We start from the raw sequence: 90485 nt of genomic DNA, 5'->3' as shown, positions 1-90485 counted from the left end.
TTTCTCTGTGGCTATGCCGAGAGGGTCACACCCGTTCCCATCCCGAACACGGAAGTTAAGCCTCTCAGGGCCGATGGTACTGCACTGGTAACGGTGTGGGAGAGTAGGTCGCCGCAGGGAATTTAATTGAAAAAGCCCCGTCTGGTTCGTCCAGACGGGGCTTTTTCGCGTTCAACTCACCACTTTACCGCATTCTCTTCCGCTCTGGCAGCGCCCTCGCCCCCACCCCCTCTCCCGGGGGGAGAGAGGGGAGCCTACTGACGGGAGCTATTTGCCGAACGCTACTTTGTGGACGTCCTTATATTCCTTGGCGAAGTGCACTTCCAAGCCTTCCTTCAGGTAGTCCGGCAACTCCAGGAAATCTTTCCGGTTGGCTTCCGGGAAAATGAGCACCTTCAGGCCCGCCCGTCGCGCGGCGATGGTCTTCTCCTTGACGCCGCCAATCGGTAGCACCCGGCCGGTGAGGGTCAGTTCTCCGGTCATCCCCAGCTTCTTCCGTACCGGTTTTCCTTGTATCATCGAGACCAATGCCGTCGCCATGGTTACGCCTGCGGACGGGCCGTCCTTAGGGGTGGCCCCGGCCGGGACGTGCAGGTGCACGAAGTGGGTGTCGAAGTAATCCTCCGGCGCACCGTACTTCTTCAAATGCGCCATCACGAAGGAATAGGCGATCTCCGAGCTCTCTATCATCACGTTGCCCAACTGGCCTGTCTGCCGGAACCCTTTCCCCTTGCTCGCCATGGCGGTGGCCTCGATGGGAAGCGTGGCGCCCCCCATGCTGGTCCAGGCGAGGCCGGTCACCACACCCGGAACTCCTTCGAAAATCTCCTCGGTTGTAAAAATTGGCTGCCCCAGGTACTCTGTCAGATCCTTCTTCGCGATGACGATCGGCTCGGCCCTTCCGCCAGCGAACTCCATGGCCGCTTTCCTCATCAGCTTCTTGATCCTGTTCTCCAGGGTGCGGACACCGGCCTCGCGCGCCCAACCGTCGATCAATGCCGCGAGTGCATCTTTTTTGATTGTGACTTGGCCGAGCTTCAGCCCGTGGTTCTTCAGCGCCTTCGGGATCAGGTAGCGCTTGGCGATCTCCATCTTCTCTTCCAGCACGTAGCCGGAGAGCCGGATGATCTCCATCCGGTCCAGCAGCGGTCCGGGGATGGTATCCAACTGATTGGCTGTGGCGATGAAGAGGACGTTGGAAAGGTCGAAGGGGACATCGAGGTAGTGATCGCGGAACGTCCCGTTCTGCTCCGGATCGAGCACCTCCAAGAGGGCAGAAGCCGGATCCCCCTGGAAGGAGGCGCCGATTTTGTCGATTTCGTCCAGCATCAGCACCGGGTTTGCGGTGCCCGCGCTCTTCATGGCCTGGACGAACTTGCCCGGCATGGCGCCGATGTAGGTGCGGCGGTGCCCCTTGATCTCCGCCTCGTCCCGCATGCCGCCCAAGGAGAAGCGGAAGAAGGAGCGTCCCAGGGCATCGGCGATGCTCTTGCCGATCGACGTCTTACCGACACCCGGAGGGCCGACCAGGCAGAGGATGGAACCGGAGATATCCCCCTTCATCTTGCCCACGGCGACGAACTCGGTGATCCTGTCTTTGACGTCGTTCAACCCGTGGTGATCCCGGTCCAGGATCTTCCGCGCCCGGTCAACGCTGAAGGAGTCCTTGCTGAACTTCCCCCAGGGGAGGATGGTGAGCCAGTCGAGGTAGTTGCGGGTCACGTGGTACTCGGCCGAGGCAGGCTCCAGGAGTTTGAATTTCTCCAGCTCCTCGGTGACCGCGCGCTGCGCTTCCTCGTTCAGCTTGAGATGCTTCAGGCGCTCCTCGAACTTCTCCGCCTCGGCTGCCTTCCCTTCCTTTTCCAGCCCCAGCTCCTTCTTGATCGCCTTCAGCTGTTCGCGCAGGAAGAACTCACGCTGCTGCTGGCTGATCTTCTCCTCGATCTGCTTGGTGATCTTCGTCTGCAGCCGCGATACCTCCAGCTCCTTCTTGAGCAGGGTGAGGACAAAATCGATCCTCTTGCGCACGTCGAAGAGTTCCAGCACCCGCTGCAGGTCCTGCCCGTCGGCCGAGGTGAGGCTGGCCGCAAAGTCCGCGAGCTTGCCGGGATCATCAATGCTCGACCGCCCGAGGAACATCTTGATTTCCTCGGAGTAAAGCGGGTTGATCTGGACCAGCTCCTTCAAGGTGCCGACCACGGCCATGGAATAGGCCTTCAGCTCGGGATTGACGGACAGCTCGGTGCCGTACTGGTAGTTGACGGTCGCGAAGAGCGCCCCGTCATTCTCGTGCAACTCGACCATGGTGAAACGCTCCAGCGTGTTGAGCAGGAACTGGGCGTTTTGGTCGTCGAGGTGCATCATCTTGACGATCTTGCCGGCGACACCGACCTGGTGCAGGTTGTCTGCCCCGTCCGGTTTTTCCGGATCCTTTACCAGCACCAGGCCAATCGCCTGGCCCGGTGTTTCCATAGCGCGCTTGATCGCCTGTACCTGGTGCGGGTCGTTCAGTACCATCGGGACCAGCATGTTGGGGAACGCGGGGCGCGGCCGCAGCGGGATGATGGGAAGACCAAGTGGCAGGACTTCCGAAGCCAGCACCAGACCGCCTTCCTGCTGCAGCTTTCCGTTCACTTCAGCTTCGACTATTTCAACATCCTGTTCGCTCATGATGAGACTCCTGGTGTGGTTTTAATAAACGTAAGCACGGTTGTCGGGACTGTCAACCTCCCGGGGCTAAACAGAGCTGCCGATTCCGCTCATCACCCTATAACAAAGGTTCTCCTCGTCTGGTTGATAATCCTCCTGGATGTTGTACACAGATACAGGTGCGAATTGCTGGATCGCTCCGCACATCACTCAAAAGGAGTCAGCCATGAAAATTCTGATGGTGGTAACCTCCCATGACAAACTGGGGGATACGGGAGAGAAGACAGGTTTCTGGTTGGAAGAGTTGGCCGCCCCGTATTATGTCTTCCGTGACGCAGGGGCGAAGGTCACTATAGCGTCACCCAAAGGAGGGATGCCGCCGGTCGATCCGAAAAGCAACCTACCCGACAACGAGACCGAAGCGACGCGACGCTTCAAATCGGACCAGACGGCCCAGGATGATCTGGCCCACTCGCTACGGTTGCAGGAGGTGTCGGTGAACGACTACGACGCCATCTTTTTACCGGGAGGCCATGGCCCTCTCTGGGATCTAGCCGTCGATCCTGATGCCATAGCGCTCATCGAGGCGTTCGTGAAGGCGGACAAGCCTGTTGGCGCGGTCTGCCACGCACCGGCGACGCTTGGAGACGTGAAGGGCACGGACGGCGACTTCCTGGTGAGGGGCAAGCGGGTCACCGGGTTCACCAATGCTGAGGAGGAGGCCGTGGGGCTGACCGACGTGGTCCCCTTCCTGCTCGAGGACCGGCTGAAGGAGCGCGGCGCGCAGTTCCGGCACGGTGCGATGTGGGGGGCCTACGTCGAGGTGAATGGCAAGCTGGTTACGGGGCAGAACCCGGCATCCTCGGCACCAGCCGCCGAGGCGCTGCTGAAAGTGCTCACGGCGCGATGACAACTGGCTCGGGAGCCCGTCCCGCTCTACAAGGGAAAGGGGAAAGGAGACATTATGGACGCTCTGCGCAAGATCAAGAAGGTCTGGAAAAGCAAGCCCACCATCGAGGGCGCCGGCGTGCACCTGAAGCGGGCTTTCGGAAACCATGAAGTGCCCCTGTTCGATCCCTTCCTGCTCATGGACGACTTTCACTCCAACTATCCGCCCCACTACTTGAAGGGGTTTCCCTGGCATCCCCACCGCGGCATCGAGACCATAACCTACGTGCTGCACGGCAGGGTCGAGCATGGCGACAGCATGGGGAACAAGGGGGTGATCGGCCCGGGAGATCTGCAGTGGATGACCGCCGGCAGCGGCATCATTCACCAGGAAATGCCACTGGGGGACGACGAGGGGCTCATGTGGGGGTTCCAGCTCTGGGCCAATCTCCCCGCCTCGCACAAGATGATGACGCCCCGCTACCGGGGTATCGTGGCCGAAGAAATCCCGGAGGTGACCATGAACGGGATCAAGGTCAAGGTGATCGCCGGCACGGCCGGCGGGGTCCAGGGGCCGGTGCGGGACGTGGTGGCGGATCCCGAGTACCTCGACGTCACCATGCCGGAGGGATCGACCTTCACCCATGCCATCAAGCGGGGGTACACCGTGCTCGCCTATGTCATCGACGGAGAAGGGTACTTCGACCATGAACGGAATGCCTACGAGCACGAGGTGGTGGGGACGAATTACTTCGACCTGGAGCGCCGCTGCGAATGCGGAGCGGAGAACCTGATCCTGTTCGAGGACGGCGACGTGGTCTCGGTGACCACCCAGGGAAAACCGCTACGCTTCCTGCTCATCTCGGGAAAGCCGATCGGGGAGCCGGTGGCGTGGTACGGGCCGATCGTCATGAATACCCAGGAGGAACTGCAGGTGGCCTTCGAGGAGTACCAGAAGGGGACGTTCGTGAAGTAACGGCGGCGGGAAGCGGTAGTGCGGAAATGAAAGCGGGGCGCCTTGTCAGGCGCCCCGCTTTTTTGCGTGCTATGTCCGGTGCATCAGTTGTTGCCGCTTCCCTGTGCCTTGAGCTTCTCGTTGGGGGAGAGTTCGATCTGCACGCGGCGGTTCAGAGCCCTGTTGGCATCGGAGTCGTTGGGGACGGCGGGGCGGGTGGAGCCGTAGCCGACTGCCGCAATCTTGGAACCCGGGACCCCCTGTGAGACCAGGAAGTCGCGCACCCTGCCGGCGCGCCGCTCGCTCAACGGCTGGTTGACGGCATCGGTGCCGGTGGAGTCGGTGTGCCCCTCGATGACGATGGTGGTCTGGGAGTCGCGCAGGGTGGGGACGGCCTTGCTGAGAGCGTCCTTGGCCTCAGGCTTCAGGGTGTCTTTGCCCACATCGAACAGGATGCCCGAGGGAAGCGCCACGTAGACCTTGTCGCCGTCACGCACGACCTCCGCCTGCGGCATCTCCTTCTTGAGGGCGGCCGCCTGGCGGTCCATGTAGTTGCCGACCGCGCCGCCTACCACCGCGCCGGTCAGGCCGCCGATGGCCGCGTTACGCCCGCGGTGGGATTTGCCACCGATCAGTGCGCCGGCGCCCGCGCCCAGGACCGCGCCGCCTAAAGCACCCAGGCCGGTCCTCTTGAACTCGTAGCTCCCGTCAGGATTGGTGGCGCAACCGGTTGCTAACAAGGCGACGGCTGTCATACCAACGATAATTCTTGCGATCAAGCGTGCTGTCATTGCTCCATCTCCTTAATGAATGAAATAGTCACAGAACAGACTAAAGATATCACCTCGTTCGGCCAATATCAATGATCTCTTCGGATTCAATCAGTAACTGCCGTGCACTGCGCGATGAAACTGTGCAGGATTTCGAAAGTTTCAGCAGGTTTTTCTTCCTGCGGATTGTGGCCGCATTCCTCAAGCACCTGGAGTCTCGACCCGACAATAGCGGCGTGCAGGCGAGTTCCCTGTGACAGCGGCACGATCTGGTCGTCACTGCCCCACAGCAGGAGCGCCGGCAGGCGCAGGTCCTGGTAGCGTGCGGCGATCTGTTCCTGGTCCACGGGAACCAGGCTGCGGCAGGTTGCCACCAAGGCCCGCTTCGCTTCCCTGTCGCGGTAACAGGGCGCGTACCTGGCGATGTGCTCGCGGTCGACCAGTTTCCGGTCGTGGTAGGCCATCTTGAGCCCGACCTTGATCCAGAGGTCCGGCGCGTAGAGGGCGATGAACAACGCCGCCGCCAGGCGGTTCTCGAAAATTTCCGCCATGAGTGGAAGCCGCTGTAGGTACCCCGGGCCGGCCATGATCACCATCGCGGCCAAAAGGCCGTCCGTCTTCCGGAGCATCGCTTCCACCGCGGTAAGCAAGACCACCGCCCCCCCCAGGGAATGTCCGACCAGGGTTACCTGCCGCAGTCCCTGGGAATCCAGAAAACGCAGCAGCCTGACGCTGTGTCCGCGGATGGAATAATCGGCTTGCCTCGGCTTGGACGAGGCCCCGGAGCCGAGTAGGTCGAGGAGGTAGAGTGTGTAGCGCTCGGCAGGGAACAGTGGCACCAAGTCGCACCACGTCTCGGATCTTGCGGCCAGACCGTGCACCAGGACGACCGCGGCGGGGCCGCTGCCGTAACGGCGGAATGCCAGGATCTCCGGTTCGGAAAGGCGGCAGTGCCGCAGAGGAAGGTCGGACAAGTCCATGTCAGGTAGTTTAACAGAAAGCGGCGGGAATCGTGACAGACGACAGCGAAAATTATGAAGTCTGTTACTATTAAAATCTACTATGAGTGGCGGTCGCGCTTCTGGACTTGAAGGAACCGCACAGACCGTAGAGCCGAACAAAACGTGGTGGAATGGTAAGCTTGCAGGCACAAGGCAGGCATAAAAAAAGCCCGATGATGTGAATCATCGAGCTTTTCCCGAAAAATAACTGACGTTCAAGTGGAACCTGCTCAATCCGTGAGGATGGTGTTTTGTTGCTTGGAGGTTTTCGTGGTTCCATCCGTATCAGGTTTTTTTATTCCATAACGGACGAGATTAAGAGCCTTCTCGGCTTGGCCTACCGGACGTCAGTTACCAACCCCAAATGTCGCTTCATGCATCTGGAGTTGTTTTAGATTTATTGTCAGAGATGTTGTTTATTGCTTCCCTCCATAAGAATCATTGTACTACCGGCACTTATGGCATTCAATACTTTTTTAAGCCTGCGAGGCGACCGCAGAGTACAGTTCCGGAGTGTTGACCTGGTGCCGACGCGAATTCTCATGATAAGCACGAATCGGGAAACGGCACCACAGCCGGCGGTCCCGATCGGGGCCGCCTGGGTGGCCGAAGCGCTGCGGCTGGCGGGGTTCCACGTACGGTTCCTGGACCTGTGTTTCCTGCCCGAACCTCTGGCGGCTGTCGAGGAAGCCCTCGCGGGATTCGAACCCGACGGCATCGCCCTTTCTGTCAGGAATCTGGACAACTGCAACCTCCTCGCCCCGAAGTCGTACCTGCCGGAGATACGGGACGTGGTCCGCCTGATCAAGGCCCGCTCCGGTGCCCGTATCCTGATCGGAGGAGCCGGGGTGAGCATCCTGCCGCACCAGGTCCTGGAGTACCTGCAACTCGATCACGCCGTGGTGGGGGAGGGGGAGCGGGCGGCGGTGCAGTTTTTCAGCGCGCCGGATGCCGACGCCGCCGGAAAGGTGCCGGGGGTAGTACGCAGGAAGAGGACGCATCGGCAGGATGAAGCTCCTGCCCCGACGGTTTCGGAAGCCTTCGTCATGCCGCGCCTGCACGGGTGGGTGGACGTCAGGAGGTACCTGGCCCGGGAGCCGGTGTTACCCGTGCAGGGCAAGCGTGGCTGCGCCCAGCGCTGCCTTTACTGCACCTACCGCATGATAGAAGGATCGAGCTGGCGGGTGCGGGATCCCGTCGAGGTGGTGGACGAAATCCTCGAGACCATGTGCCGCACCTCGGCGAGGGAATTCGAATTCGTGGACAGCATCTTCAACGAGCCGGAGGGGTACCTGGAACTGCTGCTGGAAGAGGTGCTGAGGCGCGGGGTGAAGGCCCGCTTCTGCGCCTCCTCGCTCTCCCCAAAAGGGGTGACGGAGGGGCAACTGCGGCTCATGGAGCGGGCGGGAATGACGTCGCTCGTGATCACCCCTGAGAGCGCGGCCGGGGCCACGCTGGCCGCCTTGCGCAAGGGCTTCGACGAGGACGAGGTGAACCGCGCCGCCGAGTTGCTCGGGCGTTCCCGACTGCGGGCGCTCTGGTGCTTTCTCATCGGCGCTCCCGAGGAGGACGAGGCGACGCTGGGGCGAACGGTGGATTTTCTCAACCGCCATGTCGGCGGCAAGGACGCAGCCTTCATCACCACGGGGATACGCATCTATCCGGGAACCGGGCTGCATCGGCTCGCCGTGCGGGAGGGGACGGTGCGGGCGGACGACGACCTGCTGATGCCGTCCTTCTATTTTTCTCCCAAGATCACCCCGCAGCGGGCCCGGGCCGTGCTGGACCGGAGCGTGCGTCACGGCCGCTGCATCCACCTCACCGACACCCAGGCCCCGGTCCTGGGCGCCCTGCGCCGCATCGGCGCCGCCGTCGGCCTGCCGACCCCGTTTTGGCGCTACGCGGGATACGCCAAAAGCTTGCTCAGTTGGCGGGAGGCGCCCCGGTAAGGCGGCAATAGTTACGTGTAATTTGTTCGAGGCCCTATGTCATTTATCCCCCGCAAAAGAACGACCCTCGAGTTTCTCGATCTTCCTCCCGAGGTATGCACCCTGGAGGAGTTGGAAGGAAGCCTCTCCGACCTGAGGACGGTGAACCGTTACCTGGGTGACACGCGGGCCCTGTTGAAGTACCTGTCCAGAAAGGTCCGGGGGCAGCGGCATATTTCCGTGCTGGATGTCGCGACCGGTTCGGCCGACCTGCCCGTGGCCATCGTGGAGTGGGCCAGAAAGAACGCCATCGGCATCAAGGTCACCGGCATCGACCTCAACAGCCGGACCATCGACATCGCGCGAGGGTACACCGTGGCATACCCGGAGATCAAGCTGCTGGTGGCGGACGCCCTGCAACTCCCCTTTCCGGACCACAGCTTCGACGTCGTGCTGTGCAGCAAGACCCTGCATCACCTGAAGGAGCCGGAAGCGGTAAGGGCGATGCAGGAGATGCTCCGGGTGGCGCGGCGAGGCTTCATCGTCATGGACCTGCGCAGGAGTTGGATCGCCTACGCCCTCATCTACCTGCTTACCAGGATCTTCACCCGCAACCGCATGACCCGCTACGACGGCCCCCTCTCGGTCCTCAAGGCCTTCACCGCGGGAGAACTCCGGGAATGGGCGGCAAAGGCCGGGGCGACCTCAGTCGAGGTCCACCGCGAGCCGTTCTGGCTGCTGGTGCTTTCCGGGGAGGGCGCATGAAACTGTCGGTCGCTACCAATTTCGAACCGGACCTCCTGCGGGCCCTGGAAGGGTACCCCGTCGCCGAACTGTTCGGCAAGCTCCCCTCGGACAGCGTGGGAGGAGGCCGGGCGTCCTTCATGCTGGCGCCTTTGAGCAAGGCCCGGTTCACGGCGCACGTGCGGGACGCCGCGCGCCGTGGCATCGGCTTCAACTACCTTTTGAACCCCGCCTGCATGGACAACCGAGAGTTCATCCGGAAAGGGCAGGCGGAGCTTGAAAGCCTGCTTGGCTTCGTCGAGGAGTCCGGCGCCACCTCGGTCACGGTCTCACTTCCCTTTCTGCTTCCCATCATCAAGAAGCGCCATCCGCGCCTGAGGGTGCGCGTCGGCGTCTACGCCCGGGTGGACTGCGTGGCGAAGGCGAGGTTCTGGGAGGATCTCGGGGCGGATTGCATCACCTTGGAATCGATCACGATCAACCGCGACTTCGCCATGCTGCGCTCGATCCGGGAGGCGGTCGGCCTGGAACTGCAACTGATCGCCAACTCCAACTGCCTCATCTTTTGCCCGCTGTCGGGGCAGCACATGGTGAACCTCTCCCACGCCTCGCAGCAGGGGCACGCGAGCCGCGGGTTCATGATCGATTACTGCGCGCTCAAATGTTCCGCGCTGAAGCTCGCCGATCCGTCGCACTACCTGCGTTCGGAATTCATCAGGCCCGAGGACCTCAAGGCGTACACCGACCTCGGCTTCAGCTCCTTCAAGATACTGGAGCGCGGCGCGCCGACCGACGTGCTGGCACGCCGGGTCCGGGCCTACGCCGAGGGGCGCTTCGATGGCAACCTGTTGGACCTGATCCAGCCCTACGGCTACAAGACCGACTCCCGTAAAGGTGGCGGCCCGTTGGATGTCAGGAGGTTCGTCCGGTTCTTCTTCAGGCCCATGGCCGTCAGGCAGGCTGGGCTCTTGCGCTTGAAGCGGCTGGCCGAGAAGCGCGGCCTGGTGGCCGGGCTTCAGTGGGACCCGGTTTACATCGACAACCGGCTTCTGGACGGTTTCCTCGATGGCCTGAGGGAAATAGATTGCCGGAGCAGTGATTGCTCCCGGTGCGGCTATTGTGAACGCTGGACCAGCCGGGCCGTGCGGGTGGATGAACGGTACCGGCAGGAGATGTCGCAGCTTTACCAGGAAGCTTTCCATGATATGTACTCCGGCGCGCTCTGGGGTATGGCGGGGAGGAGGGGAGAATGACCGACGCAGCCGTTACCGGGGGACAGCCTCCGGGAGGAAGAGCCTACGTAGCATCGATAGCGACCGCTGTACCGCGCTTCAGCGCGTGCCAGAGATTCGCGGCGGACCTGGTGCGGGAGCACTTCAAGGAAACGCTCACGCCGAGAAGCATGGGGCTCATTCGTGCCACCTTCGAGCACCCGAGTATCGAGAAGCGGCATTTCGCCGTGGAGCACCCCGCGGAGATTTTCAGCGAAACGCAGGACCAGCGGGTGGCCCGCTTCACGCGGGAGTCGGTGCTCCTGGCGGCCCAAGCCGTGAGCCAGGCGCTGGAAAAGGTGGGATTGTCCGTTCAGGAAGTGAACGGTTTGGTGGTAAACACCTGCACCGGGTATATCTGCCCCGGGATATCGACGTATCTCGCGCAGCATTTGGGGCTGTCCCCGCGCGCCAGGCTGTACGATCTCGTCGATAGTGGCTGCGGCGGTGCCATCCCCAACCTCCAGGTGGCCGAGTCGATGCTGAGGATGACGGGCGGGGTGGTGGTGAGCGTCGCGGTGGAAGTCTGCAGCGCGGCATTCCAGATGGGCAACGACCTGAGCCTGATCCTGTCCAACGCGCTCTTTGGAGACGGCGCCGCGGCCGCGGTGCTGTGGGAAAAGCCGGCCGGTTTCGAGGTGTGCAGTTCCGCCGGGCGTTACGTGCCGGAGCAGCGGGAGGCGATACGGTTCGTGCATAAGGAGGGGCAGCTGCACAACCAGCTCTCGACCGATCTCCCCAGGCTGGTGGGTAAGGCCGCCGCCCAGGTGGTGGACGATCTCCTAGAAAATTCGTCTGTCGAAAAGAGCGATATCGGAGGGTGGGCGCTGCACACCGGTGGCGAGAAGGTGATCAACGCGGTGCGGGACCAGGTGGGCATCCCGGAAGAGCGGCTCCTGGCAACGCGGCGGGTCCTGGCGCAATACGGCAACATGTCATCACCGACCGTGTGGTTCGTGCTGGAAGAGATGATGCGGGAGGGAATGCCGTCCGGCGGGTGGTGCGTCCTGCTCGCCTACGGTGCCGGCCTGTCGGCGCATGCCTGCTTGTTGAGGAAGGCGTAAAGGCAGGGGCTGGGGGCTGGCGGCTGCATATTTGCTGCTGGTGCCTCTGACGTGGAACGTAGAACGTAGAACGGCCGTTAAGACGTCAGAACCTGTGCCGTGACCGAAACTGGTCGCCGGTAAAAAAGCCCCGGACTAGGTCCAGGTTGTTCAAGAGCACCTTCAACCCGCCTTTCTCGCGTTTTCTCACGAAGTAGTTGCCGATGAACATGGAGGGGCTGAAGAAGGCCTTCAGATTCTCCCAGTTCATGATCCGGTTCAACTGCCCTACGCTGAGTCGCCTAGTCCTCACATTGCAGATGAACCCGGTGTACCGGCTCAGCCGGTCCGGGTTGGTCACCAGGCCCGCCGCCAAAAGCTCCTCCCTGATCCTGGTGCCGGGATACGGGGTCACGCACTGCACGTAGGGGAGGTCGATGCCCAGCCTCCGCGAAGCGCGGAACACCTCGCGAATCTCCTCCGGACCGTCGTCCGGGTTGCCGATGATGAATCCCCCCATCACGCCGATGCCGTGCTGCCGCAACAGGCGCACCGCCCGCTCCGTCTTCTCCCTGATGTCCCCCTTTTGAAAGAGAGCCAGGTTTTGAGGGAGCACCGACTCGATGCCCAGAAAGACCAAGGCGAAATTCGCCTTGGCCAGCGCGGGTATCAGTTCGGGATCGGCCACGATGCCGGCGACCGAGGCCTGTACCAGGTACTCCATGCTGTTCAGTCCGTGCTCCACGATGGCCCGCGCGAAGCTGGTGAAGCGGCGGCTGTCGAGGGTGATATTGTCATCCACCAGCAGCACGGTCCTGGTCCCCCTCTTTTGCAGGACCTTCAGGTCCTCTACGAACCGGTCGATGTTGTGGCAGCGGAAGCTGGTCCCGTACATCCCGGTGATCGAGCAGAAGGTGCAGGTCATGGTGCAGCCGCGCGAGGTCTCGACGCAGTCGAGCTTGCGGTCGAAATAGGTGAAACCGTCGAGGACGCGTGCGTTGCGGGCCGGCAGCGGGAGTTGGGCCAGATCAAGCAGTTCGGCGGGGGGATTGTGGATGAAGCTGCCATGACGGGGCCAGGATAAGCCGGGCACATCGAAGAAGGAGCGCTGGCCGTCCAGCGCCTCCAAAAGAGCGGGGACGGCGTGTTCACCCTCACCGCGCACCAGGAAATCGAAGGGGGGCGAACCTTCGGTGAGCTCCCGGTAGGCGAGCGTGGCGTGATAGCCCCCCAGCACCAGCTTGGCCTGGGGGAGGCAGCTCCGGCAGATCGACATCACCTTGAGGGCGCTTTCGTACTGGAAGCTCATGCTGCTGATGCCGACGACGTCCGGCCGGAACTCGCGCAGGAAGCGCTGCAGCCATGCCTGGATGTCGCGGTGCACCAGTACCAGGTCCACCACCTTGACCTCGTGCAGCTTGAGGTGGGCCGCGATCGAGCACAGCCCCAGGTTGGGGACCTTGATGATGCGGTGGAAGTTGTTGGCGGCGTCGGGCATCGCCAGAAGGAGTATCTTCATGCGCATCCTCGGGGGGCTTCGTTCATTGGAACCTAACGATTATAGAGGGCCCGATTCGATAAGCAAATTGGCGCAAGGGGTGGCGGGGAGGGGCAATGAAGATAAAATGTTCGTCATTAACCGGATGCTGCGGCGCGTGTGCCGCCGCAGCTGGAGGTGGACCATGGGCGAGAAGGAAGGCAGGCACGAAGAGGCACCCGTTGTGGTTATCGTGGAGCGGCGCAAGAAGAGGGAGACAGAGCTGAGTTCCGCTGAAGTTATGAAGATATTGAGAAAGAGGGCGGCCCGGGCGCGAAAAATTCCGCCTGTGGAATAAAGAAGCAGCATCGGTTACAGGAAAAGGCCCCCGCATCGGTGACATACAACGGAACCGTCGGGGGCCTTTCTCTGTCCGTGCCAGTCAAAACACGTCAGCGAGTTGCCTAAGCCACATAATAATGAAATAATATTACAATCCTACAGTTCCGGAGAGTAAGGTCATGCAGACCAAGCCTGTTGCACCTCAAAAAGTCGAGCAGGATGAGGATGTTTTCAACCTGGTGAATGAGCAAGAGCCCGCCCCTCAGAGCTTGCTCGAGATACCGCATATCTGCCCGGTGGTGAGTGTTGAGTCATCGAGTGCTCCCTCAGAGAATAATCCTCATTTCATAGACGGTGATGTGACGGTGATTGCGGCCCCGAGCGTCACCGGTGATGCGCAGCGTCCCAAAGCGGTGCAGCAGAAGGCCCTGAAGCAGGAGAAGGGGGGCAAGGCCGGCAAAGCCAAGAGCACCAAGGCGGCCAAGGAGGGGAAAGCTCCCAAGGCTGTCAAAACCGGCAAGGCACGTAAAGAGACTAAAGACACCAAAGCCGCCAAACCGGCCAAGGCGACGAAGACCGTCAAGCCTGCCAAGCCCAAAGTTGCCAAGCCCAAGGTCGCCAAGGCGGTCAAGGCGGTCAAGGCGGGTGCGAAGCAGCCGCCGAAACCCAAAGGCCCAGCCGGCGTCGAGCAGCCCGAATTCGACCTGGGTGAGAGCCGCTGGTACCTGAACCGCGAGCTGACCTGGCTCGAGTTCAACCGCCGGGTGCTGAACGAGGCGATGGACGAGCGCACCCCGCTGTTGGAGCGCCTCAAGTTCATCGCCATCGTCAGCTCCAACCTCGACGAATTCGCCATGAAGAGGATCGGCGGTCTGAAACAGCAGATCGGCGCCGGCCTGCACGACCTCACCCTGGACGGCCGGACGCCGCGCCAGCAGGTCGCGGAGTGCAACGCCTTTGTCCGGGAGATCGAGGCGACCAAGAGGGAAGCCTTCCGCGAAGTGAGGGAACTCCTGGAGGGGAAGGGCATCGTCATCGAGAGCTATGAAACGCTCTCGCTCAAAGAGAAGAAACAGCTGCGCGAACACTACTACCGCAACATCTATCCGCTGCTGACCCCACAGTCGATCGACCCGGCCCATCCCTTCCCGTTCATTTCCAACCTTTCGCTCAACCTCCTGGTGACGCTGCGCTACCCGAAATCGCGCGAGCACTCGCTGGCGCGGGTCAAGGTGCCCATTGGCCTTGGGACGCCGCGCTTCATCCGGGTCGGCAAGGGGGACCACTTCATCCCCATCGAGCAGGTCATGATGAACAACCTGGACATGCTGTTCCCGGGCATGCTGATCGTCTCCTGCGAGATCTTCCGGGTCACCAGGAACGCCAACACCGAGAAGGACGAGGAAGAGGCGGACGACCTGATGTCGATGATCGAGTCGGAGTTGAAGGAGCGCAAATTCGCGCCGATCGTCCGGCTCGAGGTGGGAGCGGGGATGGAGCCGCTGCACCGCGGCCGCCTGGCGGCCGAGCTGGAACTGGACGAGGAAAACGACGTCCTGGAGGTTTCCGGGATGCTGGCCCTGCGCGACCTGTTCGAGATCTCGAAGCTGGATTACCCGCGCCTGCACGACCCGCCGCACCACCCCATCGATCACCCGCAGCTTCCCGCCGAGAGGAATATCTTCCACACCATCCGGGACCTCGGTTCGCTGCTTTTGCAGCACCCCTACGTTTCCTTCTCCACGTCGGTGGAGCGCTTCCTGCGCGAGGCCGCCAACGACCCCAAGGTGCGCGCCATCAAGATGACCCTGTACCGCACCTCCATCCAGGGGCGCATCATCGACGCGCTGGTGCAGGCGGCGCAAAACGGCAAGCAGGTGGCGGTGGTCGTGGAGCTGAAGGCGCGCTTCGACGAGGCGACCAACATCCACCTGGCCGAGGTGATGGAGCAGGCGGGAATCCACGTCACCTACGGCGTGGTGGGGCTGAAGACGCACTGCAAGGTGATCCTGGTGGTGCGCCAGGACTTCCAGGGGCTCAGGCGCTACGTTCACATCGGCACGGGGAACTATCACACTGACACCGCCCGCATCTATAGCGACATCGGCATCATCACCTGCGACGACGCCATCGCCCAGGACGTTACCGAGCTCTTCAACTACCTGACCACCGGCTTCACGGCGAAACGCAACTACCGCGCGGTCATGCCGGCGCCCAAGCTGTTGAAGAAGGCGCTGCTCACGCGCATCGAGCGGGAGGTCGAACTGCACCGGCAAAACGGCGGCGGGTTGCTGAGGTTCAAGATGAACGCGCTGGAGGACGGCGACATCGTCAAGGCGCTGTACCGCGCCTCCATGGCGGGGGTGAAGATCGACCTGTACGTGCGCGACACCTGCCGGCTGCGCCCCGGCGTCCCGGGGCTGTCCGACACCATCCGCGTGGTCAGCATCGTGGGACGCTTCCTGGAACATGCCCGGATCTACTACTTCAGAAACGGCGGCGCCGAGGAGTACTTCATCTCTTCCGCCGATGCCATGAAGCGCAACCTCGAGGCGCGCGTGGAAGTCCTCTGCCCGGTCACGGCGCCGGAGTTGACCGCTGAACTGCGCGCCGTGCTCGATTGCCACGATGCCGACCACCGTTCCGCCTGGGACATGCAGGGCGACGGCAGCTACGTGCAGCGCCGGCCCGCGGAGGGTGAGAGCGGTGAAGGGATCCACCAGATGCTGATAGCTCAGGCGCAGCAGCGGCTGAAGGAAGCTCTGAAACAGAAGAAGAAGCCGATGCAGAAATAGCAGGTGAGCAATGGATACGTTGTCAGATGACAGGGAAATCTAAAAGGGATAGCATATTCGATGTGCCGGTTCAGGAGCGGCGCACTCCAGAGAAACAACAGGGGGAACCTGATGGAATCGAAAGATAAGTGTATCTGTGCAGGGGACCACGAACATCACATCTGCTTTTTGCACAGCAAAGGTCTGGTCGATGAAGTTGAGAAGCTCACCGACAACCCGACGGTGACCTGTGCGATCTGCCTGGTCAACGCCAATTCTCCCGACAACGTCTGCTCGCCGACCACGCTGGGAGGCGGCTTCAAGTATTCGGACATGCAGGGGAGCAAGAAGATCATCTGCGAAAGCGTGACCGTGATTTCAGATGAGGATAAGAAGGAAGAGTAAAGTACCCACCTCCTGGGGGAGGAGTCCGAGCGTGAGGGCAAAACTAAAGGCGGCCCCGGTAGTTACCGGGGCCGCCTTTGTTGTTCATGCTGCTGTTTGTTCGATTACCCGAGGATCTGCTTCAGGTCGCCTTCGGCGGTGCCGATCGGGCCGATGTTGAAGTTCTCGACCAGGAAGTTCAGCACGTTCGGGGTGATGAAGGCCGGCAGGCTCGGTCCGAGCTTGATGTTCTTCACGCCCAGGTGGAGCAGGGTGAGCAGGATCGCCACCGCCTTCTGCTCGTACCAGGAGAGGATGAAGGAGAGCGGCAGGTCGTTGACGCCGCAGTTGAAGGCGCCGGCCAAGGCCACGGCGATCTGGATCGCGGAGTAGGCGTCGTTGCACTGGCCGATGTCCAGCAGGCGCGGGATGCCGCCGATGTCGCCGAAGTCGAGCTTGTTGAAGCGGTACTTGCCGCAGGCCAGGGTCAGGATGACGCAGTCGCTCGGAACCTGCTCGGCGAACTCGGTGTAGTAGTTACGGCCGGTTTTGGCGCCGTCGCAGCCGCCGATCAGGAAGAAGTGACGGATCTGGCCGGCTTTGACCGCGTCGATGACCTTGTCGGCCACGCCGAGCACCGCGTTGTGCCCGAAGCCGGTGAGGATCTCCTTGCCCGGGGCTTCTTCGAAGCCGGGGAGGGAGAGCGCCTTCTCGATGACCGGGGAGAAGTCCCAGCCGTTGATGTTCTTGACGTCCGGCCACTGGACCAGGCCCCAGGTGAAGAGACGGTCTTTGTAGCTCTCGGCCGGGCGCTGGATGCAGTTGGTGTTGAAGATGATGGCGCCGGGGAAGTCGACGAATTCCTTGGCCTGGTCCTGCCATGCGCCGCCGAAGTTGCCGGCCAGGTGGGCGTACTTCTTGAGGCCCGGGTAGCCGTGGGCGGGGAGCATCTCACCGTGGGTGTAGATGTTGATCCCTTTGCCTTCGGTCTGCTTCAGGAGCTCTTCGAGCATGCGCAGGTCGTGGCCGGAAACGAGGATCGCCTTGCCCGCCTTGGTGCCGAGCTGTACCGGGGTCGGTACCGGATGGCCGAAGCTGTCGGTGTTGGCCTTGTCCAGGAGTTCCATGGTGACCAGGTTGATCCGGCCGCACTCCATGGAGAGGCCGACGTAGTCCATGAGGCCCAGTTTGAGGTCGAGGGTGGCGGCGAGAGCCTTGTGGGTGAAGGCGTAGATCTCGTCGTTTTCGAGGCCGATCACCAGGGCGTGGTGAGCGTAGGCCGCGTAGCCCTTCATGCCGTAGATGAGGATTTCCTTGACGGAGTGGACGTCGGCGTCGATCTCTTCGCTCTTCACACCGTGCTTGGCGCCCAGGGCGACCAGCTCGGAGGTGGTGCCGGCGTGGAAGGGCTGTGCCGCCTCGGGTACGGTGCCGGTGTAGGGGGCGCCGTTGGCCTTCTCGTAGAGCGCCTGTGCCTGGTTGCGCAGGGTGGCGGCTTCACGGACCAGCTTGGCGATTTCCTCGGCGTCGAAGTCGACGTTGGTCACGGTGGTGAAGAGGCCGTCCAGCATGAAGCGGTCGATGGCTGCATCCTTGGCGCCTTTCTCGCGGGCGAGGTCGGCCCAGAAGGCGATCCCTTTCAGGTTGTAGATGAGCAGGTCCTGCAGAGCCGCTACTTCCGGCTTCTTGCCGCAGACACCGACTTTGGAGCAACCACCGTTGGCGGCTTGTTCACACTGGTAGCAAAACATGTTGTCCATCACTTCCTCCTTAGCGTTGTTTTGAGTTGACGTTCCCATACCGAAAAGGTTCTTCAAAAAGGTCTTCATCCATTCTCCTGGCTTTGCTTTGATCTGTTGAAGCGGTCCCTGTGGCAGCCGTCGGCTCCTGTGCACCGCTTCGATGATGTGACTGTAACGGCTAATGTCGACCGCGACCTTGACCTAAGTCATAAAAACCGGGTTTGTGGGTTTGGGGATCTTTTTTGTCTTGTGGGCGGCGATGGGAGTTATGGGAATGATGGGAATGATGGGAATGATGGGAGCTCGACGATGGGGGGCGGGAGAGGGGGGGAAGGGGTGAAGCTGGCATCGCACGGCGGGACCGTGCGACGCCGGCTCAGTGAACGACGCTGCCTACCATCGCTTTGTAGATGTCGGGACGGAGCACGAACTGCAACCTCGATGAGGTGGCCGTGCCAAAGGCTATCGCCTGCTCGCCGCCGATGTAGTTGTTGAGATGGTAAATGGGACGCAGGTTGAAGCCCAGCCGCCCCAGGTCGGCCTCGAAGACGCGACCGTACTTGGAGGCCAACTCGGACACCCGATCCCAGGTGCCTAACATTTCCAGGGGGATGGCTACCCCGTCCGCTACTCGAATAAGTTCCTGCATGCCGTGTTCCTCCTGACTACTGAGGCTTTTATCGGCAGGCACGCCCGGAACTTGAGGGCTTAGCTGCGCAGGACGTCCAGGGTGGCAACGGCGCTGCGGGCGGGGCAATCCCCCTCGGCACAAGTGGTGAGAAACTTCAACAGTACCAGCCCGGCTCCCAAAAGCCCCAGTATCAGGAGCACCACGCCCTGCCAGCCGAAGGAGGTCCAGAACACACCGCCGACGGTGCCGGAAACGCTGGAACCGAGATAGTAGAAAAAGAGATAGAGGGAGGCGGCTTGCGCCCGGGCGGTCTTGGCGCGGCTCCCGACCCAGCTGGAGGCGATGGTGTGGGCGCCGAAGAAACCGCAGGTGAATATGGCGATGCCGGTGACGATGGTGCCGAGGTCACGGCTAACGGTGAAAACCGCCCCGGCGACCATGGTGGCAATGGTGAGAAAGAGCATCCGGCCCCGTCCGAAGCGCTCCACCTGCACCCCGATCATGGAGGAGCTGAAGGATCCCAGCATGTAGACCAGGAAGATCAGGCTCACCAGTGAGGCGGGGAGGTGGTACGGCGCCCCCAGAAGCCTGAAGGTGATGTAGTTGTAGAGGGTCACGAAGCTCCCCATGATCAGGAAGGAGATCCCGTACAGGCAGATGAGCCCCGGGTCCTGCAACTGCCGGTACAGGGAGCTGAACAGGTAGCGCGCGGCGAACGGACGCTTCTTGAAGTTCTCGGAAGGGGGAAGGCTCCTGGCGAAATAGAGGCTCAGCACGAAGCAGACCGCGCCGATGACGGCAAGGGCGGTGCGCCAGGAGGTCGCTTCCGCCATGGTGGCCGTGAAGATCCTGCCGGTCATGCCACCGATGGCGTTGCCGCTGATGTAGAGGCCGATGGCCGAGGTGAGCGAAGCGGGGGCGATCTCCTCGCTGAGATAGGCGAGGGCGACGGCGGGAAGGCCCGCCAGTGCGATCCCCTGCAGGAACCTCACCGCGACCAGTTGCTCCAGGCTCTGGGTCTGGGAGGTGAGGTAGGCCAGGACCGAGGTGGTCACCAGCGAAGCGACCATCACGGTTTTTCTCCCCAGGGTCTCGGAGATGGTGCCGGCGAACAGCATGGAGACGGCGAGGGCGCAGGAGGTGACCGAAAGCGGCAGGCTCGCGAACATGGCGTTGACACCGAACTCGCGGGTGAAGACCGGCAAAAGCGGCTGCACGTCGTAGAGCGTGATGAACGTGACGAAGCCCGCGCAGAAGAAGGCCCAGTTGATCTGCCGGTATCTTTTGGTGCCGCTCTTGATGGATCCCATTTTTCTCCCCGTGGTCAGCCGCCGTTTCCAAGCAACTATAGTCTTTGCTGTGTCATAAGAAAAATATATAATGCTTATCGCTTCGATAGTAATTATTTATTTACGGGGTCGACATGGACATCAGGCAGTTGCGGTACTTTCTCGAGGTGGCGCGGCTCAGCAACTTCACCAAGGCGGCGGAGTCGCTGCGCATCGCGCAGCCGGCCGTCAGCATGGCGGTGAAGAAGCTGGAGGAGGAGCTGGACCTGGTCCTGTTCAACCGCCAGGACAAGAAGGTATCGCTCACGGCGGAGGGGGAAATCTTCCTGTCCCACGCCCGGCGCATCCTGGATGACCTGCGCGGCGCCGAGCTGGAGATGGCCGAGCTGAAGGGGCTCACCAGGGGCGAGGTGAGAATCGGCATCACCCCGATGATCAGCGCCTACTTCTTCCCCGACATCTTCCGCGACTTCAAGAGGGCCTACCCGCAGTTGAGCATCTCCGTGCTCGGGGAGGGCTCGGGGCGGATCCAGAAGATGATAGGGGAGGGGGAGCTGGACATGGGGGTGGTGGCGGGGGGAGGAAGCGCACCCTTTCCCCCTTCGCTGGAGGTGCGCCGTTTCCTGCGCGAGGAGATCGTGGTCTGCGTGCCGCTGGACCACCCCTTCGCCGGCCGCCAGGCGGTGACGCTCGCGGAGTTCATCGGGGAGCCGCTGGTCTTCTACAAGGAGGGGTACTACATCAGGGAGTTCTTCCTGGAGGCGCTTAAGGGAATCGGCAGCGCGCCCAGGATCATCTTCGAGACCAACCTCTTCTCGCTGGTCAAGTCGCTGGTGCGCAACGGCACCGGGATATCGATCTTCCTGAAGATGGTCGTGGCCGACGACACGGATCTGGCCGCGGTTTCCTTCGATCCGCCGCTGCACCTCGACCTGCTCATCGCCTGGAAAAAAGACACCTACCTTTCCCTCGCCAACCGCGCCTTCGTCGATTTCCTGCTGGAGCACGCCCCGGGAGAGCGGCAGGGGCGGCAGCGGTAGCCCTTCTCACATCGGCTGCAGCAGTTCCATCAACTTCCCCGCGATCTTCTTGGGGGGGAGGACGAAGTCGACGGCGCCGGTCTGGGCGGCGGCCTTGGGCATGCCGTAGATGGTGGAGGACTGCTGGTCCTGGGCCATGGTGATGCCCCCGATCTGGTGGATGTGCTTGATCCCGTCGGCGCCGTCGCGTCCCATGCCGGTCAGCACGATGCCGATCAGCCTCCCTTTGAGCGGCTTGGTGAGGGAGAGCATGGTGACGTCCGCCGCCGGCTGCACGTAATTGACCCGGGGCCCCTCGCACAGGACGACTCGGTTGTTGCCGGTCAGCTGGAGATGGAGCCCACCCGGCGCCATGTAGACGTGGCCTGTTTTCAGGAACTCGCCGTCCTCGGCCAGCTTCACCGGCATCGAGGCGACCGCTGCCAGCCCCTGGGCGATGCGGTAGTCCATCTGCGGCGTGATGTGCAGGACGATGACGAAAGCTGCATCCAACGGCGGCAGTTCCTTGAACAACGCCTTGAGCGTCAGCGGTCCTCCGGTGGAAACCCCTATGACCACCAGGTTCCTGCTACTCATGGTCGGCCGGGGCGTTCAGCAGGGTGAGGTAGTACTCGACGGAATCAAGCAGCTCGTCCGGGCTGAAGGGCTTGGTCATGTAGTCGGAGACGTACTCCTGCAGCCCCTCCATCTTGGAGTCGGGCTCCCCCATGCCGGTCAGCATGACGATGACGTTCCCCGGATACAGCCCCCGGTCCACGATCTCCCTGATGGTGTCCCAGCCATCCATGTCGGGCATCATGATGTCCATGAGGATGACCCCCCGGAACCCCGCCTCCAGTTGTTCCAGGCACTCCGGCCCGCCGGACGCGCTGGCCAACTCTAGCTGCGCCGACTCGCAGATGATGTCCACCGATGCCCTGACGTACTCGTTGTCGTCTACGATCATTACCCTTCTGTTCATGACGGTGGTTCCTTTTGTTCCGGCGCCGCGGCGCCTTGCTGTGCTTCGATGAGCTGGGCCATGGCCCGGTGGTCCAGCGGTGGCGGCTCGTCCTGGGGCGGCTTGACCTGGTACAGCATCTCGTTGATCCTCGCCATGAACTGCTCCAGGGTGAACGGCTTGGCCAGAAAGATCGCCTCCTGGCGCGGCGTTTCGTCCTGCGGCACCATCGCGTTGGTGTACCCCGAGATGTAGAGCACCGGGAGGGCGGGGTAGCGTTCCAGCAGCTTCTCGTACAGCTCGGGGCCGGTCATCTCCGGCATGACCACGTCGGTCGCCAGCAGGTCGATCCCCTGTTCCTCCGCTTCCGCCAGTTCCAGCGCCCGGGACGGGGTCTCGGCGACCAGGACCCGATAGCCGAAGGAGGCGAGCAGGTCGGCGGCCACCTCGCGGATCATCTGGTTGTCCTCGACCAGCAGGATCGCCCTCTCCGTGGCGTTCTGCTCGGGCGGCGCCACCCCGGCGGGCGGGCGCATGATCGGCTCGGCCGAACTCGCGCTGGCGGGGAGGAAGATGGAGAACCTGGTGCCCTGCCCGGGGCGGCTCTTGACGTCGATGCAGCCGCCGTGGTGCTTGATCACGCCGTAGACCGTGGCGAGGCCCAGCCCGGTGCCCCGGCCGCTCTCCTTGGTGGTGAAGAACGGCTCGTACATGTGCCGGAGCGTCTCCTCCGCCATGCCGCAGCCGTCGTCGCTGAAGGCGAGCAGGATGTAGTGGCCGGGCTTGGCGACCGGGTGCTGCCGGTGGAACTCCTCGTCCAGGATCAGGTGGCCGGTTTCGATGCAGATGGAGCCGGTTCCCTCGATGGCGTCCTGCGCGTTCAGGATGAGGTTGAGCAGCACCTGTTCCAGCTGGCCGCGGTCCGCCTGCACCTTGGCGGCGCCCGGGGATAGCAGCAGGTCGATCTGGATGTTGTCCCTTACCGTGGCGCGCATGATCTCCCTAAAGGATGAGATCACCTCGTTCAAATCCAGCAGGTTCATGTGCAGGACCTGCTTGCGCCCGAAGGAGAGGAGCTTCTGGGTCAGGTCGCTCGCCTTGTGCGCAGCCGAACTCATGGACTGGATCATGCGTGTCTGCGGGCTCCCCTCGGGAGAGATCCTGAGCAGCATGTCGGCGTAGACGATGATCGGCGTGAGCAGGTTGTTGAAGTCGTGGGCAACGCCGGCGGCCAGCTGTCCCACCGCCTCGATCTTCTGGCTGTGGCGCAGCTGCTCTTCCAGGACGTGGCGCCCCTCGTCGGCCCGCACCCGGCTGATGGCGATGCCGGCCAGATGGGCCGCCGACTCCAAAAGGTGCAGATCCTCCTTGCCGGGCGCGCGCGGTTCCCGGTGGTACACCGCCAGGGTCCCCAACAGGGTGCCGTTACTGGCGAAGACCGGCTCGGACCAGCAGGACCTGAGACCTGCATCCCGCGCCGGTTGGAAGTTGTGCCAGTACGGATGCGGTTCGAGGTCCTCGACCACGACGCGCTGCCGCAGGAAGGCCGCGGTGCCGCACGATCCCTTCCCCTTGCCGATCCTCACCCCGTCCACCGCCTGGTTGTATTCGAGCGGCAGCGAGGGGGCGCAGCCGTGGCGCAGTCTCGCGCCGGACTCGTCGACGAGGAGTATGGAGCATAACGATCCGGGCAGGCAATCCTCCACGAACTGCACGACATCCACCAGCAGGTCATCCAGTTCCGCGTCGCTTGCGATCCGTTCCAGCGCCTTCAGGCGGCTGCGCTCCCGCTGTTCGGCGAGCGCCAGTTCCGTCCGCTGCCCCTGGACGATGCGCTGGGTTTCCTCCAGGCGACCCAGGTGGGAGAACAGGATGCGGGTCAGGATCACGATCACCACGCAGAGCACGAGGATCAGCAGCGATTGCCGCACCTGCTCGCCGGCCGCCGGTCCGCTGTCTCCCAAAGCGAAGATGCCGATGACCGCGCCGATGACGATGCCGACGGCGATGCCGATGCGGATTTTCAATTGCGCCATGGAGAGAAGTTTCATATCTGGTGGCTTTCCTCCTGGATTTGCACCGGCCCGCCCGCGGGCTCTTGCTGCCCGGCCTGCTTCAACGTGAAGAACATGGTGGTGCCGCTGCCGGCCCCGGGGCTCGTCGCCCAGAGCCTCCCCTCGTGGTTGGCAACGATCCTGCGGCAGATGGCGAGCCCCAGCCCCTGCGTGTTCAGGTCGTGCCGCGCGGCGTCGGCCTTGTAGAACTCGTCGAAGACCCGGGTGAGCTGCTCCTGGTCCAGGCCGATGCCGTCGTCCTGGACCGAGACCTCCACCTCGGCCCCCTTGCGCTCGGCGGAGATGATCACCTTGCCGTTTTGGGCGGCGTAGCGCGCGGCGTTGCTGAGCAGGTTCTTGAACAAGAGCGTCAGCTGCTCCGCCGATCCCCGCACCTGGAGTTCGGGGGGGATCGCGTTGCAGCAGATCACCCCGCGCTGCGCCAGGGCCGGGGCCATCTCGCCCAGGGCGCTCTCCGCCGCGGCGCAGAGGCTGACCGGAATCAACCGGGGGGGGCTCGATGAGATCCGCACCAGGTCGAGCGCCTTGCCGGCGAGCCCCTGGATCTGGTTGACGCACTGCTGGCAGATCTCCAGCATCCTCTCCACGCCCGGATCGCTCACCTTAGCCCGGATCAGGGGCATCAGGGCGAAGAGCGGGGTGAGCGGGGTGTTCAAGTCGTGGTTCAACTGGACCATCAGGGACTCGATCATGCGCGAGTGGTGCTTTTGCGCCTCGAGGCGGCGGCTCTCCTGCTCGACCGCCTTGCGCTCGGTGATGTCGAGGATCACCCCGACCAGCCCCCTGGCGACACCGTTGTCGTCCCTGACCGCGGCCTTATGGAAGATCACGTCGCGCACGCTGCCGTCGGCGTAACCCACCTGGGACTCGTAGACCTGGATCCCCGGTGCGTCGATGATTTTCTGGTCCATTTCGTGGTACTTGCGGGCCAGTTCCGGTTCCCACAGGTCGAAGACCGAGTGCCCCAGCAGCTGTTCGCTGCTGAGCCCCACGTAGCTTTGGAACGCCTTGTTGCACAAGTTGTAGCGTCCCTGTTCGTCCTTGGAGAAGATGGGGCTCGGTATGGTGTCCATGAGCTGTTGCTGGAAGTTCAGCTGCCTCTTGATCGCGTTCTCGGAGCGCTTGCGGTTCAGGCCGAGGATGACGACGCAGAGCACGAATATCGCCGCCAGTACCCCGTTGACGGCCCCGATCTTCACGTTGATCCGGTCGTAGCGCGCCAGGTATTCGCTCTGCTTCACCCCCACGAACAAGGCGCCGATCACCTTGCCGTTTAAGTCCCGGATCGGGTCGTAGGCGGTGAAGTAGGGGGCGCCGAGGATGTTCGCCTCGCCGCGGTACCGGATGCCATCCTTGAAGATGGCGTCGTAGGCAGGACCGGTCAGCCTGGTGCCGATGGCCCTGGTGCCGTCCTCCTTGAGTACGTTGGTGGCGATCCGGGTATCGCCCATGAAGATGGTGGCCCTGCTGCCGGTGATGCAGAAGATCTTGTCCGGCAGCTCGTTGGCGTCGTTCAGGACGTAGTAGTCGCCAAGGATCATCCTGCCGCCTTCGATGTGGAAGTTCCGCCCGCGACGGTTCATCTGCTCCCAGAAGGCCATCATGCTGTTTTCCTGCTGCCGGTTGGCCTGGCGCACCGCCTCCTCATGGATCTGGTCGAGCATGAGGTGGTTGCCGACGATCATCACCACCGCCACCATCAGCGCGCTGATGAGGAGGGGGATCGATATCTTGTCCCGTGCTGCGTTGAGGAACTTCACGTTCATCTCCCGGCTGTGCCCCTTTTCCCCCGCGTCACACCCTGAAACTGCGCTTGCCGTGGGAGGCCAGCCACCCCATCAGTCGTCCTGCCATGTCCGAGAGCGGGACCACCTCGTCGACTCCCCCCCGTGCGATCGCCTCGCGCGGCATGCCGAACACGACGCAGCTCTCCTCGTCCTGGGCGAAGGTCCGCGCGCCGGCGTTGTGCATCTCCAGCATCCCGGAGGCGCCGTCATCCCCCATCCCGGTCATGATGATGCCGAGGCTGTTGTCCGCGGCGCAGTTGGCGGTGGAGCGGAACAGCACGTCCACCGAGGGGCGGTGGCGGGAAACCGGCGGGCCGTCGTCGAGGGCGATGGTGTAGTTGGCGCCGCTTCGGGAGAGCATCATGTGCCGGTTGCCGGGCGCGATGTAGGCGTGCCCCGGCAGCACCCGCTCCCCGTGCTCGGCTTCCTTGACCGCGATGGCGCACAGGCCGTCCAGCCGGGCCGCGAAGGTCCGGGTGAAGGTCTCGGGCATGTGCTGGGTGACCAGTATGGCCGGGCAGTCGGCGGGGAGCGCGCTCAAAAAGACCTTGAGCGCCTCGGTGCCGCCGGTGGAGGAGCCGACCGCCACCACCTTTTCCGTGGTCGAGAAGTGCTGGTGCCGGTTGGGGAGCACCGCGTCCGCGGAGAGTTTCGCGTCTACGGCCCTGGGCGAGCCGTGCCCCGCTTTCTTCCTGAAGGAGAGCTGGGCGCAGCGGATCTTTTCGGTGAGCTCCTGGGCGTACTCCAAAAGCCCGTTGCGGATGTCGATCTTCGGCTTGGTGATGAAGTCGAAGGCGCCCAGCTCCAGCGCCTTCAGCGTCACCGCCGAGCTCTTCTCGGTGAGCGAGGAGACCATCACCACCGGCATGGGGCGCAGCCTCATCAGCTTTTCCAGGAAGGCGAGCCCGTCCATCTTGGGCATCTCCACGTCGAGGGTGAGCACGTCCGGGTTCAGTTCCTTGATGCGTTGCCGGGCCGCCAGCGGGTCCGGTGCCGTCCCCACCACCTGGAGGTCGGGGGAGGCGTTGATGATCTCGGTCAAAAGCGACCGTATCAGGGCGGAGTCGTCTATTACCAGCACCTTGATGGGCATTCAGTATCTTCCTGCGTGCAGGGCGCGCATCCTTTTCACCAGGGCGCGGCCGGTCTTGGGGAAGAACACCACCTTTCTGGGGCAGCACTCCCCCAGGTCCGAGGCGATGATCGGTATCCCCTGTTTCTTCAAGTAATCGACGGCGAAGGCCGCGTTGTTGCCGCCGATGTCGGTGCTGCTTTCCATCACCCGTCCTGCCCCGAACAGCTTCGCCGCCAGCCGCTTGCGGTTTGCCCCCAGCAGTTCGAGCTGCTCCAGCAGGCGCCGCATGGCGCAGCTCCCGTAGCGGGCGCAGCTTCGGGAGTTGTCGTCGCATGCGCCCGAGCAGGGGGTGGCGCTGTCGCCGCGCACCAGTTCCGGCAGCATGAAGTGGTTCATCCCGCCGATCCCGAGTTCGAGATCGTAGAGGCATACCGAGACGCAGGAGCCGAGCAGCGTGGTGATGGCGACCGCCTCGCCGGTGGCGTAGAACTCACCGGCCACGATCTTCACCGCAACCGTCCTGAACTCCGGGTCGAAGTAGCTGAGCCGCCCCTGGCCCGGGTGTCTCGATCTTTTCCCGCCTGTCTTCCTCTTGTGCGGCACCTTCAACTCCTCAAGGCGTAGGTCGTGTTGCCGCAGACCCGGAACAGCTCCTGGGCATGGTGCAGGCTCTCGGAGTGACCCACGAAGAGAAGTCCCTCCGGGTGCAGTACCCGGGAGATCCGCTCCAGCACCGCGAGCTGCGTGGGCCTGTCGAAATAGATCATCACGTTGCGGCAGAAGACGAAATCGAATTTCCCCCGCATGGGCCACTGCTCGTCCAGCAGGTTCAGTCTTTTGAAGGTAACCACCCGGCGCAGCTCCTCCTTCACCCTGATGAAGCCGTCGTTGTTCCCTTCACCCCTGAGAAAGAAGCGCTTGCGGTACGGTTCCGGGATCTTGGGCAACTGGTCCACCGGGTAGACCCCTTCGCTCCCCTTGCCGAGCACGTTGGTGTCGATGTCGGTGGCGAGGATGCTGACCCCGGCGCCGGCCGGCAGCGCATCGAGCGCCGTCATGGCGATGGAGTAGGGCTCCTCCCCGCTGGACGAGGCGCAGCTCCAGATGGTGACCGGCCTCCGGTCCCGGTGCTGGCGCAGGCGTTCGGAAAGGAGCCGGAAGTGGTGCGGTTCCCGGAAGAAGGAGGTCATGTTGGTGGTCAGGGCGTTGATGAACGCCTCCACCTCCTGCGGGTCGCCGCTTTCCACCAGGTCCAGGTAGCGCGCGAAGCTGTCCACCCCCCTGGCCCGCAGCCGGCGCGCCAGCCGGCTGTAGACCATGTCCATCTTGCCGGGCGCGAGGGAGATCCCCGCGTTTCGGTAGATGAAGCCGCGTACCCGGGCGAAGTCTTCAGCGGTGAAGCGGTATTGGAAGTTGCCCCATCCCTGCTCCGCGGCGCCGGGAGCCGTGGCGCCTCCCCCGGACGTCAGGGGGCGCCCCGGTTCTGTGGACGTCTGGGGTCTCAGAACTCCTTCCAGTCATCGTCGACTTCCGCGGCCTCGGCGGACCGGGATGGACGTTGTTCCTGCGCTTTTACCCCTGCCGCCACCGCCACGGGCTTTATCTTCCTCTCGGACGCCTTGGGCTTCGCCGCGGCGTGGGTCAGTTTGCGCTTCTCCGGAGCGGCGGGGCCGCCGCTTTTTTGCCCCTGCTCCAGGGTGAAGCGCGCCACCACGGCCACCAGCTGCTGGGCCTGTTCCTCGAGCGATTCCGCGGCGGCCGCCGCCTCCTCGACCAGGGCGGCGTTTTGCTGGGTGACGTCGTCCATCTGGGTGATGGCGGTGTTCACTTGCTCGATGCCGCTGGACTGCTCCAGCGAGGCCGCCGAGATCTCGGCCATGATGTCGGTCACCCTCTTGATGCTGGTGACGATGTCCTGGGTGGTGCGTCCCGCCTCCTCCACGAGGCGACTGCCGTCCTGCACCTTGGAGACCGAGTCCTCGATGAGGGCCTTGATCTCCTTGGCGGCCGCGGCGCTCCTCTGGGCGAGGCTTCTCACTTCGGCGGCGACCACGGCGAACCCTCTTCCCTGCTCGCCGGCGCGCGCCGCCTCGACCGCGGCGTTCAGGGCGAGGATGTTGGTCTGGAAGGCGATGCCGTCGATGACGCCGATGATGTCCGAGATCTTCTTGGAGCTGTCGGTGATGCTCTCCATGGTGCGCACCACCCGAGTGATCACCTCGCCACCCTTGACCGCCACGCCGCTGGCGTTGATGGCGAGCTGGTTGGCCGCCTGGGCGTTGTCCGCGTTCTGCTTCACCGTCGAGGTGAGCTCCTCCATGCTGGAAGCGGTCTCCTCCAGGGCGCTGGCCTGCTCCTCGGTGCGCTGGGACAGGTCGGCGTTGCCCGCCGCGATCTCCTCGGTCGCCGTGGCGATCGATTCGGCGCCGGTTCTCACGTCGCCCACGATATGCGCGAGCCCCTCGTTCATCTCCTTGAGCGAGGCGAGCAGTTCGCCGGTCTCGTCCTTGCTCTCCACCGCGATCTGCGCGGTGAGGTCCCCCGAGGCGATGCGCTTGGAGGCGGCGATGGCCTGGTCCAGCGGCTCCTTGATCCTGCGCGCCGTGAACCAGGCGAAGAGGAAGATGACCACGGCCAGCGCTGCGGTGCCGCCGATGATCTGCCACTTCATCTTGTTCATCTCGGCGGTTACGGTATCGACGTAGATGCCGCTCCCCACGATCCAGCCCCACTCCTTCATCAGCATGACGTAGGAGATCTTGGGGACCGGGACGGTGGAGCCGGGCTTGGCCCACATGTAGTCCACCACGCCTTCGCCCTTCTCCTTGCAGACGTTGACGAACTCGACGTAGAGCCTTTTGCCGTTGGGATCCTTGTTTTCGTACTGGGTCTTGCCCACCAGCTCCGGCTTGATCGGGTGCATGAGCACCTTGGTGTCCAGGTCGTTGACCCAGAAGTACTCGTTGCCGTGGTACCTCATCTCGGAGATCTGCTTGAGGGCGTCGGCCTGGGCCTGTTGCAGGGTTTTCTTCCCTTCCTTCACCGCGTTCTGGTTCGCGGTCAGGACGTCGAAGGCCACGTCGACCACCGCCTTGGTGGCCTGGATCTTCTCGTCCATCAGCTTGTTCTGCATGAAGGGGAGCACGTAGAACATCACGCCCAGCACCATCATGACGATGGTGGCCACCGAGATGCTCAGGATCTTGGTCAGGATCTTCCAGTCTTTGAATCGCGAAATTTTCATAGGTTCACCGCCTCTTTCTGAGTATTCTCCACGGTACTGTCAACGATTTGCAGCTCGTCACTGCCGATCAGTTTCTCGATGTCCACCAGGATCAGCATCTCGTCGTTCAAGGTGCCAAGCCCGGTGATGTAGCGGGTGTCCAGGGACGCCCCGAGCTCCGGAGCGGGCTTGATGCTCTGCGCCGGGAGCGCCACCACGTCGGAAACCCCGTCCACCACGATCCCCACCACCTTGTTCAGCACGTTGATGATGATCACCACGGTGAACTCGTGGTAGGTCACCTCGCCCACGTTGAACTTGATGCGCAGGTCGACGATGGGGACGATCACCCCGCGCAGGTTGATGACCCCCTTGATGAACGCCGGTGTGTTGGCGATGCGCGTGACGCAGTCGTACCCCCTGATCTCCTGCACCTTCAGGATGTCGATGCCGTAGCTTTCGCTCCCCAGGGTGAAGGTGAGGTACTCCGAAGCCGCCTCCGTCGCCAGTTGTTGCACCACAGTGCCCTGTGTCGTCTGCATGATGTTATTGCCTCCTTTGTGCCGCTACAGCTTCTTGTGCATCGCGAACAACTCGGGCAGGTCGAGGATCAGCGCCACCCGCCCGTCTCCCAGGATGGTGGCCCCGGCGCTCCCTTCGACCCGGCGGAAGTTCGTTTCGATGCTTTTCACCACCACCTGCTGCTCGTCCAAAAGGGCGTCCACCAGGATGGCCCCCCGCTCCCCGTCCGCCTCCACCATCACCAGGATCCCCTGCTGCGGTTCGGTCACCTCCGCCTCCAGGTTGAACATCCGGTGCAGCTTGAGGATGGGGAGGTATTCTCCGCGCACCTGGACCACCTCACGGCCGTTGACGCTCTTCAACTGTTCGGGCTGGGGCTGCAGCGACTCGATCACCACGTTGAGGGGAATGATGAATTTCTCCTCCCCGACGGCGACGGAAAGCCCCTCCAGGATGGCCAGGGTGAGCGGCAGGCTGATGGTGAAGCGCGCCCCGCGCCCCGCCTCGGAGGCGATCTGGACCCGGCCGCCGATGGACTGGACGTTCTTGATCACGACGTCCATGCCCACGCCGCGGCCGGAGATGTCGGTCACCTCGCTCGCCGTGGAGAAGCCGGGGGCGAAGATGAGCTGCCAGACCTCCTCGTCGCTCATGGCTTCGGAGCAGGGGATGCCGCACTCGAGCGCCTTGGCGATGATCTTGTCCCGGTTCAACCCGGCGCCGTCGTCGGTCACGTCGATGACAATCCTGCCGCCGACCTGGGAGGCGGAAAGCTGCAGCGTGCCGGTCGGGCTCTTGCCGCTGGCGACCCGCCTCTCCGGGGTTTCCAGCCCGTGGTCCAGCGCGTTGCGCACCAGGTGTCCCAGGGGGTCGGCGATCTTCTCGATCAGCCCCCGGTCCAGTTCCGTGCTGTCGCCGACGGTCTTGAACTCGACCTGCTTGCCGAGCTTCGCCGCGATCTCGCGTACCAGGCGCGGGAACCGGCTGAAGACGATGCTGATCGGCACCAGCCGGATCGACATCACGATCCCCTGCAGGTCGCGGGTGTTGCGCTCCAGTTGGGCGAGGCCGCGCTGCAGCGCCTCGTGCAGGATGGGATCGAGGCCCACGGCGAACTGGCTCAGCATCGCCTGGGTGATCAGGAGCTCGCCGATCTGGTTGACCAACTGGTCCACCTTGGTGACGTTCACCCGTATCGATGACTCGGTCTCGCCGCCGCGCCTGCCGAAGGCGCCGGGGGCGGTTTCGCCGTTGTCGTAGGCGCGCCTGCCGGGTGGTGGGAGGATGGGAGGATCGGCCGCCGGTTCTCCCGCCGGGGTGCGGCGATCCACGGATTCATCCTCGATCTGGAGCTGCTCCTCGTCGGCCACGAACATGAAGACGTCCAGGACCTGCTCCCGGCTCGCCCGCGTGAGCAGCGCGAAGTTCCAGCGGGTCATGCAACGCTCCGGGTCCAGCTCAGCCAGGTCGGGGAGCTCGATGAGCTGCGCGCGGCATTGAAACTCACCCGGCTCGGCGAGTTCCGCCAACTCCGAGATGATGCTCTCCATCCGGATCCCCCTCGCGAAGATCTCGGCATCGGGGGTGAAGGTGAGCCGGCAGCGGCGCGGCAACAGCTCCTCCTCGCGAGCGGTCGCGCCTTCATCCAGCTCCGGGGGGAGCTCCGGAGCGGGCGCGCCGGCGTCGATAGCGCGCTGCAGTTTGGCCCGCACGGCGTCGATCGCCTCCTGGTTCACCGCCTTTCCCTCGCGGTGCCAGGCAAGCTGCATGGCGATGGCGTCTCCGGCTTCCAGGAAGAGGTCGATCATGTCGGGGACGAAGGGAATCTCGCGGTTTCTGAGCCGGTCCAGCAGCGACTCCATGACATGGGTCACCACGGTCATGTCCTGGAAACCGAAGATGCCGGCGCCACCCTTGATGGAGTGCGCGGCGCGGAAGATCGCGTTCATCTGCTCGTGGTCCGGTTCCCGGTCGCCCAGCGAGATCAGGATCTGCTCCATCTCGGCAAGGTTCTCCGCGCACTCCTCGAAGAAGACTTCGTTGAAGCGGTTCAGGTCCACGCTGCTGGTTTCCCCTTTGGGAGTCGTCATGCCAGTTCCTTTGCTGTCCGAGGCCGGTCCCATCACGGTTCGGGCGGCGACGCCAGAAGGTCGCGGAACCCGAGGGCCTCGATCCGTTCGCTGAGAGCGGCAGGCGTCGCGACGATGACCGGGGTGCTGCCGCGGCGTTTCACGCTTTCCAGAAAGAGGGCGAGCAATTGGCAGCCGCAGGCGTCGATGTCGTCCACCCGGGAGAGGTCGATGCTCGCCTGCCCGGTCTGCTCCGGCAGCCCGTCGAGGCGCTCCAGGAGGAACAGGTGCAGCTCCCTGGCGCGCTCCACGGTGAATGGCCCTCCGGGCGTAATGTTTGCTTTATTAACAAAAACTTTTTTACCCACTTTTTGCCGCCATTTCAGGTGGTTTCTTTTGTGCTGAAACCACTCGATGGAAATTAACAACCGGTGTTATATCCGTGTAGACCATATCGGCAAGGGGGGCGCTTACTTTAATCGTTTTGTAAACAACGCGATATTTCCTGATGCAGGACTTCTTTGCTGGAATGGGGGGGCGTCGTGGCGGCTGGTGTGCTGCTGATGAAGGGAGCGGAGCGCGCGAGAAGGGCGCGAGGAGGGGCTGGGGCTGCTGGCTGGGGCTAATTGGTTTGCGGGCGGGATGGCTGGGATGGACGGGAGGAGGACGGGAGGGGACGGCTAGCGGTTGGCGCTCTTTTTCTCAAAGATCTTGGCGACGTTGTCCGCGTAGACGAGGTGCCATTCGCCCCGTTGCTGCAGAAACCTGGCGAAGTTGGAATCGGCCTCGAACATGATCCAGGTGATGCCGTAGCGCTCCAGCACCCGGTCCCATCCCGGCCGGAAATCGATCACCTCGTTGTACTCCTTGAGCCGTTTTGCCCCGTACATGTCCAGCCTGCCGTCGATGAAGACCCGGCACGCGGGATAGCCGCGGTAGATGAGATAGTCCCCGAACTCGTCGCTGTTGAACACCCGCCCCTTGATCCCGGTACGCAACACGAACTCGCAGGCGTCCACCGGCATCAAGTGGCGGTCGAAGGAATGGCGGAAGAGGCCGCCGGCCGCGGCCGCCGTTACCACCGCCAGGGCGGCGGTTCCCCACACGGGGGGGCGGACGCTGCGCTCCAGGGGGGCGAGGCGGGCGGAGATCTCGGTCAGCAAGCGTGCCCACTTGCCCCGCACGTCCCGCCCCAGTTCCCCGATCCGGGCTGCCAGGGCCGGGGCCGTCACCAGGCTGAACAGCGGGATGTACCGCACGGAGGTGAGGGCCATGTAGCCAAAGCCCACGATCAGCAGCAGCTCGGTCGGCTCGGCCTTTCTCCGCGACAGGGCGAAGAGGGCGAGCAGGAGCAGCAGCAGCCAGGTGAAGGGGCCCCATCCATGGATCGCGGGGGGGAGAAACTCCGCGACGTGTTCCATCAGGTAGCGGTCCGCGACCAGCTTGAACGGGAACAGCAGCAGGCGCCATCCGTACGGGTTCACCAAGGTGGCGGCCAGGCAGGCGGCGATCGCGGCCAGAAGCTCCGCGCTCTTTTGCCGCGCGGCGCGGCGTGCCGGGGCGGTGCCGGCGAAGGTCCCCGCCGCCGCCCCGGCGAGATAGGCCGCCAGCAGCAGGAATCCGACGGCGAAGCCGCCGTGCAGGTTGGCCCACAGCAGCATGAGCGGCGGGAGCGGCCACAACGAGCTGCCGCCCCCCCTGCGCCACCTCTCCAGCAGGTGGTGAAAGAGGACCAGGAACAGGAAGGTGAAGAGGTGCGGGCGCGCCAGCCAGTGCAGCTTGGAGCAGATCAGGGCGGAGAGGGTCACCGCCGTCGCCGTCAGTACGCCCGTGTCGTAGCTCAGCAGGGCCCGGAACAACAACCGGAAGGTCACCGCCAGCAGCAGCGCGTACAGTGCCACCACGCCGCTCATCCCGGCCCACTGGTGCAACAGGGCCATGATCACCTCCGCGAGCCATTCGTGCGCGGTCCAGGGCAGAGGCGGGGCGTGCTGGGAGAACATGTCGAAGTGGGGTACGGCGCGGCTCCTCAGAATCTCCTCGCCGGCGCGGATGTGGTAGCCGGTGTCGCCATCGAGCAGCAGCGGCGAGGGGGCGGTGAAGAACAGCGAACAGAGCAACGCCACCAGGAGCAGATCGGCGATGGAGGGGACCAGGTACGGTATCAGGCGGCGCTCACTCTTCATGCGGGTCCGGTAACGGCCGGCGGTTCTGGCCGAAGGGGCGCGGGAGCCATCGCGGCTACCGGCGCTGGGGAGCAATGGGGGATGGAGACCCTTGCCGGCGCACCGAACGCCGGCAAGGGGAAGCTTCGCTACTTCCTGGCTCGCGCATAGCTTAGTGCCAGTTGGACGGAGATTACCAGCAGGATGAACGTGTTGAAGTCGACTTTCATGGGATCACCTCCTCGGACAAGAATTTGCTTCCCGGTGCTGCCCGAACTGCACTCACTTGAATACCTTGGTGATCTGGACCACCGCCGGACCCAGGACCACCACCAGCAGGGCGGGGAAGATGGCGAACACCAGCGGGAAGATGAGCTTGATCGTGGTCTTGGCGGCGGCTTCCTCGGCGGCCTGCCTCCTTTTGGTCCTCAAGTCGTCGGAGAAGGTACGCAGTGCCTGGCTCAGGCTGGTGCCGAACCGCTCGGTCTGGGCGAGCATGGTGGTGAAAGATCTCATGTCGTCCACCATGGTTCGCTGCGCCATGTCCTTGAGGGCATCGACACGCGCCTTGCCGGCCCTGGTCTCCATGGTTACCTGCCGGATCTCCAGGGCCAGCGGGTTCTGGTCCAACTGGGGAACCTCCGAGGCGCGCAGCAGGGCGGCATCCATGCTGAGCCCCGCTTCCACGCAGAGGGTCACCAGGTCCAGCACGTCGGGGAGGGTATGGAAGATGACCAGTTGCCGTTTCTTGACCTTGACCGACAGCCAATAACTCGGCAGCAGGTAGCCGACGATGGCGCAGGCCAGTAAGACGGCGATGTTGACCAGGTCGAAGTAGGCATGACTGGGAGCGACCATGAGGAGCAGGTAGGGAAGCGGCAGCGCCACGGCGAACAGAAGCTTGCTGCCGAGAAAGACGTGGACGCTGTCGCGGTGGAAGCCCGCGGCCACCAAGGCTTTCCTGTACCGGGAATGTTCCTGCTTCGGGAGCTTCACCCGCTCGCCGATACGCTGCAGCTTGGAGGCCCAGGTGCCCGACTCGACCTCCGGCATGAGCCGCAAAGGCTTGTCGGCCGGAAAGAACGCCGCCATCCGCTGAGCCACCGGGCTCCTTCTCGACAGCAGGATGCGGGACAGGGCCAGCGACAGCAACAGCACCGAGCAGAACACCGTGAACGCGATCAGGTAGAGCATGGCGCACCTCAGATCTGGATTCTGATGATCCTCCTGATGATGAACAGGCCGGCGATCTGCAGGAGCGCCGCGAAGGCGAGGATGTACAGACCCAAAGGTTCCCTGAGCAGCTCGCTTTCGTACTCGGGGCTGAGCAAGGTGAAGCAGCCGAAGGCCACCAGCGGCAGCGCCCCCAGCACGTAGCCCGAAAGCCTCCCCTGTGCCGTGTAGACCCGTACCTGCCTGCGAATCTTCAGTCTCTCCTTGATGGTGACGGCGAGCTTGTCCAGAAGCTCGGAGAGATTTCCGCCGATGTCGGCGTTGATGGCGATGACCGTGGTGAAGAACCTGAGGTCCATGCTCTCGATCCTCTGGTTCATGTCCGCGAGGGCGTCCACCAGCCGCAGGCCGAGTTGCTGTTGCTCGTAGGCGATCTTGAACAGCGTCCCGGTCGGTTCAGGCACCTCTTCACTCACGAGGTGAATCGCCGTGGTCAGGGACTGTCCCGCCCTGAGTGACCGCGAGATGATGCTGAGCGCGTCCGGGAAGAGTTCGGTGAACCTGGCGATCCTGCGCGTGGTCTTTACCCTGATCAGGAACTCGGCCGCCACCACCGGCAGAACGGCGGCGGGCAGAGCCAGAGCTATGGAGCCCACCTCCAGCGCGGTCACCACGAAAAGGAAAAGCGCAGCCGAAAGGACCGCGGCCACCAACAGCGCGGGAGGGATGCCGATGCCGGCCTGCTCCAGCCTCTTTCCCAAATGGCGCGCATGCGGCATGCGGGTGAGGACCGCTCCCGCCTGGTGCGCCTTTCTGGCCAGTGCCTCGCGCAACTCGGGCTGGGTCTCCCCCGTACCGCCGCGCGCCATCTGCTGCAGACGTCTTCTAAGCTCCGTCCTTGCCGAGGCGCTGCGCCTGAGGATATAGAGGCAGATGGCGCAGCTGGCGCAGAGGGTGGTCAGAAAAACCAGTGCCACGATAGGAAAAAGCATGCTCGGCTCCTAGTTCCGGAACATCATCTCGGGGAGTTCGTGTCCGAAGAGTCTGAAGCGCTCGGCGAAGAGCGGCCTGACGCCGGTGGCGCGGAATTCCCCCACGACCCGTCCCTCCGGATCGATGCCCCGTTGATGGAACACCATGACGTCGTGCATCATGATGGTGCCTCCCTCCATCCCGGTGATCTCGGAGAGCTTCACCACCTTGCGCGTGCCGTCGGAGAACCTGACCAGCTGCAGCACGATGTTGAGCGCCGATGCCAGTTGCTCCTTCACGGCACGTTCCGGAAGGTCCACCCCCGCCATCAGCACCATCGTTTCCAGACGGGACAGGGCGTCGCGGGTGGTGTTGGCGTGGACCGTGGAGAGCGAGCCGTCGTGACCGGTGTTCATCGCCTGCAAAAGGTCCAGCGCCTCGGCGCCGCGCACCTCGCCGATGATGATGCGGTCTGGCCTCATCCTGAGGGCGTTGCGCAGAAGGTCGCGCGAGGTCACCTCGCCCCTCCCCTCGAGGTTGGGGGGCCTCGTTTCCAGGCGCACCACGTGCTCCTGCTTTAGGTGCAGTTCCGCCGAATCCTCGATGGTCACCAGGCGCTCATCGGCCGGGACGAAGGCGGACAGGACGTTCAAAAGGGTGGTCTTGCCGGTGCCGGTGCCGCCGGAGATCAGGATGTTCAGCCTGGTCTGCACCGCCCCCTCCAGCAGTTCGGCCATGCGCTCGTCGAGGGTCTGAAGCTGGACCAGGTCTTTCATGGTCAGGGGGTCGCGGCCGAAGCGCCGGATGGAGAGGACGGGGCCGTCCAGGGCCAGTGGCGGGATGATCGCGTTGACGCGCGAGCCGTCGGGAAGCCTGGCGTCGACGTAGGGGGAGGACTCGTCGATGCGGCGCCCCACCTTGGAGACGATCCGCTCGATGATCCGCATCAGGTGCGCATTGTCACGGAAGCGGACCTCGGTCTTCACCAGTCTTCCCTGGCGCTCCACGTACACATTGGAACTGTTGTTGACCAGGATGTCGGAGATCTGGTCGTCCGCCAGCAGCGGTTCGAGCGGCCCCAGACCGAAGGTCTCGTGCTGGATCTCCACCACCAGCCGGTCCCGCTCCTTCTGGTTCAGCGGAATCCCCTCTCCCACGATGAGACTTTCGATCACGCTCCTGATTTCCGAGACCACCTCGCTGCTTCTCATGAGGTCCATCTTGGCCAGGTCGATGGTGTCGATCAGGCGCCGGTGGATCCGCGTCTTCATGTCTCTGAGCTGGTCGTCGTCCGCCGTCGGCACGGCCGGTTTCAATCCGTCGTCAAGCAACATGGCTACCCCCTGACGGGCGCCCCCTCCGACTCTGCTGCGGCCTTTCGGGGCGGTTGGCTGCGGCTACCGTTTCACCCGCTCCGCAAGCCCCAGTATGGCCTTGCTTACCGGGGATCTCGGGAGCAGTTGCACCACCGGCATCCCCTTGTTGACCGACGAGACCACGTCGCCGTAGTCGTTGGGGATGGCCTGGAACACCGGCACCCCCAGGACCTTTTCCGCGTCCTTCAGCTGGATGTCGGACTTGGGAAGGTACCGGTTGATGACGAGCTTGACCCGGTCGCGGTCATGCCCCTTGTTGGCCAGAGCCAGAAGGTAGCGCCTGCTGTTCTTGAGGGCCGGCAGGCTCAGGGTGGTGTTGAACAGGATCAGGTCGGCCCGGTCCAGTATCACCAGGTTGCACCCAGAGAGCAGCCCCGAGCAGTCGACCACCACGTAGTTGAACATCTTCTTGAGCAGCTCGAGCATGCGCTGGATCTGATCCGGCGTGATGGAGATCGCCTCGTCCACCTCGAGCGGCTCGGTAAGGATGAAGGGGCCGGAGGCGTGGCGCGTCATCACGCTCATCAGGAAGTTGGCGTCAAGCCGATCGATGTTGCTGGTCACGCTGCTAAGGGTATAGGCGGGGTTCACGTTGAGGAAGGTGTTCACGTCCCCCGCCTCGAGGTTCAGGTCCACCAGCGCCACCTTGGCGCCGTCGGCCGCCAGCGCCGCGGCCAGGTTCACCGCCACCGTGGTGGTGCCCATGCCGCCGATCGGGTTGTACACCGCGAAGATCTTCCCCGACGGTGCCGGCGCCTCGGCCGTCGCGGCGAAGAGAAGGCGGCTCACCTTTTTGAGGGATAGGTCCAACTCCTCCTGACCGATCGGGCGCAGCAGGTACTCGACGGCGCCGGCGCGCATGAGGGCCAGGAAACCCTCCACGTTTTTTTCAGAGGAACAGGCGATCACCGATGCCCTGGGAAACTGGCTGGTTATGGCCCGGATGTCCTTTATCCCCTGCTCGACCTTGGCGACCCCGAGAAACACCACGTTGGGCGCCCCGTTCTGAAGGGAAGAGGGGCGGCTGACCTGTTCGATGGGCCCTGCCATGGTGATGGAGTCGGCGTACGTCTTCAGGGAGGAGAGCAGCGCGTCCCTGGAGAGCTTGTCCTCGTCTATGATGGCGATGGAAAACGGCGATGTCATCTTAGGAGCCCCTTTTACCGGAGGTTTGCCCGGCGTCACGCTGGACGGCAGCCGGCCCGTCCGCTCTCATCTGGGAAGCTTGGGAATCCAGTCGAACTGCCGCTCCTCGCGGGGATCCTTCCGGTCGGTCGGCAGCGAAGTGGCGGTCCCCGGAGGAGTCGGGGTGATGATCTTCGGGGTGATGAAGAAGACCAGGTCCCTTTCCCTGATCTCCTTGTCCGTGGCGCGGAACAGCGCCCCGAGGATCGGGATGTCGCCCAGAAGAGGGATCTTGGACATGTTCTTGATCTGCTCCTCCTGCAGCAGGCCGGCGAGCACCAGGCTCTCCCCTTCGCGCAGCTCGACGCTGGTGCTGACGTTGCGGCTGTCTATGATGGGGTAGCCGTTCACGGGAAGCGTTCCGGCGATGCTGCTCACCTCGGCGGGGTCGATCTTGAGGCTGATCATCCCGTTGGGGCGCACCTCCGGGTTGAACTTGAGCTTCACACCCACGGTCTTGTAGACGATGGAGGTGGTAGCGGCCGCGCCGAGGCTGGTGATCACGCTGTAGGGGATCTCGCTTCCCGCCAGGAAATTCCCTTCGGACCCGCTTTTCACCAGGAGGTTAGGTTCCGCGAGGATCTTGGCGAGCCCCTTGTTGCTCAGTGCCTGGAGCACCGCGCCGATGCCGGCGGGGAAGTACGAGACCCCAGCGGTGAAGCTGTCCAGGGGGTTGAAACTCCCCAGGCCCGGTATGTTGCCGGCGATTCCCGTGGCGTGGGTGGAACTGCTCCTGGAACCGTCGGAGGTCGTGACGGTCGAACTCCCGTTGGGAGCCCCGATCAAGTTGTAGAAGCCTTCGGCGCTGCTTCCCGTGACCAGAGCACTCACCCCGAGTTTCTTGAGCGAAGTGCGGTCCACCTGCGCCACCTTGACCTGCAGCAGCACCTGGAGCGGCTGGTCCACGGTGATGTGGTTCAGCACCTTGGTGGCATAGGCCTTGGCGATTTCCTCCGCCCGTTTCCCGGTGCTCTCGCTCGCGACCGTTCCCGAGAGGACCAGGGTTTCATCGGCGTAGTCGACGCTGATGTCGTCGTCGGGCGCGAAATCGCGCAGTTGCGACTCGACGCTCTCCCGGTCGCCCACCACGCGGACATCGAAGAAGATCGGCTTGTCGCTGTTCTCCTCCCAGACGATCACGTTGGTGGCTCCGATCTTGCGGCCGTTGATCACAAGCTGGTTGCGCCGCGGCGGGTCGGGGAGGTCGACGATGTTCTTGTCGGTGACCGTGACGTAGCGCGCCGGTTGTTTCAGGTTCAAGACCACGCCCTTGTTCACGATGACCGTGGTCGGCACGCCTGCCCAGGAGCGGTTGATCCCCCCGAGCATCACCAGTAGCGTAACCAGCATGAAGCATCTCTTTGAGAGGAGGAGATTCATTGGCCACCTCGTCCTTAAGGTTTATTTTTCGGCGATGGTCACTCCGGGTACTGTTTGGAAGACTTCTCGGTCCCGCGCACGATTTCCAGGGTGTGCGACGGAACCGCTTTCACCACGGTTACCGGCCTGCGCGCCGGCGGGGGCACAGGCGCCCGGCGCTCCACGGCTTTTACCCGCACCGGCTCCACGCCGCCCAGCACCTTGGCGATGGTCGCCCCACGGGACTCGACATGGGTGGTGTCGGAGATGTTTCTCAGTAAAAGCTGCAGGGACCCCTTGCTTGCCGACAGCACCAGTTTTTCCGCGTCCTCCGGGACCAGGTCGAGCGTCACCGTCGGTACCACGACCGGCTTCCCTTCCTTCTGGTCGGTGATCTGGCCCGTGGCCAGTACCGGCACGTTCTCGAGGACGATCTTGCTGATGCTCTCCTTCTCGTTGCTCGGCAAGGGCGTGGTCACGATGACGTCCACCCGGTCGCTTGGGGTGAGAAAACCCGCCACTCCCGCCACCTCGTTCACTCCCACCGTCACGGCCCGGTGCCCCTGCGGCACCACGTAGGTCATGAAGCCGTTTCCGGACGCTCCCGTTTTAGGTTTCAGCTTGGGCTCGGTGATGGCGTCTCCCCTGGTGATGGGGCGAATCGCCACCCGGTTCACCACGGTGTCGAGATTCTGCGCGCTGCCGGGGGGGATGCTGTCCTTGGGCCAGGAGGCGATTTTCACTTGTGATTGGTTAATGGCGGAGCCGATGGGGATATCCGCCGCGGCAACTACGATCCGTTGCGGCTGGACGGCCTTGACGCTGTCCATCTCCTTCTGCAGGTAACCGTAGGTGAGCCAGCCGGCAGCCACGGCGAATAGCAGCGAGAAGACCGAGACTACTGCGACTGCGTTGGGGCGGGTCATAGTCCGTTCCTCCTCTTGCTCTTGACCGGAACCGACGCAGGCTGTGCCGCAAGCCTTGGGTGCGCGGTCAAAAATGGACCAGCCAGAGCGTGAATATCGGAATCCCACGGCGGCCAGGCCGCCCAGGACTGCTTTTCGGTGAGGGCGTGGCGACTACTGCGGTAACTGGCGCTGGGGTAGCCAAGGAGGGACCCAGCGGATGCGCCTGATCCCCTGCTGGATGCGCCAAAGCCACCTGGGGGAGCGCTGCACCCTCCCCGCAGGTGGCAAGGTAGCCGTTACTTCGTCAGTTCGGTGTTGACGTTCTGGAAGATGGAACGCGTGGTCGTTCCGAGAGTTCTTACCGCGAGAATTACGACGATAGCTATAAGCACCAGTATCAACGCGTACTCGACCAACCCTTGCCCTCTGTTGCTTTTAAGGGCGTCCTTCATTTTCTTCCCGGTTCTCTTTAACTTTTCAAACATGATGACACCTCCTTTGTTGGGCTGAGTGGTACGACTTTCCTGATGTTGGTCCTGTCCAATTACGTCCTGATAAAATAAGTTATATTCAAAACACATTCTGAATGTTTTAAATATTTCAATTGGTGCAACAACTTTTGTTTAGTTGTTAGTACTGAATTTTAACTGTCAATTATGTAAAAAATTACACTTTATGACACGAAAGTTTAGGTTTTATTCAGTATTTTGTCAGAAAAGTTCATTGAAAGCGTTAAGATTAAAAACATTTAAAAATACTACGACGTCGAAAAAAAACTGCAAGCGTTTTTTTTGGAGGGGAGCGATGGGGGCGATCTGTCGTAACGGAAGGAGGACCCACCAATAAGCGTTGGAGCCGCAACGGCTGCCGTCGTGGCGCGGCTGTACCAACAGAAGGCGTTTGTGTCTTGAAATTGATTTTTTCTAATTTATACTGGGGTGCGTTTTGGCGCCTAGCCTGCGGCTCTCATGCGTTACGGGGGCGGCAACGGTTTTACCGGGGTGAGACATGGCAAAACACAACAGAAAGGGTCAGGCGTTGGTAGAGTTCGCCCTGCTCGTCGCGGTCGTGGCATTCTTGGGTTTCGCCATCTGCGACCTCGCCTGGATGTTCTTTGTGAACCTCACCATGCAGCATGCGGTCCGGGAGGGAACCCGCTACGCGATCACCGGTCAGACCCAGCCGGGTATGGGGCGGAAGGAGTCGTTGATCCAAAGGATCAGGGAGCAGTCGGTGGGGCTTTACGACAGGAACCTCCACAATCCAAAGGACCCGAGGATTAGCGTGGTGGACCCAGCTCAGGTCAACTTTGCCAACTACACCGGAACCCCCACCCAGGATGAGCCGGGTGAGAGGAACCAGATCATCGTCGTCAGCCTGACCTATACCTGTCCTCTTTTGACGCCGGTCCTGAAACCGATCATTACCGGCGGCGCCTACACCTTCACGGTGAGGTCGGCCATGGCAAATGAAAACTTCCCGGATAAGGGGAGACCATGAAGTTCCCACCCCGCTCAAATAGAGGCAGGGGGCAGGCCTTGGTTGAATTCGCCTTGCTCTTGCTCGTGTTCGCTCTGCTTCTGCTCGGAATCTACGATTTCGCGTGCGCCATCAGAGTCAGCAACACCATCGCCAACATGAGCCGGGAGGGCGCCAATCTCGCGTCCCGCCCCTCCCCGGGGCTGCATGAAAACCCGCAGGCGGTCATGGACGTGTTGGCGGCTACCGCTCAGCCGCTGGACATGAGAGGGAAGGGGATGATGTTCGTCACCGTGGTGAAGGGAGACCGGATCCTGTCACAGAACCCCTGGAAAAACAGCGGCCTGCAAAACGACATAAGCAGCAGGATCGGGACCCCCTCGCCGGCCGACCCCAATCCTGTAGCCAACGAGTTGGCTTCACTCAACCTGAACCCCAAACAGACCGCATACGTCGTCGAAGTCTTCTACAACTACCAGAGTCTCTTTTCCAACAGCGCCGTAACACTCGGTAAACAGTTCTACTCTAGAACCGTCTTCTAGCCACGCGACGGAGTCGGGGAGGGAAGGTATGAGATGCCGTTTACGCGGAGGCAGCGGACAGGTGCTCGTGGGCTTTGCCGCTGCCGCGGTGTTTTTGCTGGCAATGATCGGTCTCGCCATAGATCTCGGCATGGCTTATTTGGTCAAGACAAAGCTCAGTGCCGCAGTCGATGCCGCGGCGTTGGCGGCGGGAAGGGCGGTCGCCCAAGGGGAGAGCGCCGCCACAGCGGAGGCGGTCAAGTTTTTCGCCGTCAACTATCCCGACGGCCTGCTGGGGGCATCCGTCGCAGCCCCGTCGACGACGTTGAGGTACGACAATAGTGAGAAGTCTTGGGAGGTCACCGTCAGTACCACCGCCGTGGCCCCTGCCTACTTCGCCAAGGTGTTGGGTCGGAACAGCTTCACCGTGGGCGCAACGGGTACATCGACCATCGCGTCACTTGACCTGGTTCTGGTCCTGGACAGCACGCACTCACTGATGCCGCCAACTAGTCCGGCGGAGACCCCGGGCCTGCTCAAGTCGGCCGCCAAGACTTTCGTCAGCAAATTCGATGAGAGAAACGATAGGATCGGTTTGATTCATTTCGCAATGGGGGCGGAAGAGGATGCCAGCATCAATGCTCGTAGGGGGTTCAACAAAACCAACGTCGCAGATGCCATAGAGGCCATTACTTTCGGGGGCTACACAAACGTAGAGGAGGCATTGCGTCTGGCCAAGCACCAGTTGGACGCGGTACCCCCCGCGCAACAGTCTCGCTTGAGGATCATTGTTCTTTTTTCCGACGGCGCGCCCAATGGTGTTGCTGGTGACTTCAAATCGAGTGTAGGGACCGTACGCGGTTCTCTGTCGTCGCAGGGCTTGGGCGAACTGTACGCTATCAATCGCCGGAACAGTTTCCTTGGGTCATACGACATAGCCTACCTCCCGGATGGCGACTTTTCCGGTACGGTGAGCTTTCATAGTCCTCGCGGAAGGCGGGGCTTTGACCCGCCAGGAGCCCCGCAGATCCCCCACACCCTGTGCAACTTAAATCGGGCCGCACGCAACGCCGCGGAAAACATAGCCAACGCCGCCCGCAGCGAGTCGGGAGCGGTGGGGAGACCCATCGTCATTTACACCATCGGGCTAGGGGCACGGCTGGCCGAACTTGAGGTGGACTGTGGCTACGGCAACGATGAGTTAGGTTTGAACTTAATGAAGCGGGTGGCAAACGTGAAGGGAGTGGACACGTACCAGCCTGATCAGCCTGCCGGCATCTTCGCCTATGCGGCGAATGCTAATGAGCTCGATGCCGCTTTCGACACCATCTACCGCGACATCCTGCGCTTGACGAAGTAGCGCGGCTGCTAAAGCGAGGTCGAGCCATACAGTGGTCCGCTTCATCCTTCCGTGGGGAGAAGGTGGTGCCAGACCTGGGGAAGGGCGGAGTTATCAGAAAGAAAGGTGCGGAGGTGTACTTTGGTCAAGACCGGTAAAGAGGCAGATACTGCAGGTCACATCCGCGTGTTGCGAAACATACCGCTTTTCTCGCACCTCGACGACGGCGAGTTCAACGAGGTGCTGCGCAGGATCGTGGAGAAGAAATTTCAGAAAAACCAGATCGTGTTGCTCGAGGAGGAGACGGCGAGCTTCATGTACATCGTGTTCAGCGGCAAGGTTCGTGTGGTCCATCTCGGAGGCGAGGGCACCGAAAGGATCCTGGCGGTGCACAAGCGAGGCGACGTTTTCGGAGAGATGGCCCTTCTCGATGCCAAGACCGCACCGGCGACCGTAATAGCGATGGAAGACACAGAGATAGGCCTGCTCTCGAAGGAGACCTTCGACACCTTCTTTCTGCAAAACCACAAGGTTCTCACCCAGTTGGTCGCCATTTTGTGCCAGCGGCTACGGGAGGCCCAACTGGTCCTAAAAGCCATAACCCTGCCTGACGCCGAGCAACGTCTGCGTTCCATTCTCAACCATTTGAGCCTCCTGCACGGTGTAAAAGATTCTCGAGGAACGGTTATCGCACTCAGGCTGACCCATAAGGAACTGGCCGGCTACACCTCGGTCTCCCGCGAGACCGTTACCAGACTTTTGCACCGGCTGGTTCAAGGGGGTGACCTGGAGATGCTGCAAAACAGGACAATCCTGCTGAAGCCAAAATTCAAACAGAAGATGCAGTTTCTTTAGGTCCAAGGGCCGCTGCGAAGGGAGGGGGGAGCGCCTTGACATGGCCGCGCCCCTCACTATACTTTCCTGGTTGGAAAAAATTAATCTTTTGTTGCGCGGTGGGCTCACCAGCGGCCCGCTGAAATTCATCGAACGGAGTAGGTAAATGGGTGATGTACGTTGGAGCAATAGATCGTGGTGGCGCTGCATCCCCCAGAGGAAGAAGGGTATGGCGGAGGGGTTCGTCCACGGTTTCTATCAGGAGGCGAACTTTCAGCAAAAACTGGTACAGGAACGAAGGCGTGCTGAAAGGGCAGGCAAGCCACTGCTGGTTATGGTGCTTGATGCTGGCTGTGTGGCTGAGGTTGAACGACAAGACGTGCTCCTTTCCCTGGGGGAGGCGTTGCGTGGTTGCCTGAGGGATACCGATATCTGCGGGGTTCTCGGCGAAGATACAGTGGGGGTGATTTTGACCGAAATCCCCGCAGACAAGGTTCACGATGCCAAGCGGGTTGTCGCAATGAAAGTAAAAGAGATGCTGGAGGCGAAACAGGGGAAGGACCTTGCAGCGCGTATCGGCATCAGTTTTAGGTTCTACCCGGAAAGCGGCGGCGATGCTGACGCCTTTGACATGATCTTTTATCCAGACATCACCTCAAGCGGGGTCGGCGATTCGACGGGGGTGGTGGTCAAGCGGGTCATCGACCTCGTGGGCGCCGTGACAGCACTGCTGCTGCTGTCCCCGATATTCATGGTCGTCCCCCTGATCATAAAGCTGACTTCCGAGGGACCTGTTTTGTTTGTCCAGGAAAGATACGGACTGAATGGTGCCAAATTCAAACTGTTCAAGTTCAGAAGTATGCACGTCAACAACGATGATCAGATACACAGACAATTCGTGAAGCAGTTGATCGAGGGGGCCATCGGCGAAGGTGAAAACACCGTCTATAAGATCACCAGCGATCCCCGCGTTACCGCAATCGGGAAGCTGCTCAGGGCCTACAGCCTGGACGAGTTGCCGCAGTTGTTTAATGTGCTCAAAGGAGAGATGTCACTGGTCGGGCCGAGGCCGCCCATCCATTACGAGGTTGAAAACTACAGTGGTTGGCAAAGAAACCGGCTCATCGGCAAAAAGCCTGGCATCACGGGGGCTTGGCAGGTAAGTGGCAGAAGTTCGACGACCTTTGACGAGATGGTGAGGCTTGACCTGCACTACCTCCGGAGTTGGAGCGTCATGTTAGACGTGAAAATAATCCTCCTGACACCTTTCGTGGTACTGAGGTGCAGGGGGGCCTACTAAGGTTCAGTAAAACTAAGGTGGAGCCTATGATCAACGTCGGAATAGTAGGATTCGGTTACTGGGGGCCAAACGTCGCCAGGAACTTCAATTTGACGCCTGGAGCAAGAGTGATTGCCATCAGCGATGCCGACGACAAGTCTCTGCAGCGAGCGGCTTTAAGTTATCCGGGTGCAAGAATGGAAAAAAACTGCAATAAGGTTCTGGCGGCTAAGGATATCGACGTCGTAGCGATAGTCACACCTGTCTCATCACATTTCGAGATTGCAAAAAAAGCTCTTGAAAATGGAAAACACATATTCATAGAAAAACCGTTTACCACTTCAGTTTCAGAAGCGGAGAAACTTATAGAATTGGCAGAAGTCAACAATTTGAAGATAATGGTCGACCATACTTTTCTATTCACTGGAGCCGTGAAGAAGATAAAAGAACTCATAGATGACGGAATACTTGGAGACTTGTACTATTTCGATTCCATAAGAGTTAACCTCGGTTTGTTTCAAAAGGATGTGAACGTGGTGTGGGACCTTGCGCCCCATGACCTGTCCATCATGGATCACATTCTTCGTATGGATCCCATTGCGGTAACAGCGACGGGCGTCGCTCACTTTAGAAACGAGTTGGAGGACGTTGCCTACATTACCATCTATTTCCCCGGCAACGTCATAGCCCATCTGAACGTCAACTGGCTTTCGCCGGTCAAGATCAGGACGACCCTCATTGGGGGGCAGAAAAAGATGCTGGTCTGGAACGATCTGGTCAGTGACGAGAAGATACGGGTTTATGACAAGGGGGTTGAGGGACTGGACAGTTTGGAGATGGAGTCCAAGGAAAAGGCCTACGGCCTCCGGCTTAGCTACCGCAGCGGAGACATGTGGGCTCCCAGGGTTACCCAGGTCGAGGCATTGCAGGGAGAGACATCCTATTTTATCGACTGCATAAACAACAACATCACCCCCAAGAATGACGGCCATGCCGGGCTGAGGGTGGTCCGGATGCTGGAAGCCATCAAGAAGTCTCTGAGTGGGGGCGGGGCACTCGTTCGGTTGGACTGACCGACGTCATTGTATCAACCATCTGCAACTACAAGAGGAGAAAGGGCATGGCTGAGAACTTTGTAGCAGTTTCACCGGACGTCACACTGGGGCAAAACGTCAAGCTCGGGAAATTCATCAACCTCTACGGGTGTTCCATCGGGGACAACACGAAAATAGGCGCCTTCGTTGAAATTCAAAAGAACGCGAACATCGGTAAAAACTGCAAGATATCAAGTCACACCTTTATCTGTGAAGGCGTCGATATTGAGGAAAACGTCTTCGTAGGTCACAACGTGACCTTCATCAACGACCTGTACCCGAAGGCGACAAATGCGTCAGGAGAGTTGCAGATAGAGGCAGACTGGACCTGCGTCAGGACTACCATTAAGAAGAACGCTTCGATCGGTTCCAGCGCCACCATACTGTGCGGGGTCACTGTAGGAGAAAATGCCATCGTCGGAGCCGGGAGTGTGGTCACCAAGGACGTTGCCCCCTTCAGCATAGTTGCAGGCAATCCGGCGAGGATATTGCGGGTCATTCCCAAGGAGAAAAATGATGAAAGTGCCATTTCTCAATCTCAAAGCGCAATATGATTCCATCTCGGAAGAGGTGCAACGCTCGATAGCAGAGGTGCTTTCCCGCTGCGCGTTTTCAGGTGGTCCCTACGTTGAGAAGTTCGAGGAGGAGTTCGCAGCCTTTTGTGGGAGCAAGCATGCCGCAGGCGTCGGAAGTGGCACTGAGGCGCTCTGGCTCGCCCTCCTGGGACTGGGGGTTCAACCGGGCGACGAGGTCATCACTGTTCCGAACAGTTTCATCGCGACGGCTGAGGCCATTTCCTTGTGCGGCGCGCGGCCAGTCTTCGTGGATGTTCAAGAAGACAGCTTTACCATGGCCCCGGCTCTGTTGCCGCAGGCTATCACCAAACGCACTAAGGTTATCATCCCTGTGCACCTCTACGGCCAGACTGCGGACATGGATCCTATACTTTCCATAGCCGAGCGCCACGGCATTGCGGTTCTCGAGGATGCATGTCAAGCCCATGGCTCGGAATACAAGGGGAGACGTGCTGGATCCCTCGGCCACGCCGCATGCTTTAGTTTTTACCCGGGAAAGAACCTTGGGGCGTATGGGGAAGCTGGTGGCGTTGTCACTAACGATGAACAACTGGCGAAGAAGATCAAGATGCTGCGGGATCATGGACAGTCACGGAAGTACTATCACGACGTGATTGGGATGAATGGTCGTATGGATGGCATACAAGGAGCGGTCCTGAGCGTCAAGCTAAAGTATCTGGACTCTTGGAATAAGCAGCGTCGGGCGAATGCCTTGAAGTATCAAGAAAAGCTTGCCGGAGTTACCGGGGTCAAAGTGCCCGACGAGATGGATTATGCCCACCACGTTTATCATGTTTTCGCGGTACGTTCACGGAACCGGGAAAAGATGAGGAGTGATCTCCAGGCCAGCGGAATTGACTGTGGCGTGCATTATCCGGTGCCAATACATTTGCAGGAGGCATACGCCGCGCGAAAAGAATTGGCTGGCAAATTCCCAGTGGCGGAATCTTGCGCCGAGGAGTTGCTTTCGCTTCCTATGTTCCCGGAGTTGACGGGGAGCGAGGTCGATTACATTTGTCAGGAAGTAAAACGCCACTCAAATGTGCCGGATAGTGCATAGATCGCTGGTTGAAGTGGTAGACCCACGCCAACATGTTGGGTACAAGGAGTGGATCGCCTGCGACCAGGGCGGCACAATATTCCACTCTCCACAATGGGCGACATTGCTCTCAGAGTCATACCGGTATCGGCCAAGATACTTCACCCTGAATCAGGGGGGGCAAATCAGGGCTTGTCTTCCGATCATGGAAGTTGACAGTTTCCTTACCGGAAAGCGGGGTGTTTCGCTGAGCTTTTCCGATCAATGCCAGTCCCTGGTAGCCGACGTGGCCGACTTCAACCTGCTGCTGCAAAATGTCTTAGAGTATGGTCGATCACAAGAGTGGCGCTATGTAGAACTGAGGGGGGAGCGCCTGCTTTGTCAGGAGATACCTTATAAGAGATTCGTGCAACACACTCTGCCGCTCATAAAAGATGAAAATGTGCTTAAAGCACAAGTACGTAAGAGCGCAGCAAGGAACATCCAAAAGGCAGTTAAGGAAGGTGTCAAGATTGATGTCACCTATGACTTGTCTGGGGTTCTTTCCTTTTACCGGTTGCACTGCCTTACCCGAAGGCGGCAAGGCCAGCCACCTCAGGCGAAGCAGTACTTTATAAATTTGCACAAGTACTTGATAGACGACGGCCTAGGATTCACGGCTCTTGCTCGTCACGGACAAAGCATCATAGCGGGGTTGATCTGCCTTCACTATGGCAGTAATGCAATTTACAAATATGGAGCATCAGACGAGAAGTACCAGAATTTGAGGGCTAACAATCTTCTCTTTTGGGAGATGATAAAAAAGTGTGCCTATGATGGTTTCAGTACTCTTAGTTTCGGACGCACAGATTTGCAGAACACCGGTTTGATGGTTTTTAAGGACGGATGGGGAGGGGAGAGGTCGGAACTGAATTATTACCGTTATGATTTAGCAAAGGATGCATTCATATCTCGAACTAACAACTTGCAAGGATACGAGGCATTATTCAAGAAACTTCCCGTGGCCATCTTGAGGTTGTTGGGGGCTGTGGGGTATCGGCATATGGGGTAGCTTGAATAGTATAGGGCGGAGCTCTCTATGAAATGGTTAAAGATGACAACGGGGCTACTTCTGACCTATTCTTTATGCTGTTGCACATCAACAACCGCAACGAGCACAAATCCTTTGACTTCTGAGCCTGTGGGCATAGAAGCAAAAAGTATTTACAGGATTCAATCTGGCGATTTGCTGGACGTGAAATTTTTCTATAACCCTGAACTGAACGAACAAGTGGTCGTGCGGTCAGACGGGAAAATATCGTTGCAACTCATCAGCGAAGTAACTGCTGCTGGTCTCACTCCAGCAGAACTGACTCAGAGCCTGAACTTGGCGTATGCGAGGGAGATACTAGAACCGAAGGCCACAGTTATCGTCAGAACACCAGTAACGGATAAAGTTTACGTAGACGGAGAGGTTAATAGGGCGGGTATGGTAACTATAAGCGGTTCCATAACTGCCCTGCAGTCGATCGCCCAAGCTGGTGGTATGAAAGAGAGCGCTAATCCTAAGTCTGTTGTGGTCATAAGAAGGGCATCTGACAACGAAATAAGCACGATCCTTTTAAATGTAGAAGACATACGAAGGAGCGGCAACGGCGATCTGATGTTGCAGCCCAATGACGTTGTTTACGTGCCAAGGTCTTCCATCTCCGATATCAACACATGGATAGACTTGTACATAAGGAAGAACATACCTCTGCCTATCGGGTTAGGCTATAGCATCAGGTAGATTCCAAAGCGTTAGTTGTTGAGTGCCACGACATCGTGGATAGATTTTGATGCCAAGATATCGTGGACACTCGGTCCTTTAACGTAATTTGTAGTCGTATTCCTCTACCTGGATTCGGTCCATGAAGACTTTGAGTTTCTGCTCTTTGACATCGATAGTAGCCACTGCGTATTCGCGTTTAACTGGTGGAACCGGGAAGGTCTCGCCAAAGACGTTGAGTTTAAGATCGCTGCGGATCAGGCGCACAAGATGGTAACGTCCCGTTTCCGGCTTTTTCAGCCGATGCCGTGGAGCTTCCTCGTCAGCAGGAAACCGCAGTTTTTTTCTGGAGGTAGCCAGCGCAGTCAGAGGCGTTTTCCCGGCAAGCTCGCTCGACGCCGTGGTTCAGGTAAAGCCTGATAAGTGGCCCCATGCCCCGTGGATGGGCGAGACTACCAAAGAAAGACAAGGCATTGTCAACCTGCACATTATTCGGTATTCCCAAACGCCTCCAGATGGCCCAGAGACCGTCCAGAATATCTTGGCCCGCCTTTGTAGGCGATGAATGCAGGCCGCAGCGGGCTGTTGCCGTGTCGACGACATTAAGCCCGTAGAAGCGAACAGGCCCTTTCCGGTAACAAGGACCAACCAGATCAGCTTGGTGAGTCTGATTAGGCAACGACGACGGCAACACAGGGTATGGCGTTCCTTTGCTTTCATATTTGCCCGTACGCCGATGAGTCAGTTCATTTCGGCTGAGAATGCGATTAATGGTGCGGAGGGATGGCACCGGTTTGACCTCAAGGTCTTCCATCTTCCACTGTATCGCCTGTGCTCCGTAGAAGAGATCACCGCTGTACAGACTGAGCCGCACAAGCTTCACTATTTCCTCAATCTCCTCTGGCGTGCGGTTGGGAACAGTCAGAGGGCGTGTTGACTTGGCTTCCCACCAGGAGTGGTCTTCTTCAAGATGACGATCGACCCATTTATACAGCCAAGCTCTCGATCTACCAAGAGATGCACAGATTGATTCCGGGCACTCGCCGTTGATGTACCGTTGCACCGCCAAGACTCGTTGCTGCAAAATTTCATCCTTCATGAACATCTCCAACATGGTTTCGGTGTCCATAGGATTACGCGATGGCTATTCGATTGTCAGAGAACTTTGTCTACGATGTGCTGGCACTCAACAGTTAGTGTGTATCGAGAGGATGGATCATGGAAACAGAAAACTTTCAAATGATGACCAATACCAAGGCTGCAGTTCACTATGTGGGAACGGTCTTCAGAAACAAGTGCCTTGTCTCCTCTACATTTATAACAGTTCTCATGTTTGCAGTGTTGGTGGCATTACTGACTGAACCCCTCTATGAGGCGAAATCTACCGTGTTGATAAAGATGGGGAGAGAATACCTGGCGCGACCGGAACTTGGGGAGAGAATAGCCGCGCCAACGATGGCAATTAACCAGGATGGTCTTATCAGCTCCGAACTGCAAATCCTTTCGAGCAAAGAACTCCGGGACAAAGTCGTCAAAGATATAACGGCAACCAAGCTTTATCCAGACCTCCTGTCGCTTCAGGATGTTAATGTTGAAGACCTCGCCGAGACAAGGCTTGAGAAAACGTTGAAACTAAACAAAGTTAAGAATTCCAACGTCATCGAAATAGCTTACGAACATGCTGATCCTTTGATCGCGGCCCGGGTAGTGAATTCGTTTGTAGATTACTTCCGGGATAAGCACCTGCAGGTTTTTCGGGAGCCTCAGTCCACGTTCCTGCAGCAACAATTGGAAATGTACACACAGAAACTGCGCGCATCAGAGAGGGAGCTGGAAGCCTTCAAGAGGGAAAATGATGTTTATTCATTGGGAGAACAGCGAACCCTCTTGCTGCAGCAAAAACAGGAATTGGACGCCGCACTTAAGGCAAATGAAAATCAAATTAAAGAGCTGCAGAAAAAGGTGATTGTTCTAAAAGGGCAGTTGCAGGCGGTTTACAGAAGTCGTGATTCCTACGTCCCACCCGAAAGAAGCCTTGATGTCCAGGATGCGAAAGCGAAATTGTTGGGGCTATTGCTGGAAGAGCAGAAGTTGTCCAAGAAGTATACTCCATCAAACAAGCTAATAATCAACTCAAAAAATGAGATTGAGGTAGTAAAGAACTACATTAATGAACTAGAAGCAGACGCTAATAAAAAAGCAAAAACTGGTAATCTGATCTATCTTGATTTGTACAAGGAATTCCTGACCTCGGATGCAAGCTTTAAAGCTCTAGTGGCAAAAGGGACGAGCCTTAAGATTCAGTTGCAAGAGATAAAAGACAGCTTGGGGGGCATCAACAGGGGTGAGCAGCAACTGGAAAACCTCAAAAGAGAAAAAATGATGAACGAGAAAAATTATCAGACCTACCTCGATCGTGTGGAAGAATCCAGGATGCTGGAAGAAATGAACCGGCAGAAGTTGGCTAACATAAGCGTTATTCAAACTGCCGCGGTTCCAATTCTGCCGTCTACATCCAGCAGGTTGAAGATCGTGGTGCTTGGAATCATATCGGGGGTATTTGTGGCATTGATTGCTGTCTTCTTGAAGGAGAAGACAGATCAAACTTTCTCGACCCCTGAGAAGGTTGAGAAGGTCTCCGGGTTGCCAGTGCTCGTGTCAATTCCATTTGAATAGGGGGGGGTATGTATTTAAACTACTTTCGTTTAGATAGAGAGCCCTTCAACATAACTCCCGATCCGGATTTTCTGTTCCTGAGCACGGCTCATAAAGAAGCCTTAGCCTCCATAATTTATGGCGTGGAACAGAGAAAGGGCTTCATCCTCATCCTGGGTGAAATCGGCGTAGGAAAGACCACTATCGTGCGGTCCTATTTAAATCAAATAGATCCTTCGAAGCTAACCTCTATATATGTGCTGAATCCCATGCTTTCCTTCGCAAACTTATTGAAGCAGATATCCCGGGAAGTTGGACTGCCATCAAACGCCAGAAGTAGCTTTGAATTGCTAGATGAACTTCACAGGTACTTGGTTGACGAGTTCAAGCTGGGGAGAAATGTAGTTCTCATAATAGATGAAGCTCAGAACATGCCGGTTGATACACTGGAAAACCTTAGGATGCTATCAAACATAGAAACGTCAAAGGAAAAGCTGTTACAGATAGTCTTCAGCGCACAGCCAGAGTTCGAAAACACCTTGAATCTACACGAGCTAAAGCAACTAAAACAAAGGATTTCAGTTAAGGCTGTCATCTCCCCTTTGGACTCAGCTTCGGGAGTGGCTTATATTCGGTCACGACTGGCTAAAGCTGCGGCTGGGGATTTAGTACCATTCACGGCCGGAGCACTAAGATTGATAGTTCGGTTGGCCCAAGGTATCCCACGCATCATAAATATCTTGTGCGATAACTGTTTGATCAACGCCTATGGGGGCGGGCTTAAACTTGTCAATACTGCGATGGTCAGAACCGTGGCACGTGAATTCGGCATTAGTGGAAATCTTCTTTATAAGTCCGGATTGGCGGCGTCCGTAATCGTGCTGTTTGCTATTTCAGGTTTTTCTTTCTACCAGTTTCCGCGCTCGATACACCCCTCTCATGTTCTATCGTTTCCTATAACTAAAAATGTTCCAGCGGAGCAAGCTATTTCGCCGCCGTTGCGGAAGGAGTATGTCGACAGGGTGGTCCGAAAAGGGGACACGTTGGCTAAGCTGGTAACACAGGTTTATGGCCGAGCGGACAAGGGGACGATGCTTCTGGTCAAAAGAGCGAATCCGGGGATCATTGACGAGAATGTGATAGTGGAGGGCGTTCGGCTGAGGTTTCCTGTGGTCAAGGAACAGTGACCCCCTGGATGAGGGCGCAGCATCAAGGAGACTCCGATGAGCAACATTTTTGACGCTCTTGAGCAAGCACGGCGTGAGCGGCACAAGGACGATCCACTACTGCCTGACGTTGGGGGCGTTGGTAGTACTCCTCCGAATAAGGCCGGGGCGGATAGTGTCACAGATGCTGAGATCGTAGGCATGTTCGCGCGCATTCAAGAAGGACTGAATGCCGGCGGGTGGATCATGCAACTTATATCCTCTCAGGCTGGGGAAGGTGTCTCGTCTGTTACAGAGAGATTCGCCAAGGTATCCTCAGAATTACAAAACCAGAATGTCTTAGTCGTGAAGCTTGGGGACGGTCCACAAACAGATAGACAGCTCAACTCATACTCGAGATGGCATGAGATTTCTGAAAACAATGAGGTGCCAGTCAGACAACCGCAAAGTAAAGGTGTATTGACGGAGGTCCGCGTGCTTTTCGAAGATTGCATTAAGCAGCTCAAAAAAGATCCCAACTTAGCGAATAGGCTTAAGACCCACTACGATATAGTTTTTTTTGACTCACCGTCTATTGAGGTCGAACCGCACAGCGTAGAGCTGACACGGTATGCTGATGTCGTTGTAATAGTTTTGGAAAGCGAAAAAACCAAGGCCTTCGCTTTGCAGTCTTTGAAAGAAAAAATAACTCATAACTCGGACGCATTGTTGGGGGTTGTCTTGAACAAAAGATGCTTTCATATCCCTTGTGGTTTGTACTCAAAACTTCATTAATGAATGCGAGAGCGCTACAGCAATCATAAAGGTAAGGGACAAGGATGGAAACCAACAAAAAAAAGATTTGGATCGATTTGGATAATTCGCCACATGTCCCCTTTTTCAAACCGATCATCGAAGAGCTCGAAAAAAGGGGTTACTGCTTTACCATAACAGCAAGGGACTGCTTTCAAGTGTGCGGCCTTGCCGACCTGCTGCGATTGCCCTACAACAGGATTGGCCGGCACTACGGTAAAAACCGGGCCATGAAGGTTATAGGTTTGGCCATAAGAGCACTACAACTTGCGCCAACGGTGCTCAGCGAGAAACCTGCTCTGGCCCTATCGCACGGATCGCGTTCCCAGTTAATCATCGCACGTCTGCTCGGAGTTCCCTCTACCTTAATCTTCGATTATGAACACGCGCAATGGCTTCCCTTTGCCTATCCTGATACTGTGATTGTGCCTGAAGTCATTCCGGATAATGCCATCAAGCAGAGGTTTCGCAGAATCGGCAGGTATCCAGGGATAAAGGAGGATGTCTATGTGCCAACGTTCAAGCCGTTAGGTGGCATCTTGGCAGAACTTGGCATCAGGGATGAGGAGGTTGTAGTCACCATTCGGCCACCAGCCACTGAGGCACATTACCACCGGCCGCAAAGCGATGAGCTTTTTTCTGCGGTAATGCAGCGTCTGTCGTCACTACCGGGGACGCGCCTTATCGTGTTGCCGCGAAATGCGGACCAGGAGGCATTGGTGCGAGGAACTTGGAGCGATCTGGTTGTCACTGGCAAAATAATCATCCCTCCAAAGGTGATCGACGGCCTGAACCTCATCTGGCACTCCGACCTGGTGATCAGCGGCGGCGGAACCATGAACAGGGAGGCCGCAGCACTGGGCGTGCCGGTGTACAGCATCTTCCGTGGCCAGATGGGGACGGTTGATGAGTACCTCGCCACCCGTGGCCGACTGGTGTTGCTAAAGAGCGTTGAGGATCTTGAGCAGAAACTGCAAATCTGCAAATGGAAACGTCCGGCGCGCCCGGGCAGCGACAGCCCGGACGCCCTGGCAAAAATCGTCGATGAACTTGTGAGCATCATGGAACAGTCCTAAGATTTGCTTGCCGCAGTTCAGTAGTCCTGTCGCCCGTACCCATCGAGCTTTTTGCTGTAACCGTCGTTTTGCTTCTCCCCGGCTGTACCCATTCTCCTGCTCTAAGTGCAGCAATACAGACAGAGGTCGGACATGTGGCAACTGCCGGGATGGCTCTCCCTGTTCATCGATAAATATTTGCCGGCGCAGTCACTGAAAAAGCGGCTGGCGATCGGCATGTCATGGGTAACGGCGGGATCACTTTTCAGGCAGATCGCCAACTTCCTGGCGGTCATCTTTGTGGCCAGAGTTCTGGGAATGTCCGACTTCGGCAAACTTGCCGTCATCCAAAGCACCGTACTGATGATCTCCAGCTTTGGCCAAGCCGGAATAGGTCTCTCAACGGCGAAGTACATCGCCAGCAACAGAGTCACCGATCCACCGCGAACAGGACGGATTATCGGCTTCACCCTTTCCTTTGTGAGCGTCGCTTCCTTGGTTATAGGGCTAGTTGTGATCAGTTGCTCGCAGCTTCTTTCGGACAAGCTGCTTCCTGGGCGCGACCTCTCCCGCGACTTGAGCCTGAGCAGCATCTGGATGATGTTCGAGATCATCAGCCTGATCCAGTTCCGCATGCTTGCCGGCCTGGAGTCGTTTCGAAGTTGCGCGATCATCACCTCCTCCCAAGGTGCACTGTTGCCGATCGTGTGGGCTTGTTCCCTTCACAACGGAGTCACGGGAGCCATTGCGGGGTATTCGGCTGTCAGCATTTTGGGTTGCTTTCTCGGGCAGGTCATGCTCCAAAAGGAATGCCGGCGACTGGGGATCCAAATCCAATACCGTAACGTCTGGAGAGAGCGGTCCATCCTCAGGATGTCAACTATGGTGTGGTTCAGCGAGATCGCAATGAACGCCACCAACTGGGCCGTGGGTATCCTGCTCGCCCGTCGGCCCGATGGTCTGGCGGAGTACGCCATCTTCAATGCCGCCAGTAGGTACCAAAACGTGCTGGCCTTTCTTCCCACCCGTATCTTTCATGTCTCGCTCCCGGTTTTGGCCAACCTTCAGGCGGAAGGGAACCGGCATGGGTTCACCAAGGCTCTGGTCGGCTTGGGTGCGATAAGCTTGCTGGTGACCGCCGCTGGCGCGTCCGTGCTGATGTTGTTCCCGGACCTCTTGATGTCCTGGTACGGCAGGGGGTTCGGAGCTGGTGGTGATGTGCTTGGAGTCGTCGCGGTGTTGTGCGTGGCGAGCTCGGTGTGGACCGTTGCTAGCGCGGGGCTCTGGGCGGCGGAACAGTCCCGGCAGATGCTTTTTCTGGACCTTCTGCGAGGGAGCCTACTCGTGCTTCTTTGCCTCACCGGGCTCGCCGCAACGGCCCGGGGGCTCGCCCTGGCTCACCTGATCAGCTATACAGCCTGCGGCGCGTTGCTGGTCTGGGCTCTGTACCGTTATCTGCGGCACCCCTGGCCTGTCAACGAGCCCGCCGTCAGGGTCGACCTTTGAGAGGATGCCATGCTCGCCAGAGCCAATGAACAGGTACGCGCAGGAAAACCGGGCTCCGGGACCAGCCTTGGATTGGTGCCGCTATTAAGTGCCGCTGGCCTGCTCGGTGCGTGGGGAGCTTGGGTGGTGACCGCCCAATCCATCGGAACCACCGCGGGCGAGGGGGTGGTCGGCCCCGGTGAAAAATCGGCGCTGTACTACCTGGCGCACGGTCTGGGGCTTGTCTGCGTTCTCGCTGCCGGACTTACCGCCGCCCTCAAGGGGCAGTACCGCAGGCTTGAATCCGGCACCCGGTTCGCCTTCTGGGCTCTGCAGATCACCGCCTTGGCCTGGGCCATCGTATCGTACGGCTTTGCCGATTACGCGAACTTCAAGGCCTTCGGCGCGACGGGTCCCTTCGTCTGGTTCTCGATTGTCCTGATCTTTGCCGGGATGGACAAAAAGGTCTGGCCGCTGGTAGACAAGGTCGTCTTTGGAACCTCCATTATCAGCGCCTGCCTGGCCATCGTGTCGATAGCTACAACCCATCGCGATATCACTCAGCGGTGGCTTTCGACTCCGGTTTATTACATGGTCTTGTTGATGTGGTACGGCGGATGGACCCTCTTTAGCTTTACCCGCCACCAGAAGTTGAGCCAGTTCTGGCGATTCATCCCCTACATGGTCTTCATCTGCCTCGCGGTCTTTACCAAGACGAGGTCATGGTTCCTGATGTCCTTTTTCCTTCTCATGTCATTTTTTTGGCTGAACAAGCCCGCGGGGCGGATCGGCGGAGGCTTCTTGGCCCATCGTCTGAAATCTCTGCTCGTTCTGCTGGTGGCCCTCTCGATCCTAGGATTTTTTCTCCAGGATCTGCTTCTGGGCGCTTTCATTGATTTCCAGGATCGGGCTCTTCAGGACACGCGGTCGGGGCAGTACGTTGACTTCTTCGCCGACGTGCCGCTCTCGGACCTGGTGCTCGGCAGGGGACCCAACGGTACCTGGGACTGGAACGGGAGGGATTACCAGTACTTCGATAATGCGGTGTTGTGGATGGCTTTCATCGGAGGGATACCGACGGCGCTGTCATACCTGGTACTGATCATTCTGCCGGGGCTCAGGTGTCTGGGCTCGGAAGCGGTAGAGATCAACGCGGCGGCCGTCCTGTTGCTCCTGTGGGGGCTGGCCTGCGTCGGCTTCAGCACCTATTCCAACCCCTCGCTCACCCCGTACTCCTATCTGCTGTGCCTGCTCGCCGGCCGCTGTCTGGGCTTTCTGGCGGATCGGCGCAGCAATCCCGTTTCCAACACCTTGTAAAATGCCGCGCTTCCCGGTGCTGAAGATGCCTAAAATGGTCGAAATCGTAATCGGCGGCGATGTCTGCCCGATCAACCGCAACGCGAGGATGTTCCGCAACGGCGACGCTTCCGGGCTGTTCAACGATCTGCTTCCCGAGTTTCAGCGCTCCGATCTTTGCGTGGTCAACCTCGAGTGTCCCTTGATCGAAGGGGGAGCCCCGGTCACCAAGGTCGGTCCGGCGCTTAGGGGAGAGCCCCAGGGCATCACTGCCCTCAGCCGGGCTCAGATAGGCCTCGTCAATCTCGCCAACAATCATATCCTCGACTTCGGCGCGCAGGGGGTGCTGAGCACCGTGTCGGCCTGTGCCAGTGCGGGGGTCGCCGTGGTCGGCGCAGGTGAAGATGGCAGGGAGGCCGGGCGTCCCTTCATCCGCGAGATCAAGGGCATCAGGGTCGGCTTGTTGGCTTACGCCGAAAGGGAGGCCGGCGTTGCCAGGGGAGATAAGGCCGTGGTCAGCCTGCTCAACCTGGCGGACTATGTGCGGACGCTGCGTATTTGCTGTGACCGGTTCGATTGCCTGATCGTATTGCTTCACGCGGGACTCCAGCATCACCCCTACCCGAGTCCGATGCTGCAGGACACCTGCCGCTTCATGATCGAAGAGGGGGCTGCCATCGTGATCTGCCAGCACTCTCACTGCCCGGGGGCGGTGGAAAAGTACCGCCATGGCCACATCGTTTACGGTCAGGGCAATCTGCTCTTCGACCGCTACCCCCAGCGCGCCGCCAGCTTCTCCCGGGGATTTCTGGTGAGGGTGCTGCTCGAACGGGGCCTTGACGCAAGGGTGGAACTGGTTCCCTTTCTCCAGTCAGACCATCTGCCCGGGGCACGGAAGATGGCGGCTCACCAGGCCGCATGCTTTCTCGCCGACCTCACGGGAAAAAGCATGCGGGTTCAAGATGCAGAATTCGTACGCGCGCAATGGACGCGGTTGTGCCACGCCAAAAGGTACGACCTTTACAGTACGCTGAACGGCCATGGCAGGGTGGCGAGGTTCCTAAACCGCACCCTGCGCTTCAGCGACTGGTGCTACGACAGGCGCAGGCTGTTGAACCTGCACCATCTCATCTCCTGCGAATCGCACAGGGAGGCCCTGGAGACCATTCTGGCTATCGACTCCCGGGCCGAGAGGTAAAAGATGAACCGGTTCTACCTCCGTGCCCTGCGCTTTTTGAAGCAGAACCGACTGCTCGGTCCTTTGCGCCGCTACCTGCAGCGGCATCTGGACCTCGCCGAACTTAGGACCAGCAACAGGCTCCTGCATCTGCCGGAGGAAGAATGCCGCGGGTGCGACTACGACGCGGCCTACCCCTACACCTTGGGGATACTCAAGGAATTCTGGCACGGTCACAGGTACTACGTTAAAGCGTGCCGGGAGCTGAAGGTGCGTTACCAGGTGCTTGACATCACGGGGCCGGACTGGCAGGAGGTCATGCAGCAGTCGGGCTGCGACGTCTACCTGGTGCTCCCTTCGGTCACCTTTAGCAACTGGAAGCAGATGTACGACGAGCGGGTGCGGATCATCGCCGAGGACATGGGGAAGCCCATTTTCCCGTCCTACTCAGCCTTGTGGATGTGGGAGAGCAAAAGGCGTACCTGTTACTGGCTCAAGGCCAACGGTATCAGCCATCCGAAGACCTGGGTCTTCTACGATCGCAGGCAGGCCTTGGAGTTCGCGGCCGGCGCACCCCTGCCGGTGGTCTTCAAGAGCAACATGGGATCGGGAGCTTCCGGAGTCATTATCTTTGAGCGCCGCAACCAGCTCAGCAAGCATATCTCCCACTGTTTCAGCAAAGGGTACACGAATGAAAGGCGCGGGCCCAACGATCGCGAAGTTGGCAGCGTGCTGCTGCAGGAATACCTCCCCAATGTCAAGGAGTGGCGGGTGGTGCGGATCGGGCCGTCGTACTTCGCGTTCGAGAAACTCAGGGGGGGGAGGTTCCACAGCGGCTCGCACTTGCGCCGCTATGGTTTGCCCCCGGTGGGGCTGCTCGACTTCGCCCGCGCCGTCTTCGACAGGGGTGGGTTCACCAGCCTGAGCCTGGACGTCTTCATCGCCGAGGATGGGAGGTTCCTGGCCAACGAACTGCACACCTATTTCGGCATCATGAACAGCCACGAGATGTGCATCGTTGACGGCATCCCCGGGCGGATGCTGCACGAGCCATCTCAAGGCTGGAAGTTCGAGGCCGGCGATTTCTGCCGCAACTACCTCTACAACGAGCGGGTCCTGTGTGTGTTGGATTCGCTGCGAGAAAAGGAGCGGGTGGCGCGTTATGACAACGAACAGTCGCAAATCTGAGGTTCTCGTCATGTGCCCGCCGCCGGAGCAAAGCGGCGGCGTGGCGAACTATTACTCACTTGTGAACAGGCACTTCCGTTCGGATGCGGTGAACCTCCACTTCTTTTACACCGGAAGCCGTTCCGTCGCCAGCGGTGGAGGCCGTGCGCTGCAGCCGCTGGTAGACCTCATTGCCCTCAGGCGAACGCTTCCGCGCCACGACCTGGTGGTGCTGAACCCCTCGCTCGACCCGAAGTCCCTGATCCGCGACGGCGTCTACCACTTGGCGGCGCGGTTGACGGGGATGAAGACCATCGTCTTCTTCCGCGGGTGGTCGCCCAGGTGGGAAGGGATCATCGACCGTTACGCGCGGGGGCTTTTTAGGCGAGTCTTTGCCGCAGACCGCCTGGTGGTCCTTTGCAGCCGTTTCGGGGACTGCCTGGCCGGGTGGGGATTTCCTCCTCGGGCCATCGTGCGGGAGACGACCACGTACGAGCACCATGAATGCGAGGCCGCCAACGACCCGCGTCGCATCATCTTCCTCTCCAGGTTCGCGCGCGGCAAGGGATGCCTCACCGCCATTCAGGCGGTGGAACGGCTGCTTCCCCGCTTCCCCGACGTGCACCTTTACATGGTGGGGGATGGCGAGTTGCGGCAGGAACTGGTCGACTACGTGCAAAGTCGGGGGCTGGCGGCGCAGGTGGAGTTCACCGGGTGGCTGTCGGGCGAGCCGAAATACCGCCTGCTGGCCCGCTGCGGCATCATGCTCTTTCCCACCGACTACGGCGAGGGGATGCCCAACGCCCTCGTGGAGGGGATGGGGATGGGGATCCCCATCGTGAGCAGGCCGGTGGCGGGCATTGCCGACATCATAGCCGACGGCGAGAACGGCTTCCTGATCCCCTCGCTCGACCCCGCTGACTTCGCCGATCGGGTCGCCCGTCTGCTTGAAGATCCGGAGCTTTGGCGAGAGATGTCGCAGCGCAACAGGCGGGTCGGACGCGAGCGTTTCTCCATAACGAGCGTGGTGGCGCGGCTGGAATCGCTCTACCTCGATCTCTTGCGCCAGGAAAGGGGGTGCCTATGAAACGCGAGGGTGCTGTCGGCAGGAGCTTCGACCATGCCTTCGACAGGCTCTACGACTATTGTCGTGCCTGCGGCTATCAGGGGTGGGATAACTTCGACGGGCTCAACTCGGTGCTGTTTCGCAACTCTCCGCTGTACCGGTCGCCGTTGCTACGCCTGGCCTGGACCCAGTTCTTCAAGAGAAGTCCCGTCAACTTACGCTGCGCCACGCGGGTCCCCAAGGGGTACAACCCCAAGGGACTGGCCCTGTTCATCACCGGGCTGGTTGCCAAGAAGAAGCACGACGAGGCCCTGCAACTGGTTAGGCTGCTGCAGGGGATGAACTGCTCCGGTTATTCCGGGACCTCCTGGGGGTACAACTTCGACTGGCAGTCGCGGAACTTCCTCACGCCGGTCGGTACACCCAACGCGGTCACCACCGTCTTCGTCTCCAACGCGATGCTCGATTGCCATGCCACCACCGGCGACGGCGGGGCTCTCGAGGCCGCTTTGGGTGGGTGCCGTTTCCTGCTCGACAACCTGATCCTCTTCGAGGACGGTACGACTATCTGCTTTGGTTATATGCCCGGCAACGCCACCCGCGTCCACAACGTCAACATGCTCGTCGCCGCGCTCCTGGCGCGGGTCGCCCGCCTGACCGGAGACCGCGGCTACCTGGAGAAGTCCCGCAAGGCGATGCGCTATTCGGTGAAGGCGATGCGCCCGGACTACTCTTGGGCCTATGGAGAGAGCTCCTTCCAGCAGTTCGTCGACAGCTTCCATACCGGCTTCAACCTGGTCTCCTTGAAGAAATGGATGCAGTTCGCCGAGGAACAAACCTGGGACAAGGAGCTGCGCAAGGGATACCAGTACTACCTGGACCACTTCTGGCTGGAGGATGGCTGCCCCAAGTACTACCACGACTCCCTCTATCCCATCGACATCCACTGTTCGGCGCAGGGGATCCTAACCTGCCTCGAGCTTTCCGCGCTAAGCGAGCAAAGCTTCCCCCTGGCGGAGCGTATCGCGCGTTGGGCCGTGGAGCACATGCAGGATGAGACCGGTTATTTCTACTACCAGAAGTACCGGGCCTTCACCAACAAGATTCCCTACATCCGCTGGTCCCAGGCCTGGATGTTCTGCGCGCTGTCGCGGCTGACCTCCGGGCGCTAGGGGGGCAGGCGGGAAAGGAAAAGGGGGCAGCGGTATCACCGCTGCCCCCTTTCTTTTGGGGCGACTCCGGATGGAACCGGTCGCGCTAGTTGGTGAACTGCAGGTTGAGCGGTTGGGCCACGACCTGCTGATACTCGACGGCCCCGATGTCCGGCTTGGTCCCCTTGTAGGGCATGCTGACCGCGTCGCCGGTCTTGAAGGTCACGCTCTGGTTCAGGGTGATCTGGTGCGTGGAGCGGTTGATCGCCGTGATGGTGGCGGTGTAGCTCCCCACCGTGATGGTATCGCCCGCGGTCAGCCCCATGCCGTCCGAGAAGTAGCCGTCATCGGCGACGGTGATCACCGAGCCGGTGCCGCTGGCGCTGGTGACCTTGGTCAGGAAGTCGCCGGCATCGATGCAGGGGGAGCCGACCTGCGGCGTGTAAGTGGAGTCGAGCATCGGCGCGGTCTGCAGGTTACCCTTGAAGTGGGTGGGGTCGGCAGCCTGGATGTCGGCGACCGTGCCGTATTTCCCCTGTACGTTCATGATGGTGCTGGTGCCGGTCTTGAAGAACAGGTTGTTGAAGAAGAAGTTGTCATAGATGACGCTGTTCTTCTGGATCCAGAGCTGGTAGCTGTCGAGGTTGTTGTAGACCGCGTTGTTCTTGAAATAGTTGTTGTAGGCGGTCGCCCCGCTGTCGCCGTTGGTCGCGATCACGATCGGGTACTTAGTGATGTTGGTGATCGTGTTGTTGTAGACCCGGTTGCCGATGGCCACGTTGGGTGGGTCCGTGTTGTAGGCGTAGACCTCCATGCCCAAGCCGCTGGACGTGCTGGTCGTGTTGTCCCGCAGGATGTTGTAGCGGATGATGTTGTTCTGCGACACCGCCTTGAAGGTACGGGGGAGGTTGGCATCGTAGCTCGTGCTCTTGCCGCCGTAGACGGTGTTCTTCTCCACCACGTTGTTGCTCGACCCGGACTGCAGCCCCATGGTGGCGCCCTGCGGGTTGTAGATGGTGTTCCCCTGGATCAGGTTGTAGTTGCAGCTGTAGGTCGGGTAGGTGGTGTCGAACCCTTCCAGCGAAAGCGAATAGTGGGTGGCGGCGCCGATGGTGTTGTTCCTGATGATGTTGTAGTTGGCGTTCCTTCTCAGGTTCACCGCGTCGGACTGCCTGCTGGTGGTCAGGTGCGCGATGTTGCAGCCGCTGATCTCGTTGTGGTGCGAGTTCAGCAGCATGTACAGCGCGGCCCAGGTGCTGTTGGAGCTGTCGGCGATGATGTCGCAGTTCCTGAGCACGATGTGATGCGAGGTCAGGATGGTCGCCGGGCTGTCGGTGCTGCCGTTGCGGAAAGCGATGTCCTGGGCGGTCACGTACGACTTGCTGGAAGCGTAGAAGCCGCGGATCACCGGTTTGTTGCCGGTGCCGTAGGCCCCGTAGCTTACCGGGGAACCGCTGCTGCCGGACGACGGCTTGAGCAGGGTATCCCAGCTCCCCCCGCGCTTGAAGAGAATCTGGTCGCCGGGGTAAAAGGACATGCCGTTCACCTTGGTCACCGTCTTCCAGGGCGCGGAGCTGCTGCCGGCGTTACTGTCGGAGCCCGCAGCGGAGTCGACGTAGTAGGTCGCCGCGGAGGCCATGGTGGCGCTGAAACAGAGAATGACTGCTGCCGTTACTGCTATCTTCTTGCCTAATAAGGTCACTTTTGACGTCATATACCTTCCTTGTCTTTGTTTACCTGGTTTTCACCACGATACCGTTGATCTTGGGGCTGCTGATCTTGGTCACGAACCCTATGTTCAGCACGCCGTCCGCCACGCTGACCGGTATGGTCACATCGTAAGCCGTATTATTGCCAGCCTTGGCATAGATGTCAAAGCTGGACAAAACGGTGGTCCCTTCCATCTTCACGTCGAATACCCTCTGGCCGGTCCCCACGTTGTCCGCGAATTTGAGGACGACGGAGTAGTTGCCGTTGGCTACCGGGATATTGTAGGACATGACGCTGCCGGCCGTGGTGCTGCCGTAGCGGTAGCTCTGGTACAGGACGTCGTCGGTGGTGCCGGCTATGGTCGCGGTGATGGTCTTGGCGGTCCCGCCGGAATAGTAGCTGTCTGCCTTGTAGGCGGTCCCGTCGGCGCCGGTGAAGGCCGCACCCCCCGCGTTGGTGGCGAAGACCGTGATGCCGCTTTGCACGGTGAAGCTTGCCGCGATGGTGTGGTTGGCGGTCACGCCGCTGAAGGTGTAGGAGGAGATGGCTCCCTTGGACACGCCGTCCACCTTGACGTCGGCGATCTTGTAGCCGCTGGTCGCAGCTACCGTGTAGCCTTGGCTGCCGCCGCTCGCGACGGTGGCGTTCCCTAACGGGGTTATGGTGCCGCCGGTACCGGCGGTCGCCGTGATGGTGTAGCTGTTGAGCGCGAAACTCGCGGCGATGGTGTGGTTCGCGCTGACCAGGTTGAAGGTGTAGCTCCCCACCGCGCCCACCGAGGTGCCGTCGACCGTTACCCCGGCGATCTTGTAGCCGGTGGCGGGGGTAATGGTGTAGCTCTGGCTCCCGTTGGCGGCAACCGCGGTGGTCCCGGACGGGGTGATGCTGCCGCCGGTGCCGGCGCTCGCGGTGATGCTGTAGCTGTTCACGGCGAAAGTGGCCGAGATGGTGTGGTTGACGGTCACGTTGCTGAAGCTGTAGGAGGTCAACGCGCCCACTGAGACGCCGTCCACGGTGACGCCGGCGACCTTGTAGCCGCTGGCCGGAGCGATGCTGAAGGACTGGCTGGCGCCGGAGGTGACCGTGACGCTGGTGATGGTGGAACTGCCGCTGGTTGCCGTGCTGACCTTGGTGTTGTTCAAGGCGGTGATGGTGCCGCCGGCACCCGCCGTCGCCGTGATGGTGTAGGTGGTGGGCAGGGCGGGGAAGCTCCTGCTGATCTCGTTGGAGTAGGCGCTCTCGCTCCCGGCCGCGTTGTAGGCGGTGACGGCGAAATAGTAGGTGCTGCCGTCGGTCAGGCTGCTGGCCGAGTAGCTCGTGGTGCTGCCGACGTCGACATGCTGCGAGTAGTTGCCGGAGGTTCCCCCGATGTGAACCTTGTAGCCGGTCACCCCAGTGCTGTCGGTCGGGGCGCTCCAGGCGATGCTGGCCTGGGCTGCCGCCGCAGGCGTCGCTCTCAGCGTCGTGGTCGCCATCGCTGTGAAAACCAGCAAGGCGATGAGGGCCATCCTGGCAAGGACGGTGTGGCTCGGTACTGTACTGCATTTTGACATTAGGCTGCTTCCTCCTGTTCTCTGTGCCGGTTCGGCAGGCGGTTAACCCCGGGGCAGGTGCTGCCCGCCCGCCGGGGTCCTGACTGGCGCCATGCTTTGCTTTTGGCCGCCGTGGTTGGGGTGCTCATCTGGCCTCCTTTCCCTTTGGTCTTAGCTGCAGTGGACTCCGGACGCAAAAAAAGCCGGTGCCTATGGTATCCCGTGGATATTTCGGCAACCCGGCTGTCTGCGTGAGACCCTTAGGCTTTCCGTCACTTCCTCGCGGAAGTTTTAGTATTATCGATATCTACCTGCAGCTTCTGTTTCTTGAGACACTACCAGCTTCGCGGCTTGGCGCTGGTGACGGCTGTCACACTAATGAAAGTTCCAGCTCCCCTACGTTAACCTTCCCCTCCTGCGGCCAAAAACGAGACCGCGCGTTTGCTTCCAAAAACTACATTGGTATAGTTTAATGGTTTTGCGCCGGCCAAAGGCCCGACGCCGGCGCTGCGGGAGGTAACAAGTGTGCGGTATCGCAGGGATAATCAACGTCGTTGACCAGGAGCCTCCCAGCCTTGAGCAGATGGTGAGCATGATCTCGCCGTTGCGTTACCGGGGGCCGGACCAGTCCGGCGTCTACCTCGACCATCGGGCCGCCCTGGGGCACCTGCGCCTGAGCATCATCGGTATCGACGGCGGCATCCAGCCAATCTGCAACGAAACCGGCGAACTCTGGATCGTGTACAACGGCGAGGCCTACAACTACCTGGAACTGAAGCAGGAACTGCTGGCCCGCGGGCACCGCTTCAGCACGCAGACCGACACCGAGGTCCTGCTGCACCTGTACGAGGAGTACGGCCCCGCCTGCCTGGAGAGGATCAACGGGCAGTTCGCCCTCGCCATCTGGGACAGCGCCAAGGGAGAACTCTTCCTGGCCCGGGACCGCGTCGGCGTGCGGCCGCTCTACTACACCTGGAGCGCCGGGGGGCAACTGCTGTTCGCCTCCGAGATCAAGGCCATCCTCGCCGTGACCGGCAGCAGGGAGCTCGACCCTGAGGCGATCGGGCAGCTCTTCGTCTTCTGGAGCACCCTGCCGGGGAGAACCTTTTTTGCCGGCGTTGAGGCGCTCCCCCCTGGTCACTACCTGTTGGTCAAGGGGCAGCGTTCCCGCCCCAGGTCCTACTGGCGCATCCCCGCCTATCCCGCCGAGGAGCAGTGCGGGCTCGACCTGCCCGAGGCGGCGGAGGCGTTCGCTGAGCTTCTCGAGGACGCCGTCCGGCTGCGGCTGCGGGCGGATGTTCCGGTCGGGGCCTACCTGAGCGGTGGACTCGATTCATCGATCATCGCCACCCTGATCGCGCGCCACCGCCAAAGCCGTCTGAAGACCTTCTCCTTAGGCTTCGCCGATGCGGCCTATGACGAGAGCGTCGCCCAGGAGGAGATGGTGCGGCACCTGGGGACGGACCACCGGCGCGTGCTGGTGCAAGACCAGCAGATCAGGCGGCTGTTGCCGGAAACGGTGTGGCACTGCGAACAGGCCACCCTGCGCAGCTCCCCGGTCCCGATGTTCCTCCTTTCGCAACTGGTGCATTCGGAGGGGTACAAGGTGGTCCTCTCCGGGGAGGGGGCCGACGAGATGCTGGGGGGGTACCACATCTTCAAAGAGGCCAAGGTCAGGGACTACTGGGGGCGACGGCCCGACTCCCCCCGGCGGCCCCGGCTCCTGGAGCGTCTCTACCCCTACATCTTCAACAATCCCTCGCGCGGCCGTTCCTTCTTGCAGGAGTTCTTCGCAGTCTCCCCGGAACAACTGAGGGACCCCTTCTTCTCCCACGCCGTGCGCTGGGGGGGAGGCGCCAGGAACCTGGTCTTTCTGTCCCCGGAGTACCGCGGCTGCCTCGCCGGGTACGACCCGCGCGAGGAGCTCGCCCAGTGGCTGCCGGAGAGTTTCGCCGGGCGGGACCTCTTCTGCCGGGCGCAGGTGCTGGAGATCGAGCTCTTCCTGGCCGGCTTCCTCCTCTCCTCGCAGGGGGACCGGGTCGCCATGGCGCACTCGGTGGAGATGCGCCACCCCTTCCTGGACTACCGGGTCATCGACTTCGCCTTCCGCCTGCCGGCACGCTGGAAGATGAGGGGGCTGCAGGAAAAATATTTCCTGCGCAGGGCCTGCCGCGACATCCTGCCGCAGCGGATCGCCAGCCGGGGCAAGCATCCCTATCGGGCGCCGGTGAGCGCGCTGTTCACCGCGGCCGCGCCGGCCGATTACGTGGACGACCTGCTGTCCCCGCGGAGCCTGAAGGCGAGCGGGTACTTCGACCCGGACAAGGTGGCGCGCCTGTACCGGCGGGTGATCGGGGCTCCTCCTGAGACGGTGAGTGAATTCGCCAACATGGCCCTGATGGGGATCATCTCCACAGAGATCCTGCACCGGCAGTTCCTCGCCTGCTCCTCCTACAGGGGGGTGAGGCGGCTGAGGCCGGACCTGGTGCGCTACGGAGCGGAGAGGAAGCTAGAGGGGCGGGAATGGGCGTCGGCGCCGACCGCCCCTGACGGGGGAGACCATGGAACTGCGGATGGTGCATAGTTTCCTGGAATCAAGCGCCGCCGAGCGTCCGGACAAGGTGGCCCTGGTTCATGACGGCGAGCGGGTGAGCTATCGGCTGTTGAACCGGTCCGCGAACCGCCTGGCCGCTTTCCTGGTACAGCGTGGCGTGCTGCCGGGAGACAGGGTCGTGATCCTGCTTGCCAACGGCGTCAAGTACGTGGCGAGCTACTACGGGATACTGAAGGCGGGAGCGGTCGCCGTGCCGCTGAACGTTGAGACCGGGCAGGAGACGCTGGGGCGCCTGCTGGACGAACTGCAGCCGGCGGGGGTCATCCTGGAACAGGGGGCGGGGTTCCTGCTCCAGCAACTCCCCCTGGCGCCCGGCTCGGTCAGGTTCGTGCTTGCCGCAGACGCCTCCTTCCCCGTCTGCGAGCCGCGCCTGATCTGGGGGTGGGACGAGGCGCTCGGGGGGGAGGAGCTTCCCGAAGGCGTCCGTGCCGTCCCCCCCGAGGCCCTCGCCAGCATCATCTACACCTCGGGGTCCACCGGCCAGCCCAAGGGCGTCATGCTCACCCACCGCAACATCGTCAGCAACACCCGTTCCATCGTCGAATACCTGCGCCTGACCGAGAGCGACATCCAGATGGTGGTGCTCCCGTTTTTCTACGTAATGGGGAAATCGCTGCTTAACACCCACATGGCCGTGGGGGGGACGGTGGTCATCAACAACAATTTCGCCTACACCGCCTCGGTGATCAGGCAGATGGCCGAAGAGGGGGTGACCGGTTTTTCCGGCGTCCCCTCGACCTACGCGTACCTGCTGCACCGCTCACCGCTGGCGTCGTTCCGGGACCGGCTCCCCAGCCTGCGCTACTGCACCCAGGCCGGTGGCCACATGCCGCGCGAGATCAAGGAGCGGCTGCTGCAGGTGCTCCCGCCGCACACCAAGCTCTTCATCATGTACGGCGCCACCGAGGCGGCAGCGCGGCTCACCTACGTGGAGCCGGAGAGGCTTTCGGAAAAGCTCGGCTCCATTGGCCGGGCCATCCCCGGTGTGACGGTAAGGGTGCTGGGGCCGCGGGGTGAGGAAATGGCGGAGGGGGAATGCGGCGAACTGGTGGCATCGGGATCCAACATCATGCTCGGCTACTGGAACGACCCCGAGGCGACCGCCCGGGTGCTGGACGCCGACGGTTACCACACCGGCGACCTCGGCTACCGAGACGCGGACGGCTACCTCTACGTGACCGGAAGGAAGGACCACCTGCTCAAGGTCGGGGGGCACCGCATCGACCCGCAGGAGGTCGAGGAGGTGCTCATGTCCAGCGGCGTCCTGCTGGAGGTGGTGGTGCTCGGCCTGGACGACCCGCTACTGGGCAAGAAGCTGGTGGCGCTGGCGGTCCCCTTGAACGGCAACCCCAGCGACCGGACCCTGCTCTCCTTTTGCCACGCCCGGCTGCCCCGACACAAGGTTCCGGGCGAGATCAGGCTGGTCGCGGCGCTACCGAAGTACTCAAGCGGGAAGATCGACCGCGCCTCCTGCCTGGGCCTGTGCGCCTGAGGCGCCGTTGCGACGCGCGGCCTTTGAGAACGTTAATTCATCCCGCATGACCCAGCGCTGGGCCATGAAAGAAAGGTGCCTTATGACAACTACGACAGGATTTTCCCCCGAGGTGCTCCGGCTCGACCCGCAACGCGAGGCCGACCGGATCTGCGCCAGGATCAGGGAGTTGATGCGCAACCAGGTGAAGAGGGGAGGAGTGGTGGTGGCGCTCTCCGGAGGGATCGACAGCAGTGTCACCGCGGCGCTCTCGGTGCGGGCCCTGGGGAGGGAACGGGTGGTCGGACTGGAGATGCCCGAACGGCACTCGGCGCGGGAGACCCTGGAACTGAGCGGCAAGGTCGCCGCGGCGCTCGGTATCCAGACCCAGGTCGAGGACATCTCGGGGATCCTCCAGTCGGTGGGGTTCTACGAGAAGTACGACAGCGCGGTGCGCATGGTGGTGCCGGAGTACGGCGCCGGCTGGGCCTCGAAGATCGTCATCTCCGGCGTGGCCGACCAACCCCGCTTCACCTCCTTTTATCTGGTCACCCAGGACGCCCAGCAGGTGCAGGCGACGGTGCGTCTCCCCCTGCAGCCCTACCTGGAGATCGTGGCGGCCACCAACTTCAAGCAGCGCATCAGGAAGATGCTGGAGTACTACCATGCCGACCGGCTCAATTACGCCGTCGCCGGGACCCCAAACCGCCTGGAGTTCGATCAGGGGTTCTTCGTGAAGCTGGGGGACGGCGCCGCCGACATCAAGCCTATCGCCCACCTGTACAAGTCCCAGGTGTACCAGCTCGCCGAGTTCCTGGGAATCCCCGAGGAGATCCGCAGCAGAAAACCGACCACCGACACCTACTCGCTGGCGCAGGGGCAGGACGAGTTCTACTTCTCGCTTCCCTACCAGATGATGGACCTCTGTCTCTACGCCCGAAACCACGACGTCCCGGCCGAGAGCGCCGCCGCCGTCTTGGGGCTCGAGCCGCAACAGGTGCGGATGGTGTACCGGGACATCGACACGAAGCGCAAGACGACGCGCTACCTGCACCTCCCGCCGCTCCTGGTGGAAGAGGTGGAGTGGGAGTGACAGCTAAAGGAGGCGACCGATGAACGTAAAGGATGAGATCAGAAACTTCGTGGTTGAGAATTTTCTCTTCGGCGATGCCGGTGGGCTCACCGACGACAGCTCCTTCATCAGGGAGGGGATCGTCGATTCGACGGGGATCCTCCAACTGGTGGCCTACCTCCAGGAGCGCTACCAGGTCGCCGTGGCGGACGAGGAGCTGATCCCGGAGAACCTCGACTCGGTGCAGCGGGTGGCGGCATTCGTGGAAGGAAAGCGGCAGGGTAGTGCGGCCGGCGCCGGAAATGCCGGGTAGGGGGGGCGATGCGAGGGACGCTGAGCGGCAGGATCGTGCAGAGGGTACTGGGGAAGCTCGCGATGATCGCCCCCGGGGGGTACTCGCTGCGTCCCTGGCTGCACAAGGCGCGCGGCGTCCAGATGGGGGAAAACGTCTGGATCAGCCAGATGGTCTACCTGGATGACCAGCATCCTGAACAGATCCGGATCGGCGATAACGTCACCATCGGCCTGCGCTGCACCATCTTCGCTCATTTCTACCTGGGCGACCGCGCGCCCGAGGATGTCAAGGGAGGGGTGGTCATCGAGAACGACGCGTTCATAGGCCCCAACTGCACCATCCTGCACGGCGTCACCATCGGAGCCGGGGCCGTGGTGGTGGCGGGAAGCGTGGTGACCAGGAACGTCCCCGCCGGCGTCCTTTACGGGCCGCCGGCGGCGGAACCCCTGGCGCGGATCACCAATCCCCTCACGGAAAACGGCCAGGTCCAGTACCAGAAGTTCCTGTACGGCCTTAAAAAACTCTAGTCGTAGCTCTTCTTCATCAGGTGGAACAGGACCGCGAGCAGGACCATGAAACCGACCGCGATCCCTCCCGCCACCCGCCTTTTCTGGTGCGACCGCTCGATCTCCTTCAGGGCCGCATCCAGCTTCCCAAGCTCCTTGTTGATGGCGGCCGACTCCCCCTTCACCCGCGCCACGTCCACGTCGTGGAACAGGGTGTGGAAGCGGTTTCTCACGGCGAAGAGCGACTTGCCCATCTTCTCCGTGTCCACGCCGCTCACCTGGAAGTCGGCGATCCTGCGCGAAATGTTGTCGATGTACTCCTCGGTCTGCTGCATCGCGTCCCGGATCGCCTTGGCCCGCTCGAAGCTGTGGCAGCGGGTGCAGCTCTTCTCGTTGATGAGCGCGAGCGACGCCTTCACCACCTGGTGGTTGCTGTGGCAGGTCACGCAGGTGGGGCCGCCGGCGCCGAGCCTCCTGCCGTGCGCGCTGGAGAGGTAATCCTTGTAGACGCCGGGGTGGCAGCGCCCGCAGAAGGCGGGAATGTCCTTTTCCTTGGGGGCGCCCAAGAAGCCTCGTTGCGGGGTCATGGCGTTGGCCGCGTCCTTGGGGTCGCCGCCATGGCAGCCGTTGCAGGAGATGCCGTTCTCGGCGTGGATGCTGCCGCGCCAGAGGTTAACCGGCGCCCCGAGCCGGTCCGGCAGCGAGCCGTGGCACTGGATGCAGACCGTCTCCGGTTGTTCCATCGGGGCCGCCAGGGCCGGTTTCAGGAAGGCGAGCGGGGCGAAAAGCAGGATGGCCAGGGTGTATGTGCGAATCATGACAGGTGCCCCCATACGCTAAGAGCGATCCAGAGCAGGATGCCCGCGATCACCAGGGTCAGGAACAGCGGACGCTTCAGCGGATGCCGCTCCGGAGAACGGTCGATGAAGGGGAGCAGGGCCAGGAAGGTCATCGCCGCCGCCTGCACCGACAGCCCCAGAAGCTCGCTCGGGAAGATCTTCAGGGTCTGGTAGTTGGCCAGGAAGTACCACTCCGGCTTGATGTGCGCCGGCGTCTTGAACGGGTCGGCGGGCACGAAGGCGTCCGGGGTGAAGGGCATGCCGGGCCAGAAGAAGACCACGGCCAGGAAGACGGCGAAATACACCGAGATCGAGGCGAGGTCCTGCAGCACGTAGTTGGGGAAGAAGGGGATCCCGCCGGGGTGCCCCTGGTAGTGGTACTGTTGCGCCTCGAAGGGGGTCGCCGTCCCCTCCCTGCCGAAGGGGGGGGCGGAGATGCCGGTGCGCTTCAAAAGGAACAGGTGCGCCCCGATGAAGGCGGCGATCACCACGGGAAGTACGGCGGCGTGCAGGGCGAAGAAGCGTCCCAGGGTGGGCGGGCCGACCAGTTTGCCGCCGCGCAGGAACTCCACCAGGTAGGGGCCCACCAGCGGCACCGCGCTGGCGCTGTTGGTGGCGACCGTGGTGGCCCAGAAGGAGAGCTGGCTCCAGGGGGCCAGGTAGCCGGTGAGCGAGATCCCCTGCACCAGGGCGAGCAGGGTGAAGCCGGTGACCCAGTTCAACTCGCGCGGCGCCTTGTAGCTCCCCATGAGCAGGGTGGAGAGCATGTGCAGGATGAGGACCGCCACCATCATGTTGGAGCCCACCGCGTGGCACAGGCGGATCAGCCAGCCGAAGGGGACCTCGTTCATGATGAAGGTGACGCTCTTGAAGGCCTTATCGGCGTCGGGGACGTAATAGATCATGAGCAGCATGCCGGTGATCACCTGCAGGGCGAAGATCACCAGGAGCACGCTCCCCAGCGAATACCACTCGTTGATGTTGCGCGGCAGCAGGTAGCCGGTCAGCTCCTTCTCCACGATCTCGCCGACCCCGATGCGCAGGTCGAGCCAGCGGTACAGCCTCTTTAGCATGGACGTTGCCTCCTGGGGGTTAGCCGATGGTGATGTTGCCTTCGGTGACGGTGAGCGGGATCTTGGCGAGCGGGCGCGGCGGGGGGCCCCCCAGCACGGTGCCGTCGGTGGAGAACTGGCCGCCGTGGCAGGGGCAGAGAAACTGCTGCTTCTCCTTGACCCACTGCACGATGCAGCCCAGGTGGGTGCAGACCGCGGAGAGGGCGACCAACTCGCCGCTCTTGGTCTTGATCAGTACGGCAGAGGAACCGGCGAACTCGAAAAACTTGGCGTCCCCCTCCTTGAGCTCCCCAGCCGGGATCACCAGCTTGGCGCCCCCCCCCTGGCCCGACTTGGGCGCCAAGTAGCGGAAAACCGGATATCCCGCGGCGACCGCGGCGCAGGCGGTGGCTCCGGCCACGCAGACCCCGAGAAACTTCCTTCTCCCCTCGTTCTCCATGCATCCCCTCCGCTGTTGTCTGTCGATTCGGCACAAGTATAATGACCGCTTGCACCATTTCAAGCAACTTTTTCATGAAACAGGGGGGGGGACGGCGTTCACCTTGGCGCCGCACGAGCCGCCCCGGCGCGGCGCCGGCGCGCTCGTTACCCGGCGCCAGCGTTAATCTAATGAGCGCGGCCGCCGCTTTCCCTCTTTACCCCCGACGGCCTTTTCCGGTATGCTGGCGCACTCGCATGTGATAGCCGGAGCAAGGGAGAAGACGATGGAGACCTACTACGACCCGAAGGACCTCGGGAGCTTCGCCGAGATCGGCAAGGACGCGCCGGAACTGGCCGGGAAGTTCTTCGACTACTATAACGAGGTGTTCGCCGAGGGTGATCTCACCGAGCGGGAAAAGGCGCTCATCGCGCTCGCGGTCGCCCACACGGTGCAGTGCCCCTACTGCATCGATGCCTACACCAGGGCCTGCCTGGAAAAGGGGTCGCACCTGGGCGAGATGACCGAGGCGCTGCACGTGGTGACCGCGATCCGCGGAGGAGCGTCGCTGGTGCACGGCGTGCAGATGCGCAAGATCGCCGAGAAACTGTCGCTTTAGGAGACGTGATGGACGAGGCGAAACAGAGACGGGAAGAGGGGTTCGGGGAGTGTGTCGCCCGGCATGGACTCCCGCTCACCCGGGAGCGAACCACGGCGCTGCAGGTGAACCTGGGGCTTGCCTGCGACCTCGCCTGCGGCCACTGCCACCTCGAGGCGGGGCCGACACGCGGCGAGATGATGACGCGGCCGGTCATGGAGGAGGTGATCGCCTGCGCCCGCCGCTTTAGGTTCGACAGCATCGACCTGACCGGGGGCGCCCCCGAACTGGTCCCGGAGCTCCCCCACCTGGTGCGGGGGGTGGCGCCGGAGACCCCCCGGCTGATCGTGCGCACCAACCTGGTATCGCTGGAGGGGGAGCGGGGCGAGGAACTCTCGCAACTGTACCGGGAACTGAAGGTGGTGCTGGTCGCCTCGCTGCCGGCCGCCAACCAGGCCCAGACCGAGGCGCAGCGCGGCGCGGGGGTGTGGGAGAGGAGCATTCGGGCGCTCAAGAGACTGAACGCGCTCGGGTACGGCGTCCCCGGCAGCCCGCTCGAGCTCGACCTGGTCAGCAACCCCTCCGGGGCCTTCCTGCCGCCGCCGCAGCTCCAGGCCCAGGAGAAGTTCCGCCGTGATCTCGGCCGCAGGCACGGCGTCAGCTTCCACAACCTCTATACCTTCGCCAACGTCCCGCTGGGGCGCTTTCGTCGCTTCCTGGAGCGCTCCGGGAACCTGGAGAGCTACCTCGAGAAGCTCCGCGCCGGCTTCAACCCCTGCGCCGTCGCCGGGCTCATGTGCCGCAGCCAGCTCTGCGTTGACTGGCGCGGGCGGCTCTACGACTGCGATTTCCACCTGTCCCAGGGGCTCTTCCAAGGCGGCGGGGAGCGTCTCATCTCCTCCCTGACCGAACTCCCCCCACCCGGCACCCCCATCGCCGCCGCCGATCACTGCTACGCCTGCACGGTCGGCGCCGGATTCACCTGAGGGGGGAGCATCGTGGCCTAGTCGGGCCGCTTCGCCGCCGGTTTTCCCGGCTCCAGCCCCGGGCGGAACACCCGCCCCCGGTAACTCCCCTTTTGCTCCCAAAACAGTCGGAACTCCCGGTCGCGCAGGGCGCGCATGCCGGCCAGCGTGTGCCTGCCGAGCTCGGGCGGCAGCTTGGCGCGGGGCACCCTGAGCCAGGGGCCGCGCCAGGATCCGGAGCGGTACCAGACCCCGCCCTCCGCCTTGTAGTACGCCGGCGCGAGGTAGAAGAGGTCCTTGGCGCCGACCGCCGTCCCGAAGCCGAGCGGCGCGGGAAACAGGAACAGCGGCGCCCGCCGCGGTGCGCCCGCCGCCTGCCGGGGCGTCTCCCCCTGCCTCGGTGCGGCGGCCGGAGGAGGCGCCTCTTGCCGCTGCCGGTAGTACTCGTCGTAGAACTGGTACGGATAGTAGGTACCGTCGGCGCTCGCGCTCCCGGCGACGAGCGCCAGCACCAGGGTGATCCCGCGCGCGGCGTTCATGGCAGCCTCCCTTCCTGAGCCTGGTCCGCGAGTCCGGTGAGCTCCAGGCTCGCCCGCCACAGGCGCCCCGCGGCGGCCTGGTCGTAGGAGGCGGGCGAGGAGGATGCCTCCCGTTCGTCGGCGTAGTACCCCCCCGTCTTGCCCGCCACTTCCTCGGCCCAGGCCAGGTAGAGCACGGTGCGCGCCCCCCGGCGCGGCCCGACCAGCCGGCCGCTCTTCAGGGAGCCCGCGATGTGGGACAGCCAGCTCCCCAGGCCGTTGTTCAGCGAGAAACGGCTCAGCACGTTGCCCGGCGCCGCCGCGTTGGCCGTGATGCCGCTGCCCGCAAGGCGCCGGGCCAGCTCGTAGGTGAAGAGCAGGTTCGCGAGCTTGGACTGGGCATAGGCCCTCCTGCCGTCATACTCCCGCTTAAGGTTCAGGTCGTAGAAGTCGATCCCCGGGCAGGCCCGGTGCGCCGCCGAGGTGACGTTCACCACCCGGGCCCGCCCCGTCTGGCGCAGCCGTTCCAAAAGGAGCAGGGTCAACAGGAAGTGCCCCAGGTGGTTCAGGGCGAAGGTCATCTCCACCCCTTGCGCCGTCGTGAGGCGCCGGGCGAACCTCCCGCCGGCGTTGTTCACCAGGAGGTCCAGGCGCGGATGGACGGCGTGGAAGCGGCGGGCGATGCCCCGCACCTCCTCCTGGCTGGAGAGGTCCGCCTGCCAGAACTCCACCTTGTAGTTGCCGCTTGCGCGCACGATGGCCTCGGCGCTTCTTTCGCAGCGCACCCGGTCCCGTCCCACCCCGATCAGGGTCGCCCCCTCCCGGGCCAGCGCGAGTGCAGTGGCCCGGCCGATGCCGGAGCTCGCCCCGGTCACCAGGCAGATCTTGCCGGTCATGTCTCTGCGCGTGGGCATGGCGACCCCCCTGTTCGGTGTTTAAAATAATCTAATGATTCTCCGGTGGCCGGCGCGATTGTCAAGTTCCGCATCGGCCATTTTTCATTGGGAACTTGGCGAGCATCTGCGCTATAGTGGCCAATGGTCCCGGCATCCGGCCGGGGCGATCACGAGTGGAGAAGGGGGAGCGGTGGCGAGAATACCCTGGGTGGACAAGGAACAATGCATCAGCTGCGGCATCTGCGTGGCCAACTGTCCGCAGGTGTTCCGCTTCGACGCGCACGGCAAGTCGGAATGCTACGACGCGGCCGGCGCCGACGAGGACGTGATCCAAACGCGGGCGGTGGAGCTTTGCCCGGTGTCCTGCATCGGATGGGAGGGGGAGTAGCGTGGCGCCGACCAGAGGGGCGGCCGGCCTGATCAGGGGGGGCTCCCTGTTCGCCTGCGTGGTCGCGATCAGCCTGTTGCACTACCTGACCCCGCTCAGGCTGGGGATGCTGCACGACATCTTCCAGCGCCTCTACTACATCCCCATCATCCTGGCCGCCTACTGGTTCGGTTTTCGCGGCGGCATCGGCTGTGCCATCCTGGTTACCATCGCCTATGCGCCGCACATCCTGTTCCAGTGGGGAGGGCACATCTCCATGGAGATGGAGAAGTACCTCGAGGTGATCCTGTACAACGTGGTGGGGGGGATCACCGGTTTCCTGTCGCAGCAGGAGCGCTGCCGGCGCGAGGAACTGGAACAGACCGCCCAGGGGCTCGAGGATTCCTACCGGCAGCTGAAGACCCAGTCCGAGCTGATCATCAGGATCGAGGAGCAGCTGCGCCGCGCCGAGCGTCTGTCGGCCCTGGGTGAGCTTTCCGCGATCCTCGCCCACGAGATCAGGAACCCGCTCGCCTCGATCCGCGGCACCGCCGAGATCCTGATGGAGCAGGGGGTACCGGCGGAGCGGCGCGGAGAATTCCTCGAGATCCTCGTCAAGGAGTCGGACCGGCTGAACCGGGTGGTGGAGGACTTCCTGCGCATGGCGCGGCCGGAACCGGCGGACCAGCGCGAATGCGACATCAACGAGGAGCTGGCCAACATGGTGACCCTGCTGTCGGCCCAGGCGCGCGGCTGCGGGGTGGGCCTGGAGCTCTCCCGCGGGAGTCTGCCGCGGCTGGTGGCGGACCCGGAGAAGCTGCGCCAGGCCTTTCTGAACCTCATGCTGAACGCGATCCAGGCCTCACCGGAGGGGGGGAGCGTGCGGGTGGCCACCACCTTCGACCGCGAGGCGGGGGTGGTCGAGATCAGTTTCTCCGACCAGGGGGCGGGGATCTCGCCCGACGCCATAGCCCAGATCTTCGAACCCTTCTTCACCACCAAGGGGAACGGCACGGGGCTGGGTCTCTCCATCACCAAGAAGATCGTCGAGGGGCACGGCGGCAGCGTCGAGGCCGCCAGCGAGCCGGGGAGGGGGGCGACCTTCACGGTGCTGCTCCCGGTCGCCCGGTGAGAGTGTGGAAAATCCTACTGCGCCTGCCGGATATTCCACAGTGACGGGGCGGCCCCGGTACCACCGACGGCACGAACGATTATGATTCATGGTGGTTAGGGCGCTGGCTACGCCGTGGCACGCTCCTTGTAACTTTGTGGAGCGTCCGGGCCGCCCGGGCGCACGCCGCGCCCGCCGCGCCCGATCGGGAGCCCCCATGCGCAACAAGATCCTCAATACCACCCTGGTCCTCGCCGTCGTCGCCGTCCTCGCCGTTTTCGCCTTTTACGTCCGGGTCGGGGCGACCGCCGACCGGGTCGTGGTGCTGCGCACCGCCGGGATGACCTGCGGCAGCTGCGTCAAGAAGATCACCGAGGCCCTGCAGTCCCAAAGGGGGGTGGCGGCCACCGAGGTGGACCTGGAGTCGGGGGTGGTGGTTGCCGGGTTCGACTCGAAGCAGACCGCGCCCGACCGGCTGGCCCAGGCGGTGCAAAAGAGCGGTTTCCACTCCCAGGTCGCCCAGGTGATCACCCCGCAGCAGTTTCGCAGCGTGGTCGGCCGTGACGTCGGCGGCAAGGCGGCCCCCGGCGGCTGCTGCGGCTCGCGCGGCTGCGGCGGCGCCCAGTAACTCCAGCAACTCTCTTCATCGCGTCCGCGCGATCCAGCAACAGCCTGCCCGTCAGGCCGAAAAGGAGCACCACATGGTTCAGTCGAGCACGAAAGCATGCAAAACCTTCCTCCTGGTCGCCATCGCCCTGGTGGCCATGGCGACCGTGGCCTTCGCCTTCAGCCTTCCCGGCATGGGGAAATACGAGAAGGTGAAACCGGCCGGCGGCAGCGTCACCATCCCCGTCGACAAGGTGAGCGACGGCAAGGCGCACTACTACAAGTTCACCGACGCCGGCAAGGAGATCAACTTCTTCATCGTGAAGGGGAACGACGGCCAGCTTCACGTCGCCTTCGACGCCTGCGACGTCTGCTACCGCGAGAAGAAGGGGTACGAGCAGGCGGGTGACAAGATGAACTGCCTGAACTGCAACCAGAAGTTCGCCATCAACCGGATCGGCGCGGCTTCGGCCGGCGGCTGCAACCCCTCTCACCTTCCCGCCAAGATCGACGGGAGCAAGGTGACCATCTCGGTCAACGACCTGAAGACCGGCGCCCGCTTCTTCTAGACGGGCAGGCCCGACCGGCCCGAAATCCGAAAACGCCGGGAGCGCGCGAGCCGCACCCCGGCGTTTTCTTTTGCCCCTCGCACAGCCGTGGCACGGGAGCCGTCGTCACCCGCAGGTTTTGCAGGTTGACACCCGTCTTCGCCACGGTGTATTACAGAAGAGCGGTCAGCATCAGGGGGTATCACGTGAGCAAGGACAAGGACGAGCGCAAGAGGTCGCACCTCAGGCTCGTGGTTAACAACGCGGAGATCAGGAGCGCGAGGCCCGCGGCGGCCGAGCAGGAGTTCGTCCCGCTCGAGGAACTGATCGCCAACCGGGACCAGTTCCGTCCCGCATTCTACCGCGGCATGGGGAGACTGCAGACCAAGGGATACCAGCAGCTGGAGCGCTTCCTGGCCGGCCGCGGCGCGCCCTACGGCATCGACCCGGTGCACGGCAAGGTGATGGTGCTCCCGGCGGGGAGCGTCTCGCCGGAGGCGCTTGAGTACGGCTCGCCGCAGGACGAGCTTCTCTTGAGCATCGCCGAGGACGCCGGCGGCTCCGGGCTTTGCTTCTCGTTGGAGATGATCCTTCCCTACTTCAGCGAGGACGACGCGGTCATGGAGGAGGCGCTCCTGTTCGCGCCCGTTTTGCAGTACGGCGCCCTGTTCCTGGAGGAAAACCCCCACGACGGCATGCTCGATCTCATCTACCGCCTGGCCGTGCCGCTGTTCCCGCCGGTGCTCACCACCCGGCTGGCCGAAAGGATGTTCTCCATCTTCTCCTTCGAGCTGAAGGAGACCTTCCTCGCCCTTTCCGACTACCCCGAGGGGTAAGCGATTTCCCCTCCCCGCGTCCCGGTTCTTCCGGGACCCCCTGGCACCGCTGCCGGCGTTTTAGCGGCCGACGCGGGCAGATCTTTAATATTGAAATGTTTTTCCGATAGTGATATTTATCTTTGGCCTAATTCCCAGACCAGGTAAGTATTCAAACTCCGGCGAGCCGTGCGGTTATGCTGTTCCGCGTTCTGGAGCCATGCGCTTTTCCGCCGCTTAGCCAAACAGTTAAACAGTTCTCTTTACCCCACTAACCATCCGGACTTAGGAAGCCTTCCATGAAAGTGTTGTCTCTAGCGTCAACTGCACTGGCCGGTCTCGCCCTTTTCTGTACCAGCCCGGCTTACGCTGCATCCTGCACGACAACGGAATGTCACGCCCCCCTCGCCGCGGTCAAGTATCCCCACGCCCCCGTGAAAGACGGTGACTGCTCCCCCTGCCATATCCAAAAGGGGAAGGAGCATCCCGTGAAGGGGGTGAAGACTTTCGACCTCAGCGCCAAGGGCGCCGACCTTTGCAAGGACTGCCATGACGGGATTGGGAAGAAGAGGTTGGTGCACGCGCCGGTCAAGGAAGGGGAGTGCACCGGCTGCCACAAGCCTCACGGCACGCAGCAGCGCTTCCTGCTCGACGTCGGCGAGGACCGCTCCCCCCTCTGCCTGAACTGCCACGACGCCAAGCCCTTCAAGGAGAAGTACATGCACGGGCCGGCGGCGGTCGGCTCCTGCGGCACCTGCCACGATCCGCACGACTCCGTGGAGAAGGGGCTCATGAAGGGAAAGGTCCGTGACATCTGCCTTTCCTGCCACGCCGACTTCGCCAAGCAGTTGAACCAGGCCGCGGTGGTGCACCCGCCGGTGGCCAAGGACGCCTGTACCGCGTGCCACGACGCGCACGGCTCCCCCTACAAGATGTTCGTCAAGAACAAGCTCCCGGACCTTTGCACCGGCTGTCACAAGAGCATCGGCAAAGTGGTCGCCTCGGCCAAGGTGCCGCACAAGCCGGTGCTCCAGGAGGGTGGCTGCTCCAACTGCCACTCCTCGCACTTCGGCAAGGCCAAGGGTATGCTCTCCGCCGACCAGATGACGGTCTGCCTTGGTTGCCACGGCACCGACACGCTCGGGACCCCGCCGCTTAAGAACATCAAGAAGCAGATCGAGGGGAAACCGTTCCTGCACGGCCCGCTGAAGAAGGGGGATTGCCGGGCCTGCCACGACCCGCACGGTTCCGACTATTTCCGGCTGCTCAAGGGGAACTACCCGGACGACCTGTACCTCCCCTACAAGGACGGGGCCTACGAAGCCTGCCTCAGGTGCCACGAGAGGAACCTGCTCCGGTTCCCCGAGACCACCATCTACACCAAGTTCAGAAACGGCAACCGCAACCTGCACTACGTGCACGTGGTGGCGCGCAAGGGGCGCACCTGCCGCATCTGTCACGAGGCGCACGCAAGCGACGGCGAGAAGCTCATCAACAAGGACGGGTCGCAGTTCGGGGCCTGGAAGATCCCCCTGAACTTCACGCTCACCTCCACCGGCGGGAGCTGCGCGCCCGGCTGTCACAGGAAATTCAAGTACGACAGGGTCAAGGCCGAAGTCTACAACTAGCGACGGTACTTATTTTCAGAAGGAGCACCTAAATGAATGGACGATTTGGTGGCGCCGTGACGGCATTTACTTCCAGGCGGCTCAAAGACCTCATGCTCATGACCTTGCTGGTTGCCCTGCTTGCGGGGTGCGCGGGAACTACAGCCTCGGTGGGACCGGTATTTTTCCCTCCCCCCCCTGAGGAGCCCCACGTGCAGTACCTGACCGGGATCAGCAGCTCCACCGACTTCGGCTCCAATCAGAGCAGTCTCTCCAAGCTCCTGGTGGGGGGGACCGAGACGGTGACGCGCTTCGCCAAACCCTACGGGATCGCGGAATACAACGGCAAGCTGTACGTTTGCGACATCGGCGCGAGCCAGGTCGTCGTGGTTGATTTCGTGAACAAGATCATCAAGAACCTGGTCGAGGAGCGCGGGTCCGGGAAGTTGAGGAAACCGGTCAGCATCGCCGTTGACGACGAGGGGCTCGTGTACGTCGCCGACACCGGCCGCAAGGATGTCGCCGTCTACAACCAGGCCGGGAAATACGTGAAGTCCTACGGGAAGACCTTCGACCACGTGAGCCTGTCGGGCGTGGCGATCTACAAGGACGACCTGTACATCATGGACAACCGCCTGAGCAAAGTGTTCGTGATCAACCGCAAAACCGACGAGGTGGTGAGCGTCATCGGGGAGAGTGCCGACCGGAGCAAGAACCTGGCGCTCCCCAACGGGCTCACCGTGGACTCCAAGGGGGCGGTGCACATCGTCAACGTCGGCAACGGCAGCATCAAGGAGTACGACCGTGACGGCAACATGCTGTCCGTGTTCGGCAGGATCGGCGATTCCCCCGGCGAATTCACCCGCCCCCGCGGTATCGCGGTCGATGACGACGGCCAGATTTTCGTCGTTGACGCCGGCTACCAGGTGGTGCAGGTCTTCAACGAGAAGCATCGCATCCTTGGCTATTTCGGCCAGCCCGGCCTGATGGCCGGTTCCACCAATCTCCCTGCGGGGATCGTGGTCAGCAAGAAGAACCTCGACTACTTCCAGAAGTTCGCCGCGCCCGGCTTCAAGCTGCGGGAGGTGATCTTCGTCACCAACCAGTACTCCTCCGCCATCAACCACTCGGTCGCGGTCTATGGCCTGGGCGAGATGGAAGGGTGGGAGGAGCGGGCCAAGCAGCGGGCCAAGGAAGACGCGGAGATCCTCGAAAAGCGCAAGAAGATTCTGCAACAGCAGCAGCGTCAGCAGTCGCCCCAGGAGTAGCGTCACCGCTACCCTCGCCGATTGCCACGTGCCACTGGGCTGGAGTTGTCATTTTTAATTACGCCGCTGTTTGCCGCGTATCTGTTATCTGGAGCCTGCATGTCAAAGGTCGTCCACAATCTGTTGAAGGTCATACTCTGCCTAGGCCTTCTGTGCAGCTGTAATCCCGTCACAGTGCACAAGGTCACCTCCACGATCTTTGACGGCGTTCCCAGTCTGCCCCCTACCGAGCAGCTGTGCGAGGAGTACCACGAGGCCAAGGTGATCGAAGAGGCCGCCAAGGCCAACGCGCCGGCCACCGCGGCGCAGGTGAAGAAGGTGGTGGTCAAGGGGCACCCCCCCTACATGGAGAAGCGCTGCAACGACTGCCACGACAAGTCCAAGGACTCGGGGCTCATCAAGCCGCGCGACCAGATCTGCTTCGTCTGCCATCCCAATATCATCAAGAGGTATTTCGTCCACGGCCCGGTTTCCGTCGGGGCCTGCCTTGATTGCCACGACCCCCACTCCTCGGCACAGCCCGCGCTGCTCAAGGTGGAGAAGAAGGACCTCTGCGCCGTCTGCCACAAGGAGAGGCGTATCGCAGAGTCCATGCACAAGAAGGTCACCGAGTCCGGCATGGCCTGCACCGATTGCCATGACCCGCACGATGGCGACGCGAAATATTTCCTGAGGTAGCCGAGGTATGCGCAGAATATTAGCCCTGCTGGGGCTCATCGCCGCCACCTTCAACTGCCCGGATGCCTTCGCGGAGGCTATCAACGAGGAGGTGGTCGTGCACCCGAGCCTGTTGATGTTCGGGGGGGTGGTGCAGTCAGCCAGCGTCTCCTATGACTACACCGCCCACGTCAACACCAGGACCACGTCCGCGTCCCACGACCTGAGGGAAGGGTACGGGTTCTCCACGGAGGTGGCCGTCTGGAATCCCGACCTGCTCCTCGTGGATGTCGCCGGCGGGGTCACCTACCAGCAGCGGCTGGGCAACAGCAAGACCTCGGTGCTCGACTACGACTACAACGTCGTCGGCAACGCCTTCCAGTTGAGCTACCATCCGATGCAGCTCTCGACCACCCGGAGCACTTCGACCGTCTCCAACGGGTACATGCCGAGCTACAGCCTGGAACGCACCTCCAACAAACTGACCGCCTCGTTGCTGCATCAGAACTTCCCGGTGCTCATGTTTTTCACCAACTCCACCGTGACCAGCACCGGCCTCAGTACCGATTCCACCACCGATTCCAACAGCGGCAGCATCAACGTGTCCCACAACGGCAGGTCCTGGCTCGGCGCGGCCATGTTCAGCTTCGATAACTCAAGCTCCGGAGACAAGGAGAGCCGCAACTACTCGCTGCTGCTCAACAACACCTTCGATTTCGACGTCGAGAAGCGTTACCGCCTCGCCACCAAGGCCTCCCTTTCCGACTCGACCTCCGTGTCCTCCGCGGGGAGCCTGCCGCAACGGGTCGGCGCGCTCACCGCCAACTTCTCCGGTCGGCTCGGCAAGGCTCTCGCCGTCACGCTCTCCGATGACTACAACTACAGCTCCAGCGTCGATCTTCAAAGCGACAAGCAGGTGGTCAAGACCAACGTGGTGACCGGCTCCCTTAGTCACCGCCTGTACCAGAGCGTTACCACCAATTTCAGCGGCTCGTACGGGCAGACCTGGGCCCTCGGGGGGGACCAGACCGTCGTCAACGGCAGCGCCTCCGTGGACTATGTGAAGCTGCTGCCGCTGGGAGGCCAGTTGAAACTGAGGAGCCTCGCCACCAAGTCGGTCACCCATCAAAACTTCTTGGACACCCTGCTTTCGGCCCGCGACGAGCCGCACACCGTGGTGCAGCAGGGGGAGTTGATCGCCGTGAACCTCGCCGGGAAACTGCAGCCCGTCGTCACGGTGAAGAGCCTCAACCCTGAGGTGATCTACCGCCCCGATTTCGACTACCGCGTCGACACCGATACCGGGAAGATCGAGGTGGTGGTGAACGGGGCCATCGCCCCGGGAACGACCCTGTACATCACCTACGAGGTCGCGGTGAATCCCAACGTCGACTTCTCGACCGATACGCAAAACCACCAGGCCGTTCTCTCCCTGCTGGGCGGGCGCTATATCCTCTCCGGCACCTACGGCACCACCGACCAGCGCAAGATCGGCGGCGAAGCCACCAACAGCGCCCTGACCAGTACCACGACCACCCTGTTCAGCGCCGAGGCCCACTACGAGACCAGCATCTTCGCACTCGAATACGGCACCATATCCGGCACCCAGGAGAGCTCCTCCCACGTCGCCGCCACGTGCAGCTACGAAGACGACTATGGCGCCAGCGGCCATTTCAAGCTCGGCGCCCGTGACATCTACAGCGTTCATGACGCGACGGCCACCAGCCAGGGGTACAACCAGAACGTGATCACGGCCTCGGTTACCTACAGCCAGATCCTCCTGCAGAGGTTTCGCCTGCTCTTGTCCGCCAACGCCAGCGACAGCCGTACCGACGGCGTCACCAGCGATCTCGCCGGCCTGCGGGTGGGGCTTGACGGTACCTACAACAGCCTGGTCGTTTCCCTCGCCGCCGGCACCGTCTACCGTTTCTCCTCCGGGGGGAACACCCAGGACAACAACGTGAACCTTAAGATAACGAGGTACTTCTGATGCGGGTGCTACGCGTTTGGCTGGTGTTGGGAGTCCTTTGGGTCGTTGCCGGCTGCGCCCCTTCCACGCCGTTTCTGCAGGGGCACAAGGGGGTGAGCCTGCAGTGGCCGGAAAAGCCGCTGCCGCCGCGGGTGGAATGGGTGAAGAGCGTGGTATCCCCCGAGGACGCCGGCATAGCGAAAGGGTTCTGGAAGCGGGCGCTCGAGCTGGTGACCGGCGCCAGCACCCAGCACATTGTGAAACCTTACGGGGTGCTCTACGACGACGGACGTCTCTTCATCGCCGATGCCGGCGCCGGGGTGGTGCATGTCATGGACACCAAGCGCTCGGTCTATACCGTGATCCGCAGCGCGCCGGACGCTACGCTGCGCTCCCCCATCGGCCTGGCGCGCGATGCCGGGACCGGGCTCTACATCACCGATTCCGTCTCCGACGCCGTCTTCCGTTACGACCTCGCCAGCGAGACCCTCACCACCTTCATGCGGGGCATCGATCGCCCCACCGGCATCGCTTACAACAGGAGCAACGACCTGCTCTACGTCACCGAGACCGGGGCCAACGATATCATCGGTGTCGACTTGAAAGGGCGGCCGAAAATCCGCTTCAGCACGGCCAACCCGGAGCAGCAGCTGCTCAACCACCCCACGGACCTGGCGGTCGACGCGAAGGGGCAGGTCTTCGTCACGGACCCGCTCAACTACAAGGTCCGCATCTTCACCCCGGAAGGGGTTCCCGTCGCCGAGTTGGGGGAGATGGGAGATTCCACCGCCGAGCTGAGCAAGCCCAAGGGTGTCGCCGTCGACTCGCTGGGGAGGATCTTCCTGTGCGACGCCATGGCGGACATGGTGAAGGTCTTCAACGACAGCGGCCACTTCCTCTTCGGCATCGGCGGCACCGGCACGGCCAACGGCCAGTTCTGGATGCCGTCGGGCATCTCGATCTCCGGGGATCTGCTGTTCGTGACCGACACCTACAACCGGCGGGTTCAGATGCTGCGGTTGCTTCCCATTGAAGAGGACGATGATGACTACGACGATGAAAACAGGCTGGCGCAGCCGGACGATCTCGGGGGCAAATAGATGAAGGCCATGCTGCTAAGGATCACCTTGTTCTGCACCGCGCTCCTTTTGCTTTCGGGGACCGCCTCGCACGCCAAGCTGAGCGTCTTCGATTCGCCGCACAACCTCTCCATCTACGGCGGGCGCGGCAGGGCGTCCGGCCAACCCGGCGTCACCGTAGCCGGGGAGCAGAGGGTCTGCGTGTTCTGCCACGTCCCGCACAACGCCACCACCGGCACCCCCCTCTGGAGCCGCCCCCTCTCCGCCGAGACGACGGAGTACATTCCCTACCGTTCCTCGACGCTGGCGGCGACCCCGAAACCGGATCGGCCCACCGGGGCCTCCAAGCTCTGCCTTAGTTGCCATGACGGCACCATCGCGCTCAGCAGCTACGCCGGGAGTCAAAACGTGGGGGGGACCGCCATCCCGAGGGAACAGGGGTTCACCAACCCGAACCTCAGTACCGACCTCTCCGACGACCACCCGATCTCCTTCGCCTACACACCGGCCCTCGCCGTGAAGAGCCAGCTGGCTTCACCGCAGTCCCTGCCGCAGGAGATGCGGCTCGAGCAGGGGGCCAACCTGGAGTGCACCACCTGCCACGATCCGCACGACAACCAGTACGGCAACTTCCTGGTTCTCAACAACGGCGACCCAAACCGCCCCGATTACGTCGCGGGGTCCCCCTTGTGCACCGCGTGCCACCAGCCGACCAACTGGGGGACCTCGAGCCACAACAACACCCAGATCGCCTCCCTGGCCACGGGCTGTCTCGGGTGCCACGCCACGCACAACGCTCCCTGGGCGGTGCGCCTGCTGCGCGGCGTAAAGCAATCGGACGCCTGTCTTGGCAACTGCCACAACGGCGTCGAACCCGCTTCCCAGAACATAAAGCAGCTGGTGGGAGCCGGGCTGTACCGTCACCCCGTGGATGACCTGGTGAGCGACCCGGTGCACGACGAGAAGGAAACGCTCCCTGCGGAGAAGTACCACGTCCAGTGCGTGGACTGCCACAACGCCCACCAGGTGAACTCCGCCAACGCGCCCATGTCGTCCCCGCCGCAGGTGGACGGCAGGCTCCGGGGGGTGAGAATCGACAACGCGGGCAACGTCGCCGCCAACGAATACGATGTCTGCTACCGCTGCCATGCCGGCGACAACGCCTTCCGGTTCGCGAGCGTCACCCAGACCCAGGCCAACCGCGTCATCATCGAGGCGAACCAGGCCTACCGGTTCGATCTGCGCAACCCGTCCTTCCACCCGGTCGCCGCAGACCG

The 90485-nt window shown here is 61.6% G+C and carries 81 protein-coding genes, 1 rRNA gene, 1 pseudogene and 1 riboswitch (1 of these 84 running past the window's edge); of the genes and pseudogenes, 49 read left to right on the top strand and 34 right to left on the bottom strand.

The genetic code is table 11. The features are described 5' to 3' along the window. The first annotated feature begins 3 nt into the window (after positions 1-3). Positions 4-120, top strand: a 5S ribosomal RNA gene (gene rrf / locus KOL99_RS17315). A gap of 147 nt (positions 121-267) precedes the next feature. Here rrf and lon read toward each other — a convergent pair. Then, the gene (lon, locus tag KOL99_RS17310) at positions 268-2670 is read right to left on the bottom strand and encodes an endopeptidase La (protein WP_216511715.1); all 2403 of its coding nucleotides are present in this window, start codon (positions 2668-2670) and stop codon (positions 268-270) included. A 205-nt stretch (positions 2671-2875) separates the two neighbouring features. Between lon and KOL99_RS17305 the strand changes: the two genes are divergently transcribed. Beyond that, the gene (locus KOL99_RS17305; RefSeq protein WP_216511714.1) at positions 2876-3559 is read left to right on the top strand and encodes a type 1 glutamine amidotransferase domain-containing protein; all 684 of its coding nucleotides are present in this window, start codon (positions 2876-2878) and stop codon (positions 3557-3559) included. A gap of 54 nt (positions 3560-3613) precedes the next feature. Then, positions 3614-4513, top strand: coding sequence for a pirin family protein (locus tag KOL99_RS17300; RefSeq protein ID WP_216511713.1), 900 nt, complete (start codon positions 3614-3616; stop codon positions 4511-4513). An 83-nt stretch (positions 4514-4596) separates the two neighbouring features. On the opposite strand, the gene KOL99_RS17295 is transcribed toward KOL99_RS17300, so the two are convergent. Both KOL99_RS17295 and KOL99_RS17290 read right to left on the bottom strand, forming a co-directional pair. Further along, complete coding sequence (locus tag KOL99_RS17295; protein ID WP_216511712.1) at positions 4597-5283, bottom strand: OmpA family protein; 687 nt, start codon at positions 5281-5283, stop codon at positions 4597-4599. Positions 5284-5369: 86 nt separating this feature from the next. Further along, the gene (locus tag KOL99_RS17290; protein ID WP_216511711.1) at positions 5370-6242 is read right to left on the bottom strand and encodes an alpha/beta fold hydrolase; all 873 of its coding nucleotides are present in this window, start codon (positions 6240-6242) and stop codon (positions 5370-5372) included. A 563-nt stretch (positions 6243-6805) separates the two neighbouring features. Here KOL99_RS17290 and KOL99_RS17285 point away from each other — a divergent pair. The 4 genes from KOL99_RS17285 to KOL99_RS17270 are packed head-to-tail and all read left to right on the top strand — an operon-like array spanning position 6806 to position 11270. Then, on the top strand, positions 6806-8212 hold the full coding sequence (locus KOL99_RS17285; RefSeq protein WP_216511710.1) for a B12-binding domain-containing radical SAM protein: 1407 nt from the start codon (positions 6806-6808) through the stop codon (positions 8210-8212). 36 nt (positions 8213-8248) lie between these two features. Further along, positions 8249-8956: a methyltransferase domain-containing protein gene (locus KOL99_RS17280; RefSeq protein ID WP_216511709.1), complete on the top strand. Its 708-nt coding sequence runs from the start codon at positions 8249-8251 to the stop codon at positions 8954-8956. Further along, positions 8953-10188 (top strand): U32 family peptidase, encoded by a 1236-nt coding sequence (locus tag KOL99_RS17275; RefSeq protein WP_216511708.1) that lies wholly within the window; start codon positions 8953-8955, stop codon positions 10186-10188. Before KOL99_RS17280 ends, KOL99_RS17275 begins: the two co-directional genes overlap by 4 nt. Continuing rightward, positions 10185-11270, top strand: a complete 1086-nt coding sequence (locus KOL99_RS17270) for a type III polyketide synthase (protein ID WP_216511707.1) — start codon at positions 10185-10187, stop codon at positions 11268-11270. The genes KOL99_RS17275 and KOL99_RS17270 overlap by 4 nt, the downstream gene beginning before the upstream one ends. A gap of 85 nt (positions 11271-11355) precedes the next feature. Here KOL99_RS17270 and KOL99_RS17265 read toward each other — a convergent pair whose 3' ends face one another. Beyond that, positions 11356-12768: a B12-binding domain-containing radical SAM protein gene (locus KOL99_RS17265; RefSeq protein WP_216511706.1), complete on the bottom strand. Its 1413-nt coding sequence runs from the start codon at positions 12766-12768 to the stop codon at positions 11356-11358. Between the two features lie 163 nt (positions 12769-12931). On the opposite strand from KOL99_RS17265, the gene KOL99_RS17260 reads away from it, so the two are divergent. The 3 genes from KOL99_RS17260 to KOL99_RS17250 all read left to right on the top strand — a co-directional run bounded on the left by KOL99_RS17260 (position 12932) and on the right by KOL99_RS17250 (position 16247). Next, positions 12932-13084 (top strand): hypothetical protein, encoded by a 153-nt coding sequence (locus KOL99_RS17260; protein WP_216511705.1) that lies wholly within the window; start codon positions 12932-12934, stop codon positions 13082-13084. A 163-nt stretch (positions 13085-13247) separates the two neighbouring features. After that, complete coding sequence (gene ppk1, locus KOL99_RS17255; RefSeq protein ID WP_236026373.1) at positions 13248-15863, top strand: polyphosphate kinase 1; 2616 nt, start codon at positions 13248-13250, stop codon at positions 15861-15863. Between the two features lie 111 nt (positions 15864-15974). Continuing rightward, a complete protein-coding gene (locus KOL99_RS17250; protein WP_216511704.1) occupies positions 15975-16247 on the top strand; it encodes a hypothetical protein in 273 nt (90 codons plus the stop codon). A 104-nt stretch (positions 16248-16351) separates the two neighbouring features. On the opposite strand, the gene hcp is transcribed toward KOL99_RS17250, so the two are convergent. The 3 genes from hcp to KOL99_RS17235 form a co-directional block, all read right to left on the bottom strand. Next, the gene (hcp, locus tag KOL99_RS17245; protein ID WP_328760736.1) at positions 16352-17986 is read right to left on the bottom strand and encodes a hydroxylamine reductase; all 1635 of its coding nucleotides are present in this window, start codon (positions 17984-17986) and stop codon (positions 16352-16354) included. A gap of 358 nt (positions 17987-18344) precedes the next feature. Beyond that, entirely contained in the window at positions 18345-18617 is a 273-nt protein-coding gene (locus tag KOL99_RS17240; RefSeq protein ID WP_216511703.1) for a hypothetical protein, read from the bottom strand. Between the two features lie 59 nt (positions 18618-18676). Continuing rightward, positions 18677-19909 carry an MFS transporter gene (locus KOL99_RS17235; RefSeq protein WP_216511702.1) on the bottom strand — a complete coding sequence of 411 codons (1233 nt, stop codon included), beginning with the start codon at positions 19907-19909 and terminating at the stop codon, positions 18677-18679. A 113-nt stretch (positions 19910-20022) separates the two neighbouring features. Here KOL99_RS17235 and KOL99_RS17230 point away from each other — a divergent pair, with 113 nt between their 5' ends. Further along, positions 20023-20928: a LysR family transcriptional regulator gene (locus KOL99_RS17230; RefSeq protein WP_216511701.1), complete on the top strand. Its 906-nt coding sequence runs from the start codon at positions 20023-20025 to the stop codon at positions 20926-20928. A gap of 6 nt (positions 20929-20934) precedes the next feature. On the opposite strand, the gene KOL99_RS17225 is transcribed toward KOL99_RS17230, so the two are convergent. From KOL99_RS17225 to KOL99_RS17135, 19 genes are all read right to left on the bottom strand, one after another. Continuing rightward, on the bottom strand, positions 20935-21504 hold the full coding sequence (locus KOL99_RS17225) for a CheB methylesterase domain-containing protein (protein WP_216511700.1): 570 nt from the start codon (positions 21502-21504) through the stop codon (positions 20935-20937). Then, positions 21497-21889, bottom strand: coding sequence for a response regulator (locus KOL99_RS17220; protein ID WP_216511699.1), 393 nt, complete (start codon positions 21887-21889; stop codon positions 21497-21499). The genes KOL99_RS17225 and KOL99_RS17220 overlap by 8 nt, the downstream gene beginning before the upstream one ends. Beyond that, positions 21886-23919, bottom strand: coding sequence for a hybrid sensor histidine kinase/response regulator (locus tag KOL99_RS17215; RefSeq protein ID WP_216511698.1), 2034 nt, complete (start codon positions 23917-23919; stop codon positions 21886-21888). Before KOL99_RS17215 ends, KOL99_RS17220 begins: the two co-directional genes overlap by 4 nt. Further along, the gene (locus KOL99_RS17210; RefSeq protein ID WP_328760730.1) at positions 23916-25703 is read right to left on the bottom strand and encodes a cache domain-containing protein; all 1788 of its coding nucleotides are present in this window, start codon (positions 25701-25703) and stop codon (positions 23916-23918) included. The genes KOL99_RS17215 and KOL99_RS17210 overlap by 4 nt, the downstream gene beginning before the upstream one ends. A gap of 34 nt (positions 25704-25737) precedes the next feature. Next, on the bottom strand, positions 25738-26823 hold the full coding sequence (locus KOL99_RS17205) for a protein-glutamate methylesterase/protein-glutamine glutaminase (RefSeq protein ID WP_216511696.1): 1086 nt from the start codon (positions 26821-26823) through the stop codon (positions 25738-25740). Next, entirely contained in the window at positions 26824-27408 is a 585-nt protein-coding gene (locus tag KOL99_RS21925; protein WP_216511695.1) for a histidine kinase, read from the bottom strand. A gap of 2 nt (positions 27409-27410) precedes the next feature. Then, positions 27411-28274, bottom strand: a complete 864-nt coding sequence (locus KOL99_RS17195) for a CheR family methyltransferase (RefSeq protein ID WP_216511725.1) — start codon at positions 28272-28274, stop codon at positions 27411-27413. A gap of 32 nt (positions 28275-28306) precedes the next feature. Beyond that, complete coding sequence (locus tag KOL99_RS17190) at positions 28307-30049, bottom strand: methyl-accepting chemotaxis protein (RefSeq protein WP_216511694.1); 1743 nt, start codon at positions 30047-30049, stop codon at positions 28307-28309. Beyond that, entirely contained in the window at positions 30046-30570 is a 525-nt protein-coding gene (locus KOL99_RS17185; RefSeq protein ID WP_216511693.1) for a chemotaxis protein CheW, read from the bottom strand. Before KOL99_RS17185 ends, KOL99_RS17190 begins: the two co-directional genes overlap by 4 nt. A gap of 24 nt (positions 30571-30594) precedes the next feature. Next, positions 30595-32640, bottom strand: a complete 2046-nt coding sequence (locus KOL99_RS17180; RefSeq protein ID WP_216511692.1) for a chemotaxis protein CheW — start codon at positions 32638-32640, stop codon at positions 30595-30597. 32 nt (positions 32641-32672) lie between these two features. After that, a complete protein-coding gene (locus KOL99_RS17175; protein ID WP_216511691.1) occupies positions 32673-32930 on the bottom strand; it encodes an STAS domain-containing protein in 258 nt (85 codons plus the stop codon). A 369-nt stretch (positions 32931-33299) separates the two neighbouring features. Continuing rightward, entirely contained in the window at positions 33300-34805 is a 1506-nt protein-coding gene (locus KOL99_RS17170; protein ID WP_216511690.1) for a hypothetical protein, read from the bottom strand. Positions 34806-35066: 261 nt separating this feature from the next. Continuing rightward, a complete protein-coding gene (locus KOL99_RS17165; protein ID WP_216511689.1) occupies positions 35067-35978 on the bottom strand; it encodes a type II secretion system F family protein in 912 nt (303 codons plus the stop codon). A gap of 8 nt (positions 35979-35986) precedes the next feature. Continuing rightward, positions 35987-36949 (bottom strand): type II secretion system F family protein, encoded by a 963-nt coding sequence (locus KOL99_RS17160; RefSeq protein WP_216511688.1) that lies wholly within the window; start codon positions 36947-36949, stop codon positions 35987-35989. Positions 36950-36958: 9 nt separating this feature from the next. Then, the gene (locus KOL99_RS17155) at positions 36959-38263 is read right to left on the bottom strand and encodes a CpaF family protein (RefSeq protein ID WP_236026369.1); all 1305 of its coding nucleotides are present in this window, start codon (positions 38261-38263) and stop codon (positions 36959-36961) included. 63 nt (positions 38264-38326) lie between these two features. Beyond that, positions 38327-39451, bottom strand: a complete 1125-nt coding sequence (locus KOL99_RS17150) for an AAA family ATPase (RefSeq protein ID WP_216511687.1) — start codon at positions 39449-39451, stop codon at positions 38327-38329. Positions 39452-39517: 66 nt separating this feature from the next. Then, positions 39518-40840 carry a type II and III secretion system protein family protein gene (locus KOL99_RS17145; protein WP_236026368.1) on the bottom strand — a complete coding sequence of 441 codons (1323 nt, stop codon included), beginning with the start codon at positions 40838-40840 and terminating at the stop codon, positions 39518-39520. Between the two features lie 68 nt (positions 40841-40908). Further along, on the bottom strand, positions 40909-41775 hold the full coding sequence (gene cpaB, locus KOL99_RS17140) for a Flp pilus assembly protein CpaB (protein ID WP_216511685.1): 867 nt from the start codon (positions 41773-41775) through the stop codon (positions 40909-40911). A gap of 278 nt (positions 41776-42053) precedes the next feature. Beyond that, positions 42054-42242 (bottom strand): Flp family type IVb pilin, encoded by a 189-nt coding sequence (locus tag KOL99_RS17135; protein WP_216511684.1) that lies wholly within the window; start codon positions 42240-42242, stop codon positions 42054-42056. A 523-nt stretch (positions 42243-42765) separates the two neighbouring features. Between KOL99_RS17135 and KOL99_RS17130 the strand changes: the two genes are divergently transcribed. The 10 genes from KOL99_RS17130 to KOL99_RS17085 all read left to right on the top strand — a co-directional run bounded on the left by KOL99_RS17130 (position 42766) and on the right by KOL99_RS17085 (position 51685). Then, positions 42766-43257: a TadE/TadG family type IV pilus assembly protein gene (locus KOL99_RS17130; protein WP_216511683.1), complete on the top strand. Its 492-nt coding sequence runs from the start codon at positions 42766-42768 to the stop codon at positions 43255-43257. A gap of 38 nt (positions 43258-43295) precedes the next feature. Then, positions 43296-43778: a TadE/TadG family type IV pilus assembly protein gene (locus KOL99_RS17125; RefSeq protein WP_216511682.1), complete on the top strand. Its 483-nt coding sequence runs from the start codon at positions 43296-43298 to the stop codon at positions 43776-43778. A 28-nt stretch (positions 43779-43806) separates the two neighbouring features. Continuing rightward, positions 43807-45117, top strand: coding sequence for a vWA domain-containing protein (locus tag KOL99_RS17120; RefSeq protein ID WP_216511681.1), 1311 nt, complete (start codon positions 43807-43809; stop codon positions 45115-45117). 120 nt (positions 45118-45237) lie between these two features. After that, a complete protein-coding gene (locus KOL99_RS17115) occupies positions 45238-45951 on the top strand; it encodes a Crp/Fnr family transcriptional regulator (protein WP_236026366.1) in 714 nt (237 codons plus the stop codon). Between the two features lie 208 nt (positions 45952-46159). Next, positions 46160-47230, top strand: a complete 1071-nt coding sequence (locus KOL99_RS17110; protein ID WP_236026364.1) for a sugar transferase — start codon at positions 46160-46162, stop codon at positions 47228-47230. 26 nt (positions 47231-47256) lie between these two features. After that, the gene (locus KOL99_RS17105; protein ID WP_216511679.1) at positions 47257-48282 is read left to right on the top strand and encodes a Gfo/Idh/MocA family protein; all 1026 of its coding nucleotides are present in this window, start codon (positions 47257-47259) and stop codon (positions 48280-48282) included. Between the two features lie 47 nt (positions 48283-48329). Further along, positions 48330-48857 (top strand): acyltransferase, encoded by a 528-nt coding sequence (locus KOL99_RS17100; protein WP_216511678.1) that lies wholly within the window; start codon positions 48330-48332, stop codon positions 48855-48857. Next, positions 48820-49938: a DegT/DnrJ/EryC1/StrS family aminotransferase gene (locus KOL99_RS17095; protein WP_216511677.1), complete on the top strand. Its 1119-nt coding sequence runs from the start codon at positions 48820-48822 to the stop codon at positions 49936-49938. Before KOL99_RS17100 ends, KOL99_RS17095 begins: the two co-directional genes overlap by 38 nt. Before the next feature lie 265 nt (positions 49939-50203). Beyond that, the gene (locus KOL99_RS17090; protein ID WP_328760722.1) at positions 50204-50968 is read left to right on the top strand and encodes a GNAT family N-acetyltransferase; all 765 of its coding nucleotides are present in this window, start codon (positions 50204-50206) and stop codon (positions 50966-50968) included. 27 nt (positions 50969-50995) lie between these two features. Further along, positions 50996-51685, top strand: coding sequence for a polysaccharide biosynthesis/export family protein (locus tag KOL99_RS17085; RefSeq protein ID WP_236026361.1), 690 nt, complete (start codon positions 50996-50998; stop codon positions 51683-51685). A 78-nt stretch (positions 51686-51763) separates the two neighbouring features. Here KOL99_RS17085 and KOL99_RS17080 read toward each other — a convergent pair. Then, a pseudogene (locus tag KOL99_RS17080) lies at positions 51764-52763 on the bottom strand (helix-turn-helix domain-containing protein). Positions 52764-52882: 119 nt separating this feature from the next. Between KOL99_RS17080 and KOL99_RS17075 the strand changes: the two are divergent. The 10 genes from KOL99_RS17075 (at position 52883) to KOL99_RS17030 (ending at position 64695) form a co-directional block, all read left to right on the top strand. Continuing rightward, a complete protein-coding gene (locus KOL99_RS17075; RefSeq protein ID WP_216511675.1) occupies positions 52883-54340 on the top strand; it encodes a GumC family protein in 1458 nt (485 codons plus the stop codon). A gap of 8 nt (positions 54341-54348) precedes the next feature. Then, complete coding sequence (locus tag KOL99_RS17070) at positions 54349-55506, top strand: AAA family ATPase (protein ID WP_216511674.1); 1158 nt, start codon at positions 54349-54351, stop codon at positions 55504-55506. 36 nt (positions 55507-55542) lie between these two features. Next, entirely contained in the window at positions 55543-56259 is a 717-nt protein-coding gene (locus KOL99_RS17065; protein WP_216511673.1) for a P-loop NTPase family protein, read from the top strand. Positions 56260-56303: 44 nt separating this feature from the next. Then, a complete protein-coding gene (locus KOL99_RS17060; protein ID WP_216511672.1) occupies positions 56304-57353 on the top strand; it encodes a DUF354 domain-containing protein in 1050 nt (349 codons plus the stop codon). Between the two features lie 132 nt (positions 57354-57485). Further along, complete coding sequence (locus KOL99_RS17055) at positions 57486-58838, top strand: oligosaccharide flippase family protein (RefSeq protein ID WP_216511671.1); 1353 nt, start codon at positions 57486-57488, stop codon at positions 58836-58838. A 9-nt stretch (positions 58839-58847) separates the two neighbouring features. Further along, positions 58848-60134 carry a hypothetical protein gene (locus KOL99_RS17050; protein WP_216511670.1) on the top strand — a complete coding sequence of 429 codons (1287 nt, stop codon included), beginning with the start codon at positions 58848-58850 and terminating at the stop codon, positions 60132-60134. Positions 60135-60168: 34 nt separating this feature from the next. Next, on the top strand, positions 60169-61311 hold the full coding sequence (locus KOL99_RS17045; RefSeq protein WP_216511669.1) for a CapA family protein: 1143 nt from the start codon (positions 60169-60171) through the stop codon (positions 61309-61311). Between the two features lie 3 nt (positions 61312-61314). Beyond that, positions 61315-62478 carry an ATP-grasp domain-containing protein gene (locus KOL99_RS17040; RefSeq protein WP_216511668.1) on the top strand — a complete coding sequence of 388 codons (1164 nt, stop codon included), beginning with the start codon at positions 61315-61317 and terminating at the stop codon, positions 62476-62478. Then, positions 62453-63544, top strand: coding sequence for a glycosyltransferase family 4 protein (locus KOL99_RS17035; protein WP_216511667.1), 1092 nt, complete (start codon positions 62453-62455; stop codon positions 63542-63544). Before KOL99_RS17040 ends, KOL99_RS17035 begins: the two co-directional genes overlap by 26 nt. After that, on the top strand, positions 63541-64695 hold the full coding sequence (locus KOL99_RS17030) for a hypothetical protein (RefSeq protein ID WP_216511666.1): 1155 nt from the start codon (positions 63541-63543) through the stop codon (positions 64693-64695). The genes KOL99_RS17035 and KOL99_RS17030 overlap by 4 nt, the downstream gene beginning before the upstream one ends. 85 nt (positions 64696-64780) lie before the next feature. On the opposite strand, the gene KOL99_RS17025 is transcribed toward KOL99_RS17030, so the two are convergent. Both KOL99_RS17025 and KOL99_RS17020 read right to left on the bottom strand, forming a co-directional pair. Next, positions 64781-66388, bottom strand: coding sequence for a right-handed parallel beta-helix repeat-containing protein (locus KOL99_RS17025; protein ID WP_216511665.1), 1608 nt, complete (start codon positions 66386-66388; stop codon positions 64781-64783). Between the two features lie 19 nt (positions 66389-66407). Beyond that, complete coding sequence (locus tag KOL99_RS17020; RefSeq protein ID WP_216511664.1) at positions 66408-67937, bottom strand: malectin domain-containing carbohydrate-binding protein; 1530 nt, start codon at positions 67935-67937, stop codon at positions 66408-66410. A 209-nt stretch (positions 67938-68146) separates the two neighbouring features. Continuing rightward, a riboswitch (cyclic di-GMP riboswitch) is annotated at positions 68147-68222 on the bottom strand. A 217-nt stretch (positions 68223-68439) separates the two neighbouring features. Between KOL99_RS17020 and asnB the strand changes: the two genes are divergently transcribed. From asnB to KOL99_RS16995, 5 genes are all read left to right on the top strand, one after another. After that, complete coding sequence (asnB, locus tag KOL99_RS17015; protein ID WP_216511663.1) at positions 68440-70500, top strand: asparagine synthase (glutamine-hydrolyzing); 2061 nt, start codon at positions 68440-68442, stop codon at positions 70498-70500. Continuing rightward, positions 70478-72022 (top strand): class I adenylate-forming enzyme family protein, encoded by a 1545-nt coding sequence (locus KOL99_RS17010; protein ID WP_216511662.1) that lies wholly within the window; start codon positions 70478-70480, stop codon positions 72020-72022. The genes asnB and KOL99_RS17010 overlap by 23 nt, the downstream gene beginning before the upstream one ends. 82 nt (positions 72023-72104) lie before the next feature. Next, positions 72105-73094 carry an NAD(+) synthase gene (gene nadE / locus KOL99_RS17005; RefSeq protein WP_216511661.1) on the top strand — a complete coding sequence of 330 codons (990 nt, stop codon included), beginning with the start codon at positions 72105-72107 and terminating at the stop codon, positions 73092-73094. A gap of 19 nt (positions 73095-73113) precedes the next feature. Next, positions 73114-73386: an acyl carrier protein gene (locus KOL99_RS17000; protein WP_216511660.1), complete on the top strand. Its 273-nt coding sequence runs from the start codon at positions 73114-73116 to the stop codon at positions 73384-73386. 8 nt (positions 73387-73394) lie between these two features. Further along, positions 73395-73895, top strand: coding sequence for an acyltransferase (locus KOL99_RS16995; RefSeq protein WP_328760720.1), 501 nt, complete (start codon positions 73395-73397; stop codon positions 73893-73895). Here the strand turns inward: KOL99_RS16995 and KOL99_RS16990 are convergent. The 3 genes from KOL99_RS16990 to KOL99_RS16980 are packed head-to-tail and all read right to left on the bottom strand — an operon-like array spanning position 73892 to position 76225. Further along, positions 73892-74692 carry a cytochrome c3 family protein gene (locus KOL99_RS16990; RefSeq protein ID WP_216511659.1) on the bottom strand — a complete coding sequence of 267 codons (801 nt, stop codon included), beginning with the start codon at positions 74690-74692 and terminating at the stop codon, positions 73892-73894. The two genes, KOL99_RS16995 and KOL99_RS16990, sit on opposite strands and share 4 nt — an antisense overlap. After that, positions 74689-75786: a cytochrome b gene (locus KOL99_RS16985; protein WP_216511658.1), complete on the bottom strand. Its 1098-nt coding sequence runs from the start codon at positions 75784-75786 to the stop codon at positions 74689-74691. The genes KOL99_RS16990 and KOL99_RS16985 overlap by 4 nt, the downstream gene beginning before the upstream one ends. A gap of 19 nt (positions 75787-75805) precedes the next feature. Continuing rightward, a complete protein-coding gene (locus tag KOL99_RS16980; protein WP_216511657.1) occupies positions 75806-76225 on the bottom strand; it encodes a QcrA and Rieske domain-containing protein in 420 nt (139 codons plus the stop codon). Between the two features lie 265 nt (positions 76226-76490). Between KOL99_RS16980 and KOL99_RS16975 the strand changes: the two genes are divergently transcribed. Continuing rightward, entirely contained in the window at positions 76491-76823 is a 333-nt protein-coding gene (locus tag KOL99_RS16975) for an arsenosugar biosynthesis-associated peroxidase-like protein (protein WP_135872495.1), read from the top strand. 8 nt (positions 76824-76831) lie between these two features. Beyond that, complete coding sequence (gene arsS, locus KOL99_RS16970; protein ID WP_216511656.1) at positions 76832-77788, top strand: arsenosugar biosynthesis radical SAM (seleno)protein ArsS; 957 nt, start codon at positions 76832-76834, stop codon at positions 77786-77788. Positions 77789-77805: 17 nt separating this feature from the next. On the opposite strand, the gene KOL99_RS16965 is transcribed toward arsS, so the two are convergent. Continuing rightward, complete coding sequence (locus KOL99_RS16965) at positions 77806-78306, bottom strand: hypothetical protein (protein ID WP_216511655.1); 501 nt, start codon at positions 78304-78306, stop codon at positions 77806-77808. Next, positions 78303-79199 (bottom strand): SDR family oxidoreductase, encoded by an 897-nt coding sequence (locus KOL99_RS16960; protein ID WP_216511654.1) that lies wholly within the window; start codon positions 79197-79199, stop codon positions 78303-78305. Before KOL99_RS16960 ends, KOL99_RS16965 begins: the two co-directional genes overlap by 4 nt. Before the next feature lie 172 nt (positions 79200-79371). On the opposite strand from KOL99_RS16960, the gene KOL99_RS16955 reads away from it, so the two are divergent. From KOL99_RS16955 to KOL99_RS16905, 11 genes are all read left to right on the top strand, one after another. Continuing rightward, positions 79372-79569, top strand: coding sequence for a ferredoxin (locus KOL99_RS16955; RefSeq protein WP_216511653.1), 198 nt, complete (start codon positions 79372-79374; stop codon positions 79567-79569). A gap of 1 nt (position 79570) precedes the next feature. Continuing rightward, complete coding sequence (locus KOL99_RS16950) at positions 79571-80680, top strand: two-component system sensor histidine kinase NtrB (protein ID WP_328760714.1); 1110 nt, start codon at positions 79571-79573, stop codon at positions 80678-80680. Between the two features lie 196 nt (positions 80681-80876). Next, a complete protein-coding gene (locus tag KOL99_RS16945) occupies positions 80877-81287 on the top strand; it encodes a heavy-metal-associated domain-containing protein (protein WP_216511652.1) in 411 nt (136 codons plus the stop codon). A 73-nt stretch (positions 81288-81360) separates the two neighbouring features. Beyond that, positions 81361-81834: a DUF2318 domain-containing protein gene (locus KOL99_RS16940; protein ID WP_216511651.1), complete on the top strand. Its 474-nt coding sequence runs from the start codon at positions 81361-81363 to the stop codon at positions 81832-81834. Positions 81835-82019: 185 nt separating this feature from the next. Then, positions 82020-82649, top strand: a complete 630-nt coding sequence (locus KOL99_RS16935; RefSeq protein WP_216511650.1) for a hypothetical protein — start codon at positions 82020-82022, stop codon at positions 82647-82649. Between the two features lie 278 nt (positions 82650-82927). Further along, positions 82928-84256 carry a cytochrome c3 family protein gene (locus tag KOL99_RS16930; RefSeq protein WP_216511649.1) on the top strand — a complete coding sequence of 443 codons (1329 nt, stop codon included), beginning with the start codon at positions 82928-82930 and terminating at the stop codon, positions 84254-84256. 32 nt (positions 84257-84288) lie between these two features. Then, entirely contained in the window at positions 84289-85503 is a 1215-nt protein-coding gene (locus tag KOL99_RS16925) for an NHL repeat-containing protein (protein ID WP_216511648.1), read from the top strand. A 99-nt stretch (positions 85504-85602) separates the two neighbouring features. Beyond that, the gene (locus tag KOL99_RS16920) at positions 85603-86181 is read left to right on the top strand and encodes a cytochrome c3 family protein (protein WP_216511647.1); all 579 of its coding nucleotides are present in this window, start codon (positions 85603-85605) and stop codon (positions 86179-86181) included. A gap of 7 nt (positions 86182-86188) precedes the next feature. Further along, positions 86189-88150 carry a hypothetical protein gene (locus KOL99_RS16915; protein WP_216511646.1) on the top strand — a complete coding sequence of 654 codons (1962 nt, stop codon included), beginning with the start codon at positions 86189-86191 and terminating at the stop codon, positions 88148-88150. Continuing rightward, on the top strand, positions 88150-89229 hold the full coding sequence (locus KOL99_RS16910; RefSeq protein ID WP_216511645.1) for an SMP-30/gluconolactonase/LRE family protein: 1080 nt from the start codon (positions 88150-88152) through the stop codon (positions 89227-89229). Before KOL99_RS16915 ends, KOL99_RS16910 begins: the two co-directional genes overlap by 1 nt. Beyond that, positions 89230-90485: the 5' portion of a cytochrome c3 family protein gene (locus tag KOL99_RS16905; RefSeq protein ID WP_216511644.1), read on the top strand. It continues 577 nt past the right edge of the window; the window shows 1256 of its 1833 coding nt (coding positions 1-1256); the start codon lies at positions 89230-89232; its stop codon lies beyond the right edge, outside the window.

The sequence above is a fragment of the Geomonas azotofigens genome (genome assembly GCF_018919395.1).
Classification (GTDB): domain Bacteria; phylum Desulfobacterota; class Desulfuromonadia; order Geobacterales; family Geobacteraceae; genus Geomonas; species Geomonas azotofigens.
This window is presented reverse-complemented; position numbering and strand designations above follow the sequence as displayed.

Bases quoted from the DNA above. Each gene is read 5' to 3' on its own strand.
- KOL99_RS17135 (WP_216511684.1), bottom strand. From the start codon at position 42,242: ATGTTTGAAAAGTTAAAGAGAACCGGGAAGAAAATGAAGGACGCCCTT.
- KOL99_RS17180 (WP_216511692.1), bottom strand. From the start codon at position 32,640: ATGACGACTCCCAAAGGGGAAACCAGCAGCGTGGACCTGAACCGCTTC.
- KOL99_RS17065 (WP_216511673.1), top strand. From the start codon at position 55,543: ATGAGCAACATTTTTGACGCTCTTGAGCAAGCACGGCGTGAGCGGCAC.
- KOL99_RS17205 (WP_216511696.1), bottom strand. From the start codon at position 26,823: ATGCCCATCAAGGTGCTGGTAATAGACGACTCCGCCCTGATACGGTCG.
- KOL99_RS16985 (WP_216511658.1), bottom strand. From the start codon at position 75,786: ATGCTAAAGAGGCTGTACCGCTGGCTCGACCTGCGCATCGGGGTCGGC.
- KOL99_RS17050 (WP_216511670.1), top strand. From the start codon at position 58,848: ATGCTCGCCAGAGCCAATGAACAGGTACGCGCAGGAAAACCGGGCTCC.
- KOL99_RS17250 (WP_216511704.1), top strand. From the start codon at position 15,975: ATGGAATCGAAAGATAAGTGTATCTGTGCAGGGGACCACGAACATCAC.
- KOL99_RS17010 (WP_216511662.1), top strand. From the start codon at position 70,478: ATGGAACTGCGGATGGTGCATAGTTTCCTGGAATCAAGCGCCGCCGAG.
- KOL99_RS17265 (WP_216511706.1), bottom strand. From the start codon at position 12,768: ATGAAGATACTCCTTCTGGCGATGCCCGACGCCGCCAACAACTTCCAC.
- KOL99_RS17130 (WP_216511683.1), top strand. From the start codon at position 42,766: ATGGCAAAACACAACAGAAAGGGTCAGGCGTTGGTAGAGTTCGCCCTG.
- KOL99_RS17225 (WP_216511700.1), bottom strand. From the start codon at position 21,504: ATGAGTAGCAGGAACCTGGTGGTCATAGGGGTTTCCACCGGAGGACCG.
- KOL99_RS17220 (WP_216511699.1), bottom strand. From the start codon at position 21,889: ATGAACAGAAGGGTAATGATCGTAGACGACAACGAGTACGTCAGGGCA.
- KOL99_RS16995 (WP_328760720.1), top strand. From the start codon at position 73,395: ATGCGAGGGACGCTGAGCGGCAGGATCGTGCAGAGGGTACTGGGGAAG.
- KOL99_RS17290 (WP_216511711.1), bottom strand. From the start codon at position 6,242: ATGGACTTGTCCGACCTTCCTCTGCGGCACTGCCGCCTTTCCGAACCG.
- KOL99_RS17055 (WP_216511671.1), top strand. From the start codon at position 57,486: ATGTGGCAACTGCCGGGATGGCTCTCCCTGTTCATCGATAAATATTTG.
- KOL99_RS16915 (WP_216511646.1), top strand. From the start codon at position 86,189: ATGCGCAGAATATTAGCCCTGCTGGGGCTCATCGCCGCCACCTTCAAC.
- KOL99_RS17040 (WP_216511668.1), top strand. From the start codon at position 61,315: ATGAACCGGTTCTACCTCCGTGCCCTGCGCTTTTTGAAGCAGAACCGA.
- KOL99_RS17120 (WP_216511681.1), top strand. From the start codon at position 43,807: ATGAGATGCCGTTTACGCGGAGGCAGCGGACAGGTGCTCGTGGGCTTT.
- KOL99_RS16940 (WP_216511651.1), top strand. From the start codon at position 81,361: ATGGTTCAGTCGAGCACGAAAGCATGCAAAACCTTCCTCCTGGTCGCC.
- KOL99_RS17260 (WP_216511705.1), top strand. From the start codon at position 12,932: ATGGGCGAGAAGGAAGGCAGGCACGAAGAGGCACCCGTTGTGGTTATC.
- KOL99_RS17105 (WP_216511679.1), top strand. From the start codon at position 47,257: ATGATCAACGTCGGAATAGTAGGATTCGGTTACTGGGGGCCAAACGTC.
- KOL99_RS17150 (WP_216511687.1), bottom strand. From the start codon at position 39,451: ATGACATCGCCGTTTTCCATCGCCATCATAGACGAGGACAAGCTCTCC.
- KOL99_RS17300 (WP_216511713.1), top strand. From the start codon at position 3,614: ATGGACGCTCTGCGCAAGATCAAGAAGGTCTGGAAAAGCAAGCCCACC.
- KOL99_RS17275 (WP_216511708.1), top strand. From the start codon at position 8,953: ATGAAACTGTCGGTCGCTACCAATTTCGAACCGGACCTCCTGCGGGCC.
- KOL99_RS17000 (WP_216511660.1), top strand. From the start codon at position 73,114: ATGAACGTAAAGGATGAGATCAGAAACTTCGTGGTTGAGAATTTTCTC.
- KOL99_RS16965 (WP_216511655.1), bottom strand. From the start codon at position 78,306: ATGAACGCCGCGCGCGGGATCACCCTGGTGCTGGCGCTCGTCGCCGGG.
- KOL99_RS17100 (WP_216511678.1), top strand. From the start codon at position 48,330: ATGGCTGAGAACTTTGTAGCAGTTTCACCGGACGTCACACTGGGGCAA.
- KOL99_RS17280 (WP_216511709.1), top strand. From the start codon at position 8,249: ATGTCATTTATCCCCCGCAAAAGAACGACCCTCGAGTTTCTCGATCTT.
- KOL99_RS17295 (WP_216511712.1), bottom strand. From the start codon at position 5,283: ATGACAGCACGCTTGATCGCAAGAATTATCGTTGGTATGACAGCCGTC.
- KOL99_RS17165 (WP_216511689.1), bottom strand. From the start codon at position 35,978: ATGCTCTACCTGATCGCGTTCACGGTGTTCTGCTCGGTGCTGTTGCTG.
- KOL99_RS17035 (WP_216511667.1), top strand. From the start codon at position 62,453: ATGACAACGAACAGTCGCAAATCTGAGGTTCTCGTCATGTGCCCGCCG.
- KOL99_RS17155 (WP_236026369.1), bottom strand. From the start codon at position 38,263: ATGTTGCTTGACGACGGATTGAAACCGGCCGTGCCGACGGCGGACGAC.
- KOL99_RS17045 (WP_216511669.1), top strand. From the start codon at position 60,169: ATGGTCGAAATCGTAATCGGCGGCGATGTCTGCCCGATCAACCGCAAC.
- KOL99_RS17110 (WP_236026364.1), top strand. From the start codon at position 46,160: ATGGCGGAGGGGTTCGTCCACGGTTTCTATCAGGAGGCGAACTTTCAG.
- hcp (WP_328760736.1), bottom strand. From the start codon at position 17,986: ATGGACAACATGTTTTGCTACCAGTGTGAACAAGCCGCCAACGGTGGT.
- KOL99_RS17145 (WP_236026368.1), bottom strand. From the start codon at position 40,840: ATGCTGGTTACGCTACTGGTGATGCTCGGGGGGATCAACCGCTCCTGG.
- cpaB (WP_216511685.1), bottom strand. From the start codon at position 41,775: ATGACCCGCCCCAACGCAGTCGCAGTAGTCTCGGTCTTCTCGCTGCTA.
- KOL99_RS17270 (WP_216511707.1), top strand. From the start codon at position 10,185: ATGACCGACGCAGCCGTTACCGGGGGACAGCCTCCGGGAGGAAGAGCC.
- KOL99_RS17190 (WP_216511694.1), bottom strand. From the start codon at position 30,049: ATGAAAATTTCGCGATTCAAAGACTGGAAGATCCTGACCAAGATCCTG.
- arsS (WP_216511656.1), top strand. From the start codon at position 76,832: ATGGACGAGGCGAAACAGAGACGGGAAGAGGGGTTCGGGGAGTGTGTC.
- KOL99_RS16990 (WP_216511659.1), bottom strand. From the start codon at position 74,692: ATGATTCGCACATACACCCTGGCCATCCTGCTTTTCGCCCCGCTCGCC.
- KOL99_RS17025 (WP_216511665.1), bottom strand. From the start codon at position 66,388: ATGACGTCAAAAGTGACCTTATTAGGCAAGAAGATAGCAGTAACGGCA.
- KOL99_RS16930 (WP_216511649.1), top strand. From the start codon at position 82,928: ATGAAAGTGTTGTCTCTAGCGTCAACTGCACTGGCCGGTCTCGCCCTT.
- KOL99_RS17030 (WP_216511666.1), top strand. From the start codon at position 63,541: ATGAAACGCGAGGGTGCTGTCGGCAGGAGCTTCGACCATGCCTTCGAC.
- KOL99_RS16975 (WP_135872495.1), top strand. From the start codon at position 76,491: ATGGAGACCTACTACGACCCGAAGGACCTCGGGAGCTTCGCCGAGATC.
- KOL99_RS17075 (WP_216511675.1), top strand. From the start codon at position 52,883: ATGGAAACAGAAAACTTTCAAATGATGACCAATACCAAGGCTGCAGTT.
- KOL99_RS17085 (WP_236026361.1), top strand. From the start codon at position 50,996: ATGAAATGGTTAAAGATGACAACGGGGCTACTTCTGACCTATTCTTTA.
- KOL99_RS16910 (WP_216511645.1), top strand. From the start codon at position 88,150: ATGCGGGTGCTACGCGTTTGGCTGGTGTTGGGAGTCCTTTGGGTCGTT.
- KOL99_RS17020 (WP_216511664.1), bottom strand. From the start codon at position 67,937: ATGTCAAAATGCAGTACAGTACCGAGCCACACCGTCCTTGCCAGGATG.
- KOL99_RS17095 (WP_216511677.1), top strand. From the start codon at position 48,820: ATGAAAGTGCCATTTCTCAATCTCAAAGCGCAATATGATTCCATCTCG.
- KOL99_RS17185 (WP_216511693.1), bottom strand. From the start codon at position 30,570: ATGCAGACGACACAGGGCACTGTGGTGCAACAACTGGCGACGGAGGCG.
- ppk1 (WP_236026373.1), top strand. From the start codon at position 13,248: ATGCAGACCAAGCCTGTTGCACCTCAAAAAGTCGAGCAGGATGAGGAT.
- KOL99_RS17070 (WP_216511674.1), top strand. From the start codon at position 54,349: ATGTATTTAAACTACTTTCGTTTAGATAGAGAGCCCTTCAACATAACT.
- KOL99_RS16980 (WP_216511657.1), bottom strand. From the start codon at position 76,225: ATGGAGAACGAGGGGAGAAGGAAGTTTCTCGGGGTCTGCGTGGCCGGA.
- KOL99_RS17060 (WP_216511672.1), top strand. From the start codon at position 56,304: ATGGAAACCAACAAAAAAAAGATTTGGATCGATTTGGATAATTCGCCA.
- KOL99_RS17285 (WP_216511710.1), top strand. From the start codon at position 6,806: ATGATAAGCACGAATCGGGAAACGGCACCACAGCCGGCGGTCCCGATC.
- lon (WP_216511715.1), bottom strand. From the start codon at position 2,670: ATGAGCGAACAGGATGTTGAAATAGTCGAAGCTGAAGTGAACGGAAAG.
- nadE (WP_216511661.1), top strand. From the start codon at position 72,105: ATGACAACTACGACAGGATTTTCCCCCGAGGTGCTCCGGCTCGACCCG.
- KOL99_RS17235 (WP_216511702.1), bottom strand. From the start codon at position 19,909: ATGGGATCCATCAAGAGCGGCACCAAAAGATACCGGCAGATCAACTGG.
- KOL99_RS17215 (WP_216511698.1), bottom strand. From the start codon at position 23,919: ATGAAACTTCTCTCCATGGCGCAATTGAAAATCCGCATCGGCATCGCC.
- KOL99_RS17240 (WP_216511703.1), bottom strand. From the start codon at position 18,617: ATGCAGGAACTTATTCGAGTAGCGGACGGGGTAGCCATCCCCCTGGAA.
- KOL99_RS16960 (WP_216511654.1), bottom strand. From the start codon at position 79,199: ATGCCCACGCGCAGAGACATGACCGGCAAGATCTGCCTGGTGACCGGG.
- KOL99_RS16925 (WP_216511648.1), top strand. From the start codon at position 84,289: ATGAATGGACGATTTGGTGGCGCCGTGACGGCATTTACTTCCAGGCGG.
- KOL99_RS17170 (WP_216511690.1), bottom strand. From the start codon at position 34,805: ATGAAGAGTGAGCGCCGCCTGATACCGTACCTGGTCCCCTCCATCGCC.
- KOL99_RS17160 (WP_216511688.1), bottom strand. From the start codon at position 36,949: ATGCTTTTTCCTATCGTGGCACTGGTTTTTCTGACCACCCTCTGCGCC.
- KOL99_RS16945 (WP_216511652.1), top strand. From the start codon at position 80,877: ATGCGCAACAAGATCCTCAATACCACCCTGGTCCTCGCCGTCGTCGCC.
- KOL99_RS17230 (WP_216511701.1), top strand. From the start codon at position 20,023: ATGGACATCAGGCAGTTGCGGTACTTTCTCGAGGTGGCGCGGCTCAGC.
- KOL99_RS17305 (WP_216511714.1), top strand. From the start codon at position 2,876: ATGAAAATTCTGATGGTGGTAACCTCCCATGACAAACTGGGGGATACG.
- KOL99_RS16920 (WP_216511647.1), top strand. From the start codon at position 85,603: ATGTCAAAGGTCGTCCACAATCTGTTGAAGGTCATACTCTGCCTAGGC.